Source organism: Bacillus sp. JS (genome assembly GCF_000259365.1).
GTDB lineage: Bacteria > Bacillota > Bacilli > Bacillales > Bacillaceae > Bacillus > Bacillus stercoris.
Genome location: NC_017743.1, coordinates 890,686 through 1,006,028 on the forward strand (window position 1 = coordinate 890,686; position 115,343 = coordinate 1,006,028).

General features: G+C 45.8%; 106 protein-coding genes, 16 tRNA genes, 3 rRNA genes and 3 pseudogenes (1 of these 128 running past the window's edge). 91 read left to right on the forward strand and 37 right to left on the reverse strand.

The window, feature by feature from the left end:
* The first annotated feature begins 83 nt into the window (after positions 1–83).
* The 6 genes from yflR to nosA all read left to right on the forward strand — a co-directional run bounded on the left by yflR (position 84) and on the right by nosA (position 6,879).
* Positions 84–1,712 (forward strand): two-component sensor histidine kinase CitS, encoded by a 1,629-nt coding sequence (gene yflR / locus MY9_RS04365; protein WP_014663180.1) that lies wholly within the window; start codon positions 84–86, stop codon positions 1,710–1,712.
* Positions 1,684–2,364 (forward strand): two-component response regulator CitT, encoded by a 681-nt coding sequence (gene citT, locus MY9_RS04370; protein WP_014663181.1) that lies wholly within the window; start codon positions 1,684–1,686, stop codon positions 2,362–2,364. Before yflR ends, citT begins: the two co-directional genes overlap by 29 nt.
* Positions 2,365–2,366: 2 nt before the next feature.
* Positions 2,367–3,326, forward strand: coding sequence for a tripartite tricarboxylate transporter substrate binding protein (locus MY9_RS04375; RefSeq protein ID WP_014663182.1), 960 nt, complete (start codon positions 2,367–2,369; stop codon positions 3,324–3,326).
* Positions 3,327–3,517: 191 nt separating this feature from the next.
* Positions 3,518–4,819: a citrate transporter CitM gene (citM, locus tag MY9_RS04385; protein ID WP_014663183.1), complete on the forward strand. Its 1,302-nt coding sequence runs from the start codon at positions 3,518–3,520 to the stop codon at positions 4,817–4,819.
* A 55-nt stretch (positions 4,820–4,874) separates the two neighbouring features.
* Positions 4,875–5,669 (forward strand): MBL fold metallo-hydrolase, encoded by a 795-nt coding sequence (locus tag MY9_RS04390; RefSeq protein WP_014663184.1) that lies wholly within the window; start codon positions 4,875–4,877, stop codon positions 5,667–5,669.
* 118 nt (positions 5,670–5,787) lie between these two features.
* A complete protein-coding gene (nosA, locus tag MY9_RS04395) occupies positions 5,788–6,879 on the forward strand; it encodes a nitric oxide synthase (protein ID WP_003233711.1) in 1,092 nt (363 codons plus the stop codon).
* On the opposite strand, the gene MY9_RS04400 is transcribed toward nosA, so the two are convergent.
* Positions 6,870–7,145, reverse strand: coding sequence for an acylphosphatase (locus MY9_RS04400; RefSeq protein ID WP_014663186.1), 276 nt, complete (start codon positions 7,143–7,145; stop codon positions 6,870–6,872). The two genes, nosA and MY9_RS04400, sit on opposite strands and share 10 nt — an antisense overlap.
* A gap of 66 nt (positions 7,146–7,211) precedes the next feature.
* Here MY9_RS04400 and MY9_RS04405 point away from each other — a divergent pair, with 66 nt between their 5' ends.
* Positions 7,212–7,877: an MOSC domain-containing protein gene (locus tag MY9_RS04405; RefSeq protein WP_014663187.1), complete on the forward strand. Its 666-nt coding sequence runs from the start codon at positions 7,212–7,214 to the stop codon at positions 7,875–7,877.
* 40 nt (positions 7,878–7,917) lie between these two features.
* Here the strand turns inward: MY9_RS04405 and MY9_RS04410 are convergent, their stop codons facing one another.
* The 4 genes from MY9_RS04410 to map form a co-directional block, all read right to left on the reverse strand.
* Complete coding sequence (locus tag MY9_RS04410) at positions 7,918–8,055, reverse strand: YflJ family protein (protein WP_003239885.1); 138 nt, start codon at positions 8,053–8,055, stop codon at positions 7,918–7,920.
* Positions 8,056–8,211: 156 nt separating this feature from the next.
* Positions 8,212–8,367, reverse strand: coding sequence for a hypothetical protein (locus tag MY9_RS04415; protein WP_014663188.1), 156 nt, complete (start codon positions 8,365–8,367; stop codon positions 8,212–8,214).
* A 108-nt stretch (positions 8,368–8,475) separates the two neighbouring features.
* Positions 8,476–8,790 carry a DUF3243 domain-containing protein gene (locus tag MY9_RS04420; RefSeq protein ID WP_014663189.1) on the reverse strand — a complete coding sequence of 105 codons (315 nt, stop codon included), beginning with the start codon at positions 8,788–8,790 and terminating at the stop codon, positions 8,476–8,478.
* A gap of 81 nt (positions 8,791–8,871) precedes the next feature.
* Complete coding sequence (map, locus tag MY9_RS04425) at positions 8,872–9,621, reverse strand: type I methionyl aminopeptidase (protein WP_003223067.1); 750 nt, start codon at positions 9,619–9,621, stop codon at positions 8,872–8,874.
* Positions 9,622–9,791: 170 nt separating this feature from the next.
* Between map and nagE the strand changes: the two genes are divergently transcribed.
* The gene (gene nagE / locus MY9_RS04430) at positions 9,792–11,150 is read left to right on the forward strand and encodes an N-acetylglucosamine-specific PTS transporter subunit IIBC (protein ID WP_014663190.1); all 1,359 of its coding nucleotides are present in this window, start codon (positions 9,792–9,794) and stop codon (positions 11,148–11,150) included.
* Between the two features lie 32 nt (positions 11,151–11,182).
* On the opposite strand, the gene ltaS is transcribed toward nagE, so the two are convergent.
* Positions 11,183–13,132, reverse strand: coding sequence for a lipoteichoic acid synthase (gene ltaS / locus MY9_RS04435; RefSeq protein WP_014663191.1), 1,950 nt, complete (start codon positions 13,130–13,132; stop codon positions 11,183–11,185).
* 100 nt (positions 13,133–13,232) lie between these two features.
* Here ltaS and MY9_RS21070 point away from each other — a divergent pair, with 100 nt between their 5' ends.
* From MY9_RS21070 to MY9_RS04445, 3 genes are all read left to right on the forward strand, one after another.
* The gene (locus MY9_RS21070) at positions 13,233–13,337 is read left to right on the forward strand and encodes a hypothetical protein (RefSeq protein WP_081483599.1); all 105 of its coding nucleotides are present in this window, start codon (positions 13,233–13,235) and stop codon (positions 13,335–13,337) included.
* Positions 13,338–13,388: 51 nt separating this feature from the next.
* Entirely contained in the window at positions 13,389–13,781 is a 393-nt protein-coding gene (locus MY9_RS04440; RefSeq protein WP_014663192.1) for a J-domain-containing protein, read from the forward strand.
* A 123-nt stretch (positions 13,782–13,904) separates the two neighbouring features.
* Entirely contained in the window at positions 13,905–15,320 is a 1,416-nt protein-coding gene (locus tag MY9_RS04445) for an alanine/glycine:cation symporter family protein (RefSeq protein ID WP_014663194.1), read from the forward strand.
* Here the strand turns inward: MY9_RS04445 and MY9_RS04450 are convergent.
* The 3 pseudogenes from MY9_RS04450 to MY9_RS22100 all read right to left on the reverse strand — a co-directional run.
* A pseudogene (locus MY9_RS04450) lies at positions 15,317–15,568 on the reverse strand (endospore germination permease); the annotation flags it as partial. The gene MY9_RS04445 and the pseudogene MY9_RS04450 overlap by 4 nt on opposite strands.
* A gap of 8 nt (positions 15,569–15,576) precedes the next feature.
* Positions 15,577–15,690, reverse strand: a pseudogene (locus MY9_RS21850) (spore germination protein); the annotation flags it as partial.
* A 125-nt stretch (positions 15,691–15,815) separates the two neighbouring features.
* Positions 15,816–15,963: pseudogene (locus MY9_RS22100) on the reverse strand (hypothetical protein); the annotation flags it as partial.
* A 189-nt stretch (positions 15,964–16,152) separates the two neighbouring features.
* Between MY9_RS22100 and treP the strand changes: the two are divergent.
* The 4 genes from treP to MY9_RS04470 all read left to right on the forward strand — a co-directional run bounded on the left by treP (position 16,153) and on the right by MY9_RS04470 (position 20,867).
* Complete coding sequence (gene treP, locus MY9_RS04455; protein WP_014663196.1) at positions 16,153–17,565, forward strand: PTS system trehalose-specific EIIBC component; 1,413 nt, start codon at positions 16,153–16,155, stop codon at positions 17,563–17,565.
* Between the two features lie 71 nt (positions 17,566–17,636).
* Complete coding sequence (gene treC, locus MY9_RS04460) at positions 17,637–19,325, forward strand: alpha,alpha-phosphotrehalase (RefSeq protein WP_014663197.1); 1,689 nt, start codon at positions 17,637–17,639, stop codon at positions 19,323–19,325.
* A 20-nt stretch (positions 19,326–19,345) separates the two neighbouring features.
* Entirely contained in the window at positions 19,346–20,062 is a 717-nt protein-coding gene (gene treR / locus MY9_RS04465; protein WP_014113038.1) for a trehalose operon repressor, read from the forward strand.
* A 139-nt stretch (positions 20,063–20,201) separates the two neighbouring features.
* Entirely contained in the window at positions 20,202–20,867 is a 666-nt protein-coding gene (locus tag MY9_RS04470; protein ID WP_014663198.1) for an NAD(P)H-dependent oxidoreductase, read from the forward strand.
* Between the two features lie 37 nt (positions 20,868–20,904).
* Here the strand turns inward: MY9_RS04470 and MY9_RS04475 are convergent, their stop codons facing one another.
* The gene (locus MY9_RS04475; RefSeq protein ID WP_081483600.1) at positions 20,905–25,278 is read right to left on the reverse strand and encodes a multifunctional 2',3'-cyclic-nucleotide 2'-phosphodiesterase/3'-nucleotidase/5'-nucleotidase; all 4,374 of its coding nucleotides are present in this window, start codon (positions 25,276–25,278) and stop codon (positions 20,905–20,907) included.
* A 243-nt stretch (positions 25,279–25,521) separates the two neighbouring features.
* Between MY9_RS04475 and yfkM the strand changes: the two genes are divergently transcribed.
* Positions 25,522–26,040 carry a general stress protein 18 gene (yfkM, locus tag MY9_RS04480; RefSeq protein WP_014663200.1) on the forward strand — a complete coding sequence of 173 codons (519 nt, stop codon included), beginning with the start codon at positions 25,522–25,524 and terminating at the stop codon, positions 26,038–26,040.
* A gap of 39 nt (positions 26,041–26,079) precedes the next feature.
* On the opposite strand, the gene MY9_RS04485 is transcribed toward yfkM, so the two are convergent.
* Positions 26,080–27,270 (reverse strand): MFS transporter, encoded by a 1,191-nt coding sequence (locus tag MY9_RS04485; protein ID WP_014663201.1) that lies wholly within the window; start codon positions 27,268–27,270, stop codon positions 26,080–26,082.
* A gap of 164 nt (positions 27,271–27,434) precedes the next feature.
* A complete protein-coding gene (locus MY9_RS04490; RefSeq protein WP_003243712.1) occupies positions 27,435–27,650 on the reverse strand; it encodes a DUF1128 domain-containing protein in 216 nt (71 codons plus the stop codon).
* A 202-nt stretch (positions 27,651–27,852) separates the two neighbouring features.
* On the opposite strand from MY9_RS04490, the gene yfkJ reads away from it, so the two are divergent.
* From yfkJ to MY9_RS04505, 3 genes are read left to right on the forward strand one after another with little or no spacing between them, the layout of a single operon-like run.
* Positions 27,853–28,323 carry a protein-tyrosine-phosphatase gene (yfkJ, locus tag MY9_RS04495; RefSeq protein ID WP_014663204.1) on the forward strand — a complete coding sequence of 157 codons (471 nt, stop codon included), beginning with the start codon at positions 27,853–27,855 and terminating at the stop codon, positions 28,321–28,323.
* Positions 28,324–28,340: 17 nt separating this feature from the next.
* A complete protein-coding gene (locus MY9_RS04500; RefSeq protein WP_003233665.1) occupies positions 28,341–28,661 on the forward strand; it encodes a hypothetical protein in 321 nt (106 codons plus the stop codon).
* A gap of 23 nt (positions 28,662–28,684) precedes the next feature.
* Positions 28,685–29,512: a YihY family inner membrane protein gene (locus MY9_RS04505; RefSeq protein ID WP_014663205.1), complete on the forward strand. Its 828-nt coding sequence runs from the start codon at positions 28,685–28,687 to the stop codon at positions 29,510–29,512.
* A 198-nt stretch (positions 29,513–29,710) separates the two neighbouring features.
* Here the strand turns inward: MY9_RS04505 and MY9_RS04515 are convergent, their stop codons facing one another.
* Positions 29,711–30,886: an MFS transporter gene (locus tag MY9_RS04515; protein ID WP_014663206.1), complete on the reverse strand. Its 1,176-nt coding sequence runs from the start codon at positions 30,884–30,886 to the stop codon at positions 29,711–29,713.
* Positions 30,887–31,052: 166 nt separating this feature from the next.
* Here MY9_RS04515 and cax point away from each other — a divergent pair, with 166 nt between their 5' ends.
* Both cax and MY9_RS04530 read left to right on the forward strand, forming a co-directional pair.
* A complete protein-coding gene (gene cax, locus MY9_RS04525; RefSeq protein ID WP_014663208.1) occupies positions 31,053–32,108 on the forward strand; it encodes a calcium/proton exchanger in 1,056 nt (351 codons plus the stop codon).
* 70 nt (positions 32,109–32,178) lie between these two features.
* On the forward strand, positions 32,179–32,973 hold the full coding sequence (locus tag MY9_RS04530; protein ID WP_014663209.1) for a YfkD famly protein: 795 nt from the start codon (positions 32,179–32,181) through the stop codon (positions 32,971–32,973).
* 38 nt (positions 32,974–33,011) lie between these two features.
* Here the strand turns inward: MY9_RS04530 and mscC are convergent, their stop codons facing one another.
* Together mscC and yfkAB are read right to left on the reverse strand one after the other, a co-directional pair.
* Positions 33,012–33,854 (reverse strand): mechanosensitive ion channel protein MscC, encoded by an 843-nt coding sequence (mscC, locus tag MY9_RS04535; RefSeq protein ID WP_081483601.1) that lies wholly within the window; start codon positions 33,852–33,854, stop codon positions 33,012–33,014.
* The gene (gene yfkAB, locus MY9_RS04540) at positions 33,855–34,976 is read right to left on the reverse strand and encodes a radical SAM/CxCxxxxC motif protein YfkAB (RefSeq protein ID WP_014663211.1); all 1,122 of its coding nucleotides are present in this window, start codon (positions 34,974–34,976) and stop codon (positions 33,855–33,857) included.
* Between the two features lie 144 nt (positions 34,977–35,120).
* Here yfkAB and MY9_RS04545 point away from each other — a divergent pair, with 144 nt between their 5' ends.
* Together MY9_RS04545 and pdaA are read left to right on the forward strand one after the other, a co-directional pair.
* On the forward strand, positions 35,121–35,306 hold the full coding sequence (locus MY9_RS04545; RefSeq protein WP_003223132.1) for an SE1561 family protein: 186 nt from the start codon (positions 35,121–35,123) through the stop codon (positions 35,304–35,306).
* A gap of 100 nt (positions 35,307–35,406) precedes the next feature.
* A complete protein-coding gene (gene pdaA, locus MY9_RS04550) occupies positions 35,407–36,198 on the forward strand; it encodes a delta-lactam-biosynthetic de-N-acetylase (protein WP_014663212.1) in 792 nt (263 codons plus the stop codon).
* A gap of 36 nt (positions 36,199–36,234) precedes the next feature.
* On the opposite strand, the gene MY9_RS04555 is transcribed toward pdaA, so the two are convergent.
* Together MY9_RS04555 and corA are read right to left on the reverse strand one after the other, a co-directional pair.
* Complete coding sequence (locus tag MY9_RS04555) at positions 36,235–37,095, reverse strand: NAD(P)-dependent oxidoreductase (protein WP_014663213.1); 861 nt, start codon at positions 37,093–37,095, stop codon at positions 36,235–36,237.
* Between the two features lie 98 nt (positions 37,096–37,193).
* A complete protein-coding gene (corA, locus tag MY9_RS04560) occupies positions 37,194–38,153 on the reverse strand; it encodes a magnesium/cobalt transporter CorA (RefSeq protein WP_014663214.1) in 960 nt (319 codons plus the stop codon).
* Between the two features lie 117 nt (positions 38,154–38,270).
* On the opposite strand from corA, the gene MY9_RS04565 reads away from it, so the two are divergent.
* The 11 genes from MY9_RS04565 (at position 38,271) to MY9_RS04615 (ending at position 50,999) form a co-directional block, all read left to right on the forward strand.
* Positions 38,271–39,134 (forward strand): DNA-3-methyladenine glycosylase family protein, encoded by an 864-nt coding sequence (locus tag MY9_RS04565; RefSeq protein ID WP_014663215.1) that lies wholly within the window; start codon positions 38,271–38,273, stop codon positions 39,132–39,134.
* Between the two features lie 112 nt (positions 39,135–39,246).
* The gene (rlmD, locus tag MY9_RS04570; protein ID WP_041521268.1) at positions 39,247–40,647 is read left to right on the forward strand and encodes a 23S rRNA (uracil(1939)-C(5))-methyltransferase RlmD; all 1,401 of its coding nucleotides are present in this window, start codon (positions 39,247–39,249) and stop codon (positions 40,645–40,647) included.
* Positions 40,648–41,220: 573 nt separating this feature from the next.
* On the forward strand, positions 41,221–41,505 hold the full coding sequence (locus tag MY9_RS04575) for a YfzA family protein (RefSeq protein WP_014663216.1): 285 nt from the start codon (positions 41,221–41,223) through the stop codon (positions 41,503–41,505).
* A gap of 746 nt (positions 41,506–42,251) precedes the next feature.
* Positions 42,252–43,229 carry a tRNA dihydrouridine synthase gene (locus MY9_RS04580; RefSeq protein ID WP_041521492.1) on the forward strand — a complete coding sequence of 326 codons (978 nt, stop codon included), beginning with the start codon at positions 42,252–42,254 and terminating at the stop codon, positions 43,227–43,229.
* A 227-nt stretch (positions 43,230–43,456) separates the two neighbouring features.
* Positions 43,457–43,957 carry a DUF6884 domain-containing protein gene (locus MY9_RS04585; protein ID WP_014663220.1) on the forward strand — a complete coding sequence of 167 codons (501 nt, stop codon included), beginning with the start codon at positions 43,457–43,459 and terminating at the stop codon, positions 43,955–43,957.
* A gap of 237 nt (positions 43,958–44,194) precedes the next feature.
* A complete protein-coding gene (gene acoA / locus MY9_RS04590) occupies positions 44,195–45,196 on the forward strand; it encodes an acetoin:2,6-dichlorophenolindophenol oxidoreductase subunit alpha (RefSeq protein ID WP_014663222.1) in 1,002 nt (333 codons plus the stop codon).
* Positions 45,197–45,199: 3 nt separating this feature from the next.
* Positions 45,200–46,228 carry an acetoin:2,6-dichlorophenolindophenol oxidoreductase subunit beta gene (gene acoB, locus MY9_RS04595; RefSeq protein WP_014663223.1) on the forward strand — a complete coding sequence of 343 codons (1,029 nt, stop codon included), beginning with the start codon at positions 45,200–45,202 and terminating at the stop codon, positions 46,226–46,228.
* Positions 46,229–46,241: 13 nt separating this feature from the next.
* Positions 46,242–47,438, forward strand: coding sequence for an acetoin dehydrogenase complex dihydrolipoyllysine-residue acetyltransferase (gene acoC, locus MY9_RS04600; protein WP_014663224.1), 1,197 nt, complete (start codon positions 46,242–46,244; stop codon positions 47,436–47,438).
* Positions 47,439–47,458: 20 nt separating this feature from the next.
* Positions 47,459–48,835 (forward strand): acetoin dehydrogenase complex dihydrolipoyl dehydrogenase, encoded by a 1,377-nt coding sequence (gene acoL / locus MY9_RS04605; RefSeq protein ID WP_014663225.1) that lies wholly within the window; start codon positions 47,459–47,461, stop codon positions 48,833–48,835.
* Between the two features lie 113 nt (positions 48,836–48,948).
* Positions 48,949–50,766, forward strand: a complete 1,818-nt coding sequence (acoR, locus tag MY9_RS04610) for an acetoin dehydrogenase operon transcriptional activator AcoR (RefSeq protein ID WP_041521269.1) — start codon at positions 48,949–48,951, stop codon at positions 50,764–50,766.
* A 53-nt stretch (positions 50,767–50,819) separates the two neighbouring features.
* Entirely contained in the window at positions 50,820–50,999 is a 180-nt protein-coding gene (locus MY9_RS04615; protein WP_014663227.1) for a small acid-soluble spore protein H, read from the forward strand.
* 36 nt (positions 51,000–51,035) lie between these two features.
* Here MY9_RS04615 and MY9_RS04620 read toward each other — a convergent pair whose 3' ends face one another.
* The 5 genes from MY9_RS04620 to MY9_RS04640 all read right to left on the reverse strand — a co-directional run bounded on the left by MY9_RS04620 (position 51,036) and on the right by MY9_RS04640 (position 54,319).
* Positions 51,036–51,362 carry a YnfA family protein gene (locus MY9_RS04620; protein ID WP_014663228.1) on the reverse strand — a complete coding sequence of 109 codons (327 nt, stop codon included), beginning with the start codon at positions 51,360–51,362 and terminating at the stop codon, positions 51,036–51,038.
* Positions 51,363–51,415: 53 nt separating this feature from the next.
* A complete protein-coding gene (locus MY9_RS04625) occupies positions 51,416–51,919 on the reverse strand; it encodes a YfjD family protein (protein ID WP_237711716.1) in 504 nt (167 codons plus the stop codon).
* Positions 51,920–51,996: 77 nt separating this feature from the next.
* Complete coding sequence (locus tag MY9_RS04630; RefSeq protein WP_014663230.1) at positions 51,997–52,764, reverse strand: hypothetical protein; 768 nt, start codon at positions 52,762–52,764, stop codon at positions 51,997–51,999.
* A gap of 11 nt (positions 52,765–52,775) precedes the next feature.
* On the reverse strand, positions 52,776–53,999 hold the full coding sequence (locus MY9_RS04635; protein ID WP_014663231.1) for a hypothetical protein: 1,224 nt from the start codon (positions 53,997–53,999) through the stop codon (positions 52,776–52,778).
* A 5-nt stretch (positions 54,000–54,004) separates the two neighbouring features.
* Positions 54,005–54,319 carry a WXG100 family type VII secretion target gene (locus tag MY9_RS04640; RefSeq protein ID WP_014663232.1) on the reverse strand — a complete coding sequence of 105 codons (315 nt, stop codon included), beginning with the start codon at positions 54,317–54,319 and terminating at the stop codon, positions 54,005–54,007.
* Positions 54,320–54,654: 335 nt separating this feature from the next.
* Between MY9_RS04640 and glvA the strand changes: the two genes are divergently transcribed.
* The 13 genes from glvA (at position 54,655) to lnrN (ending at position 71,676) form a co-directional block, all read left to right on the forward strand.
* Positions 54,655–56,004 (forward strand): maltose-6'-phosphate glucosidase, encoded by a 1,350-nt coding sequence (gene glvA, locus MY9_RS04645; RefSeq protein WP_014663233.1) that lies wholly within the window; start codon positions 54,655–54,657, stop codon positions 56,002–56,004.
* Positions 56,005–56,068: 64 nt separating this feature from the next.
* Positions 56,069–56,833 carry a MurR/RpiR family transcriptional regulator GlvR gene (glvR, locus tag MY9_RS04650; protein WP_014663234.1) on the forward strand — a complete coding sequence of 255 codons (765 nt, stop codon included), beginning with the start codon at positions 56,069–56,071 and terminating at the stop codon, positions 56,831–56,833.
* A gap of 14 nt (positions 56,834–56,847) precedes the next feature.
* Positions 56,848–58,434: a PTS maltose transporter subunit IIBC gene (malP, locus tag MY9_RS04655; RefSeq protein WP_014663235.1), complete on the forward strand. Its 1,587-nt coding sequence runs from the start codon at positions 56,848–56,850 to the stop codon at positions 58,432–58,434.
* A 119-nt stretch (positions 58,435–58,553) separates the two neighbouring features.
* A complete protein-coding gene (locus MY9_RS04660) occupies positions 58,554–60,887 on the forward strand; it encodes a peptidase G2 autoproteolytic cleavage domain-containing protein (protein ID WP_014663236.1) in 2,334 nt (777 codons plus the stop codon).
* 394 nt (positions 60,888–61,281) lie between these two features.
* Positions 61,282–63,003: an ABC transporter ATP-binding protein gene (locus MY9_RS04665; RefSeq protein ID WP_014663237.1), complete on the forward strand. Its 1,722-nt coding sequence runs from the start codon at positions 61,282–61,284 to the stop codon at positions 63,001–63,003.
* A complete protein-coding gene (locus MY9_RS04670) occupies positions 62,997–64,811 on the forward strand; it encodes an ABC transporter ATP-binding protein (RefSeq protein ID WP_014663238.1) in 1,815 nt (604 codons plus the stop codon). Before MY9_RS04665 ends, MY9_RS04670 begins: the two co-directional genes overlap by 7 nt.
* A 153-nt stretch (positions 64,812–64,964) precedes the next feature.
* Positions 64,965–65,369: a DoxX family oxidoreductase CatD gene (gene catD / locus MY9_RS04675; RefSeq protein WP_014663239.1), complete on the forward strand. Its 405-nt coding sequence runs from the start codon at positions 64,965–64,967 to the stop codon at positions 65,367–65,369.
* A 17-nt stretch (positions 65,370–65,386) separates the two neighbouring features.
* On the forward strand, positions 65,387–66,244 hold the full coding sequence (catE, locus tag MY9_RS04680) for a catechol 2,3-dioxygenase (protein WP_014663240.1): 858 nt from the start codon (positions 65,387–65,389) through the stop codon (positions 66,242–66,244).
* 117 nt (positions 66,245–66,361) lie between these two features.
* Complete coding sequence (gene lnrJ, locus MY9_RS04685; protein ID WP_041521270.1) at positions 66,362–67,564, forward strand: two-component system sensor histidine kinase LnrJ; 1,203 nt, start codon at positions 66,362–66,364, stop codon at positions 67,562–67,564.
* Positions 67,561–68,223 carry a two-component system response regulator LnrK gene (gene lnrK, locus MY9_RS04690; protein WP_014663242.1) on the forward strand — a complete coding sequence of 221 codons (663 nt, stop codon included), beginning with the start codon at positions 67,561–67,563 and terminating at the stop codon, positions 68,221–68,223. The genes lnrJ and lnrK overlap by 4 nt, the downstream gene beginning before the upstream one ends.
* Positions 68,224–68,365: 142 nt before the next feature.
* Positions 68,366–69,301, forward strand: coding sequence for a linearmycin resistance ATP-binding protein LnrL (gene lnrL, locus MY9_RS04695; protein WP_014663243.1), 936 nt, complete (start codon positions 68,366–68,368; stop codon positions 69,299–69,301).
* A 12-nt stretch (positions 69,302–69,313) separates the two neighbouring features.
* Positions 69,314–70,504, forward strand: a complete 1,191-nt coding sequence (locus tag MY9_RS04700) for an ABC transporter permease (RefSeq protein ID WP_014663244.1) — start codon at positions 69,314–69,316, stop codon at positions 70,502–70,504.
* A 14-nt stretch (positions 70,505–70,518) separates the two neighbouring features.
* Positions 70,519–71,676: a linearmycin resistance permease LnrN gene (gene lnrN, locus MY9_RS04705; protein ID WP_014663245.1), complete on the forward strand. Its 1,158-nt coding sequence runs from the start codon at positions 70,519–70,521 to the stop codon at positions 71,674–71,676.
* Between the two features lie 74 nt (positions 71,677–71,750).
* Here the strand turns inward: lnrN and padR are convergent, their stop codons facing one another.
* Positions 71,751–72,299: a transcriptional regulator PadR gene (gene padR / locus MY9_RS04710; RefSeq protein ID WP_014663246.1), complete on the reverse strand. Its 549-nt coding sequence runs from the start codon at positions 72,297–72,299 to the stop codon at positions 71,751–71,753.
* A 460-nt stretch (positions 72,300–72,759) separates the two neighbouring features.
* On the opposite strand from padR, the gene MY9_RS04715 reads away from it, so the two are divergent.
* Positions 72,760–73,848: an acyltransferase family protein gene (locus tag MY9_RS04715; protein ID WP_014663249.1), complete on the forward strand. Its 1,089-nt coding sequence runs from the start codon at positions 72,760–72,762 to the stop codon at positions 73,846–73,848.
* Between the two features lie 34 nt (positions 73,849–73,882).
* Here MY9_RS04715 and MY9_RS04720 read toward each other — a convergent pair whose 3' ends face one another.
* Both MY9_RS04720 and MY9_RS04725 read right to left on the reverse strand, forming a co-directional pair.
* Positions 73,883–74,500 carry a TetR family transcriptional regulator gene (locus MY9_RS04720; protein ID WP_014663250.1) on the reverse strand — a complete coding sequence of 206 codons (618 nt, stop codon included), beginning with the start codon at positions 74,498–74,500 and terminating at the stop codon, positions 73,883–73,885.
* Positions 74,466–75,719, reverse strand: coding sequence for an MFS transporter (locus MY9_RS04725; protein WP_014663251.1), 1,254 nt, complete (start codon positions 75,717–75,719; stop codon positions 74,466–74,468). Before MY9_RS04725 ends, MY9_RS04720 begins: the two co-directional genes overlap by 35 nt.
* A gap of 123 nt (positions 75,720–75,842) precedes the next feature.
* Between MY9_RS04725 and bstA the strand changes: the two genes are divergently transcribed.
* Positions 75,843–76,379: a bacillithiol transferase BstA gene (gene bstA / locus MY9_RS04730; protein WP_014663253.1), complete on the forward strand. Its 537-nt coding sequence runs from the start codon at positions 75,843–75,845 to the stop codon at positions 76,377–76,379.
* On the opposite strand, the gene MY9_RS04735 is transcribed toward bstA, so the two are convergent.
* Together MY9_RS04735 and MY9_RS04740 are read right to left on the reverse strand one after the other, a co-directional pair.
* On the reverse strand, positions 76,376–77,932 hold the full coding sequence (locus MY9_RS04735) for an MFS transporter (RefSeq protein WP_014663254.1): 1,557 nt from the start codon (positions 77,930–77,932) through the stop codon (positions 76,376–76,378). The two genes, bstA and MY9_RS04735, sit on opposite strands and share 4 nt — an antisense overlap.
* A 111-nt stretch (positions 77,933–78,043) precedes the next feature.
* On the reverse strand, positions 78,044–78,526 hold the full coding sequence (locus MY9_RS04740; protein WP_014663255.1) for a MarR family transcriptional regulator: 483 nt from the start codon (positions 78,524–78,526) through the stop codon (positions 78,044–78,046).
* 171 nt (positions 78,527–78,697) lie between these two features.
* On the opposite strand from MY9_RS04740, the gene mprF reads away from it, so the two are divergent.
* On the forward strand, positions 78,698–81,268 hold the full coding sequence (mprF, locus tag MY9_RS04745) for a bifunctional lysylphosphatidylglycerol flippase/synthetase MprF (protein ID WP_014663256.1): 2,571 nt from the start codon (positions 78,698–78,700) through the stop codon (positions 81,266–81,268).
* A gap of 218 nt (positions 81,269–81,486) precedes the next feature.
* Here the strand turns inward: mprF and MY9_RS04750 are convergent, their stop codons facing one another.
* Positions 81,487–82,464 (reverse strand): ABC transporter substrate-binding protein, encoded by a 978-nt coding sequence (locus MY9_RS04750; protein WP_014663257.1) that lies wholly within the window; start codon positions 82,462–82,464, stop codon positions 81,487–81,489.
* A 128-nt stretch (positions 82,465–82,592) separates the two neighbouring features.
* Between MY9_RS04750 and MY9_RS04755 the strand changes: the two genes are divergently transcribed.
* The 4 genes from MY9_RS04755 (at position 82,593) to MY9_RS04770 (ending at position 86,290) form a co-directional block, all read left to right on the forward strand.
* Entirely contained in the window at positions 82,593–83,594 is a 1,002-nt protein-coding gene (locus MY9_RS04755; protein ID WP_014663258.1) for a FecCD family ABC transporter permease, read from the forward strand.
* Positions 83,591–84,622 carry a FecCD family ABC transporter permease gene (locus MY9_RS04760; protein WP_014663259.1) on the forward strand — a complete coding sequence of 344 codons (1,032 nt, stop codon included), beginning with the start codon at positions 83,591–83,593 and terminating at the stop codon, positions 84,620–84,622. Before MY9_RS04755 ends, MY9_RS04760 begins: the two co-directional genes overlap by 4 nt.
* A gap of 114 nt (positions 84,623–84,736) precedes the next feature.
* Entirely contained in the window at positions 84,737–85,618 is an 882-nt protein-coding gene (locus MY9_RS04765; RefSeq protein WP_014663260.1) for a PhzF family phenazine biosynthesis isomerase, read from the forward strand.
* An 87-nt stretch (positions 85,619–85,705) separates the two neighbouring features.
* Positions 85,706–86,290: a nitroreductase family protein gene (locus tag MY9_RS04770; protein ID WP_014663261.1), complete on the forward strand. Its 585-nt coding sequence runs from the start codon at positions 85,706–85,708 to the stop codon at positions 86,288–86,290.
* A 37-nt stretch (positions 86,291–86,327) separates the two neighbouring features.
* Here the strand turns inward: MY9_RS04770 and MY9_RS04775 are convergent, their stop codons facing one another.
* From MY9_RS04775 to MY9_RS04785, 3 genes are all read right to left on the reverse strand, one after another.
* Positions 86,328–86,519, reverse strand: a complete 192-nt coding sequence (locus MY9_RS04775) for a YfhD family protein (RefSeq protein WP_014663262.1) — start codon at positions 86,517–86,519, stop codon at positions 86,328–86,330.
* A gap of 66 nt (positions 86,520–86,585) precedes the next feature.
* Positions 86,586–86,696: a YfhE family protein gene (locus MY9_RS04780; protein WP_003223230.1), complete on the reverse strand. Its 111-nt coding sequence runs from the start codon at positions 86,694–86,696 to the stop codon at positions 86,586–86,588.
* 54 nt (positions 86,697–86,750) lie between these two features.
* Positions 86,751–87,662 carry a TIGR01777 family oxidoreductase gene (locus MY9_RS04785; RefSeq protein ID WP_014663263.1) on the reverse strand — a complete coding sequence of 304 codons (912 nt, stop codon included), beginning with the start codon at positions 87,660–87,662 and terminating at the stop codon, positions 86,751–86,753.
* Positions 87,663–87,750: 88 nt separating this feature from the next.
* On the opposite strand from MY9_RS04785, the gene recX reads away from it, so the two are divergent.
* From recX to MY9_RS04800, 3 genes are all read left to right on the forward strand, one after another.
* Positions 87,751–88,542 carry a recombination regulator RecX gene (recX, locus tag MY9_RS04790; RefSeq protein WP_014663264.1) on the forward strand — a complete coding sequence of 264 codons (792 nt, stop codon included), beginning with the start codon at positions 87,751–87,753 and terminating at the stop codon, positions 88,540–88,542.
* Between the two features lie 8 nt (positions 88,543–88,550).
* Positions 88,551–88,865, forward strand: a complete 315-nt coding sequence (locus MY9_RS04795; protein ID WP_014663265.1) for a YfhH family protein — start codon at positions 88,551–88,553, stop codon at positions 88,863–88,865.
* A gap of 145 nt (positions 88,866–89,010) precedes the next feature.
* Positions 89,011–90,204 (forward strand): MFS transporter, encoded by a 1,194-nt coding sequence (locus tag MY9_RS04800; RefSeq protein ID WP_014663266.1) that lies wholly within the window; start codon positions 89,011–89,013, stop codon positions 90,202–90,204.
* A 31-nt stretch (positions 90,205–90,235) separates the two neighbouring features.
* Here MY9_RS04800 and MY9_RS04805 read toward each other — a convergent pair whose 3' ends face one another.
* Positions 90,236–90,388 (reverse strand): small, acid-soluble spore protein K, encoded by a 153-nt coding sequence (locus MY9_RS04805; protein WP_003223241.1) that lies wholly within the window; start codon positions 90,386–90,388, stop codon positions 90,236–90,238.
* A gap of 125 nt (positions 90,389–90,513) precedes the next feature.
* Here MY9_RS04805 and MY9_RS04810 point away from each other — a divergent pair, with 125 nt between their 5' ends.
* From MY9_RS04810 to MY9_RS04835, 6 genes are all read left to right on the forward strand, one after another.
* Positions 90,514–90,783, forward strand: a complete 270-nt coding sequence (locus MY9_RS04810) for a YfhJ family protein (RefSeq protein ID WP_014663267.1) — start codon at positions 90,514–90,516, stop codon at positions 90,781–90,783.
* 118 nt (positions 90,784–90,901) lie between these two features.
* Positions 90,902–91,420, forward strand: a complete 519-nt coding sequence (locus tag MY9_RS04815; protein WP_014663269.1) for an SH3 domain-containing protein — start codon at positions 90,902–90,904, stop codon at positions 91,418–91,420.
* Between the two features lie 83 nt (positions 91,421–91,503).
* The gene (locus tag MY9_RS04820) at positions 91,504–91,836 is read left to right on the forward strand and encodes an SdpI family protein (RefSeq protein ID WP_014663270.1); all 333 of its coding nucleotides are present in this window, start codon (positions 91,504–91,506) and stop codon (positions 91,834–91,836) included.
* The gene (gene ephM / locus MY9_RS04825) at positions 91,823–92,683 is read left to right on the forward strand and encodes an epoxide hydrolase EphM (RefSeq protein ID WP_014663271.1); all 861 of its coding nucleotides are present in this window, start codon (positions 91,823–91,825) and stop codon (positions 92,681–92,683) included. The genes MY9_RS04820 and ephM overlap by 14 nt, the downstream gene beginning before the upstream one ends.
* A gap of 231 nt (positions 92,684–92,914) precedes the next feature.
* The gene (locus MY9_RS04830) at positions 92,915–93,904 is read left to right on the forward strand and encodes a glycosyltransferase family 2 protein (RefSeq protein ID WP_014663272.1); all 990 of its coding nucleotides are present in this window, start codon (positions 92,915–92,917) and stop codon (positions 93,902–93,904) included.
* A gap of 72 nt (positions 93,905–93,976) precedes the next feature.
* On the forward strand, positions 93,977–96,562 hold the full coding sequence (locus MY9_RS04835; protein ID WP_014663273.1) for a YfhO family protein: 2,586 nt from the start codon (positions 93,977–93,979) through the stop codon (positions 96,560–96,562).
* Here the strand turns inward: MY9_RS04835 and MY9_RS04840 are convergent.
* The gene (locus MY9_RS04840) at positions 96,555–97,538 is read right to left on the reverse strand and encodes a metal-dependent hydrolase (RefSeq protein WP_014663274.1); all 984 of its coding nucleotides are present in this window, start codon (positions 97,536–97,538) and stop codon (positions 96,555–96,557) included. The genes MY9_RS04835 and MY9_RS04840 overlap by 8 nt on opposite strands.
* Positions 97,539–97,753: 215 nt before the next feature.
* Here MY9_RS04840 and mutY point away from each other — a divergent pair, with 215 nt between their 5' ends.
* Positions 97,754–98,863 (forward strand): A/G-specific adenine glycosylase, encoded by a 1,110-nt coding sequence (gene mutY / locus MY9_RS04845; protein WP_040083669.1) that lies wholly within the window; start codon positions 97,754–97,756, stop codon positions 98,861–98,863.
* Positions 98,864–98,870: 7 nt separating this feature from the next.
* Here the strand turns inward: mutY and MY9_RS04850 are convergent, their stop codons facing one another.
* Positions 98,871–99,095 carry a hypothetical protein gene (locus MY9_RS04850; protein ID WP_014663276.1) on the reverse strand — a complete coding sequence of 75 codons (225 nt, stop codon included), beginning with the start codon at positions 99,093–99,095 and terminating at the stop codon, positions 98,871–98,873.
* 81 nt (positions 99,096–99,176) lie between these two features.
* On the opposite strand from MY9_RS04850, the gene fabL reads away from it, so the two are divergent.
* The 5 genes from fabL to MY9_RS04875 all read left to right on the forward strand — a co-directional run bounded on the left by fabL (position 99,177) and on the right by MY9_RS04875 (position 103,188).
* Positions 99,177–99,929 carry an enoyl-[acyl-carrier-protein] reductase FabL gene (gene fabL, locus MY9_RS04855; protein WP_003223262.1) on the forward strand — a complete coding sequence of 251 codons (753 nt, stop codon included), beginning with the start codon at positions 99,177–99,179 and terminating at the stop codon, positions 99,927–99,929.
* 68 nt (positions 99,930–99,997) lie between these two features.
* Positions 99,998–100,252 carry a gamma type acid-soluble spore protein SspE gene (gene sspE, locus MY9_RS04860; RefSeq protein ID WP_014663277.1) on the forward strand — a complete coding sequence of 85 codons (255 nt, stop codon included), beginning with the start codon at positions 99,998–100,000 and terminating at the stop codon, positions 100,250–100,252.
* A 172-nt stretch (positions 100,253–100,424) separates the two neighbouring features.
* The gene (locus MY9_RS04865) at positions 100,425–100,685 is read left to right on the forward strand and encodes a YgaB family protein (RefSeq protein ID WP_003242708.1); all 261 of its coding nucleotides are present in this window, start codon (positions 100,425–100,427) and stop codon (positions 100,683–100,685) included.
* Between the two features lie 143 nt (positions 100,686–100,828).
* Complete coding sequence (ntdP, locus tag MY9_RS04870; RefSeq protein WP_003223272.1) at positions 100,829–101,359, forward strand: nucleoside tri-diphosphate phosphatase; 531 nt, start codon at positions 100,829–100,831, stop codon at positions 101,357–101,359.
* An 86-nt stretch (positions 101,360–101,445) separates the two neighbouring features.
* Positions 101,446–103,188 (forward strand): ABC transporter ATP-binding protein, encoded by a 1,743-nt coding sequence (locus MY9_RS04875; protein WP_014663279.1) that lies wholly within the window; start codon positions 101,446–101,448, stop codon positions 103,186–103,188.
* Positions 103,189–103,262: 74 nt separating this feature from the next.
* Here the strand turns inward: MY9_RS04875 and MY9_RS04880 are convergent, their stop codons facing one another.
* Positions 103,263–104,324 (reverse strand): aromatic acid exporter family protein, encoded by a 1,062-nt coding sequence (locus MY9_RS04880; RefSeq protein WP_014663280.1) that lies wholly within the window; start codon positions 104,322–104,324, stop codon positions 103,263–103,265.
* 219 nt (positions 104,325–104,543) lie between these two features.
* Entirely contained in the window at positions 104,544–105,833 is a 1,290-nt protein-coding gene (locus MY9_RS04885) for a glutamate-1-semialdehyde 2,1-aminomutase (RefSeq protein WP_041521271.1), read from the reverse strand.
* 152 nt (positions 105,834–105,985) lie between these two features.
* On the opposite strand from MY9_RS04885, the gene bcp reads away from it, so the two are divergent.
* Entirely contained in the window at positions 105,986–106,459 is a 474-nt protein-coding gene (gene bcp, locus MY9_RS04890) for a thioredoxin-dependent thiol peroxidase (protein ID WP_014663282.1), read from the forward strand.
* Positions 106,460–106,592: 133 nt separating this feature from the next.
* Positions 106,593–107,030 (forward strand): peroxide-responsive transcriptional repressor PerR, encoded by a 438-nt coding sequence (gene perR / locus MY9_RS04895; RefSeq protein ID WP_003223285.1) that lies wholly within the window; start codon positions 106,593–106,595, stop codon positions 107,028–107,030.
* Positions 107,031–107,064: 34 nt separating this feature from the next.
* Here the strand turns inward: perR and MY9_RS04900 are convergent, their stop codons facing one another.
* Positions 107,065–107,418 (reverse strand): YgzB family protein, encoded by a 354-nt coding sequence (locus tag MY9_RS04900; RefSeq protein WP_014479226.1) that lies wholly within the window; start codon positions 107,416–107,418, stop codon positions 107,065–107,067.
* A gap of 207 nt (positions 107,419–107,625) precedes the next feature.
* On the opposite strand from MY9_RS04900, the gene MY9_RS04905 reads away from it, so the two are divergent.
* The 20 genes from MY9_RS04905 to MY9_RS05005 form a co-directional block, all read left to right on the forward strand.
* On the forward strand, positions 107,626–108,510 hold the full coding sequence (locus MY9_RS04905; protein ID WP_014663283.1) for a nucleotidyltransferase-like protein: 885 nt from the start codon (positions 107,626–107,628) through the stop codon (positions 108,508–108,510).
* Positions 108,511–108,801: 291 nt separating this feature from the next.
* Positions 108,802–110,351, forward strand: a 16S ribosomal RNA gene (locus MY9_RS04915).
* Between the two features lie 170 nt (positions 110,352–110,521).
* Positions 110,522–113,449, forward strand: a 23S ribosomal RNA gene (locus MY9_RS04920).
* Between the two features lie 111 nt (positions 113,450–113,560).
* A 5S ribosomal RNA gene (gene rrf, locus MY9_RS04925) occupies positions 113,561–113,676 on the forward strand.
* The 16S, 23S and 5S rRNA genes sit together here with 16 tRNA genes alongside, the layout of an rRNA operon.
* Before the next feature lie 9 nt (positions 113,677–113,685).
* Positions 113,686–113,760 (forward strand) — tRNA-Asn (locus MY9_RS04930).
* A gap of 5 nt (positions 113,761–113,765) precedes the next feature.
* Positions 113,766–113,857 (forward strand) — tRNA-Ser (locus tag MY9_RS04935).
* Positions 113,858–113,891: 34 nt separating this feature from the next.
* A tRNA-Glu gene (locus MY9_RS04940) sits at positions 113,892–113,963 on the forward strand.
* A 9-nt stretch (positions 113,964–113,972) separates the two neighbouring features.
* A tRNA-Val gene (locus MY9_RS04945) sits at positions 113,973–114,048 on the forward strand.
* A 7-nt stretch (positions 114,049–114,055) separates the two neighbouring features.
* A tRNA-Met gene (locus MY9_RS04950) sits at positions 114,056–114,132 on the forward strand.
* Between the two features lie 11 nt (positions 114,133–114,143).
* Positions 114,144–114,220: transfer RNA gene (locus MY9_RS04955), tRNA-Asp, on the forward strand.
* An 11-nt stretch (positions 114,221–114,231) separates the two neighbouring features.
* Positions 114,232–114,307: transfer RNA gene (locus MY9_RS04960), tRNA-Phe, on the forward strand.
* Positions 114,308–114,312: 5 nt separating this feature from the next.
* A tRNA-Thr gene (locus MY9_RS04965) sits at positions 114,313–114,385 on the forward strand.
* Positions 114,386–114,406: 21 nt separating this feature from the next.
* Positions 114,407–114,491 (forward strand) — tRNA-Tyr (locus MY9_RS04970).
* A 5-nt stretch (positions 114,492–114,496) separates the two neighbouring features.
* Positions 114,497–114,570: transfer RNA gene (locus MY9_RS04975), tRNA-Trp, on the forward strand.
* 24 nt (positions 114,571–114,594) lie between these two features.
* Positions 114,595–114,670: transfer RNA gene (locus tag MY9_RS04980), tRNA-His, on the forward strand.
* 9 nt (positions 114,671–114,679) lie between these two features.
* Positions 114,680–114,751: transfer RNA gene (locus tag MY9_RS04985), tRNA-Gln, on the forward strand.
* A 48-nt stretch (positions 114,752–114,799) separates the two neighbouring features.
* Positions 114,800–114,874: transfer RNA gene (locus tag MY9_RS04990), tRNA-Gly, on the forward strand.
* 5 nt (positions 114,875–114,879) lie between these two features.
* Positions 114,880–114,950: transfer RNA gene (locus MY9_RS04995), tRNA-Cys, on the forward strand.
* 7 nt (positions 114,951–114,957) lie between these two features.
* Positions 114,958–115,046, forward strand: a tRNA-Leu gene (locus tag MY9_RS05000).
* Between the two features lie 256 nt (positions 115,047–115,302).
* Positions 115,303–115,343 (forward strand) — tRNA-Leu (locus MY9_RS05005); it runs 41 nt beyond the window's last position.

A 115,343-nucleotide genomic window follows, 5' to 3' on the forward strand; every position in this document is an offset into this window, starting at 1 on the left:
CCTTCGCAAGAAAACGGATTTTGAAAAATGAGAAAATTTCCTGTGAAAAATGGTATGATCTAGGTAGAAAGGACGGCTGGTGCTTGGTGAAAAAGCGGTTCCATTTTTCCCTGCAAACAAAAATAATGGGGCTGATTGCGGCTCTGCTGGTCTTTGTCATTGGTGTGCTGACCATTACGTTAGCCGTTCAGCATACACAGGAAGAACGGAGGCAGGCGGAGCAGCTGGCGGTTCAAACGGCGAGAACTATTTCCTATATGCCGCCGGCTAAAGAGCTCATTGAGAGAAAAGGCGGACATGCCGCTGAGACGCAAGACGTCATTGAACAAATGAAAGAACAGACTGGCGCGTATGCCATTTATATCTTGGACGAAAAAGGAGACATTCGCAGCGCCTCTGGAAAAAGCGGTGTAGAGAAGCTGGAGCGCAGCAGAGAGATTTTGTTTGGGGGCTCGCATGTTTCTGCAACAAAAGCGGATGGACGGAGAGTAATCAGAGGGAGCGCGCCGATTATGAAAGAGCAGAAGGGATACAGCCAAGTGATTGGCAGCGTGTCTGTTGATTTTCTGCAAACGGAGACAGAGCAAAGCATCAAAAAACATTTAAGAAATTTGAGCGTGATTGCCGTGCTTGTGCTGCTGCTCGGATTTGCTGGCGCCGCCGTGCTGGCCAAAAGCATCAGAAAGGATACGCTTGGGCTTGAACCGCATGAGATCGCGGCGCTATATCGTGAGAGGAACGCAATGCTTTTGGCGATTCGAGAAGGGATCATTGCCACCAATCGTGAAGGTGTCGTCACCATGATGAACGTGTCGGCGGCCGAGATGCTGAGGCTGCCCGAGCCTGTGATCCATCTTCCCATAGATGAGGTCATGCCGGGAGCCGGGCTGATGTCTGTGCTTGAACAAGGTGAAATACCGCCGAATCAGGAGGTAAGCGTCAACGATCAAGTGTTTATTATCAATACAAAAGTGATGAATCAAGGCGGGCAGGCGCATGGGATTGTCGTCAGCTTCAGGGAGAAAACAGAGCTGAAGAAGCTGATTGACACATTGACAGAGGTTCGTAAATATTCAGAGGATCTCAGAGCGCAGACTCATGAGTTTTCAAATAAGCTTTACGCGATTTTAGGGCTGCTTGAGCTTGGGGAATATGATGAAGCCATTGATTTGATTAAAGAGGAATACGCGATACAAAATGAGCAGCATGATCTTTTATTCCATAACATCCATTCGCAGCAGGTGCAGGCGATTTTGTTAGGGAAAATAAGCAAGGCATCGGAAAAGAAGGTCAAGCTGGTGATTGATGAAAACAGCTCACTCGCGCCTCTTCCTGCGCATATCGGCTTGTCCCATCTTATTACGATTATCGGCAATTTAATTGATAACGCTTTCGAAGCTGTAGCAGAGCAACGCGTGAAGGAGGTTTTGTTTTTTATCACGGATATGGGCCGTGACATTGTCATCGAAGTATCAGACACAGGGACGGGTGTGCCGCCAGATAAGATGGAAGCTGTGTTTGAGAGAGGCTATTCTTCAAAGGGGATGAAGAGAGGCTACGGTCTGGCCAATGTGAAAGACTCAGTGCGTGAACTGGGTGGCTGGATCGAACTGGCGAATCAAAAAACCGGCGGGGCGGTTTTCACTGTGTTTATACCGAAGGAGAAACAAGGGGGGAATCCATTTGATTCACATCGCGATTGCGGAGGATGATTTTCGAGTTGCGCAAATCCATGAGAGATTGATTAAACAGCTTGATGGATTCAAGATTATTGGCAAAGCGGCCAACGCCAAAGAGACAATGGCGCTTTTGAAGGAACACAAGGCTGATTTGCTTCTGCTGGATATTTATATGCCGGACGAGCTTGGGACCGCATTGATTCCTGAAATACGAAGCCGATTTCCTGAAGTGGACATTATGATTATCACAGCGGCAACAGAAACCCGTCATTTGCAGGAAGCGCTAAGGGCGGGGATTGCCCACTATTTAATCAAACCCGTAACGGCTGACAAGTTCAGGCAGGTGCTGCTTCAGTATAAAGAAAAAAGAAAGCTGCTCATGTCTCAGCCGGAGGTCAGCCAGTCCATGATCGATCATATTTTTGGAAACGGTGTGAAGACATCTTTGCCGGCAGAGAATTTGCCGACTGGCATTAATTCGATTACACTGCGAAAAATTAAGGAAGCGCTTCGGACGGCGTCAGAAGGATTGACAGCGGAGGAACTCGGGGAAAAAATGGGGGCGTCACGAACAACTGCCCGCCGTTATGCCGAGTACCTTGTGTCAAAGGAAGAAGCAAGAGCCGAGCTTGAATACGGGATTATCGGCAGGCCGGAGAGAAAATATTATTTGGCGGCGAAATAGATATGAAACAATCTATAATCCTGTTGATTTTTCTGTTGATCTTTATGCAGGGTGATATCAGGCAGGCGGCTGCGCCGCGCCTGCCGGACGGGCCGATAGAAATTGTTGTCCCCGCTGAGCCTTCCGGCGGCTGGGATGTCACAGCGCAGGCGATTCAATCTGTTTTGAGCAAGAAGCAGATTGTGAAGGGGGATGTTCATATCGTCTATAAACCAGGCGGCGGGGGAGAGAAAGGCTGGAAATATGTCAACAACAACAGCAAACAAACCATCAGCATGACGTCCAGCCTAATATTGAGCAATGATCTTCTCGGGCAAAGCAAATTAAAAATGTCCGATTTTACGCCGCTCGCCATTCTCTCCAAGGAATGGCAGACAGTTGCATTGCCAAAAGGATCAGCGTTAACAAACGGCAAGGATGTGCTAAATGAGATCAACATGCATCCCGGCAAGGTGAAAATCGGCTTTGCCCCGGGGTTTGGCAATGATGATCAGCTTTCGTTCGCCAGAGCGGCCGATATGTACGGCATTGACCCTTTTGACATTCAATTTTTACAGTATAACAGCAGTGAACAGCTCATTCAGGCGCTGATCAGACATGAGATAGAAGCAGCTTCCATGACCCTTTCTGAAGCGAAACCATATGAACGAAACGGCGATATCACGTTAGCCGCTGTAACATCTGATAAAAGACTTCCCGGTTTTCCAAAGGTACCGACGTGGAAGGAGCAGGGAATCCCGTTTGTTTTTTCTCATTGGAGAGGGATTTTGGGCCCGAAAAATATGTCCGAGGAAGAGATTTCTTACTGGGACCAAGCGCTCAAGAAGGTCACCTCCTCACCTGAATGGAGGCGGAAAATAAACGAACAGGACTGGGAAAGCTTTTATTTGAACAGCAGGGAAACGAAACGGTTTCTTGAACAGCAATCCGCTTTTTATCAAAGCATAATGACAGGAAATTAAGATCCCGGCATCCCGGGATCTTTTTCATGCCGGAAAATGATCAAAAAGAACAAAACGGTTTTAAAAAATTAAAAATATAAAAAAACCAAATTATTTACTTGCGGTTGGTTTTCCCATACGATGGCAAAAAGGCAAGACAAAAGGGGAGTAAGGGGAAAAATGTAAGCGGATTCATTTAAGGGGGAATGGATGTGTTAGCAATCTTAGGCTTTCTCATGATGCTTGTGTTTATGGCATTGATCATGACAAAACGGCTTTCTGTTTTAACAGCATTGGTTTTGACGCCGATTGTGTTTGCGCTGATCGCCGGATTTGGATTTACTGAAGTTGGGGACATGATGATTTCGGGGATTCAGCAAGTCGCACCGACAGCTGTCATGATTATGTTTGCGATCTTATATTTTGGAATTATGATTGATGCAGGCCTGTTTGATCCAATGGTTGGCAAAATTTTAAGCATGGTCAAAGGGGACCCTTTAAAAATTGTTGTCGGGACAGCGGTTCTGACGATGCTCGTTGCATTGGACGGAGACGGTTCGACAACGTATATGATTACGACAAGCGCCATGCTTCCGCTCTATTTGCTGCTTGGCATCCGGCCAATTATCCTGGCGGGAATCGCGGGCGTCGGCATGGGAATCATGAACACGATTCCATGGGGTGGCGCGACGCCGCGGGCGGCGAGCGCGCTGGGGGTTGATCCGGCTGAGCTTACAGGGCCGATGATTCCTGTCATTGCAAGCGGGATGCTTTGCATGGTGGCGGTTGCGTATGTGCTTGGAAAAGCGGAACGAAAGCGCCTTGGTGTGATTGAACTGAAACAGCCGGCCAATGCCAATGAACCGGCGGCAGCGGTTGAAGATGAGTGGAAGCGGCCGAAGCTTTGGTGGTTCAATTTATTGTTGACGCTTTCTTTAATAGGATGTTTAGTATCAGGGAAAATCAGTTTAACCGTTCTGTTTGTCATTGCGTTCTGTATTGCACTGATTGTGAATTATCCCAATCTCGAGCATCAGAGACAGCGCATCGCGGCGCATTCCAGCAACGTGCTGGCTATTGGTTCAATGATTTTTGCGGCCGGGGTGTTCACGGGTATTTTGACAGGCACGAAAATGGTTGATGAAATGGCGATCTCGCTCGTGTCCATGATACCGGAACAAATGGGTGGATTGATCCCGGCGATTGTGGCCTTAACAAGCGGCATTTTTACATTCTTGATGCCGAATGACGCGTATTTCTACGGGGTGCTGCCAATTTTATCAGAAACAGCTGTCGCATACGGTGTGGATAAAGTTGAAATTGCCAGAGCCTCTATTATCGGCCAGCCGATTCATATGCTGAGTCCGCTTGTGCCATCCACTCATTTGCTTGTCGGGCTTGTCGGGGTTTCTATTGACGACCACCAAAAATTCGCATTAAAATGGGCGGTTCTCGCAGTGATCGTCATGACGGCTATCGCTCTATTGATTGGTGCGATCTCTATTTCCTTATGATAATTCAGGCGTAATGACACACACTAACGGCATACAACATTCCGGAGGTGTCATTATGGGTGATCCTTATATGCCGCTGACTTCGGTCAGAAGCGGAACGGGGTTCGAAGCGGCAAAAGGGGTGCACGGCCTGACTGTGCAAATTGCGAATGTCTATTTTATTCAGCTGCCTTCTGAACCTCACTCATTTGTTTTAATTGATGCCGGTATGCCCCAATCAGCCGGCATGATTGTCAATGAAGCCAAGCAAAGATTCGGTGAAGGTTTTCAGCTGAAGGCGGTTATCCTTACACACGGGCACTTTGACCATATCGGAGCAATCGAAGAGATTCTTGAACATTGGGATGTACCTGTTTATGTCCATTCAAGGGAAATGCCTTATGTAACAGGCAAAGAGGGGTATCCTCCAGCTCGTCCTGACAGCAAGAGCGGGCTGGTCGCCAAGCTGTCGCCGCTGTTTCCGCGGCATTCCATCGATATTTCCTCACAGGTGCATGAACTGCCGGAAGACGGCTCAGTTCCATTTCTTGACGAGTGGATGTGGATCGCGACACCGGGACACACGCCGGGCCATATTTCGTTATTCCGCGATGATGGCCGCGTGCTTGTGGCTGGTGATGCTGTTATTACGGTGGAACAGGAGAAAATGGCTGACGTCTTGATACAAAAACAGGAGCTTCACGGTCCGCCGGCTTATTTCACGCCTGACACAGAGACGGCCGCGGAGTCCATTCTAAAGCTGGCCGGTCTTGAACCGGAAGCGTTATTGACCGGGCACGGCATACCGATGACCGGCAAAAACTTTCGAAGTGACTTAATTGAATTGGCAAATCGGTTATCGTCTATTTGACACCCGCACCACGCGGGTGTTTTTTATTGTTTTCCAGGAAGTTGCAGAAAAACCATTTGTCTTGCCGCTTAAAAACGATACAATGAAAAGCATGAAGTGATGTGAAGGGGAGAGTTTGTTGGAAGAAAAAGAAATACTCTGGAACGAAGCGAAAGCGTTTATTGCCGCATGCTATCAGGAATTGGGAAAGGAGGAGGAAGTGAAAGACCGTCTCGAGGACATTAAAAGTGAAATTGACCTGACCGGGAGCTATGTACATACGAAGGAAGAGCTGGAGCACGGAGCGAAAATGGCTTGGAGAAACAGCAACCGCTGCATCGGCAGATTGTTCTGGAATTCGCTGAATGTCATTGACAGACGAGACGTCCGGACGAAGGAGGAAGTGCGTGACGCCCTCTTTCACCATATTGAAACCGCCACCAATAACGGCAAAATCAGACCGACCATTACGATTTTCCCTCCGGAAGAGAAGGGTGAAAAGCAAGTCGAGATCTGGAATCATCAGCTGATCCGGTACGCTGGATATGAGTCAGACGGAGAAAGAATCGGTGACCCGGCTTCCTGTTCCCTGACAGCAGCCTGCGAAGAGCTCGGCTGGCGCGGAGAGCGAACGGATTTTGACCTGCTGCCGCTCATTTTTCGCATGAAAGGCGACGAACAGCCTGTCTGGTATGAGCTGCCGCGTTCACTTGTGATCGAGGTTCCAATCACACATCCGGACATAGAGGCGTTTTCTGATTTGGAGCTGAAGTGGTACGGCGTGCCTATCATCTCTGATATGAAGCTTGAGGTCGGGGGCATTCATTATAATGCCGCGCCATTTAACGGCTGGTATATGGGCACGGAGATCGGAGCGAGAAACCTCGCAGATGAAAAGCGGTACGACAAGCTCAAAAAAGTAGCGTCCGTGATCGGCATCGCCGCTGATTACAATACGGATTTATGGAAGGACCAAGCGCTTGTTGAATTGAATAAGGCTGTGCTGCATTCGTATAAAAAGCAGGGGGTCAGCATCGTTGACCATCATACAGCCGCAAGCCAGTTTAAACGGTTTGAAGAACAGGAGGAAGAAGCGGGCAGAAAGCTGACGGGGGATTGGACGTGGCTGATTCCGCCAATTTCACCCGCTGCCACTCATATCTTCCACCGATCCTATGACAACTCAATCGTTAAGCCGAATTACTTTTATCAAGATAAGCCTTATGAGTAAACAATAGAAAATCGATGATGGCCTTCAAGGCTGCGGGATTCAGTCACAGAGATGTCGGTAACCTTTGAGAAAGGGCTTCCTTTCTTTACAGCCTCAAGAAACGATTGCAGCGCGTTTTCCGGCCCCTCTGCCAATATCTCAACACGCCCGTCATCACGGTTTTTGACCCAGCCGGCCAGTTTTCGCTTATCAGCTTCCATTTGAACAAAATAGCGAAAGCCCACACCCTGAACCCGGCCGTCTACAATGATTCGGTATTGAAGCATGTAAAAACCACCTTTTCTTTTTATGATAATCAATTATTTTACAGCCTGTAAAGAGGATGTGTTCGCATGAAACCAGAGCGCTATACAGTTCTTTCTCTTAATCTGGGAAAACCGCAGACGCTTGAATATGACGGAAAGAAGATCGAAACCGGCATCATGAAGCGGCCGGCTGATTCCGCCGTTATGCTGCACCGAGAGAATTTTGAAGGAGACGGACAGGCGGACATCGTCAACCACGGCGGACCTGATAAGGCTGTTTGCGTCTACCCGGCGGAGCATTATCCGTTTTGGGAAGAGTTCCTCTCAAGACCGCTGCCAAGCGCCGCATTTGGAGAAAATTTGACGGTCGCGGGCCTGACTGAGGAGACAGTTTGCATAGGGGATGTGTTCAAGCTTGATGAAGCTGTTGTTCAGGTCAGCCAGCCGCGCCAGCCGTGTGTAAAGCTGGCGAAAAAGTTTGGCGTAAAAGAAATGGTGCTGAAGGTTCAGCAAACAGGCTATACAGGGTATTATTTTCGCGTGCTGGAGGAGGGCAGGGTGTCACCAGGCGCCAAGCTTGAATTGCTATCCAGAGGAGAGAAAGGCATCTCCGTCCAGTTCGCCAACCGTATCAACTATCATGATGCAAAAAATCTCACCGCCATTGACCGGATTTTAAGTGAGGATGCCCTATCGAAAAGCTGGAGAGCGTCCTTTATGAAAAAAAAGGCCAGGCTGCTGCCGGTTGAATAGAAAAAAGCCGCGCATATCAACGTGCGCGGCTTTGACATCTTTAAGATTGTTTTTTCTTTGTTTCAAGCAGGTTGGCAAGAAAATAGGTTTTATAGCTTTGAAGCTTTCTTCCCTCATGGTGCGTGATCCCCTGCTTTTTTAGTTCTGCCACATACCAGCCTTTACTGCCGTAATGCATGTCAGAAAACTCCTTTCCCTATCTGATTTCGAAACGATTGGCATTGTAACATCTATAAAAAGATGCTGAAAAGAGATGTGGGGGAAACTGAGCCTTTCGCACTAGATATGCGAATGTTCTTCTGTATGTATATGCGGAGTAAAAGCCGAATATGATTTAATGGCCGGTCAATTTGAGCATAACAACGCCAAATGTCATAATGGCGAAAACAATGCCGATATATGTGAGCATCCCGTTTTTTTTCTTTACGCCGTAAACGGTTATTAAGATGCCTTCAATGAAAAAAATGATGCCAAAAATGATAAACCACATGCAGATAGAGGCTCCTTTCACAGACATAATAGTAGTGTAGCATATCTGGAAGAGCCGGGCTGTGACAATATCAAGAAAGCCGGGCGCATATATCGCCCGGCTCATGTTTTATTGTTTATCAACCAATTTGACCAGAAGCTGTGCCAAATGTGTTTTCTCATTTTCGTCCGCAATGCTCCAAAGCTCTTGCAGCAGCATTTCTTCACCGTTTTGCGGCTCTTCATGCTTTGCGAGGTAGTCTCCCAGGATCGCGGCGCTTTTCACCAGCTTGCCGTCATCCAATCCCAGCTTTTTGCCTCGATTGACTTGTTTTTTCAAGTAGTCTTTAAATTCCTCAAAGTCTTTTAAAATGTCTTCTTTTGTTGTGCCGTGCATCGCGTTCATTTCGTTTTCAATTTGGATTTTTTCTTGATCTCTGTTCATTGCAAGTCCTCCTCGTGCAGAATAATGTTGTTTTACCTGCAATTCGAGGAGGCTAAACCTGCCGGAAGTCCGGAATGTGTTTTACAGCTTCGTCAGGATAATCGGTTCGTCTTTTGTGATAACGATCGTGTGCTCAACTTGGGCAACCATGCTTTTATCCGGCGTCTTGAACGTCCAGCCGTCTCCAGCTTCAACAATCGTTTCCGCTTTCGTAGAAATAAACGGTTCAAGCGCGATCACTGTGCCGTTTTTGAAAAGCGCGTTATCAAACGGATCATAATAGTTCATGATGTGGTTCGGCGCTTCATGCAGGCTGCGGCCGATTCCGTGGCCGGTCAGTGTTTTGATGACGGTAAAGCCTTGAGAGCGTGCTTCATGATAAACGGCTCTTCCGATCTGGTTTTGGCGCTTGCCTGCTTTTGCCTGCTGAAGGCCCTTTTGAAAAGCGTCTTCCGCGCATTGGCAAAGCTTATGAAGGCGTTCTTCTCCTTCACCGAGTACAAATGAGATGCCTGTGTCGGAATAGAACCCGCCAAATTCAGCGGAGATGTCGATGTTGACAAGGTCCCCTGCTTTTAAAATCTTGGAAGTGCTTGGTATGCCGTGAGCCACTTCATCATTTACGCTGATGCATGTCACACCTGGAAAATCGTATTCCTTCTCAGGAGCTGAAACGGCGCCATGCTCATCAAGCACAGCTTTTCCGATAAGGTCAAGGTCTTTTGTGCTCATGCCGGGCTCTGCTTTTCGCTTCATTTCTTCACGCGCAAGCGCGACGATTCTTCCGATTTTTTTCAGGCCTTCTAATTCTTGATCGTTTGTTACAATCATCTGTCATTCCCGCTTTCTTTTTAAATAATCTAGATTAAGCTTACCACAACTGTCTTAAAAATAGGAAACACACGGACCTGGGAAAAAAGAAATGCCTTGGGAAAATTGGTATAGATCACTAGATATCTTATATGGTATATTTGAAAAAAAAGGGTATGAGGGGGATGGGTATGCTTTCATTTTTACAAAAACTCGGGAAGTCATTTATGCTCCCGATTGCGGTTCTGCCTGCGGTTGGAATTATCCTTGCGCTTGGCAGAGAGGATGTATTTAATATCCCGTTTGTCTATCAGGCGGGGACGGCGGTTTTTGATCATCTGCCGCTTATTTTCGCGATTGGAATTGCCATCGGTATTTCGAAGGACAGCAATGGGGCCGCGGGTTTATCAGGGGCGATATCGTATCTGATGCTTGACGCGGCGACAAAGACAATTGACAAAACAAATAACATGGCGGTGTTTGGGGGAATTATTGCCGGTTTAATTGCTGGTTACACCTATAACCGCTTCAAGGATACAAAGCTGCCAGAATATCTCGGATTTTTCAGCGGTAGACGGCTTGTGCCGATTATAACTGCCATCATTACGATCATTTTAGCCGGCATATTCGGAGTCGTCTGGCCGCCGATTCAATCGTGTATAAACTCATTTGGAGAGTGGATGCTCGGGCTCGGCGGCATCGGAGCGGGCATATTCGGCCTTTTCAACAGGCTGTTAATTCCGCTTGGCCTTCACCACGTACTGAACAATATTTTCTGGTTCCAATTCGGAGAATATAACGGAGTGACAGGGGATCTGGCGCGCTTTTTCGCGAAAGATCCGACAGCGGGCACATATATGACCGGATTCTTCCCAATCATGATGTTCGGTCTTCCGGCGGCGTGTCTGGCTATGGTTGTGACTGCGAAGCCGTCTAAACGGAAAGCGACGGCTGGAATGATGATTGGGTTTGCTTTAACGGCGTTTATCACAGGGATTACGGAGCCGATTGAGTTTGCATTTATGTTTTTATCTCCGCTTTTATACGCTGTTCACGCGATCTTAACAGGGTTATCTTTATTTATCGTCAACTGGCTAGGCATCCGCTCAGGCTTCTCTTTTTCAGCCGGAGCTATCGATTATGTGCTCAGCTACGGAATCGCAGAAAAACCGCTGCTTCTGCTTTTTGTAGGTATATGCTATGCGGCAGTATACTTTATCGTGTTTTATGTACTGATTAAGGCTTTGAATTTAAAAACGCCGGGACGGGAAGATGATGATGTGGATGAAGTGCTGGATGAAAATACGGTTCAGGATGTAAATGAAAACATCATGCTGAAAGGGCTCGGCGGAAAAGAAAATCTTCAAACCATTGATCATTGCGCCACAAGGCTGCGACTGACTGTGAAGGATACCGCTTTGGTGGATGAAGCGCTTTTGAAGAAAGCAGGCGCAAAAGGGGTTGTCAAATCTGGCGGGCAATCGGTTCAAGTCATTATTGGGCCGAATGTGGAATTTGCAGCTGAGGAATTGAGAGCTGCTGTCAAATAAAAAAGCGGAGAGGGCAACCTCTCCGCTTTTTCTTATTTATCTTCGTTATCCTTTGACGTTTCGGAAGAATCTTCGTCATGTTTTGTGTAATCATAATCAGAAGGGTTTACCTTCTTAAAACCTTTCGGCTCGTAGAACCGCAGCAGGTCTCCGTTTATGATTTTATCGGACATTTCAAGTTCCTTCTTGACGAGTGAGTCTTCTGACTTGTCGACTTCGGATTCATCGAGTTCTTTGCCGGTTTTCGTATCGTAATACTTACCGGATATTTTCGTGTACTTCGGTGAAATAAAGTCTCCGTTTCGGAACGGAATCACTTCACGGTGTTCTTTCGATAAAATATCAGACCCGGACATCAGATAGTCTTTCGTATCCACTCCGAGCAGATGCAGAATGGTAGGAGCCACATCGACGTCTCCGGCATATTTATGAACCTTCTCGCCCTTCACGCCGGCAGCGTGGATAAAGAGCGGCACCCGTTGAAGCTGGGCATTGTCGTAATCAGTGATTTCATCTTTGCCAAGCACTTTCGCCATCGCTTTATTGTGGTTTTCAGAGATGCCGTAGTGGTCTCCGTACATTACAATAACCGATTTATCATATAACCCGTCTTTTTTCAGATCATTGAAGAATTGTTCAATGGACTGATCAAGGTAATGGGCTGACTGGAAGTAGTTATCGACGACAGAGTCACCAAAGTCTCCAGCCGGGAAGTCTGTATCCCCCTCATCCATTCCGAATGGGAAGTGGTTGGACAGGGTAATGAACTTCGTATAGAACGGCTGCGGCAGGCTTTCCAGCAGCGGCATTGATTCTTTGAAGAACGGTTTGTCTTTCATGCCGTAGTTTTTCGTGTTTTCTTCGTTCATGTCATAGTAGGCAGAATCAAAGAATTTATCAATGCCTTCCGCTTTGTACATTTCGTTACGGTTCCAGAACGTCTGCGTGTTCCCGTGGAACGCGGCAGATGTGTAATTCTTAGACTTCAGAATCGCCGGAACGGATTGCAGCGTGTTTTGCGCTTTGTTTACGAAAACTGAACCTTGAGCCAGCGGGTACAGAGAGTTTTCCATCATAAATTCAGCATCAGATGTTTTACCTTGTCCCGTTTGGTGGAAAAAGTTATCAAAGTAGAACGTTTCGTTATCATGTGCCAGTTTATTTAAGAACGGTGTCACTTCTTTGCCGTCAATTTTATAGTCGATGATAAATGACTGCAAAGATTCAAGTGAAACGTAAATGACGTTTTTTCCTTCCGCTTTGCCGAAATACACGTTATTCGGCACATCGTAATTGGCTTTCATATAGTTTTCTACGTCCGTCACGTCGCTGGAATCGGCAAGCGCGCGCTGGCTGTTGGACTTGATATTCTGTACAGCGTCATAAATTGTGAAATTGTATGTTCCCAAGTATTTCACAAGATAGTTCCGGTCGAATGATCTTGTCAGCAATTCAGGACGGTCTGATTCCGCAACTGCCAGGTTGATCAAGAACACAAGAATCGAAGACGCTAAAATAATTCGGAACGATTTTTTGCTTGACGTTTCGGCAGGCTTGTTCACTTTGATCGCCAAGATGATTAGGATGATCGTGTCGATAAAGTAAAAGGCGTCAGTCGGTCTCATCAGCGAAAATGCGCTGTCACCGAGTTGGCCGCCGTTTGTTTTAGCCTGCATAATGACCGGAATTGTAATAAAATCATTGAAAAATCTGTAGTACACAATGTTTGCGTACAGTAAAAAAGACATTAAAAAATGAATCACTATAATGGCTGTCCGCTGTAATTTTTTCTTGAACAAGAGTCCAAAGCCAAGAAAGAACAAGCTTGAGCTAAGAGGATTCACAAAAAGCAATATTTTTTGTATCGTGTTGTCTATTCCTAAGTTGAAGTTCAGGACATAACCGACATACGTTTTGATCCATAACAGGACGACCGCGATGAAGAAGAAGGCCAGTCCTCTTTCTTTTATAAATGTTTTCATTGTTACACTCCTTTTTTCCGATCCAGTTCGAGCGAAACGATAGAAAAAACGAACGTATCCAATATAACACGAATCAGCAGATTAGAAAAGTGAAAATCGTATGATGGAGAAAGTGGCGAAAAACGCCGTCGAATCAACGTTTCGCTTTGAAATGACCAAATGTAAAACAAGGTATCTTTTTAGAAATAAAGGAATAAAATGGTAGAATGATCATTATATGATAAAATAGACGGAATAGATGAAAAGAGGTGGAAGGATGGATTTTTCCCATATTGTGTCTGAAGATAAAATTAAGCGCGCCATCAAAGACGGAGACTTTCAAAACCTCCCGGGAATGGGAAAGCCGCTGCCGAAAGATGACGCGGCACACTTGCCGGAATCGCTGCGCATGGGCTACCGTATTATGAAAAATGCGGGAATGGCTGAGGACGAGGGCGCGCTCAAAAAAGAGCTTATGACCATCGACCATTTAATCGAAAAGTGCTATGACGAAAAAGAACGGGAGAAATTAATCAGAACAAAATCTGAAAAGCAATTGCTTCTTGATAAGCTTGTTGACAAAAAAGACATGTTTTCAAAGCCAGCATCCGCTTTTTATAAGAATAAAGTATATGACCGGCTTGGACGAAACAGACCTTCTTCCAGCTGATTTGTCTTGTCTGCAGATGGCGATTGAGAGAAGCCATCCTTTTTATATTCCAAGTTCTATGTCTAAAGGTTTATGTTTTTCCATCTATGGGAAATGACTCATAAACGAAAAAAGGGTGATGGGATGGAACGACTATTAGGGTGGATAGAGCATATATCTGATTGGCTGTGGGGGCCGCCGCTAATCATTCTGCTGACGGGGACGGGGTTGTATTTCACTATTTTGCTGAAAGGTTTTCAATTTCGCTATCCTTTATACATTTTCAAACAGACAATCGGCAGTGTAGGAAAAAAGCCGAAGGGAGAGGGGACGGTCACACCGCTCCAGGCATTGACCTCGGCCCTCAGTTCAACGATCGGTGCGGCGAACATTGTCGGTGTGCCTGCCGCTATTATGTTTGGAGGGCCCGGAGCGGTTTTTTGGATGTGGCTTATTGCCTTATTTGCCATGGCGATTAAGTTTTCTGAGAGTGTTCTTGCTGTTCATTACAGGGAAAAAAATGAGCAGGGTGAATTCGTCGGGGGACCGATGTATTACATAACAAAAGGGCTGCGCATGAAATGGCTCGGCGTATTCTTCTCTGTTGCGCTGATTGTGGAGCTGATCCCGAGTATTATGGTTCAGGGAAATTCGGTTTCAGTCTCGCTTGCCGAGACGTTTTCTTTCAATAAAATATACGCAGGAATCGGCATAGCGTTTTTGATCGGGTTAGTGGTGATCGGAGGAGTAAAGCGGATCGGAAAAGTAACAGAGTTTGTCGTGCCTCTTATGGCAGGGGCATACGCGGGAGCCGGTCTCCTGATTGTTCTCATGAATCTATCATCAGTGCCGGCGTTTTTCTCTCTTATCTTTTCAAATGCGTTTACTTCTTCTTCAGCAGTTGGAGGATTCGCTGGTGCTGCTCTGGCTGAAACCGTTCGCTGGGGATTTGCCCGCGGGCTGTATTCTAATGAAGCCGGAATGGGCACAGCCCCGATTGCACACGCGGCAGCTATGACTGATCACCCTGTGCGGCAAGGGTTTTGGGCTGTGATCGGCATTGTCATTGACACCTTGATCATCTGTACGACTACCGCTTTTATCGTCCTTGCATCCGGTGTCTGGACGGGGAAGAACGCCTCAAATGACCCGGCAGCACTGACAACGGCCGCATTTCAGCACTATTTTGGTTCTGGAGGAGGGTATTTCGTCTCAGTTTCTCTCGTTTTCTTTGTTGTATCAACCATCATGGTTGTCATTTTCTACGGCGTAAAGCAAGCTGAATTTCTGTTCGGGCGGCTGGCAGGACATGTGATTAAATTCGTTTATTTAGCGGCTATTATCATAGGTGCCGCAGGCGGAGCAAAAGCCATTTGGGGCGTATTGGACTTAGCATTGGTTTTTATTGTTGTCCCGAATGTGATTGCGCTCTTGTTATTGAGCAGAAAGGTAAAAGCGCTGTACACCGAATTCTTTACATCTGAACAGTACTACCTGAAAGATATAAGAAAAACGAAACAGAAGCCTGTTTATCCAACAAAAGAAGCTAAAAATTCCTAGTGTTTTGCTTTGGCGCCGAACAATGCTTTGCTTTTCACGATCAATAAATGAAAAGGCAGCAAAAGAGAAATTACTATATTAATGATGCATACGACTGAGAACATGCCGGTTGGTGTATACATGGCTTTCGGGTCGATTGTTGAGTGTAAGAACGAAAGGCTGTATACCACAATATAGAGCGAACCGGCGATCTTCACCGTAATGACCGGAATCCAAAAAGCCGCGCTGATCATGTCTGAACGATCTAAGATCACCATGGGGCAGACACAATTTTCGCTTCAGTAGCTGTCCCAATAACAAAAGCGCCGAGAATGCTGACCGTCTTGCCAACGGTTTTCGGCAGGCGCACTTCCTCTTCACAGAGAGCCTCAGCTTTATGGCGAAAAAAGAAATCGCTAGCGGGCAGACGCCACGCTGAACATTATACCCTGAGGCTTTCGGTGAAGCCCTCTCTTGATCCTCTGATGGTCGATTCTGTTATAAACTCTTCAATGTTTCTTCATAAACAATAAATCCGCACAGCCCATTTCCAAAGTCAGATTGTCTAAATACGATGTCTTTCCTTCAAATCGGGAGAGATCGGTCTGTCCTGATTGTCTTCAAGCTCTTTGATGAGCTGAAGCGATTTGTCGCGTTTATTCATAGAGGCTTACCCTGCTTTTTATGTCTTATTCAATAAGTGGTTGTGACTTTTAGGGTAACCTTGTCTGTTTCATATATTCCGGACTAGGATGAAAGCGCTATAAAAAATGGTTGACTACATGTATATACAGGAATACAATAATCATAAGTTGTATATACAAGTTATAAAAACGGATACGGAGGGGTTGGCATGGGGGAACTGAACAAATCGGCACGTCAGATTGTCGAAGCAGTCGGCGGTGCTGAAAATATTGCAGCGGCAACTCATTGTGTTACACGTTTGCGTTTTGCATTAATAGATGAAAGCAAGGTTGACCAACAGGCGCTTGATCAAATTGATGTGGTAAAGGGATCATTCTCGACAAACGGACAGTTTCAGGTCGTCATTGGCCAGGGAACGGTCAACAATGTATATGCTGAATTGGTCAAGGAAACGGGGATTGGCGAGTCAACTAAGGATGAAGTGAAGAAGGCTTCAGAAAAAAATATGAATCCTTTGCAGCGTGCTGTGAAAACGCTTGCAGATATTTTCATTCCAATATTGCCTGCGATTGTCACGGCGGGTCTATTAATGGGGATCAATAACATTTTAACGGCGGAAGGCATTTTCTTCAGTACAAAATCGATTGTGCAGGTCTATCCGCAGTGGGCGGATCTTGCTAATATGATTAACCTGATTGCAGGCACGGCCTTTACGTTCCTGCCTGCGTTAATCGGATGGTCTGCCGTCAAACGGTTCGGCGGCAATCCGCTTCTTGGCATTGTGCTCGGGGTTATGCTCGTGCATCCTGATTTGCTAAATGCGTGGGGATATGGCGCCGCAGAACAAAGCGGAAAGATCCCGGTATGGAATTTATTCGGCCTAGAGGTGCAGAAAGTCGGCTATCAGGGCCAGGTGCTCCCCATTTTGCTTGCTTCTTATATGCTGGCGAAAATTGAGATGTTTTTAACAAAACGCACACCTGAGGGCATACAGCTTCTCGTTGTCGCGCCGATTACGCTTCTCGTAACTGGGTTTGCCTCTTTTATCATTATCGGCCCGATTACATTTGCGATCGGGAATGTGCTGACTTCAGGGCTTATCTCGGTGTTTGGTTCTTTTGCCGCACTGGGCGGTCTGTTATATGGCGGCTTCTACTCAGCGCTCGTGATTACCGGTATGCATCACACGTTTCTTGCCGTTGACCTGCAGCTCATCGGATCAAAGCTCGGCGGCACCTTTTTATGGCCGATGCTGGCGCTTTCTAATATCGCCCAAGGTTCGGCCGCGCTGGCCATGATGTTTATCGTGAAGGATGAGAAACAAAAAGGCCTCTCCCTCACGTCAGGGATTTCTGCTTATCTTGGCATTACAGAGCCTGCCATCTTTGGGGTGAATCTGCGATACAGATTCCCATTTATCATCGCAATGGTCAGCTCTGGGCTGGCCGGAATGTATATTTCTTCTCAAGGTGTGCTGGCCAGCTCCGTCGGTGTCGGCGGTGTGCCGGGGATTTTCTCAATCATGAGCCAGTACTGGGGCGCGTTTGCTATCGGGATGGCCATTGTATTGATCCTACCGTTTGCCGGAACATACACGTATGCAAGATTCAAACATAAATAACCAATGGGGAGCGGGACGTGTTTAGCGTTCCCTTTTCCCGTTTATCATTTAAAAATCGGTGGTGGAAACAGATGAAAACAGAACAAACGCCATGGTGGAAAAAAGCTGTGGTCTATCAAATTTATCCGAAAAGCTTTAACGATACGACAGGAAACGGTGTAGGTGATCTAAACGGCATCATCGAAAAGCTCGATTACTTAAAAACACTTCAGGTGGATGTGCTTTGGCTGACGCCGATTTATGATTCTCCGCAGCAGGATAATGGGTATGATATTCGTGATTATTACTCGATTTATCCTGAATATGGAACTATGGAGGATTTTGGAAGGTTACTATCCGAAGCGCATAAAAGAGACTTGAAAGTCGTCATGGACCTTGTCGTCAATCATACGTCAACAGAGCACAAATGGTTTCGCGAGGCGAAATCTTCAATCGACAGCCCATACCGTGATTTTTATATATGGAAAAGCCCGCGGGAAAACGGTTCTCTTCCGACGAACTGGGAATCGAAATTCGGCGGCCCGGCATGGGAGCTTGATGAAGCATCGGGACAATACTATTTGCATCTGTTTGATGTGACGCAGGCTGATTTGAATTGGGAAAATGAAGAGGTCAGAAAGCATGTCTATGACATGATGCATTTTTGGTTTGAAAAGGGGATAGACGGCTTCAGGCTTGATGTCATCAACCTGATTTCTAAAGACCAGCGCTTTCCGGATGCGCAAGCCGGAGAAGACGGCCGTGCCTATTACACTGACGGGCCGCGGGTGCACGAATATCTGCATGAAATGAACGAAAAGGTGTTTTCACATTATGACAGCATGACGGTCGGTGAGATGTCTTCAACGACGGTAGACCATTGCATCCGATACACGAATCCTGCCAATAAGGAACTAGACATGACGTTCAGCTTCCATCATCTCAAGGTTGACTATCCAAACGGCGAAAAATGGGCCTTGGCGCCGTTTGACTTTTTAAAGCTGAAGGAGATCCTATCCGATTGGCAAACGGGGATGCACGCAGGAGGGGGATGGAACGCTCTGTTCTGGTGCAATCATGATCAGCCGCGCGTTGTATCAAGATATGGAGATGATGGCGCGTATAGGGTGAAATCGGCGAAAATGCTTGCTACGGCCATTCATATGATGCAGGGCACGCCTTATATTTATCAGGGTGAGGAGCTGGGGATGACGAATCCGAAGTTTACTGACATCAGCTCCTATCGGGATGTGGAATCGCTGAACATGTATCACGCCTTGAAGGACAAAGGAATGGCTGATCAAGAGATCACAGCGATTTTACAGGCGAAATCCCGTGACAATTCCAGAACCCCCGTTCAGTGGGATGCTACGGAGAATGGCGGTTTTACAACGGGCACACCATGGATACCGGTTGCCGGCAACTATCGGGAAATCAATGCTGAAGCGGCGCTGAGGGATCAAAATTCGGTGTTTTACCATTATCAAAAATTAATTCAGATTCGCAAAATGTATGACATCGTGACAGAGGGGACGTATGAGTTAATCGCAAAGGATGACCCGAGCATTTTTGCGTATCTCAGACACGGCCGCAATGAAAAGCTGCTCGTGATCAATAATTTTTACGGGAAAGAGGCTTCCTTTACAGTGCCGGACTCTTTAGCGCCTGACGAATGGAAGGCAGAGGTGCTGTTGACGAACGATGAAGCAAGGGAAGGGCTTCAGAACATGACGCTCCGTCCGTATGAGTCCATTGTTTATCGTTTAACGAAACCGTGTTAAACTAAGCTGGGTGGTCCATAATGAAGGTGAATAAATTCATCACAATTTATAAAGACATCGCACAGCAAATCGAAGGCGGCCGATGGAAAGCGGAGGAGATTCTTCCGTCAGAACATGAGTTGACCGCACAGTATGATACATCAAGAGAAACGGTCCGAAAGGCGCTTCATATGCTCGCGCAAAACGGCTATATTCAGAAAATCAGAGGGAAGGGCTCTATCGTTCTCAACCGTGAAAAAATGCAGTTTCCCGTTTCGGGTCTTGTCAGCTTCAAGGAGCTCGCGCAAACGCTCGGCAAAGAAACGAAAACAACTGTACACAAATTCGGGCTAGAGCCTCCGTCAGAGCTGATTCAGAAGCAGCTCCGGGCCAATCCGGATGACGACATCTGGGAAGTCATCAGGTCTAGAAAGATTGACGGGGAACATGTGATTTTGGACAAGGATTACTTTTTCAGAAAGCATGTCCCTCACCTGACGAAAGAAATTTGTGAAAACTCCATATATGAATATATAGAAGGAGAACTCGGTCTTTCGATCAGTTACGCCCAAAAAGAAATTGTCGCCGAGCCGTGTACGGACGAGGACAGAGAGCTGCTCGATTTACGCGGCTATGACCATATGGTCGTGGTGAGAAACTACGTCTTTTTGGAGGATACCAGTTTGTTTCAATATACGGAAAGCAGACACCGTCTCGACAAATTCCGGTTTGTCGATTTTGCGCGGCGGGGAAAGTGAAAGAGGCGCCTGCCTGCGGCAGTGCGCTTTTTTGTTTGGTATCAAAATTGATACTATCCAACAAAAATGTGCGTACTTTTACTTTTTATCATAATGGCTACAATAGAGATGAGAGTAACCTAAAGGAGAGGTGTTTAACATGGCAGATCTAAAGAAACAAATTTTGGATGCATACCATTTCAGACATGCGACAAAGGAATTTGATCCGAATAAAAAAGTGTCAGACAGCGATTTTGAATTTATTTTAGAAACAGGAAGACTGTCTCCAAGCTCACTCGGCCTTGAGCCTTGGAAATTTGTCGTCGTCCAAAATCCGGAATTCCGCGAGAAGCTTCGCGAATACACATGGGGCGCGCAAAAGCAGCTGCCGACCGCAAGCCATTTCGTCCTGATTCTCGCACGTACAGCGAAGGATATGAAATATAATGCGGACTACATCAAACGTCATTTAAAAGAAGTAAAACAAATGCCTCAAGACGTGTACGAAGGCTATCTAAGCAAAACAGAAGAATTCCAGAAAAACGATTTGCATTTGCTTGAAAGTGACAGAACATTGTTTGACTGGGCATCAAAACAAACATATATTGCGCTTGGCAACATGATGACTGCCGCTGCGCAAATTGGTGTTGATTCCTGCCCGATTGAAGGCTTCCAGTATGATCACATTCACCGCATTCTTGAAGAAGAAGGGCTTCTGGAAAACGGAAGCTTTGATATTTCTGTGATGGTGGCATTCGGCTACCGAGTGAGAGACCCTCGTCCGAAAACAAGATCTGCTGTTGAAGATGTTGTGAAGTGGGTTTAAATAAAGAAAGCTGCTCGCATAGCGAGCAGCTCTTTTTTTATGCCTGATTCGCTCTATTCTGTTTTCTCCTCTGATGTAAGTACAATGCCGTGCCGAGTGCACTAATCAGAAATCCGGCCAATAGGATCGAGTACATGGATGTGGCTGTGTCGGGAAGCAGGCCGCCAGCCGGGCCGTCTGTTCCTGACCCGCCCGAACCGTTAGTCGGTTGAGTGCCAGGAGGCGTATCATTTCCTCCGTTCCCGTCAGTCGGCTGTTTTCCGCCAGGTTTGTCGGAGCCGCCGCCATGATTGCCGTCATCCCCGCCTGTCGGTTGATCTGACGGGAATGCCGGCGGTTTGTTGTTCTCTCCGGAATTTAAGATCGTGTATTCGCTGAAGTGGTTTGTATATCCTGTCACCATATCATCGTCAACTGATCCGTGATCTGTCTTTGTGAAAGCTTTCTTTTTTCTGTCGACGTGATAAATGGCAGGATTATGGGCTTCTTCAATATCAAACATGCGAAGCGAAAGCTGAACGGGCTCCTTGAATGATTTTATCTCTTTTCCTTTTTGCTTTACTGTAAAGTCATATACATCTGCCAATGACACATCCAACTCTCCCGTCGACTTGATTCCGATTGCAGTGTCTGCGGTTTTAAGGTTCGCCATTGGCATCTTCATGCTGTACCAGTAGTTGAACACCGTCAATGAAGGATCTGACTCTCTTTCTTTCAAAAGTTGGACCTGATCTTTCTTCACTTTAAGATTGATAGGCTTCTCTTGTGATCCTTCATGTGTTCCATAATAGACAAGCGGCGTGTTGGCATTTTTAGCGTAAATCGCAAATTTGTCTTCATCAAGTGTCCAGCTGCCGTCCTTCTGCTTTGTCGGCAGGAATACTTCTTTGATCCGTCCTTCAATTTTAGGAGATACCTTGTTTCCTAGTTTTTTCAGCTGTTCGGTGAAAATCTCATAATCAACGTAGCCAAGGTCTTCACCATGGGAGGCTTGTGTAAAGACAGAATATCCGTCTCCTCCGGCGCCGACAAAATTATTTGTTGCCACGCGGTAGGTATCATCCGTATTTATAGCAACTTTGTCTCCGTTAGGCGATTCAATTTTCACGTCTAACACACGGTGTCCAGGTTCGTTGTTTAATGTAAAGGTATATTCGATTCCGGCTACCTGAGGGAAAGCGCCGCCGCCGTTTTCCACATTGCTTAGGCCTTGTTCAAGGGCTTCTTTAATTTGTTTTCCGGTTAAATCGGCCACGTAAAGCGTATTGCCGAACGGCATCACGTTGAGCACCTCGCCGAGTGTGATATCCCCTTTATCAATGCCGGCTCTGATGCCGCCGCCATTTGTTATCGCTATTCTGGCGCCGGCTGCTTCTTTCGCTTTTGCAAGCATACCGTCCGCGATGAAGTTTCCGAGATTTGTTTCTTTCGTACGCACATGCTCACGCTGGCCGTCAAGTGCCACATCCGTATAGCCGACTTTTTCATTTTTCACGTCTTCCAATTCACTTTTGAACTGGTCGAGCTCTTGTTTTGTTTCTGCATTTTCTTCTGTATGTTCATCAATTGGCAGCACGCTCAGATTTGATTTGTCTGTTTGCACAATGCCATTTTCATCAAACGCGACATCAACGCGCCCTAAGAATTGGCCGTATTCTTTTGCCTGTGCCACGATCGTCGGTTCTTCGTTGTCCACGACCTCCATTTTGTCTACGAGGGTGTGAGTGTGTCCGCCGATGATCAAGTCAATGCCTTTTACTTTTTTGGCGAGCTCAAGGTCTCGGTTATGCCCGATATGGGTTAATGCAATAATTTTATTTACTTTTTCTTCTTCCTGAATCGCATTGACAGTGTTTTGTGCTGTTTCAAAGGCATCATTGAATACGATGCTTTTGCCCGGACTTGAGGTGGTGGCCGTATCTTCCGTTGTCAGTCCGAATACGGCGACTTTCTCCCCGTCAACGTCTAACAGAATGTAAGGGTGGATGCCGGCCTCTTTCTTTTCACCTGCCGTAAAGGTTTGCGGCTTTTTGACAAATGATTTCAGTTTGGGCTCATTTGACACATCTACGTTTGCGCTGACAATCGGAAATTCCGGCGCTTCAAAGTGATAGCGGTTCGCTGGATCAACGGTTGCGCTGTTTCCGCTTAGAAAATCAGAAAGCACTGTCGAGCCTTTGTCAAATTCATGGTTTCCGAAGGTCATGGCGTCATAGCCCATCATATTCATCATTTTCAAATCGGCCAAACCGTTCCATTTTGTGAAATACAGATCACCGGAAAACACATCTCCCGCATCAAGGAGAATGTTGTGGTTTGTTTCGCTGCGCACTTCGTTAATTTTCGTCATTCGTCTCGCTGCATTATCGAGATGGGCGTGCGTGTCATTCGTGTGCATGACAGTCAGATCCCACAGTCCGTCTTTAGGAGGATCTGGATTTGAATCATCATCGAATTGCAGCTTATACACACCATAGCCTTCATTCGCAGACTTGCCTACATAAGCGACGTCGTCTGCTTTATCGGCAAATGGCTTGGCCAAAAGCGAGGATTCAAACGTCATATTCGCACCGGAAACAGGCGCGATTGACCAGTTGTTGTCTGCTTTTGGATTGACTGTTTTTTGTTCAATAATGTAATCCATCAGCACCTGCCTGTTTTCAACAGCAGAGCCGTGGACAATTTTATCGCTCGTCAGATGAGGGAACCCGCCGCCTCCGGACGCACGATAATTATTGGTGACCACGAGAAATTCCTGGCTTGGGCTGATCGGCTTGCCTTCATAGGAAAGGTTGATGATCCGGGATGAATCCGCATGGACCACTTTTCCGTTCTCATTGTATTTAGCCGGTTTTGTCACATCGACTTGATATGTGACGCCATCAATCACATCAAAATTATATGAGCGGAAATTCTCGTTCAGCAAGGCCTGATCGCCGCCTTTAGACGGATCAATTTGATTGAATTGGCCTGCTGACATCTCCAGCCAGTCCTTCACTTCGCTGCCTGTCAGTTTGACGATTTGGACAGTATTATCGTAAAGATACAAGTCACCGACATTTTTAATCGCAAGATCTCCGGCCGGAATGTTTGTGTAGTAATTGGCTCCGTTTCTGCCGCCTGCTTTAAACGGCGCTCCGGCGGATAAAATCGGCAGGTCCTTGTACTCGGTATCCTTCATTTCTTTTTCGGCGTACCATTTTTGCGCATCAGTAACGATTTGAATGGAAGGATCATCTTTGACCTGGGCAAAGAAGCTGTTAATATCGGCTTCGGTTTTGCCGACTGGCTTTCGAACATACTCCAGTGTGTTTTGGTGTGTTTGCTGTATGGTGTTTGTAACGGTTTCGTTTCTGGATGTGACGGTGCCGGCAATAGATTCAATACTGCCTTTGGAATCTGCAACCTTCCATGAGCCGTCCGCCTTTTCAAGTTTGAGGTCAATCACGCCTAAGTATTTGCCCCAGCTGCTTGGCATGACGACAGGAATGCCGTTAATCGTTCCTTTTTCCACATCGAATTGAGCAGCACCTGCATACTCCGCGGAAGGAAAGAGCCCGTGCTGATGGCCCGAGATAATCGCATCAATGCCTTTCGTTTTAGTGGCAAGGTCAAACACGGCGTTTTCTGCGCCTGATGATTGCGCCTGCTTTTCAATGCCGGTGTGGGCGAGGGCAATAATGACATCTGCGCCTTCCGCCTTCATTTTAGGAATCGTTTCATTGGCGGATTCTACGATATCCTGCACCTGCACCTGCCCCTCGAGATTCTTTTTGTCCCATGTCATGATTTGCGGGGGGACAAAGCCTATGTAGCCGACTTTTACTTTCTGTTTATTGCCGTTTCCGTCAGTGACCGTTTTCTCTTTTATCACATACGGCGTATAACGATTTTCGCCGCTAGTTGTTTTGACGTTGGCATTGACAATCGGGAAATCGGCTCCTTTGATTGTGCCGTCGAGAAAGTCGAGTCCGTAGTTGAATTCGTGATTGCCAAGCGTCCCGGCGTCGTATTTCAGCGCATTCATGACGCTGATAATCGGATGGGTTTTCGCGCCGGAGATAATGTCGTCTTTTTGATATTTCACCGCGTATTCACCCAGCGGGTTCCCTTGAATCAAGTCGCCGTTATCCACAAGCAGGGTGTTAGGGTTTTGCTCGCGGTGCTTTTGGATCAGCTGCGCCGTTCTCGCCAGCCCGAAATCCGTCGTTTCTTTGTCGCTGTAGTAATCATAATCCATCATATTGGCATGAATATCAGTCGTGGCCAAAATACTCAGATACACCTGAGGAGCCGCGCTTTCTTCTGCATGAATGGGTGGTGTTGGGAGGATTAGGCTAAGTATCATAATTAGGGGCAAAAGAATACGGAGAATGTTTCCGACGTGTGTTCGTCTTTTCTGTATTCTCACCAGTTCTCCACCTTTCAACGAAATTTGTGTTACAGCTCCTATTGTAAGAATATTTTGTAACTATTTGTAGGTGTTTCTTTATGATTATTGTAAAAGGGAGAAAAATGAGTACTATGTAGCAGCTTCAAACGACAAATGCTGGGTATTTATGCTTATCGCTTGTCCATATTCGCAAAATGTTTATTTTAGTGTGGCTGGGGTAGAGTGTTTTATGTAGACATCTAAAGCGGGAGGTTATGAACCATGGGGAAAAAAATTGCAGTTGTTTTGACAGATTACTTTGAGGACAGCGAGTACACTGAGCCTGCGAAAGCTTTTAAAGAAGCGGGACATGAACTGACTGTCATCGAAACTGAAAAAGGAAAAACAGTAAAAGGCAAGCAGGGGAAAGCGGAAGTGACAGTTGACGCTTCCATTGACGACGTAAACCCTTCAGACTTTGATGCGCTTTTGATTCCTGGAGGATTTTCGCCAGACCAGCTTCGCGCTGACGATCGTTTCGTCCAATTTACAAAAGCCTTTATGACTGACAAAAAACCGGTATTCGCCATTTGCCACGGCCCGCAGCTTTTAATCAATGCGAAAGCGCTCGACGGCCGAAAAGCAACAGGCTATACGTCCATTCGTGTTGACATGGAAAACGCCGGTGCCGACGTTGTGGACAAGGAAGTGGTTGTTTGCCAGGATCAATTGGTCACTAGCCGCACACCGGATGATATCCCGGCATTTAACCGTGAATCTTTGGCATTGCTTGAGAAATAAGAAAAAACGGACGCTCACGGGCGTCCGTTTTTTTGTTGCTTAGGCTTGAGCGCCAGTCAGCTTCTTGTACCTGTAATACAAGAAAGCAGCTGCAGCCGTTCCGATGACCGCAATGCCGAAGTCGAACATGAAAATATGGGCGATGCCTCCCGCTTTTGCGATAAGGCCTGTTGCAATCGGAAGCAGAATCGATGCAAGGCTTGAAGCGGTCGCTACAATTCCGGTAACGGTTCCTTTTCGCTTCCAGAACAGCTCTGTCATTAACGTAATGGTCATTTGAAACACACCTGCAGTAGAAAAGCCTAAGAAAAAGGCAGTGATGTCCAGCACGACTGGGGTATGAACCGTCAGCATAACTGCGAGCGTACATAAAGTAATAATAGGATATAAGAGCGTTATGAAGACAGGTTTGACCCATCTGTTCAGCAAAACGGCTAATAATAAAACAGATGCCAGAGACCCTATACTATAATAGCTCAGCAATTGTACGGATGCTGATTCAGCTAACCCGGCTGCCTTTTGCGCGTAGCTCGGGAGCCAGATTTGAGAAACCGTAAATAAAGCCGTGGATGTAAAACCGATGATAATCAGTGCGGTGCCTTCTTTCTGAAAAACAGGTTCAGACAAGAAAACGGAAGATTCCTGTTGGCCGCTATCAGTTGGTTTCTTATGTTTTTTAGGAAACGAAAGCGTTGATAAATAAATAATATTCAGGAGATAGACCGCTGCCGGCAGATAAAAAGCAAATCCGTAAAACATGCTGTGGTCAGCTAAAAATGTGATCAAAAGCGGCAAAAGGGCTGCCCCGACAGACATAAAGGCCTTGACCAAGACATTCGCCGAACCGGAAGCAGCCGGGAAGAGTTCGGTCAGGGCGGGATATGTTCCTGCGTCCATCGCTGAATTTGCAACTCCCGCTAATAAGGCGAACACAAACGCCAGCTCATAGCTCGGTGATAAAGGAATACCGACTAAAAAGACGGCCATAATTCCCGCAGAAGCGACAACAAGAGGCTTTCTGCCGATTCTATCAGATAAAACCCCGGAAATGCCGTATGTCAGCAGTTTGCCGAACCCGATAGCGGCAATGACATAACTGATGCCGGTCGGATCGGTATTCCATTGTTTTGTTAAAGAGGGCATATTGGATGCGAGAATGATATTGACCATCCCCAGAAAGAAGTAGTTGATATACATTCCGGATGCTGTTTTGATATGTGACGTTTTCATGCTTGTACTCCTTCACAACTTATTCGAACACTGTCATGAGTATCATGTTTGGCAGCCTGTTTCTTCGAATGCAAAAATTAAGCAGATATAAATGGCGCCTGTTAAGGAAAAATGGTTTTGAGGCAATGATAAAAAAGACTCGCCGAGTTTCCGGCCAGTCTCCATTATTTGCGAAGCGAGGCTAGTTCCTGAGCAATTGCCTGCATTTCACTTGGGCTGAATGATTCTTTTTTCATCACCATGCGGTGAAGGTACGTGAGGTCTTCGATCTTCTCATCACTGAAATCCTCCGCTTTGATCACGCCGACGTTCAGCATGTTCAGCTTTTGGGAAATCTCTTCAATCATTTGAGTTAATGTTTCTGTATTTGGGCTGGACAAATGATTCCATCCTTTCTTTGCGCAATATAGGTATGTTTTATTCTAACAGAATTCCTTCAGAAAAAAACCCTATTCTAAAAGCAGGCTGTTTATTCCAAAAAAGTGAAGACATCAGTTGAAAAGGAAATGAACATCCTACTAAGATATTCATGAAGGTTTCTTTTTAGAGAAATAGGGGCAAAGAATAGGGAGGTTGCACAACATGATAAGCGTGTTATTTGTTTGTTTAGGAAACATTTGCCGGTCTCCGATGGCGGAAGCGATTTTTCGGGACTTGGCAGCCAAAAAAGGATTAGCGGGGAAAATCAAGACGGACTCAGCCGGTATTGGCGGCTGGCACATCGGCCACCCCCCGCATGAGGGAACGCAGGAGATATTGCGAAGAGAAGGAATCAGCTTTGATGGCATGCTGGCGCGTCAAGTCAGCGAACAGGATCTGGCCGATTTTGATTACATCATTGCAATGGATGCAGAAAATATCGGAAGTCTCAGAAGCATGGCGGGATTTAAAAACCCCCCGCATATCAAAAGGCTTTTGGACTATGTTGAAGATTCAGATCTGGCCGATGTTCCCGATCCTTACTACACGGGGAATTTTGAAGAGGTTTGCCAATTAATCAAATCGGGCTGTGAGCATCTGCTTGCGTCGATTCAAAAAGAAAAACAATTGTGAGTGAAAGGAGAATTTGCATGAACAACGAACGTTTAATGCTGAAAGGGATATTTCTCGGAGCTGCGGCAGGCGCGGCGTTATCACTGCTCCATAAGCCGACAAGACAGGCGTGCGGCATGAGATGGCTGACATGCAAGCATAAACTTTCACTGTATAAAAGCAATCCGGAGCTGTTAAAAAACACTGTCATCACAAAAGTGGATGAGGCCAAAAAGCTCGCCCAAACGCTTTCAAAGGAAGTCGACTTTGTGAATCAGCAGGTGAAAGAGCTGAAGAAAACAACACCGCAAGTGATGGAACTTGTGCAAGAAACGAAAGAGCATTTTTCAAAAAAATGATTAAACATGCGAGGTGAGGCGACATGAGTTTTTTAAAAGAGCTTTTCAGCAGGTACACCCTTCACGAAGGACAAAGCAAATCAGCGGAGCTGGCGTATTTTTTTCTATTGTCACTGTTTCCGTTTTTGATTTTTATGCTGACGCTCACCGCGTATCTTCCGCTTTCTACCGATGATGTTTTAGGAGTCATAGAACAATATGCTCCCGCCAGTGCGATGTCTCTCGTTGAATCCATTACCCATCAAACCTTAAATAATCGAAATGGCGGTTTGCTGTCCTTCGGGATTATCGCCGCATTATGGTCTGCGTCTAATGGAATGAACGCGATCGTCCGGTCGTTAAACCACGCGTATGATGTGGAAGAAAACCGCTCTTTTATCATTGTTCGTCTAACCTCGATTTTTTTGACGATTGCCATGGTATTTACGATTTTAGTGGCTTTGCTTCTGCCGGTATTTGGCCGGGAGATTGGAAGGCTCGCTTCTGACTTTGTCGGGGCGTCGGATCTGTTTTTATCCGTCTGGGCCGCCATTCGCTGGGGTGTAAGCCCTCTTGTGCTTTTGATTGTTTTTTCCGCGCTGTATGTGATTGCACCGAACAAAAAGCTGTCTCTCCGGTTTGTCATGCCGGGTGCGGTCTTTGCGACCCTCGGCTGGATCATTGTCAGCACATTGTTTTCGTTTTACGTCAGCACGTTTGCGAACTATAGCGCCACTTACGGGAGCATCGGGGGAATCATCGTTCTGATGATTTGGTTTTACTTGAGCGGTATTTTAATTATCCTAGGCGGAGAAATCAACGCTCTTTTACATAAACGTAAAAAGCTTCCTGATGAAAACCCCTACCATTAGTGCATCCTATAAACGAACTTCGGTTCAAAAAGAAGTCGGGGGGATATCGTGATGACCAAGCATACGAAAAAAGGCGGAAGCCATAACAAACAAAACTCGAAAAGCAAATCGAGCCATAAAACAAGCGGAAGCGCCAACGGACAAAACGGCTACCATTAGCATCAAAGCCTCCTGACATCATGTCGGGAGGCTTTTTGATTAGGAAGATGAAGAATAGGTTTCAGCCGGTGACCAGCTTTTCGGTTTGCCTAGCACAAGGGCCAGCCATACAGCGCTAAGCGTAAGAGTAATGAAGTAGAACAAGTTTGCGCTTTCAAATGTCTGCATATACCAGCCGCCGGCAATTGGGCCGAGAATGCTGCCAAGACTGAATGTAATGCCGCAAAGCAGGTTACCCGCCGGCAGGAGATGAGGCGGGAGAAGATCTGTCATATAGCTGATGCCAAGTGTAAAGGTTGATCCGACAGCCATTCCCGCAATAAAAAAGCAGCAGCCGATCACGTAAGGCAAAGGGAATACACCGGCGATCAAAAAGCAAAGAGCCCCAGTCAGTAAAATCACCAGCAGCACATTCCGCCTGCCGTATTTATCGCTGAGGATGCCGAGCGGAAACTGAAAGATAATGCTTCCAATCGCAAATGCGGGAAGGATGATCGCTACTGCGTCTACTGATATCCCCAAACGGAGCGCGTAAACGGGAAAGCTTCCGTTCAGCGCCGTCTCCAGAAACCCGTAGCCAAATGTAGGCATAAAGGCAACCCATCCAAACAGCATGGCCTGATAAAACCGCCTGAAACTATTGTCAGTTTTGGTTTCATGAGGACTGGTTTCTGGGTATGCATTCTGTAGAAAGAAAACAAAAAGCCACGCAAACAGACTGATGCAGCCGGACACGATAAAAGGAAGCGACGGACTCAGCTTGACAAGCGGCACCATGAACGGACCCGCGGCAAATCCAAGGCCAAAGGAAAGCCCGTAAATAGACAGGTTTTTTCCGCGATTTTGTTTTGATGACATGGAGGTTACCCACGTTTGCGTAGAAAAGTGAAGCATATGGTCGCCGATTCCAATAAACAGGCGAAGCAGGAACCAGACCCAAACTGACTGAAGCCAAATAAATCCGAATAAGCTTAAAATGACAATGCTTCCGCCCATGACGATCAGCGGCTTGAATCCGAGTTTTCTGAGCGGCGCTTCCATAAACGGTGAAGCCAAAAGCACGCCGATATACAGTCCGGTCGCATGCAGGCCGTTGACAGCAGCGGATTCTCCATTTGTTTCAAAAATGATTGAAATGACAGGCAGCAGCATGCCTTGTGAAAACCCGGAAATGGAAACGAGCAAGACAAGGATAAAGAAATGAAATCGTGACATCGTGTCGTTCTCCTTATGTGGAATCTATGTTGATCGTACAACGTTTTCCAAAAGCAGGCAACCTGAAAAAAGCCTATATCACGCTAAACATTTGCCCTCGTGTAATCATGAAGGTTTTTGAGAAGAATAAAAATAAAACAAGTCATAAAAAAGGAGCCATTTCACCATGAATCGTATCTTTTTTATTTTAGTGGCGGCCGGTGTTCCGCTTTCTGTGATTGGCAGTTTGATGCATTGGCCTTCCGCGGTTCTTTTTGCCGTTTACTGCGTGACAATTATCGCGCTTGCAAGCTATATGGGAAGGGCGACAGAATCACTGTCAATTATTGCAGGACCGCGAATAGGCGGTTTGTTGAATGCAACCTTCGGGAATGCGGTTGAACTGATTATTTCCCTTTTTGCATTAAAGGAAGGCCTGACAGGAATCGTGCTTGCCTCTTTAACCGGTTCAGTGCTGGGAAACCTGCTGCTGGTCGCGGGCCTATCGTTTTTTGTCGGCGGTTTAAAGTATAAGCGCCAAGAGTTTAATATTCATGATGCGCGCCATAATTCGGGGCTTTTGATTTTTGCCGTCATTGTCGCCTTCGTGATTCCCGAAGTATTTTCTATTGGAATGGGAGACGCGAGCAAGCTCAATTTAAGCATCGGCATCAGCATTATCATGATTCTGTTATATGTCGCGGCGCTGTATTTTAAACTCGTCACGCACCGCGGAGTTTATCAGCCAAACAATGCCGCCCAGCATGAAGAGGAGGAACAGCCGGAATGGTCAGGGAAGGTTGCGACGATTGTGTTGTTTGCGGCAACGATTGTCGTGGCATACATATCCGAAAACCTTGTCCACACATTCCACTCGGTGGCTGAGCAGTTCGGCTGGAGCGAGCTGTTTATCGGGGTCATCATTGTGGCGATTGTAGGAAATGCGGCGGAGCACGCGTCAGCGATTATTATGGCCTTCAAAAATAAAATGGACGTTGCGGTTGAAATTGCAGTCGGCTCTACGCTGCAGATCGCTATGTTTGTCGCACCGGTGCTCGTCATCTGTTCTATCTTTTTCCCGACAAGCATGCCGCTTGTCTTTACATTGCCGGAGCTCGTCGCGATGGTATCAGCGGTTCTCTTGATGATCGCTATTTCGAACGACGGGGATTCCAACTGGTTTGAAGGGGCGACACTGCTTGCCGCATATGTCATTATGGCGATCGGCTTTTTCCTTCTTTAACCTGAAAAAATGTTGGATAACAACAAAGCGGGATGAAAAGACTAAGGGAAAATGCCATAGAAAGAGTGATATGATGAAAAAGCTATTTCATTCCACACTTATCGTGTTGTTATTCTTTAGTTTTTTCGGCGTTCAGCCCATCCACGCGAAAAAGCAGTTTAAGGTTCCTAATTCTGTCGCAAGCATTTCAAAGGAAAACACGTATCCGAACGCTTCACAGGATCAGCCAATGCTTCAGCCGAGCAAGCTGGCAAAGGAATTGCTCGATCATTCTGAGGTGGAGATTGAAAACCCGCATCTCATCAAAATGCTGAATGAATCCAACATATCCGGCACACCGCTTGCGGTTGGGTACCGTGCGACAATATTTCTCGGGAAATGGGCGCTCGGCTATGAATCAAATGAAACAGTCGCAAACTGGGAATATAAAAAAATCAATACAAACCGTGCAGATAACCGCGGCGGGAAGGAAACGGCTGAAATGCATTATGCCCAGGAACAGCAGTACAAAGTGAAGGGCGGCCTGACAGCTAAAGTTCCGAATGCTGAAGATGTCAAAAGCATGATGATGCAAAAAGCGATGAAGAAAACGAACCTTCCGCTAGCATTTGAGACGGTCATCGGGGCTGGCACAAAACGGGATCAGATTTATAAAGTCGCTCCTAAAAAAATCGGTTATCTACATGCATATGCACCGGCTGTGAATGAAAAAGGAAAAGTGACTTACGGAGAAGTGTACTTAGTGCTGAAAGGAAATAAACGAAAACTCGTCGTGAAAAATGTCACGTCACAGGGAATCGGCGCATGGATTCCGGTTCAAGATCATGTCACGTTTGGCTTTCAGCTTTCCTCACTGATCAGATAAATAAAAAACTGATTCCGACTCGGAATCAGTTTTTTTGTTTATTGGGTTCTCTCAATTCGGACCGCTTCCTCAAGCATTTGCACATTGTTTTGGTAGAGCTGGCGAACGAGTATTCGTCTTGCTGCAAGGCTGGCGCTGAAATAATCATCATCCTTCACCATGCCTTTCACCGTAAATTCGATGCCGCGATTGATTTTATTCAAAGCGGTGATGCCGTGGACTTGAAACGGTTCTGCCGGATTGCCGAATTCATCCCGCTTCAATGAATCACAAAGCTCTTCATTCAGCATGTCACATGCCTCTTCCAACACGCTGTACACGCGGTCTGGATCTTCTTTAAAGCTGATGAGAAACGATTCGATAATCCGCATAAAATTGATATTATAGTTCTCTATCTGCCTGACCTCGCCGTTGCTGATGGTGAGCAGTTTGCCGCTCCATTCCCGGATTTGCAGCGAGCGAAGGCCGATCTCCTCCACTGTCCCGTTAAACAAGTTGTTGACGGTGACATAATCGCCTTTGTGCAGCTGGCGTTCATATATTAAGAAGACGCCGGCCAGCACATCTTTGATCAGAGATTGGGCGCCAAAACCGATCACGATACCTGCAACGCCCGCTCCGGCTAATATCTTGCCGAAATCATGCACAAATAAAGAAATAACGTAAAAAATAAAACCAATCGTCGCCGTATATTGGGTGACAGAACGGACAAGGCTTTCAATCGTTTTTTCCTTTTTTTCTTCAATAAAGTCCGTCCGTTTAAAAAAAAGCTGTACCAGCCGGTTGATGATAAAGACACCAATCCAAAGGATAACGGCAACGAGGAGAATATCGACGATTTTATTCTGGAAAATCTCCGTAAGTGTTTCTTCCATCCGCATCTAACTCCTGGCTTGACGTTTTGTGAAATCTGTATCCTGATAATAAGTGTTTTTGACAAGAACATTCGGTCCGAGGCACCGGACATTCGGGCAGTGGCAACTCAGTTCTTGCGCAAGCTTGGTCTCTCTCCACTTTTCATAGGCGGAAGGGAGGCTGTCCGTCTGAATATTGCCAAGCGGCGGAGTATCGCCGAAATCGGTCACGATAATGTTTCCGTCGAAAATGTTTACATTCAGGCGGGAACGGCCGTCAGGGTCATTTCGCACGGTAACGTTTTTTGCCGCGCGAAGCCGGCGAAGCAGCTTTTGGTCGTCTTCGTCCGGACTGCAGGCATAAAACGGCAGCGTTCCGAACAGCATCCACGTATTTTCATCACGAATATCCAGCAAGCGGTGAATGGCCTGTCTCATCTCTTTCAGGCTGAGGGATTCAAGAGCGCTTGCGAAATCGCTTGGATACATTGGGTGGACCTCATGACGCTGACATTTCATATCTTCTGTGATTTGGCGGTGAATATGCTCAATATGCGGAAGAGTTCGTTTGTTCAGCATCGTTTCCGCAGATACCATTACTCCGGCATCCACGAGCGTGCGGCTGTTTTCGATCATTTTTTCAAAATAGCGCGCGCGCTGTTCGAAGGTCGGTTTTCTGTCCATCATGGCAAAGCCGATTTCAGCAAAATCTTCAACTGTACCCCAGTTATGAGAAATATGTAGCACATCGAGATACGGAATGATCCATTCGTACCGCTCGATGTCGAGGGTTAGGTTTGAATTTATTTGCGTCCGCACACCCCGTTCATGGGCGTATTTCAATAAAGGAACGACATATTCTTTTACTGATTTCAACGATAGCATCGGCTCTCCGCCTGTAATGCTGATGGAGCGCAGGCGAGGGATTTCCTCCAGCCGTTTTAACAGAAGATCTATTGGCAGAGCATTCGGGTCTTTAGGCTGCAATGTATAGCCTACAGCACAATGCTCGCATCTCATATTGCAAAGTGTCGTCGTTGTGAATTCAACGTTTGTCAGCTGCATGTCTCCGTATTGGTCAACATCCATATAGGCTTCCCAAGGATCAAACTCAGGCGTAATCGGACGCAGCTTCATGTTTTGTGTCATGACTATCTAACTCCTTTATAAATGGGCATACTAACGCTGCCAACAGTTAATTTTAGACCTGATTTGCCAAGATCGCAAGTAGCGCGGCGATTGAAAAACCGCAAAAAATGAGCTACCATAATAAAAAATGAATGGAGGAACAGCATGGGGAACGCCGTAAACAATAAAGACCAGCAGATTGATTATTTAAAGAACAGACTTGACATGTTTATGAACGTCATCGATTCATTAGACCCTGAAGCAACCGACGTTGAAGATATAGACAGGCTCATCAGCATGCTTGATGACCTGGAAGCCAAATACGAACGTTTTAAAAAAGATTGGGAATAAAACCGCGCTCCCGCGCGTTTTTTTCTATTGGCATAAAGCAACAGTATAAAACAAAGCCCCTATCTGTAAAATAAGAAAAAATGCAGAAGGAGCGCTGGCCATGAAGTGGATGTGTTCAATATGCTGCACCGCCGTATTGCTTGCCGGAGGTGCAGCACAGGCGGAAGCGGTGCCGAATGAGCCGATTAATTGGGGCTTTAAACGAAGTGTCAATCATCAGCCGCCAGATGCCGGGAAGCAGCTGAACCGCTTAATTGAAAAATATGATGCGTTTTATTTAGGGAATACAAAGGAAAAAACGATTTACTTAACATTTGATAACGGGTATGAAAATGGCTATACGCCAAAAGTGCTTGATGTCTTAAAAAAACATCGCGTAACAGGAACGTTTTTTGTCACCGGGCATTTTGTAAAGGACCAGCCTCAGCTGATTAAACGAATGTCAGATGAGGGCCATATTATCGGCAACCATTCCTTTCACCATCCGGATTTAACGACAAAAACAGCTGATCAGATTCAGGATGAGCTTGATTCAGTCAACGAAGAGGTTTATAAAATTACGGGAAAGCAGGACAACCTGTACTTGCGCCCGCCGCGCGGCGTGTTTAGTGAGTACGTACTGAAAGAAACGAAACGCCTCGGCTATCAAACCGTTTTCTGGTCAGTCGCTTTTGTTGATTGGAAAATCAATAACCAGAAGGGGAAGAAATATGCTTACGATCATATGATCAAGCAGGCGCACCCAGGAGCTATTTACCTGCTTCACACTGTATCAAGAGACAATGCTGAAGCACTGGATGATGCGATCACAGACCTGAAAAAACAAGGCTACACTTTTAAAAGCATTGATGATCTGATGTTTGAGAAAGAAATGAAGATGCCGTCCTTGTAATGAGAAAAGCCTCTCCTGAAACGGAGAGGCTTTTCTTTATTTTATACATTTAATCAGTGCGGCCCAATCCAGATCTCCGAAGCCTTGTTCAATCCCGCTTTCAAAATGGCTCTTGGCCAGCTCGGCAAGAGGAAGATTTGCAGAAACCTGTTTTGCGGCGGCGAGTGCCAGGTTGGTATCCTTCAGCCCTAATGACATTTTGAAACCGGCCGGCTCAAATTTCTGCTCGGCCATGATGGTTCCGTAATTTTGGTAGACAGGGGAGCCGAAAAGCGCGCTGGCAATTTCTAAAAATTGTTTTTGTTCTAAGCCGTACTTCTCCATCATTAAGAAAGATTCAGATAACGCCTCCAGCATAGACACGAGTAAGAAATTGATGCTGATTTTTGCTGCATTTGCTATCTTGCTTTCTTCGCCGACGTCAAATACCTGCTGGCTGAGGCTGTCGAGCAGAGGCTTGGCGGTTTGCTTCGCTTCCGCCGGTCCTGCTGTTATGATGCGAAGCGCGGCTTTGGCTGCGGCATCCGGTCTGCCAAGGACGGGAGCGGCGAGAAAAGATTGTCCTTTCTCTGCATGAGCCGCTGCGAGCTTTTCTGAGAATTCAACACTGATCGTGCTCATCGAGATGTGAATGCCATCCTCTGCTAATCCTTCAAGCAGGCCGTCTTTTCCAAATGTCACGGCGCTGACAGAATCATCATCTGCAAGCATTGTCATGACAATATCAGCGGACTTTGCCGCCAGCCGCGGCGTATCAGCTGCCTGTGCGCCTTTTGTGACAAGTTCTTCCGTCTTTTGTTTCGTCCGGTTATATACAGTCAATTCGTAGCCTGCTTGAAGAACATTTCGGGCAATGGGCTGTCCCATATTGCCGAGTCCGATGACAGCAATTTTCAATCTGATCACTCCCTGAATATTTTTTCCATTATAAACAATATAAACAGAATATGCATAGCAATCGGCTTACAACAAAAAAGAACAGCTTCCCGCTGCCCTCATTTAAAAATATTGAACCATCCTTTATGTACAAACCAAATCAGCATCCCGATCACAAGCGCGGCCATCAGGCCAAGTACAGCAAAATATCCGTATTTCCAATGCAGCTCCGGCATGAAGTCGAAGTTCATACCGTATACACCGGCAATAAAGGTGAGCGGGATGAAAATGGTCGACACGATCGTCAGTGTCATCATAATCGCATTCATCCGGTTTGAGTTTAGCGTCACGTAGCTGTCACGCAAATCGGACGTCATGTCCCGGTTGGATTCCACAATTTCAGACAACTTTAACAAATGATCGTATATGTCACTGAAGTAGGCTTTCGTTTCCCGCTGCTCTTTCACATGGTCAAGGCTTAAAATCCGATAGAGCAAATCACGCATCGGGATAATTGTCCGTCTTAAATGCAATAGGTCTGTTCTGAGTTCAAACACCTCGTTCATCAGCGTTCCATACGTTTTGTGGGAGCGGCTTTCTTCGATTTCATTCAGCCGGTCCTCAATTTTATACACGAGAGGAAAATATTCATCGACAAGCTGATCCATGATCATATAAGAAATATGCCCAGGCCCTTTTTTCAATATGTCCGGTGAAGCATACAAACGCTCTCGGACTTTAGCGATACCGGGCGTTTCGTGTAAATGAAAGGTAACGATAAATTGTTCGCCCTGAAAAATATCGACTTCCTCCGTCTCTAGTGTTTCCTTATTCAGCGCATGAATCACGTAAAAACGATAGCCGTCATAATGGTCAAGCTTCGGCCGCTGCATGTGCTGGAAGCAATCCTCAATGGCAAGCGGATGAAAATGAAAAAAATCTCTCAATAACGCCGTTTCCGTATCCTCCGGGCCGTAAAAATCAACCCAGTACCATGCAATATCAGGCTGTTCCACTCGTTCAATCGGTATATTTTTCAGCAGCTGATGCTCTGTTGTGATTGCGGTAATGTTGATCATAAACAACCCTCCACCTGCCATTATATCATGCGGTCTTTATGAGAAAAGTATACGGTACTCTCTGCCTGTTTCCAGCGGCATGTTATACTGAACAAAAACGGAAAAAGGGTGGATCACATGTGGAAGGAAAAAGTATCTGTCACGCCGCCGTATCATTTTGACCGCGTATTGGACAGGCTGTCTTTAGACCCCCTCAATGCTGTCGATCGAGAGGCGAGAGAAGTCCGCGTGCCGATCAGAAATCATGCGGGAGACGTTTGTATTGTAAAAGTACAGGCGTTAGGCCATGCTGACGAGCCTGAGTTTCTCGTTAGCGGGGAAACGGATCAGGATGAGATGATGAAGGAAATCAAGCGGATTTTTCAATGGGAACATCACTTGCAGCACGTTCTGGATCATTTCTCAAAAACGAGTCTGTCCGCCATTTTTGAAGAGCATGCCGGGACACCGCTTGTTCTGGACTACAGTGTGTACAACTGCATGATGAAATGCATCATCCACCAGCAGCTCAATCTGTCCTTTGCTTACACGCTAACAGAACGGTTTGTTCATGCATTTGGCGAGCAGAAGGATGGCGTGTGGTGCTATCCAAAGCCGGAAACAATTGCAAAACTCGATTATCAGGATCTGCGTGATCTGCAATTCAGCATGAGAAAAGCGGAATACACCATTGATACATCAAAGATGATCGCAGAAGGCACACTCAGCTTGTCAGAACTGACGCATATGGCGGATGAAGACATTATGAAAAAACTGATCAAAATCAGGGGCATCGGCCCGTGGACCGTGCAAAACGTCCTCATGTTCGGACTTGGCCGTCCCAATTTATTCCCGCTTGCCGATATCGGCCTCCAGAATGCCATCAAACGCCATTTTCAGCTGGACGATAAGCCGGCAAAGGATGTCATGCTGGCGATGAGCAAGGAGTGGGAGCCTTATTTAAGCTATGCGTCTTTATATTTGTGGAGAAGTATTGAATAATTCATCTGACAATGAAGGAAAACCTGCAAACGTGTTATACTAGTTAGATGTGAAAAAACATTTCACTTTCTGCCATCCGCAGAAAGCTTCATATAGAAACGGAGAGAAAAACGTGAACCAACAAAAGAAACAGGCGCCCGTCGAACTGAAGGTCGGACAAACCTTTCCGCTGACGATTAAGCGTCTCGGCATTAACGGAGAAGGTGTCGGCTATTTTAAGAAAAAAGTCGTCTTCGTGCCCGGCGCGCTTCCTGGTGAAGAGGTTGTGGTGCAGGCCACAAAGGTCCAGCCTAAGTTTTCGGAGGGCCGCATTAAGAAAATCCGCAAAGCGTCTGAGCACCGGGTGGCACCGCCTTGCCCCGTGTACGAACAATGCGGCGGCTGTCAGCTCCAGCACCTTGCATACAGCCAGCAGCTTCGAGAAAAACGCGACATCGTCATTCAGTCTCTTGAACGCCATACGAAGTTTAAAGTAGAGAACATGGAAATCAAAGAAACGATTGGCATGGACAATCCGTGGAATTACCGCAACAAAAGCCAATTCCAGATCGGGCGCTCGCAAAGCGGCAGCATCATCGCCGGCTTATACGGCCTTGATTCTCATGACATCGTTCCGATTAAAGATTGTATCGTTCAGCATCCGGCAACCAACAAAACAACAGGCATCGTCCGCCGCATTTTAGAGGACTTCAATGTGTCTGTTTATAATGAAAGAAAACGAAAAGGCGATGTTCGCACGATCGTGACGAGAGTCGGCTTTGAAACAGGCGAGGTACAGGTCGTGCTTGTAACCGCAAAAGAAACGCTTCCGCACAAGGAAGAAATCGTCAAAGCGATTCAAAAGCGATTGCCAGAGGTCAAATCCATTATTCAGAATGTAAACGGGGAGAAAACCTCAGTGATTTTCGGTGAGAAAACGAAACCGCTCGCAGGAAAAACAGTGATTCAAGAGGTGCTCGGCGATGTATCCTTTGAATTGAGCGCCCGCGCTTTCTTCCAGCTAAATCCCGAACAGACCGTCAAGCTGTATGACGAAGTGAAAAAAGCGGCGCAGCTGACCGGAAAAGAAAAAGTCGTAGATGCGTATTGCGGCGTCGGCACTATCGGCATGTGGGTGGCGGATGGAGCGAAGGAAGTCCGCGGCATGGACGTCATCAAGGAATCAATTGACGATGCCAAGAAAAATGCCAAAAAACACGGCATGGCAAATGCCACATACGTAACAGGAACAGCCGAGCACTGGCTCCCGAAATGGACGAAAGAAGGCTTCCGCCCGGACATCGTCATCGTAGACCCGCCAAGAACCGGCTGTGACAGCACATTCCTGGACACGATCAAAAAAGTCAAACCGAAACGCTTCGTCTACGTTTCCTGCAATCCATCCACGCTTGCGAAGGATTTGCAGACGCTGTCGAAGGACTATCGCGTGGACTATATTCAGCCTGTCGATATGTTCCCGCAGACGGCTCATGTGGAAGCAGTGGCGAGGCTTGTATTAAAATCGTCTCATTAAGTCCTAATCAGATCTGGATTTCGGTAGAATGAACATTGCCGACTTCCGGGTCTTTTTCATGTGCAGCCCTAGTTCTGACTGTCTTTCTCAATTCACTAGTGACTTACTTAGCGATCTCTATCTTCTTTATCTTTTTTTGATAAGAAAGTAGATAAACTTAAATGAATTACGTTCATATCAACGCCCATAAAAGTCTTGTGTATTTATCTTCATCATAATTTGATTCTACAGCGTGAGAGCTTATAGGCTGACTGGATACAATTACAAATATGAAAACCATCGAAATTCTTCATTTTTTATACTCTATTTCCTTTATGCATTTTATTAAATAATAAGATTGTATATAATTTGTCCCCCTTCTAAAAAATAAAATATAAGCAAAACATTAAATATATATTTTTCTAATTAGCAGTAATTATCCCGAAAAAATTAGTTTAAGTATGATTGAATTTCATGAGTAGAATAATGTAAAATAAAAGATGTATTTTCATAATTTGTAAAATCATATATTGACTTGCAGTTAGTATGTGTGAAATATTGTTTATAGAAATGTAAGGAAAGGTATGGCGTTAAATGGATAAAGTATACAAAAAACGACCGTTATATAAAAGAAGTTGGTTTCAAACGTTGTTGGCATTTTTAGTTTTGCAGCTTTATTTTAATGTTGTAGAATTAACGGGAAGGGGTCCTAATTATAGAGAAATGAATGGGTTCCCAGCAAACATAGTTGAACTGGATTTCTTTCAAACATATCTTTCATTCTATGATAATCCATGGTTTAATATTATTACTGTTTTCTTGGGAGTTTTCACTATTATACAAATAATCATAGGTATAACAAAGGATATTCGAAATTAAAGCAATAACTTCTGATGCCTTATTTAATGATGAAAGAAAATGAACACTTTATTATTAATCTTATGAATGAGACTGCGACACTTAGTCAGCAGTCTATTTTATTGGTTCTGGATCAGTATTACTGTTCTCATCCTCAAGCGGTAAGTTAAAGCTTTTTCATTCTCTCGAGTACTCAGATATACCACCCCCAACTCAATTTACTTAATCAGGTTATCTCTTGAAATTAGTTTTTCCACAAATGATATTGAGATACGGATATGGTGTAGCGTTAAATATCTTATCTTCAATAACAAGACAATTATTTTGCTTTTGTAATAGGGAGAACTCATATGATATTCTATTTAGGTTGGAGTACTTTTTATCCAAAAAGTTCAAAAGTAAGGCCACTAAGAAAGATGAAGGTCAGCGGTAATATTAATAAACCACAATATAGATATAAAAAATAGGTGTAGATAATCATCACACTTTTTTCTCTTTCGAACTGATTATAAGGTTCAGGAGTTGATGAACTATATGGGGATAATTATAGCGACACTCCATTAACCCAATTAAGGTGTTCTATCTTATCTATTCTATTTCAGTTTGCTGTTTCACTTTTGATCGTGTAAAAGTGAAATGTTCAACATTTCCTATAGTTTGATAAGAAATGCTTTCGCATGCTATAAGTGTAAAAAGAAGCATGGTCAGTTTTTAATTTTGGGATAAAGGTTTGACTGTATCCCATCATGAAAGGATTTGAATGTATGATGACAGATAATTTCTGGCGTGAATTACCACGGCCATTTTTTGTATTGGCACCAATGGAAGATGTGACAGATGTTGTTTTCCGGCATGTAGTAAGTGAAGCAGGCAGACCGGATGTGTTTTTTACAGAGTTCACAAACTCAGAGAGCTATTGCCACCCGGATGGGAAGGATAGCGTACGCGGCCGTTTGACTTTTACAGAGGATGAACAGCCAATGGTAGCACATATATGGGGAGATAAGCCTGAAAACTTTCGTAAAATGAGTATTGGCATGGCAGAGTTAGGATTTAAAGGTCTAGATATCAATATGGGCTGTCCTGTGCCTAATGTGACACAGAACGGTAAGGGAAGCGGTCTTATCCGCCGGCCGGAAGTTGCAGCAGAGTTAATACAAGCAGCAAAAGCAGGGGGATTGCCTGTAAGCGTAAAGACAAGACTTGGTTTCACGGATGTAGACGAATGGCGCGAATGGCTGACACACATTTTGAAGCAGGATATTGCCAATCTTTCTATTCATCTGCGTACAAGAGCAGAAATGAGCAAAGTGGATGCGCATTGGGAGCTCATCCCGGAGATTAAGAAACTTCGTGACGAGGTGGCACCAGATACACTGTTAACAATAAACGGGGATATTCCTGACCGTCAAACTGGCTTGAAACTTGCTGAACAATACGGCGTCGATGGAATTATGATAGGGCGCGGTATTTTTACAAATCCTTTCGCTTTTGAAAAGGAGCCGAAAGAGCATAGCAGCAAGGAATTGCTTGATCTTTTAAGACTGCATCTGGATCTTCATGATAAGTATTCAGCATTAGAAGCACGTCCGTACAAACCTCTTCCTCGCTTTTTCAAGATTTACCTTCGCGGGTTCCGAGGAGCAAGTGAATTAAGAAATCAATGCATGAACACAAAGTCAACAGATGAAGTGCGTGCATTGCTCGACGACTTTGAGAGAAAGTATCTTGATGGGATAGAGTAACAGCAGTGCTTGATTCAAAAAAGGCTAACAAAATAAAGGGATTTTCACACCATTCTTGACTAAAATAAACCTGGATGTTCGGTAAAATAAACAATTCCGATTTCCGGGTCTTTTTTGTACGCAGCTTTTACTCAGCCTGTCTTTTCTCGCATGTATTGTTTAGTCATGCAGGAATAAGAAAATAATGGTACATTTAGTGGAGATATCTCATAAAGGGGGAGAGAAAAATGAAACGGCTATGCATCATCCCCTGCGGCAAGAAAAAAATCTGGGATGTCCAGCCTGATGCCGGGCCGGTAAGAGCGGCGGACGCTTATCTCAGCCCGTTTCATCAGGCGTGCGAGCGGTATGCGAAAGCATTTTTCGATGAGTGGGTGATTTTGTCGGCGAAGCACGGCTTTCTTCGCCCTGATGATATCGTATCGGAAAATTACGATGTCACTTTTGGCACCGGTCATCCGGAAATCATGACAGCGGAGGAGCTGGGCCGCCAATTTTACGAAAAGGGCTTTTCTGATATTGAAGAGCTAGTCATGCTTGGCGGGAAAAAATATCGAAACGTTCTCAACGCCGTCGTCGGTGAGCATCAGCATATCAGCTGGCCGCTGTCATCATACAAAGGCATTGGCTATATGCTTCAAGCATTGAACCGGGCTGTTGAAGAAAAGCATGAACTGATTGATTTTCTTCAAAAGCAGCTATTCAATCAAACGATGCAGAGGAACTAGGAAGTTAACATCATTTCCAAGGAAATAAATACGTCGATCATTGTCAAAGGCCGGGTGATGCCCGGTCTTTTTTGTATGCTGTAGAACGAGAAAAATGGATCAGTTTGAGACAAAACGAGACACCCGTCTCAAACTGTCTCCAGTGTAAAAATGAAAAGGTTGATTTGACGGGCTTCAAATACTGGCACACTTCTTGCTTTTATAATCGTGAACCCTAAATAGAAGGAGGCGCACAAAATGGAATTGTTAAAACGAGAAGGCTTGTCATTAACTGAGGAAAAAGCGCTGTGGATGTACCAAAAGATGCTGGAGATCAGGGGCTTTGAAGACAAAGTGCATGACCTGTTCGCCCAGGGAGTGCTTCCTGGATTCGTTCATTTATATGCCGGTGAGGAAGCCGTGGCTGTTGGGGTGTGCGCTCATTTACATGATGGCGACAGCATTACAAGCACACACAGGGGACATGGACATTGTATCGCCAAAGGCTGTGATCTGGATGGCATGATGGCGGAAATTTTCGGGAAAGCGACCGGATTGTGCAAAGGCAAGGGCGGTTCTATGCACATTGCGGATCTTAATAAAGGCATGTTAGGGGCAAATGGAATCGTCGGAGGCGGATTTACGCTCGCGTGCGGATCAGCGCTCACGGCTAAATATAAACAGACTAAAAATGTAAGCGTTTGCTTTTTTGGAGACGGGGCAAATAACCAAGGCACCTTCCACGAAGGGCTGAATCTAGCGGCTGTATGGAACCTTCCTGTCGTGTTTGTTGCTGAAAACAACGGCTATGGGGAAGCTACCCCATTTGAGTACGCATCAGCCTGTGATTCAATCGCCGATCGGGCGGCTGCTTATAACATGCCGGGGGTTACAGTTGACGGGAAAGATATTTTAGCAGTTTACCAGGCAGCCGAGGAAGCGATAGAAAGAGCAAGAAACGGCGGAGGCCCGTCTTTGATTGAATGTATGACCTACAGAAACTACGGCCATTTCGAAGGGGATGCCCAGACCTATAAAACGAAGGATGAAAGAGTTGAGCACCTTGAAGAAAAAGATGCCATTCAAGGCTTTAAAAACTACCTTTTAAAAGAAACAGATGCTAATAAACTGTCAGACATTGAACAGCGTGTCAGCGAATCGATTGAAAAAGCCGTCTCGTTCAGCGAAGACAGCCCATATCCAAAAGATTCGGAGCTGCTGACAGATGTGTACGTGTCATATGAAAAAGGAGGAATGTAAGAGATGGCGAGAGTCATAAGCATGTCAGACGCGATCAATGAAGCAATGAAGCTTGCGATGAGAAGAGATGAAAATGTGCTTTTGATCGGTGAGGATGTCGCCGGGGGAGCGGCTGTCGATCATTTGCAGGATGATGAAGCATGGGGCGGTGTATTAGGGGTTACAAAGGGGCTCGTACAGGAATTCGGGCGCACAAGAGTGCTGGACACACCGATTTCTGAAGCGGGCTACATGGGTGCAGCTATGGCTGCGGCATCAACCGGGCTGAGACCGATTGCAGAATTAATGTTTAATGACTTTATCGGCACATGCTTTGACCAGGTGATCAACCAAGGGGCGAAATTCCGCTATATGTTCGGCGGTAAAGCGCAAGTGCCGATTACCGTCCGCACCACATACGGAGCGGGATTTCGTGCCGCTGCCCAGCATTCACAAGCGCTGTATGGCCTTTTCACGAGCATCCCGGGACTGAAGACGGTTGTTCCATCCAGTCCGTATGATGCCAAAGGTCTGCTGCTTGCAGCAATAGAAGATAATGATCCGGTGTTCTTCTTTGAAGACAAGACGTCCTACAACATGAAGGGCGAGGTGCCGGAAGATTATTATACAATTCCGCTCGGAAAGGCCGACATCAAACGCGAAGGCAATGATGTCACGCTATTTGCAGTCGGCAAGCAGGTCAATACCGCGCTTGAAGCAGCTGCACAGCTTTCAGAGAGAGGCATCGAAGCTGAGGTGCTTGATCCCCGCAGTCTGTCTCCTCTGGATGAGGATGCGATTTTCACATCGTTGGAAAAAACAAACCGGCTGATCATCATTGATGAAGCCAATCCGCGATGCAGCATTGCCACGGATATTGCAGCGATTGTCGCAGACAAAGGCTTTGATTTGCTTGATGCGCCGATTAAACGGATTACAGCACCGCATACACCAGTGCCGTTTTCACCGGTGCTTGAAGATCAATATTTGCCGACACCAGATAAAATTGTCAGCGTCACGCTTGAATTGCTTGGCGAGCCGGCAATGAACTAAAGGGGGGACACAAATGGCAGTAAAAGTAGTGATGCCAAAATTAGGAATGGCGATGAAACAAGGGGAAGTATCGATATGGAATAAAAAAGTAGGCGACCCGGTTGAAAAGGGAGAAAGCATTGCCAGCATTCAATCGGAGAAAATTGAAATGGAGATCGAAGCGCCTGAAAAAGGAACGCTGATCGACATCAAAGTGAAAGAGGGAGAAGAGGTTCCGCCCGGCACTGCAATCTGCTACATCGGAGACGCCAATGAGTCGGTGCAGGAAGAGGCAAGCAGGCCTGCTGCTGAAGACAGCGTGCCGCAAGCCGTCCAGCCCGTCAAACAAGAAAACAAACCCGCAGCCTCCAAAAAAGATCGATTGAAAATATCTCCAGTTGCGAGAAAAATAGCGGAAAAAGCGGGGTTAGACCTGAAACAGCTGAAAGGCACCGGACCAGGCGGAAGAATCGTGAAGGATGACGTGACAAAGGCGCTGGCTGAACAGAAAAAAGCTCAGGCAAAACCTGTTTCTGATCAGAAAGCGCAGGAAACCCCGGTGACAGGCATGAGAAAAGTCATCGCTGCCCGAATGCAGGAAAGCTTGGCAAACAGCGCGCAGCTGACGATTACGATGAAGGCTGATATCACTAAGCTTGCTACTCTTCAAAAACAGCTTTCACCAGCTGCGGAAGAACGGTACGGCACAAAACTGACAATCACTCATTTTGTCTCAAGAGCCGCCGTTCTCGCACTGCAAGCTCACCCAGTGCTGAACAGCTTTTATCAAAATGAGCGCATCATCACACATCCTCATGTGCACCTTGGTATGGCTGTAGCCTTGGAAAATGGCTTAGTGGTGCCTGTCATCCGTCATGCTGAAAAGCAATCGCTGATTGAACTGGCTCAATCCATCTCAGAAAATGCCAAAAAAGCACGTGAGGGACGTGCGGGAAGCGACGAGCTGCAAGGCTCAACCTTCTCCATTACAAACCTTGGCGCTTTTGGAGTTGAGCATTTCACACCGATATTAAATCCGCCTGAAGCAGGCATTCTCGGCATCGGAGCAAGCTATGACACACCGGTGTACCAAGGGGAGGAGATCGTCAGAAGCACGATCCTGCCGCTCAGCCTGACATTTGATCACAGAGCGTGTGACGGCGCCCCAGCCGCTGCATTCCTGAAGGCGATAAAAACATATTTGGAAGAACCCGCAGCATTAATTTTATAGGAAAAGCAGGTGAAAACGACATGACATTAGCCATTATCGGCGGCGGACCTGCAGGCTATGCGGCTGCGGTCTCCGCGGCTCAGCAGGGCAGAAACGTGCTGCTCATTGACAAAGACAAGCTTGGGGGGACCTGCCTGAATGAAGGCTGCATCCCGACAAAGTCTTTGCTAGAAAGCGCAAATGTTCTTGATAAAATCAAGCATGCCGGCAGCTTTGGAATCGAACTCCCCGCAGGTGCGATATCAGTCGATTGGAGTAAAATGCAAAACCGCAAACAGCAGGTTGTCAGACAGCTTGTTCAAGGCGTTCAGTACCTAATGAAGAAAAATCAAATACAGGTTGTAAAGGGAACAGCCTCGTTTCTTTCTGAAAGAAAGCTTTTGATCGAAGGACAAAACGGAAAAGAAATCAGAGAGGCGGACCAAATATTGATTGCCTCAGGATCAGAGCCGATCGAGCTGCCGTTCGCTCCTTTTGACGGCGAATGGATCATCGACAGCAAAGACGCGCTTTCTCTTTCCGAGATTCCGTCTTCACTTGTCATTGTCGGCGGCGGTGTCATCGGGTGTGAGTATGCAGGGCTGTTTGCCAGATTGGGATCGAAGGTGACCATCATTGAAACAGCGGGACAGCTGGTCCCTGCAGAAGATGAAGATATCGCCTGTCTCTTTCAAGAAAAGCTTGAGGAAGACGGTGTTGAAGTGCATATTTCATCCAGGTTAGAGCGGGTGGATCAAACAGCGAAAACGGCAATATGGAAAAGCGGCCAGCGTGAGTTTAAAACGAAGGCCGATTATATACTGGTGGCGATCGGCAGAAAACCCCGTCTTGACGGATTACAGCTGGAGCAGGCGGGAGTTGATTTTTCTCCAAAAGGCATTCCGGTGAATGGGCACATGCAGACGAACGTGCCTCATATTTACGCGTGCGGAGATGCAATAGGAGGCATTCAGCTGGCGCATGCCGCATTCCATGAGGGTATCATTGCTGCTTCTCATGCTTCTGGAAGGGATGTCAAAATCAATGAGAAACATGTGCCGCGCTGCATCTACACGTCCCCGGAAATCGCGTGTATCGGAATGACAGAACGACAGGCAAGAAGCGTATACGGGGATGTGAAGATTGGCGAATTTCCTTTTTCCGCAAACGGCAAGGCGCTCATTAAACAGCAAGCGGAAGGAAAGGTCAAAATCATAGCTGAACCGGAATTCGGCGAAATCGTAGGTGTTTCGATGATTGGTCCGGATGTAACCGAGCTCATCGGCCAGGCGGCAGCGATCATGAATGGTGAGATGACGGCAGATATGGCGGAGCATTTTATCGCCGCCCATCCGACCTTATCGGAAACATTGCACGAGGCGCTGCTAAGCACGATCGGGCTTGCAGTACATGCATAATAAGAGGAAAAGCAGGCGAGTGGTTATAAGTGCCTGCTTTTTTTTGTTGAAAGCGCTTTATTTTTCCCCTACAATAGATGAAAACGGCGTGTAAGGGAGGAGCGATCAAGGAAATGAATTCGGTCCCAAACGATTTGCAAACCTGGAAACGTTTTGTGAAAGACGGTGTGCTTGACGAAGCCCGAATAAGAAAACGGATCGCCGAGTCATGGCATCGCTGCAAAAAAGCTGAGGTCAATCCTTATTTAGAAAAAGGCCCGAGGGTTTTACAGCAAACGGAGCTGGATCAGCAGTCAAAAAAGCATTCATTCTTCCTGACGACCGCAAAGCCTTACCTCGAAAAACTGCTGCCTGCCATAAAAGAAATGGAAATGATGGCGCTGTTAATTGATTCAGATGGTGTTGTACTGGCATTGGACGGCCATCCCCGCGCGCTCTATGAAGCCAAACGCATCAATTTCGTCGAAGGGGCATGCTGGACAGAAACGGCTGTCGGAACAAATGCGATTGGCACGGCGCTCCACATCAGCGAGCCGGTTGCAATACAAGGGTCAGAGCATTACTCCATCGCTTCCCATCTTTGGAACTGTTCAGCCGCTCCGATTCACCATGAGGATGGCAGCCTTGCGGGTGTAATTGACATATCATGTCCGGCGGCAGGCGCGCATCCTCATATGCTTGGTATTGCCACGGCGATTGCCTATGCCGCTGAACGGGAACTCGCAGCTAAAAGCCGTGAGAAAGAGCTGGAGCTGATCAGCCGTTTTGGGGAGAGAGCTGCATCCAGTGTGCCGATGGTGCTCTGTAATAACAAGCAGCACATCGTCAGTGCGAGCATGCCGATTCGAACCTCAATGCCGGATTGGCAGGGCCGGCATCTGTACGAGTTGAAGGAGCGGGGCTATTCAATCGAAAAAGCTGTCACCATAGGAGGTGGCGGCACTTGTTTTTATCTTTCGGAACAAAAGAAAAAGAAGGCGTTTCGATTCAATGGAGTGATCGGGCAAAGCGGCCGATCGCAAGCGATGCTGATGCACCTTGAACGAGCAGCTGCGACGGATGCAACGGTCTGTTTGTCGGGTGAAACGGGTACGGGGAAGGAGGTCGCGGCTCGCGCGCTTCATGAGAACAGTGAGAGACGGCACGGTCCGTTTGTTGCTGTCAATTGCGGAGCGATTCCGTCTGATTTGATTGAAAGCGAACTGTTCGGCTATGCGGAAGGCGCTTTTACGGGAGCGAAGCGAAATGGCTATAAAGGCGCCTTTCAAAAAGCGAATCAAGGCACCTTATTTTTAGATGAGATCGGAGAAATCTCCCACTCGATGCAGGTTGCGCTTTTACGCGTGCTTCAGGAACGTAAGATTACGCCAATCGGCGGGGCAAAAGAAATTCCGGTTGATATCAGAGTCATTGCCGCCACACATTGTGATTTACGCGAGCTTGCCGAAAGCGGAAAAATCAGAGAGGACTTGTTTTACCGCCTTCATGTCTATCCAATTGAACTTCCTCCATTGCGCGATCGCCCCGAGGATATTCCGGATCTCTTCGAGTACTTCAAACAGAAGAATCATTGGCCAGGCGAACTTCCTTCTGATTTTTGTGAGGTGCTGAAGCATTGGAAGTGGCCGGGAAATATCCGTGAGCTATTTAATGTGTTTGAACGTCTTTCCATCAGATTTCCGGACGGCCGGCTTGGAGATGAGCCGCTTTCCGCTTTACTGGAAGCCGCTGGACTGCCGGTCAGCACTGCAGAAAAACAGCCCGCTGCTGCCGGCGTGCTCAAACTTCGTGAGCAAATCCAAAAGGATATGATGATCAAAGCGCTTGAATCCGCAAAAGGAAACGTCTCTCAAGCCGCCAAAATCAGCGGGATCCCGCGAAGCACTTTCTACAAACGCCTGAAAAAATTCAATTTGTCCGCTGAATCATAAAGCATACTTCCTTCAGGAAATGGAAACATTATGTATTGAAGGAGGGTGTTACGATGAATATACAAAGGGCGAAAGAAATTGTAGAATCTCCCGATATGAAAAAAGTAACGTACAACGGTGTTCCTATTTACATTCAGCACGTGAATGAAGAAAACGGAACAGCAAGAATTTATCCGCTTGACGAACCGCAAGATGAGCATGAAGTGCAGCTGACAAGCTTAAAAGAGGATTAAACAAAAATGGCCCGCTTCATAAGCAGGCCATTTTGTTTATCCGCGCGGCGCAAATAAGATGACGCAGACACCGATGAGACAAATGCATGCGCCGATCCAATCATACAGATCAGGTGTTTTCCGGTCAACAAGCCATCCCCACAGGACCGCAAGCACGATGAATACCCCGCCATAAGCGGCGTATACACGGCCGAAGGAAGGGAAGGACTGGAATGTCGGAAGAATGCCGTAGACAATCAAGATCAATGCTCCGGCGATCCCGTAGCCGGCTGGCTTTGCCTCTCTCAGCCATAGCCAAACCAGATATCCGCCGCCAATTTCAGCAAGCCCCGCCGCGAGAAATAAAAGAATGGTAACCAGCATTCATGAGCACTCCTCAAGTTGCTTTTCTCTTTCATTATAAAGGAGGAGAGCTGTTAAAGCTTTGGATGATTTTCAAATTCCTTTAAATACGCGCTGCGCTGAATCTCCGTAAATTGGCTGATCCAGTTGCTTTTCGCCTCTTCATTCAGATGAGGGAGGATATAGCGTTCCACCGCTTCAAAAAACAATGGATTCGCGATAATGTTCCAAGTAGGGATGCGAACGACTTTTCCGTCTGTTTTCTCGATGATAATATCTTCAAAAAAGATCCCTTTCAAGCTGTAATGATGCCGTCCCATATAAATCCGTTTTACCTCAGAAAACATCACGCTGCGCTTTCTAGAGAAAATCTCGCCATCAGGCCCTGTTTTTACGCTGAAAATGACATTTCCCCGGCTTGTGAACGCCGGAAAAGCCATAAAAAATGTGATCAATCCATAAACGATCGCCATTAATCCGCCGCCCAAATAAAGCAGGGCATACTTAGATTCAAATGTAAGAGCTTCAGACACCAGCCATACTCCTACAATAAAAGCGCCTCCTGTAGCGAGGAACAGCCATATTCTAAAAAACAGTCTGCTTTTGACCTTAATTATTTCATTGTTTTTCAATTGCTATTCTCCTTTATCGCTCTTTAGCAAAAAAGTATTCCTTTTATCACATCTTTATTTGCTGTTACGATAGAAAATTCATTTTGAGTAATGCCTGTTACCAGCCAAGTATGACGGCTGCCAGGCAGGACGAAAGCCATATCAGCCACTTCCGGCGAGTTGTCTTTGTCATAAACCAGCCGCATCAGCGTATCCATTTTTCCTTTTCGCAAAGCCAGATCATTTACAAAACGGGTCACGTCCTCTTGGTGATCATGCTTATCTAGAAATTCCTTCAGATATGCGGGAGTGTCTGAAGCGCCCTCCAGAAGCCATTCGAATTCAGTTGACGTCAGGGTGATCATTGATTCTTTATGATCTTCTGCATCTATTACATTTAAAAACTCGTATGTTTTAGAGAGTACTCCATTAGTTGAATCCATTTTTTTGATTCTATGTACCTGTTCATCAAACAGCAATTCATGAGAGTAAGTGCCAAACTTCGAAACATGGCAGGATATATTCTGTTCTTTGGCTTGTTCATCAAATTTGGATAGCTTCACTGTATAGTCCGCATCGTTTAACACATGGATAAACGGACAGTATTCGTCCTTTAACCGATATTGATGATTCCGATATTCCGCCGCCTCCTTGGCTAAGAGTGAGCGGCACGCAGCTTCAAATAAGGAGCCGAGCTGTTCATCTTCTATTTCGGGAAAATAAGCTTGTTTTAAGGCCATTCCCTGTTCAAAAAACCCTTCGCTGTAAAAACAAAACAAGAGTTCTTCTATGCTAATTGTAAACTGCTTCATTGTTTATTCTCCTATCCAAATGAAAATTTCCCTTTAAGGAAATGGGTTGCGCCGTGTATAAGCGAATCCGCTGTTTTCTTTGCTTTTTCCATTCCTTTTTTCGCGCTGTCTATCCCTTTATGTATCGATTTATTCGCCGCATCTATGCCGTCATTCACTGATTTGACGACTTTGCCGGCTGATTCCAGCCCTTTTTTGGCTGTATCAACGACAGCATGGATCGGCTCTTTCAGCTTTATCGCTGCTTTTTCAGCATAGACTGATGTGAATTTTGCGATTTTTTCCCCAACAAATCCGCCTACCGCCGAACCAATTGTGCCTCCGACTACGGTGCCGACAGGGCCTAACACACTTCCTACGGCACCGCCTACAACAGCACCAGCTGTCGCACCGCCCGCAATAAAAATGGTGTTATTCACAGCATTCCCGACGGCCTTGGCGTTTTCACGCTTGAGAACTTCCGGTTTGTCCTGGTATTTCGCGTAATTTTCAGCTATTTTCAAGCCCGCTCCGAACGTTTCGGTCGCACCGGTAATCAGTGTGGCGGTAATGGCATTTCCTTTTGCGAATTTTAAACCCGTTTTTCCTACATCCTTTAAAGTTGAGCGTACGCCGGCTTCATTAAGAAATCCTTTTGTGTAGCTTCTGACGCTGTTTGAAAAATCCACCGTGTCCTGAGGGAAGTATTTTGTAAACTTTTTATGTACCAAATCTGAAAATGGCCGGTTTGTCTTTTTTAACAAATATTTAGGGTTCAAAAGCACTCTTGCCGCTTTTTGATAACGGGAGCTGTCAACGGCCCTGGAAATATCCAATAGAAGTTTTGAGTGCTGGGCGGTATGCAAGCCGCTTGGCTGTTTCACAAATTTCGTAAGCCCTAATCCGTAATATTTTCCCTGTGTCAGCATAAGGGCGGTTAAGCTTGTCATCGTGCCGTATTTGTCGTAGGCATTGTAGAGCTTTCGCAAAATATCATCTTGTTCCACAAATTTATCGCCCGTTTTTCTGATGAAAATCTCATTGTCACTCAGCTTGGTGACGAGCGCTTTTCCTGAGCTCCACGCATCGCCCACTCCGGAAAAACAGCTGCTGTAGCGGGGATCGCATTGCAAAATCATCTGCCCCAGCTCCACATGCAGATCCTTATATTTGTTTTCCATATCAGTCAATTCAGTGACTACATCATTTGCAAGCTGTTCAAGCTTATCCGGATCAACTGCAATGTTTCCTGACACACCGTTCACCTCCCGAGTTTATGTCTTTCCTCTCTTGCTTTACGTTCCAGTTCTTCCATTCTGGCAATTTCAGTTTTTCGTTCTTCTATTTTGACAGCGGCTGCCTTCAGCTCCTGGCTAGTTTCAAGCAGCTCCTGTTCAAATTGGTCGTAGGCGGCTTTCGTTTCCTCGAAATCCTGGTCAAACGAATCTCTTGCTTTTCCCTGCCAAGCATCTCCCATTGCAGATAACCGGGATTCAAGCAGCATTTTGGAGCTTCTGACCTCTTCTGCGGCCGCACTGTACTTGTTTGCCAGCTCAATGACTTTATATGAGTCCAACTTTTGTCCCCTGCCTTTTCTAAATTCACGCACAATTGGATGTTTTATATAAATGATTATAAATAATTCGGCATGTATCCGAATCGTACAAAAGAACCTTTTCATAAGAACTGGAAGGGCGTATATTCACTTAAAATTCACAGTTGATGAGACTTTAAGATTACAAAAAAGGAAAAAAAACCAAATCTTACGGACGGAAGGTAAATGAGAAATTTCCCGCTCTATGGGAAAAAACACTAAAATTGATCAAATGACCTAAGTGCGCCAAACGTGTTACGGGACGGGCTCTCCCATGGTATAAATGAAATTGTAAACGTTATCAAGGAGGTCGTCATATGAAGAAAAAATCATTCTCAATTGTAATAGCGGGCGGAGGAAGCACTTTCACTCCAGGGATCGTACTCATGCTCTTGGACCATTTGGAGGAGTTTCCGATCAGAAAGCTGAAGCTGTATGATAATGATAAGGAGAGACAGGATCGCATTGCAGGCGCCTGTGATGTTTTTATCAGAGAAAAAGCGCCGGATATTGAATTTGCAGCGACGACTGACCCGGAAGAAGCTTTTACAGATGTCGATTTTGTTATGGCGCACATCCGGGTAGGGAAATACGCAATGCGCGCGCTGGATGAACAAATTCCGTTAAGGTACGGAGTTGTCGGCCAGGAGACATGCGGGCCGGGCGGGATCGCGTACGGGATGCGTTCGATCGGCGGTGTGCTTGAAATATTAGATTACATGGAAAAATACTCGCCTGATGCGTGGATGCTCAATTATTCCAACCCTGCGGCGATTGTAGCTGAAGCTACGAGACGCCTTAGACCGAATTCTAAAATTCTCAATATCTGTGATATGCCTGTTGGAATCGAAGACCGGATGGCGCAAATTCTTGGCTTGTCCTCAAGAAAAGAGATGAAGGTCCGCTATTACGGATTGAATCATTTCGGCTGGTGGACATCGATTCAGGATCAAGAGGGCAACGATTTAATGCCGAAGCTGAAGGAACATGTATCCCAATACGGTTATATTCCGAAAACAGAGGCTGAAGCGGTGGAGGAAAGCTGGAATGACACGTTCGCCAAAGCGCGTGACGTGCAGGCCGCAGATCCTGACACACTGCCAAATACGTATTTGCAATATTATTTGTTCCCAGATGATATGGTGAAAAAATCAAATCCGAATCATACGCGGGCGAATGAAGTCATGGAAGGGCGCGAAGCTTTTATTTTCAGCCAATGTGACATGATCACACGTGAACAGTCCTCGGAAAACAGCGAAATTAAAATCGATGACCACGCATCGTATATCGTTGATCTTGCCCGGGCGATTGCCTACAACACAGGTGAAAGAATGCTGTTGATTGTTGAAAATAACGGTGCAATTGCGAACTTTGACCCGACTGCGATGGTTGAGGTGCCATGCATCGTCGGCTCAAATGGGCCTGAACCGATTACCGTCGGCACCATTCCGCAATTCCAGAAAGGGCTCATGGAGCAGCAGGTATCCGTTGAGAAGCTGACTGTTGAAGCGTGGGCGGAGAAATCGTTCCAAAAGCTGTGGCAGGCGCTGATCCTGTCAAAAACAGTGCCGAACGCGCGTGTGGCAAGACTCATTCTTGAGGATTTAGTGGAGGCCAACAAAGACTTCTGGCCTGAGCTTGATCAAAGCCCAACCCGCATATCATAAATGAAATTCCCCCATTTTCGAATCTGTAATTGTATATAATAGAAAGAAAATGGGGGGATCTGATATGCAGCTCGAAGAACTGATCAATCAGCACTACAGCAAATTGAATGACAACGATTTTCATATTTTAAAATATATATTGAATCATAAGCACACGTGCTATCACCTTGGAATCGACGCGCTGGCCAAAGCTTGCAGTGTATCGCGTTCCTCAATTTTGCGACTTGCCCAAAAGCTCGGTTTCAGCGGCTACAGTGAATTTCGCGTCTTTTTAAAGTGGGAAGATCAGCCGGAAGAAGGCGAGAGTATGAGTTTTGAAAAGCTGCTTGATGATATTGAAGCAAATTTGAAGTTCTTAAGGACTAAGGACATGACGGACATGTGCCAGCTGATTGATGAAGCGGACCGCATTTTCGTCTACGGTTCTGGAAATGCGCAAAAGATATGCGCCCGTGACCTGCAAAGAATGTTTATTCCGCGCCATCGCTATCTCATTTTGATTGAAGACACGAATGAATTTAATCTGATGCGCGGGGATTTTAAAGTGAACGATCTGTTTATCATCATTTCTCTTTCCGGAGAAACACCGGAGCTGATTCCTCAGGCAAGAATGCTTTCTGCAAAGGGCATTCCCTTTATTTCCATTACGAATTTAAAAAACAATGTCCTCGCCCAGCTGACTCCGCATAATCTTTATGCGACAAGCAAACCTATGACATTAAGCGATAAAACGGAAATTGTCGCTTTTGCACCGTTTTTTCTCGTTGGCGAAGCATTGTTCCGCGCATATGTTGATTACAAAGAGGCAGAAAAAAATGACAATGAGTAGCAGGGGGTTTTGGTATGATGCAAAAAATTCAGCGCTTTGGAAGCGCGATGTTTGTGCCTGTTTTATTATTCGCGTTCGCCGGCATTATCGTCGGTATCAGCACGCTCTTTAAAAATAAAACCCTCATGGGATCGCTCGCCGATCCTGACGGTTTTTGGTATCAGTGCTGGTATATCATTGAGCAGGGCGGCTGGACTGTCTTTAACCAAATGCCGCTCTTATTCGCCATCGGCATCCCGGTTGCTTTGGCGAAGAAAGCTCAGGCACGCGCTTGTTTGGAAGCGCTTACTGTTTACCTGACCTTCAATTATTTTGTCAGCTCGATATTGACGGTATGGGGAGGAGCATTTGGCGTCGACATGAATCAAGAGGTCGGCGGAACGAGCGGATTAACGATGATTGCGGGCATAAAAACGCTCGATACCAACATTATCGGAGCCATCTTTATTTCTTCGATTGTCGTCTTTTTGCATAACCGCTATTTTGATAAAAAACTGCCCGATTTTCTCGGCATCTTTCAGGGTTCAACGTATATCGTGATGATTTCCTTCTTTATTATGATCCCGATTGCCCTGGCAGTGTCTTATATATGGCCGATGGTTCAATCTGGAATTGGCTCGCTTCAAAGCTTCCTGGTTGCTTCCGGGGCGGTGGGCGTTTGGATATACACGTTTCTGGAACGGATTTTAATTCCGACTGGCCTTCATCATTTTATTTACACGCCGTTTATTTATGGCCCGGCTGTAGCGGAAGGCGGGATCGTCACGTATTGGGCACAGCATCTCGGCGAATATTCGCAAAGCGCCAAACCGCTGAAGGAGCTCTTCCCGCAAGGCGGATTCGCGCTTCACGGCAACTCGAAAATCTTCGGTATTCCGGGTATCGCCCTGGCTTTTTATGTGACAGCCAAAAAGGAAAAGAAAAAACTCGTTGCAGGGCTGCTGATTCCTGTCACACTGACAGCGATTGTCGCCGGAATTACAGAGCCGATTGAATTTACTTTCTTATTCATTTCACCATTCTTATTTGCGGTTCACGCCGTGCTTGCCGCCACAATGTCGACAGTTATGTATATGGCCGGCGTCGTCGGAAACATGGGAGGCGGACTGATCGAAGCGGTGACCTTGAACTGGATTCCGCTCTTTGGCAGCCACGGTATGACATATGTGTACCAAATTTTGATCGGGCTCTCGTTTACAGCTATTTATTTTTTCGTCTTCAGATTTTTAATCCTCAAATTCAATATTGCTACACCAGGACGGGAAAAGGATGAACAGCAGGAAACAAAGCTGTATTCGAAAAAGGAATACAGAGAACGAAAAAACAAGGATGAAACGGCGGCCTCCGCTGCAGAAACGGCGGATGACACTGCTTTTCTGTATATTGAAGCGCTGGGCGGAAAAGACAACGTCACTGAAGTCACAAACTGCGCCACCCGCCTCAGAGTCAGTGTCAAGGACGAAACAAAGGTTGAGCCCGACAGCGTATTCCGGGCGCTTGGCGCACATGGCATCGTCAGAAACGGGAAGGCGTTTCAGGTGATTATCGGATTGAGCGTGCCGCAGATGCGGGAGCGTGTGGAAAAAATACTAAATAGGTGAAATTATTTGATCAGTGCGCTGTTTAAAGACAGCGCTTTTTTGTTTGTCATACGTTTGCCACTTATAAGTGCAAGGGATGTTATGTTTCTTAAAAACTGAAACCAATAGGGGGAGTAAAAATGGAAAATCATACAACGTTTTTAGGTCTTTACAAACCTGAAAGCACTGAAAGTATTGAAATTGATTCCAAGCTTGCCGAGAATTTCGAAACGATTGATAGTAAAATTGGGATTGCTTTAAGTGATGGAATAACAACTTTTGAAAACTTAAATGAAAGACTCAAAATGTATGAGAACAGATTTGAGTACCTTGATGAACGAAACGTAATGGATTATGGAGCTAAAGGAGACGGAGTCACAGATGATACGCAAGCATTTCATGATGCGATGGCCGAAGGCGGTTATCTCATAAAAGTCCCTGCAGGCGTATTTAGGGTATCTGGCCTGCTCGTTCCTTCGAATACAATGCTGGTTGGAGCGGGTAAAAAAAGGACCATCATCAAGTTATTAGACGATACGCCAGTTGGTCACTCTGTACTCACCAATAGTGATCATACAAATGGTAATGAAAATATCTACATTGGACATTTGACACTGGACTGGAATAAAGATACGCGTCCTGCCGGATGGAAGATCCCTAAGGGGCCCACTTCAAGCTGCTTGCTTTTTGCAAATGTGGATTACTCTTTTGTAGAGCATGTTTTTGCAAAAAATGCCGGCCTTCACGGGTTTGATGCTACAAGCCCTAATTATAACAGACACGGAGAACATGATGATCCTACCTTTTATCAGCCTAGTGGCTGCAACTTTGTAACCTTCTCATATTGCGAAGCAACAGGCTCTGGCGATGATAATTTCACATGTCACTTTGGAAAGCATACGACTTTCAGTCATTGTCTTTCTTACCATCCGATGGGGTTAAATGATGGGTCTTCAAATACAAACTGTTTTGAAATCGATGATGGCTCTCAGGATGTAATGGTTGATAGCTGCATCGCAATTGGAGGAGTTCGAGGATTTGAAATTAAAGCTCATGATTATGCTCCGGCTGCAAAAAGAGTTCAACTTGTGAACTGCCGTGCCTATGAAAATGCAATTAGTTTTTGCATTCGGCATATAGGACACCACACAGCAAGTGATCCTCAATCAGCATCAGCTCATGACGTTCAGCTGGCTAACTGTATCGCATATAACCCTAAGCCGAGTGATCTGTACAAAGGGGCAGGGCCGAATGCATTGCAAATTTCAGGTTACGATGGCGTCAATGTGGTGAATTTTCATGCTATATGCGATGATTCCTCCATTAACTATAAGGGAAATTCAGTCGTAAGCGTGTATTATAAAGGGCGTCTAATCAATTTAAAGAATATAACGATTAGAGGATTTAAAACTGCTGATAATGATCTTTATATTGTAGGTGGCGACAATTCTGTCGGCAAGGTAATGATTGATGGTGTGACATTGATCGATTCAGCCGAAAAGGGTGTTGTTTTTGGGAGCGGTATGTACGAGTCTGTAGTTAGTAATGTATGGGGGCAAAGATCGCCTAAAAATAACAGTGGTACAGTTGGGATTTTTTCTGTTGACCCTGATCTTAATGTTTCTAATTGTGACTTTTCAGGCTACGAAACAGATTTTAAGATTGGAGGCGTCGTGACGCCGTACTTTTTGTTTAAACATAAAGGAAGCGGGGTTATTGGCTCTCGTGATTCCCATGCTACTGGAAATAATAATTTTGTAGCTGGATCTGTTCGAAGCAGAGCAACTGGAGCAGCCCAATCTTCTGTGATAGCCTCATATAATACAATCAATCCGAACTCAGACTCAGTTGCTCTAGGATGGGCAAGCGGGAGCACACCATCCTCATCAAACAGAAAGATTGAATTTCATGCAAAAGATGGAACAATTAAGGCTTCAGGAAGCATAAAAAGTTCCCAAACGTTCTCGGATTACGCTGAATATTTTGAGAGTCTAAGCGGTGAAAAAATTCCGACAGGAACCCTAGTTACTTTGGAGGGAGATAAAATTAGACCCGCAAAAAAAGGTGACTTCATGCTTGGAGTTATTTCTGAAACAGCTGGTGTAATACTTGGTGAGTCAAGCTTCCATTGGTCTGGAAGATACCTGAAAAATGATTTTGGCGGATATATTTATGAAAAACAGAAAGATGCCAATGGCCAAATCGTCATGGCGCCTATGGAAAATCCTGATTATAAGCCAGATAAGAACTATGCCTCTAGGGAAGAGAGAGATGAATGGAATGTTGTGGGCCTTGTAGGCCAGGTTTATGTCAGATGCGACAGCACAGTAAAAGCTGGAGACTTTATTCAAGCGCATAATGACGGAATGGCAACAAAGGCTGAATCTCCTAAACAAGGGTGGCAGGTCATGAGAGTCATTAAAGAGTTCGACAAGAGTAAGGGATATGGAGTGGCTTTAGTATTTATTCGGTAAATTAAAATGTACAGATTCTAAATAGAGTGCTTAATCATGCACTCTATTTAGTGTCTTAGTTAGGTTTTAGAAATTTTTCACTACATTTTTGTCAGATTAATTCCTCGCAAAAAGATCTTCGTTTTAATATTTATACTTTTCATTATTCCTATGGTTTCAGCAACTTCCCTAATCTATCTAAGTTCATCCATCACCTCAACTTTACTAGAGATAAACTTATCTCGATATGTGTTTAATGAACTTAGATCAGTCAGTAAATAGCTCTCGAATAAAAGATAAGGTGATTTTGTTCATGTTTTTATAACACATCATTACAGTAAAATTCTTTCATCAAGTTCTATAAACAATTAAAATAAAAAGTACATATTGCTAAAAGGGGTTTGGAGGCTTTTACATGCAAAAGGCTTTGTCGTTTTTAAAACCATATTCATTGCTGGCGGGAATTGCGCTGATTCTTATGCTGACGGAGCTTGTAGTTGAACTGATGCAGCCTTTATTGATTGCGAAAATCATCGACGATGGGATATTGAAGCAAGATCTGCGGCATGTATGGACATGGGGCGCGGTCATGATCGGGCTGACCGTGCTATCCTTTGCGGCGGGGATGCTGAATTCCTTTTATGCCGCCCATGTCAGCCAAAGCTTTTCCTATGATACGAGAAAAGGGCTTTTTCAAAAAATCCAGTCCTTCTCCTATTCTACATTTGGACAGTTTTCATCCTCTTCTTATATTACAAGGCTGACAAACGATGTCACACAGGTTCAAAATATGATTTTTATGAGTTTGCGGTTTATGCTGCGGGCTCCTTTAATGATTGCAGGCGGCATTGTGCTGTCGCTTGCCGTTAATGTGAAGCTCGGCTTTTTTCTGCTTGTGGCGATTCCGATCCTGTTCTTGTTTTTGCTATGGGTATTAAAGAAAGGCGGGGCGCTGTTCCGTTCAGTGCAGAAACGGCTGGATCAAGTGAACACCATCATGCAGGAAAACTTAACCGCAATCAAGCTGATCAAAGCGCTGCTTCGCGGCAGCCACGAGGTCAAAAAATTTATCAAAGCCAACACAAGGCTGATGGAAAAAACGGTTTCTGCCTTTCAGCTTGTGGAATTCACGATGCCTGTATTGATGCTTTTGATGAATCTCTGCATCCTGTTGATTTTGTGGGCGGGGGCCTACAGTATCACGAGCGGAAGCACTCAGGTCGGCGATGTTGTTGCGATTATTAACTATGCCACACGAATTACGGGCGCGCTTTCGATGTTTCCGTTTTTGATTATGATTTTCACCCGGGCGAAGGCTTCAGGAGATAGAATCGGCGAGGTGCTTGAAACAGAAGGCGACGAGCGGGAGGAGGGCATCATATCTGATCGTTTGGCGGGACGGATTGAGTTTCAGCATGTATCCTTCCGCTATCCTGAAATGGACAGGGAAGCGCTCAGAAATGTCTCATTTTCAACAAAGCCAAGAGAAACGATCGCGATTCTCGGTGCGACAGGCTCGGGCAAGTCCACGCTTTTTCAGCTCATTCCGCGGCTTTATCAGCCGGATGCAGGCCGTATTTACATAGATGAAAAGCCGGTTCAAGATTTTCCGGCTGAAGGGCTGCGCAGGCAAATTGGATATGTACCGCAGGAGGTTCTCTTGTTTTCCGGCACAATCAAAGAAAATATCGCTTGGGGCAAAGAAAATGCTTCACTAGATGAAATAATGGATGCGGCCAAACACGCGCAAATTCATGAAACGATTTTGAAGCTCCCAAATGGATATGACACAGTTTTGGGGCAAAGGGGCGTCAATCTGTCCGGCGGCCAGAAACAGCGGATTTCCATTGCGCGGGCGCTGATCCGAAATCCGGCAATCCTTCTATTAGATGACAGCACAAGCGCGCTTGATCTGCAAACGGAGGCGAAGCTGCTTGAAGCAATCAGCACATACGAGTGCACAACATTGATCATTACGCAAAAAATGACCACAGCAATGAAAGCTGATCAGATTTTGCTGCTTGAGGACGGCGAACTGATTGAAAAAGGCACTCACAGTGAGCTGCTTTCTGAATCTCAGTTATACAAGTGCATTTACGAGTCACAATTCGGAAGGGAGGGGAGCGAGTCATGCTAAAAGACATCCGCAAGCCTTTCCAATATCCCAAACTGCCAATTGACAAAAAAGAAAGCGCGAAAAAGCGGGCGAAAGCAAAGGATACAAAGGGTACACTGAGACGAATCTGGTCTTACTTGGCTGAACGAAAAGGACTGCTCGTACTTGTCATGCTGATGGTTGTCATCAGCGCGATATTCGGGCTCCTTGGCCCCTTTGTGATCGGAAAGGCCATTGACCATTTTATCGTTGGGAAAACGGTCAATGGTTTGATTCCTGTTTTGCTTCTTCTGCTCGCTATCTATATCATTCAGTCCCTATCGCTCTGGTTTCAAAACTATTGGATGATTACGATCTCGCAGGGCACGGTTTTCAGAATGAGAAGCGAATTGTTCACCCATCTGCATGAGCTGCCGATTCCGTTTTTTGATAAACAGCGGCACGGCGAGCTGATGAGCCGGGTGACGAATGACATCGAAAATGTCAGTTCTACCTTAAATACGTCAGTCATTCAAATTTTGTCAAGCGTGATCACCTTTGTCGGGACCGTTGCGGTGATGCTGTACATGAGCCCGCTCCTTACATTGATTACGCTGACCATTATTCCGGTAATGGCAGCGAGCCTGAAATGGATCACCAACCGAACGGGAAAGCTGTTTAAAGAACAGCAGAAAAATCTTGGTGATCTGAATGGGTATATTGAGGAATCTGTTTCCGGCGCAAAGGTCATCAAAGCCTATTCGCGTGAGAAGCAGATTACTGCTGAATTTCTCGAAAAAAACGCTGCTCTCAAGACGTCGGGCTTTTGGGCGCAGACGATTTCAGGGTTTATCCCGAAAGTCATGAACTCTTTGAATAACTTAAGCTTTACAATGATTGCGGCAATTGGCGGTCTGTTCGCGCTGAAAGGCTGGATCTCGATCGGCTCAATCGTCGTCTTTGCCGAGTATTCAAGACAATTTACACGTCCTTTAAACGATCTGGCCAACCAGTTTAATACAATGCTGTCCGCAATTGCCGGCGCTGAACGGGTATTTGACGTGCTTGATGAAAAAGAAGAGCGCGAGGATGAAAAGAACGCCGTGCATCAGCCTATCCAAACAGGAAGCATTGAATTTCGGGATGTGTCCTTCGGTTACGATAAAGGGCGACATACACTGAAGCATTTACAGTTTACCGTGCCTGCCGGGCAGTCCATTGCGTTTGTCGGGCCGACGGGAGCGGGAAAAACGACCGTCACCAACCTACTCGCCCGTTTTTACGAGCCTGACGAAGGAAAAATTTTAATCGACGGTACAGATATTAAAACCCTTACTAGAGCAAGCCTGAGAAAAAACATGGGATTTGTTCTTCAGGATTCGTTTTTGTTTCAAGGAACGATCAGAGAAAATATTCGCTACGGCAGGCTTGATGCTTCTGATCAGGAAGTAGAAGCAGCTGCAAAAACAGCAAATGCCCATAGTTTTATTGAAAGGCTGCCAAAAGGGTACGACACCGTGCTGACGCAAAACGGCTCGGGCATCAGTCAAGGACAGAAACAGTTAATTTCTATAGCGCGGGCGGTGCTTGCCGATCCGGTTCTTCTCATTTTGGATGAAGCAACAAGCAACATTGATACCGTAACGGAAGTCAACATTCAAGAAGCGCTTGCCCGTTTAATGGAAGGAAGAACAAGCGTCATCATTGCCCACAGGCTGAATACCATTCAAAGAGCGGATCAGATTGTGGTGCTGAAAGACGGCGAAATGATTGAAAAGGGCAGCCATGATGATCTGATCCGGCAAAAAGGATTTTACAGCAACTTATATGAAAGCCAATTTGAGAAATAGACCTTTGTCCTGCACAGAGGTCTTTTTTGTTACAGTTTTATAGTACTTTTATGTCATTTTCGTAAAATGTAACAAAATTACTTGACGTAAACAAGTTATGTATATATACTAGCTTACATTAAGTAAGTGATAACATTTATCAAGGAGGAACAAATGAATAAATCATTTGAAATTGGCACATTACTTTTAAGAGTTATTACAGGTATTATCTTTTTTGTCCACGGTTTGTCTAAGTTTCAGGGAATGGAGGGCACCATCCAATTTTTCGGCAGCATAGGCCTTCCAAGCTTTATGGCGTATGTCATCGCAGCGATTGAACTCATTGGCGGAGTGCTTGTCTTCTTCGGATTGGCTACACGTATTGTCGGTGTACTGTTCGCACTTACACTGATCGGCGCCATCATCACAGTTAAGCTGAAAGCGCCATTCATGGGCAATGCAGAATTTGATTACCTTCTGCTTTTGACATCCATCCACCTGGCGCTTACTGGAAGCCGATTCCTGGCACTGGACCCATTAGTGTTTAAAGGAAAAAAGAACACAAACGTATCAGCATAAGAAAAGAGGCATACAGCATGACCAGCATTCATGAGGATACACACATTGGCTATGCCAAACTCACAATCCGCAGTTTGGAGCGTTCCCTTCAGTTCTACTGTAACGTCATCGGTTTTCAAGTTTTAAAAAAGACGGATCATCGAGCTGAATTAACGGCTGACGGGAAGCGCGTTCTGCTTATTCTTGAAGAAAATCCAAGCGCCGTCGTCTTGCCTGAACGGTCTGTAACAGGCCTTTATCACTTTGCGATTCTTCTTCCGGACAGGAAGGAACTTGGGATCGCGCTCGCCCGCCTGATTGAACACGGCATTGCCATCGGGCATGGAGACCATGCTGTCAGCGAAGCGCTCTACCTGTCTGATCCTGATGGCAACGGCATTGAAATGTACGCTGACCGCCCCCGCAGCACGTGGCAGCGTGACCGGGAAGGGAACTACGTCATGACAACAACCGCTGTTGACATTGAAGGCCTTCTGGAAGAGGCAGGAGATGAGCGGAAAACTGCGCTTCCCAACGATACAATCATCGGACACATTCATCTGCATGTCAGTGATTTGAACGAAGCAAAAGCGTTTTATACAGATGTACTGGGCTTTGACATTGTCGGAAACTATGCGGGCATGTCCGCTCTTTTTGTTTCAGCCGGAGGCTACCACCATCATATCGGCTTAAACATTTGGGCGGGAAGAAACGCGCCGCCCAAACCGACAAATGCCAGCGGACTAGACTATTACACGGTTGTCCTGCCTCATCAAGAGGAGCTGGATCAAGTGGCTGACCGAGTCAAACGCGCCGGATATTCGATCGAAGAAATGGAAAACAGCTTCCGCGTGAAAGATCCTGTTTCCGGGGCCCATATTCTATTTGTGATTTGACTGCAATCCCCTTGCCGAAAAAACGGCAGGGGGATTTTTTATTTTCCAGAAACTCCTGTCAAAAATGCCCTGAGGCAGGTATGATAAGAAGGGAATTGGGTATCGGGAGTGATGAGCGTGAAGGCTCTTTTTTTTACGAGAATGTTCACCTTGATGGTGAGTTGTTTAATGTATTTGTCCATTGTCAAAGAGGATAACTGGTTTGGATATGTATTTATCGCAGCAGGTGCTGCCATGTATGCAGCCAATCATGTTTTGCTGACAAAAGAGACAAATGCCATCTGGTTCTGCCTGATTGATATTGCAATCGGCTTTTCGTTCGGATTTATCTTTCCCAGCACAGGTTTGTTCATTATTATGCTTTGTCCGGTTGCGGTCGCCTTTTTTCTGCGCGGGTTTCCTAAAAGAACAGCATGGTCTGTCTTATGTCTTTGCTCTATTTTGTTTTTGAGCGTCCTCATCCGTACATATGCGATGTTCGGCAATGAATTTGTCATTGATCATTTGACCAGCATGACATTCGTTGTCTTCTGCGGTGTTGTGGGCAAATTAATCCGCAAGCTGTTGGATGCGCAGGAAACGGCAAAACAGCAGTACCGGGAACTGACAGAATCCCACTTGGCGCTGTCTGCTGCCCATGAGGAGCTGCATTTATATGCGAAGCAGGTTGAGGAGCTGACCGCCATTCATGAGCGGAATAGAATGGCAAGGGAAATCCATGATACAGTCGGACACAAAATGACGGCGCTCCTCGTTCAGCTGCAGCTTTTGCGTGAATGGCAAAAAAGAGACAGCCAAAAAGCGGATGAGACAGTCGGTGTCTGTGACACGCTTGCCCGTGAAGCGCTTGATGATGTCCGCTTATCAGTACGCACCCTGCAAACGGAAAACGATCCTTCGCTAATCGAATCGCTGAAACAACTGACAGAAGACTTTTACAAAAATGCAGGAGTCACAACCGAATTTGCGGTTAGCGGTGATCCTGCAATCATCCCGCTCTCTCTTCATCCGACCCTGATCAGAACGGTGCAGGAAGCACTGACCAATGCCAAACGGCACGGCGGCGCCACAGCCTGTGCGATACAGCTTGCCTGCACAACGGACAGCGTAAGCCTTGTCATTAAGGATGACGGCAAAGGAAATCCAGAAGCGGCACTTGGCTTTGGTCTCTTGAATATGAAAAAGCGGGCAGCGGAGCATGGCGGAATGATCCGCTTTGAGAGCGAACGGGATCAAGGGTTTACTGTAATCGCCGAATTTTCACTGGCTAATAAAAAATGGAGCTTCGGGCCCGCGCAGCAAAAGGAGAATTTATCATGATTAAGATCATCATTACCGACGATCAGGATATCGTCAGAGAAGGGCTGGCATCCCTGCTTCAGCTCCGAGAAGAGCTCGATGTGATCGCAACGGCGCGAAACGGACAGGAAGCCTTCGAAAAGGCGAAAGAGCTGGAGCCGGATATCGTGTTAATGGACATCCGCATGCCAATCTCCAATGGTGTCGAAGGAACAAAATTGATTACAAGCTCTTTGCCTGGCGTAAAGGTTTTGATGCTGACAACCTTCAAGGACTCAGAGCTGATTGCTGAAGCGCTTGAAGAAGGAGCGAGCGGATACCTGCTGAAGGACATGTCGGCAGATACGATTGTAAAAGCGGTCATGACTGTTCATTCTGGCGGAATGGTGCTTCCTCCGGAACTGACTGCTCAAATGCTGAATGAATGGAAGCGTGAAAAACAGCTGAAAGGAATAAACGAGATAGAAAAACCTAAGGAGCTGCTCGACTTGACCGAGCGCGAAATCGAGGTTCTGGCTCAGCTGGGGTACGGGCTGAATAACAAAGAAATTGCTGAAAAGCTGTACATTACAGAAGGCACAGTCAAAAATCATGTTTCAAATATCATCAGCAAGCTGGCTGTCAGGGACAGAACCCAAGCCGCCATTTACTCGGTCAGATATGGTGTATCTGTCTTTTGACATATGACGTTTTGCATATGCATTTCTCTAAAAAGGCCTTTTACAGGCCTTTTTTTCATGCCTTACATTCTATCCGGCGCTACATGCCGCATGCCTTTCTTTTTTCTACAATGGCAATGGGATTAAAAAGGAGTGAAACAACGTGCTGCAAGCAGAAAACATCAAAAAGGCATATGGAAAAAAAACAATTGTGAAAGGCATTTCATTTTCCCTCCAAAAGGGGGAGTCATTCGGGCTGCTCGGGCCAAACGGTGCGGGAAAATCCACAACCATCTCGATGATTTCCGGCCTTGTGCCGCATGACAGCGGAAACATCACAGTCGGCGGCTGTGTCATCGGAAAAGAAACAGCTAAAGCGAAACAAAAAATCGGCGTTGTCCCGCAGGAAATTGCTTTATATCCGACGCTGACGGCCCATGAGAATCTTATGTTTTGGGGGAAAATGTACGGACTTACGCACGGTGAGGCTAAAAAAAGATCGGCAGAGGTCCTCGAATACGTCGGCCTGACTGAGCGTGCCAAAGATAAAATTGACACATTCTCCGGAGGGATGAAGCGAAGAATCAACATCGGTGCGGCTTTAATGCATAAGCCCGAGCTGCTGATTATGGATGAACCGACTGTCGGTATTGACCCTCAGTCAAGAAATCATATTTTAGAAACGGTGAAACAGCTCAACGAATCGGGCATGACGGTGATCTATACGAGTCATTACATGGAAGAGGTTGAGTTTTTATGCGATCGGATCGGAATTATTGATCAGGGCGAAATGATTGCGATCGGTACAAAAACTGATTTGTGCAGCCGTCTTGGAGGCGATACCATCATTCAGCTCACAGTCAGCGGGATCGATGAAGCGTTTCTTTTTGCGATCCGTTCCCTGGCTCATGTGAATGATGTGACAGTACATGATTCAGAGCTCAAGATTGAGATTGCTGCGGCCCATCATGAGAAAGTCGTCACAAGCCTGCTTGCTGAAGCCGCTGCCCATCATATAAACCTGCTGTCCCTTCAGGTGCAGGAACCGAATCTGGAGCGCCTGTTTCTGAATTTGACCGGCCGCACGTTGCGGGATTAAGGGGGGACGGCTATGAAAAAAAGCATATGGATCGCATGGAAAGATGTCAAAATCAGAATCACAGACAGAAAAGGGTTTATGATGCTTATCCTAATGCCGCTGATCCTAACCTGTATTTTAGGAGCGGCGCTCGGATCAGTTGTTGACGGAGGCAGCGGGATTGATGAGATCAAAGTCGGCTACGTTCAACCAGATCAGTCAGATGCAGCGAACATGTTTACGAAAGATGTGTTCAAAAAAATGAAGTCGATAAAGGCCACACAAGCAATCAGCGAAGACAAGATGAAGAAACTGCTTGATGAAAAGAAAATCGATGTAGGTATTGTCATTCCGAAACATTGGGAATCCGGCAAAACCTCAGCTGTAGTTTATGCCGCTCCTGATCAAACATTAAAAAGTTCCATCATCGAAACAGCTGCCAGCTCTTTTATAGACCAATATAAAGCGGTAAAAGAAGCCGCGTCAGCTTCAATGGATTACGTCAGCAAAACGGCAGCTGTACAGCAAGGAAAACTTGACACTGCACAGTTTGCAGAAAAGCTGACAAAGACACTTGAAAGAGAAACGGGCGACAAGCTTACTATTAAGGAAAAATCTGTTGGCAGCAAGGCAGTTACCAGTTTTCAATACTATTCGGCTGCAATGCTTTGCATGTTTATGCTGTTTCATATGACAGTCGGGGCGAAATCATTTTTACAGGAAAAGGATACGGAGACGCTTGCCAGAATGCTGATGACGCCCGCGCAAAAATCTGTCATTCTCTTCGGAAAGTGGCTTGGGACATATCTGTTTGCCATCATACAATTTTTCATATTTCTGATCGTCACAATCAATGTTTTTGGTGTGGACTGGGGCGGCAATTTGCTGTTTGTGAGTGTTCTCGGGCTTTCTTACGCCGCTGCTGTATCCGGCATTTCAATGCTGCTTGCGTCCTTCCTCAGCGATATGAAAGCTGCAGATGCGATCGGCGGCTTCGGTATTCAATTGCTTGCAGTTCTCGGCGGGTCCATGCTGCCGCTGTACCAATTTCCGGACGTCTTGCAGTCTGTATCCAAAGCTGTGCCGAATCGCTGGGCGCTTGACGGCTTTCTTTCTTTAATGGAAGGGGGAGGCTGGGCTGACCTTCAAAAGCCTGTGCTTCTTTTTGCGGGGATTGGGCTTTGCTCACTTGTAATTGGTATCAGACGGCTTCATACAAGATAAGGAGGTACACCAGGGTGAAAAAAATCATAGCCATTTGCGGCATTGAGCTTTCTCTCATTTTTAAGAAGCCGCAGAACTATTTAATCATGTTTGCTGCCCCGCTTTTGCTTACCTTTGTATTTGGGAGTATGCTCGGCGGAAATGATGATAAAGTGCGGCTTGCAATCGTTGATCAGGACGACACGATTCTCTCACAGCATTATATTCGGCAGCTGAAGGCGCACGATAATATGTATACATTCGAAAGCATGTCTGAAAACAAAGCGTCAGATAAACTGAAACAAAAGAAAATTGTCGGGATCATCGTCATTTCCCACACGTTCCAGACACAGCTGGAAAAAGGCAAACATCCTGAGCTGATTTTCCGTCACGGCCCCGAGCTGTCGGAAGCGCCGATGGTCAAACAATATGCAGAAAGCACATTGGCAACGCTCAATATTCAGGTTACCGCGGCGAAAACGGCAGCTCAGACAGCGGGAGAGAGCTGGAAGGCGGCGTATAAAACAGTTTTCGCCAAAAAACATGAAGATTCAGCTCCGGCTGTAAAACGACAGACGCTCAGCGATAAAAAAGAGGGTGCGGAAGCGAGTGATACAGCCTCCAGAGCAGCAGGGTTTTCTATCCTATTTGTCATGCTGACCATGATGGGAGCGGCTGGAACCATTTTAGAAGCAAGAAAAAACGGCGTCTGGTCCAGATTGCTTACAGCCTCAGTTAGCCGAGTGGAAATCGGTGCTGGGTATGTGCTGTCCTTCTTTGTCATTGGCTGGATTCAATTTGGCATATTGCTTCTCGCAACCCATTGGCTGTTTGGCATCAACTGGGGGAATCCGGCTGCGGTTATGGTGTTGGTCTCGCTTTTTCTGCTGACCGTTGTCGGCATTGGATTGATGATTGCGGCCAATGTCAGAACGCCAGAACAGCAGCTCGCGTTTGGCAACTTGTTCGTCATTGCAACGTGTATGGTGAGTGGGATGTATTGGCCGATCGACATTGAACCAAAATTTATGCAATCCATCGCTGAATTTCTTCCCCAAAAGTGGGCAATGAGCGGGCTGACTGAGATTATTGCTAACGGTGCCCGCGTCACAGATATTCTCGGGATCTGCGGCATTTTGCTTGCATTTGCGGCGATCACTTTCGCAGCGGGGCTGAAAGCGCTCCGAGCTTAAAAAATCATCTGTCCGAGAGACAGATGATTTTTTTATGTGGGCAAACCCATGCATTACGTAAAGGACGCTCCCGGTTAATCCTTATCGATCATAGCTAATATCGATTCCAGCCAAGAAACGTAATTTTTTTCTCTCTCAAGCGCTTTCGTCAGCACAAGATAGTGGCCGAAGTCCGGTGAAGAAAATGACATCGGCTCTGCTGAAGCCATAAGCTTTTCATAGCTTCCCTGTAAGTCAGAAAGCTTGGCTTGGCGTTTTTGCAGCTGGTCTTTGAACAAATCAGAAGCCTCCTGCCGTGATAGAGAAGAAATAAAGTATGCCTTCAGCATAAATTCATCCTTCACCGTCTCCGGTATCGGCTGATGGCGGATCAGCCAGTCATGCAGCTCCTGCTTTCCGCTGTCTGTCAGGGTGTACATCTTTTTCTCCAGCTTTGTGCCCTGAATCGTTGTCCGGAACGTGATAAATCCTTCATCCGTCAGCTTTTTGAGCTCGGGATAAATCTGGCTATGCTTGGCGCTCCAAAATTGGCCAAGCTCCTCTTTAAAATAACTCGTAATGTCGTATCCACTCAATTCGCCTTTTCGCAAAAGCCCTAATATGGCGTATTTTAATACTCTCATGCTATCCTCCGTGTCTATGGCTGTTTCGAAAAACAGATGAGTCGGTGCTCGACTGTGATTCTAACTGCCTATTCCCCTTATTATAGAAAAGGGTGGAAGGGAACACAACCGGGCCACTTGGGAAATGAAAATAAAAGGTATGTCAGACGTATCCGATTCATCTCCATTGATGTGATAAAAGAGATTTGCATTTAATTTTTAGAAAAATATAAACGATATTGTTTTTTTATGTATAATGGGGAATCCTCTAATAATATGAGCCGCAATATCTATATCTCCATAAAACAACCTGCTGTCTCCGTTACAGCGGGTTTTTTCGTCTGAGAAAGCCATAGGGTCTTATGACCTTAGTCTATCATGCATACGTCACTATATGACATCAGGCACTTTTTCAAATAGAACAGACATGTTAAGGTACAACCATCGATTTCTGTCAATTTGAAATAAAAGGAGCGCTGTCATGCAAATTAAAGAAATTTTTATGATCCGCTGCATTTCGTGCTTAAGTGTCGTCCTGCTCCATATCATTTCAATGGTCCTGATGCTTCAGGCAGAAGTTCTTGCAGATGTTTCTCACACTGTTGATTCTTTCCGTACTCTCCTGATGTTCAGCACGCCCGCTTTTATTTTCATCTCTGAATTTTTACTGGCGCGTTCTTATCCTGACGGGGTGCCAGAAGGTTTTTTAAAGAAGCGGGGAAAAGTGATTTTTGTTCCTTTTTTATTTATCGCGGCCATTGATGCCCTGCTGATGACCAGTGCGATGGGGGGAGAGATAACCTTTCTCGCGTTTGTGCAAAAGTATCTGGCGAATGTATTCCTAGGAAACTTTATCGGGTACTTCATTCTCGTCATCTTTCAGTTTTACATTCTGCATATGATGTTTCATGAGTATTTGAAAAAAGCATCTCCGAAATGGGTGCTGTCTATCTCATTTGTGGTGACAGCCGCTTATTTAAGCTTTTTCTCGGCAGTCAGCCCGGCTCCTGCTTCTGAAGAGGGCGGGTCATTTCCGTTTTTCTGGGTTCCGTTCGCAGGCTGGCTTTTCTACTTTTGTCTAGCCTACTATTGCGGAAAAGAGTACAAGCGTTTCTTAGCGCTGCTGAACCAATACCGCTGGGTCGTATACGGTTGCGCAATTGCTTCTGGTGCGCTGGTTGTCACTGTTTCTTATGTCGGCGAAATCGGCATGATCAGCTCGAAGCGGCCTGATATCATGCTGTATTCAACAAGCATGATTTTCCTGTGCTTTCACTTGTTTTCTAAAATGAAGCATGTGCCGAAAATCATGATGTTTATCAGTAACTATTCCTTTTCGATTTATCTGCTCCATGCCTATTTTATGATGATAGGCTACGTGTTGCTTTTGAATATGCCCGAAATTCCCGCCGTACCGGCTGTTTTCCTGCTGTTTGCCGTGTGTACAGCCGGGCCGATTCTGACCTCGTGGGCGCTGAATAAGTTCAAATACGGGTATTTATTTGTGGGGAAAATTTATCAGCCAAAACAGAAGAAGGTAACAGTCGAAGTGCGTGATCACGCAGGGTAAAAAAACAAGCGGCAGGGGGCTCCTGCCGCGTTTTTTATTTCTCCTCCGCTTGCAGAACTGTTTTTAAATATAGTTTTGCAGACTCAGCAAGTCCAGATACATCAGCCTTTTCTTCATCGAAATACAGGGCGTTTTGAATGATGCCGTCATTCATATTGAGGAAAAACTTGGCGATAGTCGCAAGAGGCTGAACCGGCTGAAACTCTCCCTGATCGATCCCTTTTTGCAATAGCTTTGAAAACCTTTCTACAAAAAGATCATACCGCTTCTCCAAGTACTGTCGTCGCTCTTCATTCCGCCAAGCTGTCACTAAATATTCAAATTGCACCGGCGCCAGCGTATCTGCGACATCTCGCAGACCCTCAGTCAGTTCGTCCAAATAGATTGAAATGGCGGCCCAAACACTTTGGTGTTCAGCTGATTTATCAAGCTTACGGAGTCCTTCATCCAGCCCTGTTTCAATAATGCGGCGAAACATCTCCTCAGTGCTTGAAAAATAAAGATAGACACCGCCTCGGCTGAAACCTGATTCTTCCACAACGTCCTTCATTGTCGTTAATTCGAATCCTTTTCGTTTAAAAATCGTTTTGGCAGCCTCTAAAATCTCTGCCTGCCGTTTATCCTTGTGCTCCTTTGTTACTTTCGGTGACAAGATATCGCCTGCTTTCTGAAACTTTCTTACCTACAAGTGTAATCAACCCAATCATGATCAGCAAGCAGCCACAGACAAGAAAAGCAAGTGAAACACCGATCCATTCCGCCAGCACGCCCCCGCCCGCCATGCCGAGGATGGAGGCGAGGGTTGTCGCGCTTTGAATGGCGCCGAACACCCTGCCGCTGTAATCGACAGGCACTGTTGTTTGCACGAGAATTTGAAATGGAATATGGACGAGGCCGAAAGCCGCCCCCATGATGAAAAAAGCAAATATAAAAAGAGCCATGCCGGCAATGCCCATGCCAGTTAGAAATGGCACACTTCCAGTCGCTAGTCCAAGAAGAAGGGTCCCAGTTGAGAAATAAAGCAAATAAGAAGTGATCTGCCGTCTGCCGGCAATGACCGCCGTAAGGAGCATGCCGGCGCCGCTTACGGCCATGCACCAGCCTGCAAGCTCGGGCGGAGCTCCTGAAAAGGAGCGGATAAGAATAATCGCTTGGGAATCACCAATCTGCAAAACAAAGAGAACGACACATGCTGTGAGTAAGCCTGTTAAAAGCAGCGGCATCCGTTTCAAAAACTGAAGGCCTTCCTTGATAGAAGTAAGTGCTGATGTTTTTTCTTGAGGTGTATTGGCTTTTTGTAAAAAAGCATCTCTGGGGAGGAAAAACAAAATGACAGCGGAAAGAAAGAAGGCGCCGGCGTTTATATAAAAAACAGAATGTATCGAGAAAGCAGCGATCAGCGTGCCGCCGAGGGCAGGGCCGAAGATTTTTGAACTGTTATCAATGATGCTGCTGACGGAAACAGCCTGCTGGAGGTGTGCTTCCGGCGCCAATTCCTTAAGCTTTCCGTTTTTAGCAGGTGAAAAAAGTGAAGAAAAACAGCTCTGAACGCATAGCAATACGTAAAGCTGCCAAAGCTCACTGACATAAACGCAGCTGATAACGGTGAGGGCACGGCCGATTTCAGACAGAAACATAATCGTTTTTCTGTCAAAACGGTCGGCGAGTAGGCCCGATACAGGTCCAAGTACAATGACAGGCAAAGCAAATGACATCATTAAAAACGACATATCTAATGGTGAAGCATCCAGCTGAAAAGCGGCTAACGTTAGCACGGCCAAAATGTGAAGCCAGTCTCCAAGTGAAGAAATGGTTTGTGAGGCTAACAGTGTCATCAGCCCTTTTTGAGTGCGAAACAACGGTTTTTCCATGATTCATCCTCCTAAATAATAAAAATGACACTAGTGTCGTTTTTATTGTATGGGAAAAAGACGCAAGACACAATCTTTTTCTTGTAAAATAAAGGAGAAGAGTGAAAAGAAGGGGGAACATGCATGACAACAGACAACCTAAGCTACCCAATAGGAGAATACAAGCCGAGGGAATCCATATCGAAGGAGCAAAAAGATGAATGGATACAAGCCCTTGAAAAAGTGCCTGCCCAACTGAAGCAAGCCGTAGAAGGCATGACGGACAGCCAGCTTGACACACCGTACCGGGACGGTGGATGGACCGTTCGGCAAGTTGTTCATCATCTGGCTGACAGTCATATGAACAGCTATATTCGTTTTAAATTAAGCTTGACGGAAGAGACGCCGGCTATCCGTCCGTATGATGAAAAAGCATGGTCGGAGTTAAAAGACTCGAAAACGGCAGATCCGAGCGGTTCACTCGCCCTTTTGCAGGAGCTTCACGGAAGATGGACGGCTCTGCTCCGCACTCTGACGGATCAGCAATTTCAGCGCGGGTTTTATCACCCTGATACAAAGGAGGTTATTACTCTGGAGAACGCGCTCGGCCTGTATGTCTGGCACTCACATCACCATATCGCTCATATTACAGAGCTTTCCAAACGGATGGGGTGGTCTTAACGCTTTTGCCGGCGGAAAGCTGGAATACTGATAGCGGCAATCACCAGCAGTGAGATCACAGCAGCCGCTGCATATAAATGGTCATAGCCGCTGGCGACACTCGCATGAATGGCGTCGCTTATCGCGGCTTTGATTTCAGGAACGGGAATGCGTTCAACTTGATCTTGTAAAGTAGAAACATCAGAACTGTCGATCTCCGGAATCATCTGCCTCGCCTTTTCTGAATGCCCGCTGTCCGATAAGCGGCTCTTGATTTCATCACCGATTTGGTCGAACCCGGCTGTGATAAAACCTGCGTAAAGAGTAGGCGCCAAGGTCAGTCCAATTTGTCTTACTAATGAAAGCGTGCCAAGCGCTGTGCCCTTATTTGTTTTAGCCGCCTCTGATACAAGGACGTTCAGCGGAGCCCCTAAGAGAAAGCCAAAACCGATCCCAGCCACCACACTTGCGATCATAAACTCCCATTTTTCTGTCACCCAAAGCGGAAATAAAGCAAACCCCGCACATGAGATGATTCCCGAAAGAATAACGGTTTTTACAGGACCTTTTTTGTCGGTAAGCGCTCCGCCAAGCCAAGCGCCGATTCCGGAAGCCAACGCAAGAGGTGTCATCCAATAGCCTGCTTTTGCGGCAGGGACTCCTAAATACTGCTCGACATATGACGGGATAAAAATGACTGCCGCCAAGAGTCCCCCGGATAACAAACCGATGATAAGCGTGCGCTGAAACATGTTGTTCCGTAGCAGAGAATACGCTAAAATCGGATCGCCCCCGCGCATTTCAACTCTCTTTTCATACGTGATAAGCGCTGCAAAACAAAGAATGCCAAAAATAATACATCCATAAACCTCCGGATTTCCCAAGCTGTTTAAGAGATTTGCCCCGTCAAGGTTCGTCATGCCGTACATCACGGCTAAAATCGACAGGGACAGAAGAAAGATGCCAGCCGTATCGAGGCGTTTAGCCTCAGGCGCTTTTGTTTCCGCGATAAAACATGCGCCGAAAACAACCAATAGCACGGCAATCGGCAAATTAATCAAAAACAGCCAATGCCAAGACCCGGTCCAATCAAGCAGAAAGCTTCCGATATTTGGCCCGAGCACAGCGGCCATGCCGTTCATTGCGCCAAGCAGCCCAAGCGCCTTTCCTTGTTTTTCCTTTGGAAGCGTAGCGAGAATGTGCGAGCTGCCGATGATAAAAATCCCGCCGCCGCCAAGCGCCTGAATCAGCCGCGATATCAGAAAGAGCGGGAAGCTTTGGCTCAAAGCAACAAGCAAAGAACCAAGTCCGAACAGGCAAACCTCAATGAGAAAGAGTTTTTTTCTGCCGTAGCGGTCGGAAAGCTTTCCGACGATTGGCACACTGACGCTAAGACCGAGCGTATAAAGGGTGATGCCCCATGATCCCCAAGAATGAGAAACAGCAAACGACTCGTTTATCGTTGTTAAAGCAGCCGAAATAATTCCGTTATCTAAAGCAGCCATAAACACGCCAATCGTAAACAGGCTGATTGCCCACTTTTGGCTTTTCTGCTTTGTTAATGCTTCAGACATATTTATCAACTCCTCTTTAGTTCACTAGAAATATATTATTCATTTTAAATGAACTAAATGTCAAATAAAAAAAGCCTGTTTCCGCAGTTTGCGGATGACAGACTTGCAGATCTATTCTTTTTTCGCTTTCTCTAATGCTCTTGAAAGGATAGACAGCCCTTCAGAAACAGCCTGCTTTTCTTCAGGGGACAGCAGTTCCAATGAACGCTTCAATTTCAGGTGGCCTTTTTCATACAAACCCCGGAAAATATTTTTCGCATTCTCTGTCAACTGAACAACCACTGAGCGGCGGTCCTCTTCAGAATGTGAGCGTTTGACAAATCCTGATTTTTCAAGCCGGTCAAGCAGCCCTGTTGTATTAGACAGGGAAGCTCCCATTTTTTCAGCAATGTCACTCACTTTCAGTGTTCCATGGTTGTTTAATAGCATCAGCACTTTCATTTGCGGCATACTCATATCCAGCTTCATCCATTCGGACACATCACCGAGCCCGGCAGAAGTTAAGACTTTCATATAGAGCACCCATATTTCCCGCTCCTCCGATGAAAGAATGTTTTCGTTTAGTACCGTTGTATCATGTAAATTATATTCCATTTCATCACTTCCTCATCATTCACTCCTCTTATCATATTACTCGATTTCTACTCCTGAAAGAAAGTGAGCAGAAACTGCATGCGGGACTTTGTCCGAGAAATAACGGTAGTGTATAATGAGTTGGAGATTATTGGGGGAGAGATTCGAACTAGAATATGATTGGAGAGACCATTGCTGATTAAAAAGAATGCTTTATCAATATTAAAAATCGTTTTTCCTATTGCTGTTTTGCTATTTGTTATTTATCAATCGAAAAAAGAACTGACAAATCTGTCTTTCAAACGTACGCTCATGGTCATCAACGGGCTGGAACGAACAGACTTATTCATACTTGTGTTTGTCGGCTTGCTGGCTGTAGCGGCCATGTCTCTGTATGATTACGTCCTGAAATACTCACTGCGCCTATCGATCACAAACGGAAAAGTATTCAGGGTTTCCTGGATCGCCAATTCATTTAATAATGTGCTGGGATTCGGCGGTTTAGCCGGAGTCGGGTTAAGAATGATGTTTTATAAGGAGCATACGAAAGACCATAAGGCTCTCGTGAAAGGAATCGCCTGGCTCACATCATCTATGCTGCTCGGATTATCTGTTTTCAGCATTTTTGTCGTTGCACGAGTGCTGCCGGTGGATGAAGTCATTCATGAAAAGCCTTGGCTGTGGGCGGTCGTTATCGGTTTTGCGCTGATATTGCCGCTATCCTTGGCAGTGTCCAAAATAAAAGACCGCAAAGCTGGGGACGAAGAAAATGCGGATAAAGTGAAAAATCCGATTTTCGCATATATTGGAGCTTCCGTTGTTGAATGGCTCATGGCCGGGATCGTCATCTATTTTGCTTTGTTCGCTATGGGCGTTCATGCTGATATCAGGTATGTGTTCGGAGTGTTCGTCATTGCGGCGATCGGCGGGATGATCAGCCTCGTGCCGGGCGGCTTTGGTTCGTTTGACCTTTTGTTTTTGCTGGGGATGGAGCAGCTTGGCTATCATCAGGAGGCCATCGTTACTTCTATTGTATTGTACAGGCTTGCCTATTCATTTATCCCATTCATTTTGGGACTATTCTTTGCCGCAGGCGACCTGACGGAAAATACAATGAAACGGCTCGAAACGAACCCGCGCATCGCACCGGCAATTGAGACGACAAACGTTCTGCTTGTTGTTCAGCGTGCGGTATTAGTGAGAATTTTGCAAGGCTCGCTTTCGCTTATTGTGTTCGTAGCAGGCCTGATTATCCTGGCCTCAGTTTCCTTGCCGATTGACAGGCTGACGGTCATACCGCACATTCCGCGCCCGGCTCTTTTGCTGTTTAACGGTCTGTCTTTAAGCTCAGCGCTCATTCTGCTGATATTGCCGATCGAGCTTTATAAACGGACAAAACGCTCCTATACGATGGCCATTACAGCACTTGTCGGCGGGTTTGTGTTCAGCTTTTTAAAAGGACTTAACATCAGTGCGATATTCATACTGCCGATGATTATCGTATTGCTTGTGCTATTGAAAAAACAATTTGTCCGCGAGCAGGCATCTTATACACTGGGACAATTGATTTTTGCTGTAGCGCTGTTTACTGTGGCACTCTTTAACTACAATCTGATTGCGGGCTTTATTTGGGATCGGATGAAGAAGGTGCTGCGTCATGAATATTTCGTCCACAGCACCTCGCATATTACACATGCAACCATCATGGCAATCATCATTGTGCCGCTGTTCTTCTTTATATTTACAGTGGTCTATCATAAGAGAACGCGACCGATCGGAGAGAAAGCTGACCCTGAGCGTCTTGCTGCGTTTCTCAATGAAAAAGGCGGCAACGCGCTGAGCCATCTCGGCTTTCTTGGAGATAAGCGGTTTTATTTTTCAAGTGATGGGAATGCATTGCTTCTGTTTGGGAAAATCGCCAGAAGGCTGGTCGTGCTTGGCGACCCGTCTGGCCAAAGAGAATCATTCCCGCTCGTGCTGGAAGAGTTTCTGAACGAAGCGCATCAGAAGGGATTCAGTGTTTTGTTCTATCAAATTGAACGAGAGGACATGGCGCTGTATCACGATTTTGGCTACAACTTCTTTAAATTGGGCGAGGAAGCATATGTAGATTTACATACATTTACCTTGACTGGGAAGAAAAAAGCCGGCCTTCGGGCAATCAATAACCGCTTTGAGCGGGAGGAGTATACTTTCCATGTGGATCATCCCCCATTTTCTGATGCGTTTCTGGAGGAGCTGAAACAAATCTCAGACGAATGGTTAGGTTCGAAAAAGGAGAAGGGATTCTCGCTCGGATTTTTTGATCCTGCCTATTTACAGAAAGCGCCGATCGCCTATATGAAAAATGCAGAGGGAGAGATCGTTGCATTCGCAAATGTCATGCCGATGTACCAGGAAGGAGAGATATCGGTTGATCTGATGCGCTATCGCGGCGACGCTCCAAATGGCATTATGGACGCATTGTTCATCCGCATGTTTTTATGGGCAAAGGAAGAGGGCTGCACGTCATTTAATATGGGAATGGCACCCTTGTCCAATGTCGGCACTGCCTTTACATCCTTCTGGTCAGAAAGGTTTGCCGCTGTCATTTTTAACAATGTCAGATACATGTACAGCTTCAGCGGCCTAAGGGCCTTTAAAGAAAAATACAAACCGGAGTGGCGCGGGAAATACCTGGCGTATCGGAAAAACAGATCTCTTTCTGTCACCATGTTCCTCGTTACACGTCTGATTGGCAAAAGCAAAAGAGACTCCGTCTAACAAGACGGAGTCTCAGCGTGTCGGCAAACCCTCGCATTCGTTGTCAGGACTCCGCTTCGGTGCTCACGAATTAGAACATTCGCTCCGCTCCTATGCTCGTCCTTCCTAGACTTCAAGGGTTTTCAATCACGCTGAAAAGATGACAAAATCCTAAAATGAAAACCATTTTAGGATTTTGTCAACAATCTGAGACTCCGTCTAACAAGACGGAATCTTTTTTATTTCGTTTTTAAGAAGTAGGTTTCAATATCATCAAGCAGGTAGTTTGCGGCTTTAATTCCGCCTGCGGTTGTCCATACGACGTCATCGACTTCATGTGCGTTACCTGACTTCACGGCCTTTAGGTTTTTCCATAGTGAACTGCTTGTCCACTGATTGGCCCATTTTTCATTTTCCTTTGCATTATCGGCTTTATATGTGAAATAAAACAGCACATCGGCATCCATATCAGGAATGGACTCTTTACTGTCTGTTGAGAACGTAAATTGGTCCTTTTGCTTCTTGAACAGTTCTACTTGTTTTTCAGGGCGTTTGAAGCCAAGCTGGTCTAAAATAATTCCTGAGAATGAATCAGTATAATAGATTCTTGATTCACCGGATAAAAAGCGTACGACAGAAACTGTTTTGTTGGTCTGGTCGCCAAGCTTTTCTTTTAAATCGGCAGCGCGTTTATCAAAATCGGCAATGGCTTTCTTGCCTTTATCCGCCTTGTTCACCGCGTTGGCATATAAAGTCAGGTTATCCTTCCAATTCCCGGCCAAGGATTCAGCAAAAACAGTCGGTGCAATCGCATTTAGCTGATCATAAATTTTTTCCTGGCGCACTTTGTTTCCAATAATCAAATCAGGCTTTAATTCTGCGATGGCTTCCACATTCGGTTCTGTTTCAAGGCCGACGTTTTGAACACCTTTCATGTCATCCTTCAGATAGTCATACCACGGGTCGCCCTTCCATGACTTCACGGCGCCAACCGGCTTGATGCCAAGCGCTAAGAGCGCCTCTGTGCCTTCGTTTGTTAAAACAACAATCCGTTTTGGATTTGCGGGAATGTTGTCTGATGTTCCCATTGCATGTTTAACCGTTCTGGTTTTGCTGTTTGACTCCTCGCTGTTGCTTGAACTTTCTGAACTATTACAGGCAGAAAGTACGACAAGGGTCATTAAAAATACGAATAGCATGCTGATATGCTTTTTCATCTTTTTCCTCCCGATATTGAAATTCATTATCATTTAGATCATAATAAGCAGTGGTGAGAGTGTCAATCCCTAATTGAGGATTATTCTCAAAAACAAACAATACATAGTAAATCTGGGAGAATGAGATCATGATCTGCAAAAAGGCATCTTCAAAATGGATTACGTTATTATGTCTGATTTTCATTTTACTGGCAGCTGTCTGCGCAAGTGTTGTGTACGGTTATACAGGTACGTCATGGGGACAGGTCTATCAAGCGTTTCATTCCTTCAACGGTACAAATGAGCATGTCATCATCAAGGACGTCAGGCTTCCGCGTGCTTTGGTTGCCACAGTCGTCGGCGCCTCGCTTGCAGCCGCGGGAGCACTCATGCAGGCGCTCACAAAAAATCCGCTTGCGTCACCGGGAATTTTCGGAATAAACGCCGGTGCCGGCTTTTTTATTGTGGCCGGATCGTTTTTTCTGCATATTCAATCACCTCAGGCACTAGTATGGAGCTCGTTTCTAGGGGCAGCATTTACCGCTGCGATCGTCTACGCAGCAGGCTCGTTTGGGAGAGAAGGGCTGACACCAATCAAATTGACGCTGGCGGGAGCTGCCATGGCAGCCATGTTTTCTTCTCTGACGCAAGGCTTGCTGTCTGTCAACGAACTTGAGCTCGCCCAGGTGCTATTTTGGCTGACTGGCTCTGTGCAGGGCAGGAGTCTGGATCTGCTGATGACGATGTTTCCATATGCAGCGGCAGCGCTGGTAATCTGCTTTTTTCTTGGCCAAAAAATAAATCTCCTTGTGATGGGAGAAGATGTGGCAAAAGGACTCGGCCAAAAAACGGGCCTGCTGAAATTCGTGATGGCGCTTTGTGTTGTCTTGCTAGCAGGATCTGCTGTCGCCATTGCCGGGCCGATTTCCTTTATCGGCATCATTATTCCGCACTTTGCCCGATTCGTCGTCGGTAATGATTATCGCTGGGTTCTGCCGTTTTCCGCTGTTTTGGGTGCCATTCTGCTTGTTTCCGCGGACATTGGTGCGCGATATATCATTATGCCTCAGGAAGTTCCTGTCGGGGTCATGACCGCCATCATCGGAATGCCTGTGTTTGTGTACATCGCAAGAAGGGGGGCGAAGCTATGAAACTTCGTTTTGGCGTTACTGCGGCTGAAAAGAAAGCGTGGATCGTCTTTTTGGTTTTACTGGGATTAACAGCTGCTGTCCTCATCATAAGCGCCGGTCTTGGACAAAGGTTTATTCCTCCCTGGGATGTAGCAAAAACATTCTTTGGCGCAGGTTCCAAGCTGGATGAACTGATGATCATGTCGTTCCGCATGCCAAGAATTTTGACGGCTTTATGCGCCGGCGTTTGTTTGGCAGCGGCAGGCGCGATATTGCAGGGACTCGTCAGAAACCCTCTCGCATCTCCGGATATTATCGGAATAACGGGAGGAGCGGCAGTAGCTGTCGTACTTTTAATGATGTTCTTCTCAGACCGCAGCAGTTCACTTACGATCAGTCTGTCATGGCTTCCAGCAGCCGCATTTATCGGCGCATCGGCTGTCGGACTCATCGTCTATTTACTGGCATACAAAAATGGCGCCTCCACATTTCGGCTGGTGCTTATCGGAATCGGATTTTCAATGTCGGCGCAGGCGATGACTACCCTGTTGATGATCAAAGGTCCGATTTACCGGGCATCACAAGCCAATGTATATATCACTGGGTCAGTTTATGGGTCAAACTGGGGGCATGTAAAAATAGCTATTATCTTATCTGTCATTCTCCTATTCATTTGTTTTGTCGCGCTGAAAAATATGAATATACAGGTGCTGGGTGAAGATATTGCGGCGGGTGCGGGAAGCGCTGTGCAGCGAAATCGTTTTTTCTTGCTCCTTTTGAGTACGGCTCTTACGGGTTGTGCAGTTTCAGTTGCCGGCACAATCGGTTTTGTCGGGCTGATGGCGCCCCATATTGCAAGACGGCTTGTCGGCTCATCTTATGGCGCGCTGCTTCCGGCGTCGGCACTTATTGGGGCTCTGCTCGTCTTAACAGCTGATATTGTCGGCAGAACCTTATTTGCTCCGGTGGAAGTGCCAGCCGGCGTCTTTACAGCGGCTATCGGCGCCCCTTATTTTATTTATTTGCTCTATAAAACAAGAAACTCTTGATCGTTACGCCCATTTTCTTGAAGAAGAAAATGGGTTTTTTTATTAATAACTGAAGATTCGTAATTAATTTTGCTATACTGACAGAGACATTGATAAAGAAAGGGCGGCAGATGAATGAAAGAAGCAGAGGTATTAAAATATGAAGCATTTACAAGCAGTCCCGGAAAAGGAAACCCCGCAGGCGTCGTATTGCAGGGAGACGATTTTACTGAAAACGAGATGCAGATCATAGCCGAGCGTGCCGGGTATTCAGAAACCTCCTTTATCCGAAAAAGCGAGTCGGCCGATCTTGAACTCCGTTACTTTACCCCTGGACACGAAATGAATTTGTGCGGTCATGCTACAGTTGCTTCTCTTTACGCATTATGTGAGAAAGGGATGCTGGAGAGCGGTAAAACGTACAGCATCCAAACGAAAGCCGGAATACTGCCTGTGAACATTTCTGAAAAAGATGGCCGCATTCACATTACGCTTGAACAGGCCTCCTCGCAATTCAAACCATTTACAGGCGATCGGGAAAAACTTGCGCACGCACTGGGAATCACCGAAGAAGATTTTCATGAAGATCTTCCGATTGTATTTGGCAGCACTGGCATATGGACAGCCATCGTACCGCTTAAATCATTAGAGGCTTCTAAAAAGATGGTGCCAGATAACAAACAATTTCCGAATGTGTTAGTTGATCTGCCAAAAGCTTCAGTCCATCCGTTTACCTTTGAAACCGTTCATCCTGACAGCGACCTGCACGGACGCCACTTTTCATCCCCGTATTCGGGAACAATTGAAGACCCAGTGACCGGCACAGCGTCCGGCGTGATGGGGGCTTATATGAAACATTATGGCAATGCCGAGCAGCATAAATTTATCATTGAACAAGGGCAGGAAATCGGAAAGGATGGAAAAGTCGAAATCGAAATGAACGAAGCGGACGGCCATGTGAAAGTGAAGATGACAGGAACGGCCGTTTACTCAGAAACACGTATTTTTAACATCTAATACGGATGATGGTTTACAACAAGATGCACTTTCCGTTATCATTATGAAATGATAATCATTTTCAATTGGATAGGAAGGTGAAACGGTATGCCTCAAACCGAACAAATACATCAGCACTCAGAACTGCGGGACATCATACGCAGCAGAAGATCGATTCGAAAGTTTAAACAAGGGCCAGTACCTGCAGAAGTCATTCTTGACATGCTTGAAACGGCAAAATATGCGCCAAATCACAGAGTAACAGAGCCATGGAGATTTATTTACGTTTCCAGTGAGACAGGTAAAGCGAACCTCATCAATACATTTGCAGCGTTCTCTAAGAAATCCAAGCCGGATATGACAGAGGAAAAGCTTCAAAATTTCAAAAACACACTTGGGCGCGTTCCGGGTTTTCTGCTCGTCGTTTTTCAGGAAGATGAAAACGAAAGAGCGCGAGACGACGATTTTGCGGCAACAAGCTCATTAATTCAAAACCTTCAGCTTCTTGCTTGGGAAAAAGGAATCGGCATGGTTTGGAAAAGCGGAAAAATCCTATACGACAAAGAAGTCCATCAGGCCTTTGGTTTACAGGATAATGAACGCTTCGCCGCCATCATACAAACGGGTTATCCTGACGAGTCGCCGGAAGTGAAAAAACGCACACCGATCCGCGACCGGTTCACTGAAATGTAAAAAACCCCTTGTCTCAAACGGAGACAAGGGTTTTTTATTAACGAGATTTCTTTTTCGCTCTGTTGTCGGCTGCTTTCGCACGCTCTTGCGCTTCGCGGTCATTTGCATCAGCAAGCTCGCTTGAATATTCTTCGTAAACGCCGTCAGTTTCCCTTTTTAATGCATCGGGAACTTGTGGAAGCTTTTGTTTGTTTTTATCACGGTTTTTGTGGATATGATTTCTGCCCATATCAAATTCCCCCTAAAAAGTGATATCAAACAAAGATAGTATTTGGTTTTAAGGGGCTATGTATTCCTACTTCCGCTTAGCAGCTTTTTCCGCTTTTTTAAATTCGCCTGAATAAAGAACTTCCTGCATTTTCTTCAGGTTGGCGCCTTGCTGGTGCTTCTCCCTCTTTTTTTCCATAAAAAGGACCTCCTTCAACCATGTTATCCTTAAGGTTGACGCTTCCTGCTGTTTTTATACAGTCTTTCGGTCCGTTATCAGCTGTAAGAGTGCGAAGGCAAGATCCGAATATGTAAAACGAAATCCAGAGGTGATCGCTTTTTTAGGAAGAGCGCGCTGACCTTTCACAATCAAAAGACTCATCTCACCCAATGCTTTTGATAAAAAGAATTCCGGGACGGGGAGCCAGTGCGGGCGGTGCTTCACCCGTGCAATCGTTTTGCCGAATTGTTTCATTTCCACAGGATTGGGCGCGGTGACATTCATTGGGCCAGAGATGCCGGCGTTTTCCACCGCAAATCGGATCATCTGGGCTGCGTCTTCGACATGAATCCATGACAGCCACTGTCTGCCTGTTCCGATCGTTCCGCCGGCCAGAAACTTATAGGGGAGAACCATAAGCGGTAGAGCGCCTTTTTCTCCAAGCATCACGCCAAATCTCGCATAAACCGTCCTGATGCCCATCGCCTCAATATTCTGTCCTTCCTTTTCCCACAGGTGCGCAGTATGGCTGAGAAAATCCTCATCTGACGTTGCAGAATCCTCTGTAAAGGTTTTCTCAAGGCTTGTGCCGTAAATACCCACAGCACTGGCTTGGATCAATGTCTTCGGTTTCTCCTTCTGTTTACGAATAAGCCGCTGCACTTCACGCGTCGCATTGATACGGCTGGAGAGAATGTCCTGCTTCGTTTTTTCTGTCCAGCGGCCAAAAATCGATTTTCCCGCAAGGTTTATCCAGACATCAATATGAGGAAGTTCCTGCTCCGGGGCGGCTCCTTCCGTCAGCCATTGGACATATGTCATATTTTTTTGTTCAGTTTCCCTTGCGTTTCTTGATAAAATATAAACATGGTGTCCCTGGCGGGTAAGAACGCCTGTCAGATGCCGGCCGAGAAAACCGGTTCCGCCCGTCATTGCGATATTCATCAACATCTCTCCTCATCGTTCTAATAAATATACTTTACCTCATTTTAATAAAAGGAAACACGTTTCAGGCCTGAGAAGGGAGATTAAGATGCCGTTTATTACAAAAATATCAGCGCAAAAAAAGAATACGGAACGCTTCAATATTTTTCTGAATGATAAATACGCCTTCAGCGTGGACGCGGATGTGCTTGTGAAATATGAGCTCAAGAAGGGAAAAGAACTTGATGATCTTGACATCATTGAGATTCAATACGGCGATGAAGTGAAGAAAGGCTTCAACCGCGCGCTTGAATTTTTATCCTATCGAATGCGGTCAACGAAAGAGGTCGAGGACCACTTGAAGAAAAAAGAAACCTCGCCACCCGTCATTGCGGAGGTCATCCATAAGCTCAACGATTACAAGTACTTAAACGACCAGGAATTTGCCGCAGCCTATGTCAGCACCCACAAAAAAACAAACGGAAAAGGACCTGATGTTTTGTTCAGAGAGCTGAGAGCGAAGGGAATTGATGACGATACAATTAAGGAGGCGCTAAGTTCTTTTTCCTTTGAAGATCAGACAAGAGAAGCGGTCAAGCATGTTGAAAAGCTTCTCAAAAAAGATAAAAAGCTTTCGACAAAAGAACTCAAACAGCGCGCCCAGATGCAGCTTCAGCGCAAAGGCTTCTCATTTGATGTCATCAATGCGGCGCTAGAGCAGATTGAATATGAAAATGATGAAGACACAGAGAAAGAAGCGCTGCGCATTCAAGCAGAAAAAGCGCTTAGAAAATACCGCTATGACGGCTCCTATGAAAGCGCCATGAAGGTCAAACAATTTTTATTCCGCAAAGGATTCTCACTCGATTTAATCGAACAATTTCTGCACGAAGAGGAGTAGCTGAAAAAATGGAGAAACGATACAGTCAAATGACACCGCACGAACTCAATACTGAAATCGCATTACTTTCTGAAAAAGCAAGAAAAGCCGAACAGCATGGAATTATAAACGAACTGGCAGTGCTCGAACGGAAAATTACGATGGCAAAAGCATATTTGCTGAACCCGGAAGATTACTCACCGGGAGAAACGTATCGTGTTGAAGGCACTGAGGACGAGTTTACCATCAGTTATTTAAATGGCGTTTTCGCATGGGGATACAGAACCTCTTCTCCTCAGCAAGAGGAAGCGCTGCCAATCTCAGTTTTGAAAGAAAAAGAATAAAGCGTAACAGGGAGGCTGATTATCAGCCTCTTTTTTTTTGTGCAGCACATTTACACGAGGTCTTAAAGAAAAAATCATTGAATTCACTTTAAAAATCTTTTAGTATGGAACTCGTTGTTTTTTAATATCAAAGGAGGCGATGACGTTGAGTATCAAAAACCCATCTGTAAAATTTATTATATTTGTTCTTATGATTTGTACATTTTCAATCGGCTATACAGAATACGCGGTGATGGGTATTTTGACGTCGATTGCCAATGACTTTCATATACAGGTTTCATCTGCAGGGCTTCTTGTCACGGCTTACGCGGCAAGCGTCTGTTTGACAGGACCGCTCGTCACCATCATTTCTGTCAAGCTCCCGAGAAAGCCTGTGCTTCTTGGGCTGATGGCGATTTTTATCCTTTCAAACCTGATGAGCGCACTGGCACCGAATTTTGCGGTACTGGCCGTCTCAAGAATTTTATCTGCGTCCATTCACGGCGCATTCTTCGCGATAGCCATGGTCTTCGCCAGTGAAATGGTTCCGCCGGAAAGGCGCGCTGCAGCCGCTGCTTCAATGAACGGCGGACTCACAGTAGCTCTAATGCTTGGTGTTCCATTCGGTTCTTATCTCGGAGATGTCCTGAATTGGAGAGCGGTGTTTTCCATCATTACGGCACTTGGAGTCATCGGATTTTTAGGCCTTATGGCTGCCGTGCCAAACAGAAAACCAAAAGTGATCCCCATGCTTATGAATGAGTGGGGGGTTTTTAAGCACAAACAAGTGCTGTTTTCCTTCGCGATTACCATTTTAGGCTATTCCGGTGTCTTTATCGCCTACACCTTTATCGAACCGATCTTGAGACATTCAGCCGGATTCAGCACGGTTGGCATTACAGGCGCTCTCTTTGCGTATGGTTTGGGAGGCGTTGCAGGGAATTTCTTTGCGGGAAAAGTGCCGCTGCCTCTGCTGACTCGGACGATGATCGGCGTAATGATCGGTTTAATCGGTGTTCTGGCTGTATTTCCGTACATCGCCATTTACCCGGCTGCAGCTATTGTGGCCACGTTCCTATTCGGGGCATGCGCATTCGGCACGCCGCCTCTGCTGCAAACAAAGGTCATTTCCTCATCTGAGGGCGGCACAACCATTGCCGCAGCTGTCAGCGTATCAGCATTTAACCTTGCTAATGCCCTTGGTGCATGGATCGGCGGAATGATTTTAAGCGGAACTGGCTCTTATTCCTGGCTGTTTGCAGGCGGCGCGCTTATGACCGCATGCGGACTTGTGCTTTCTACCTTCGCACACTTATCAGAAAAGAAGAGCGTCTACGAATATCAAGTCAATAAAGGGTAAAAACAGCTGCAGTGTATGCAGCTGTTCTTCTTTACCGTTTGCCAGAGGCTCTCATTCTTTCTTGAGGATGCTGATTAATCGATCCATCAGCACGCTTTGAAGCATAGTCGTCCTTTGCTCTCGGTTCACCCTGAAATTTGTTTTCGTTTTCGTAAGGAAATCCTTTTTCTTTATTCCGGACCATGTCATATCCCCCCTAGGTTCGAGATCAAAAAGTTGCGTCTTTCCAGATGAAGACGTAAGGTTAGTATATGGAGAACACCACGTAATAAAGCGTTATTTTTTTCCTGAAGAAAGGAGACTGCACACATGAATATGTACATTGAGAAACTGACGAATCTGCTTCTGGAAAAGAACGATATGATCAGCTATATACAGGCGAAAACATGGGTGGAACTGCTATGGAGCGATTTTGAAGCAACCTATGCAAAAGCCGGACACGCCTATCAGGGTGAAAAAATGACTGAAAAAATCGTCACACAATGGATCGAAAACTACGGAGGCCAGCTCCACCTTTTTCAAAGCTCCCGTAACGACGTGAATGATTACTTACATCAAAGCAGAGGCCTTTTGCATTAAAAACCTGCCGTTAGCGACCGGCAGGTTTTTTCATTTTTTTTTACATAAAACATGTTTCGCCAGCCTGTCAATCAGGGAATACCACTTATATCTTGTCAAATGCGAGGAGGAGCTTTAAATGAAAAAGAAACAAGTAATGCTCGCTTTAACAGCTGCCATAGGAATGGGCTTGACAGCACTTCACTCCGCTCCCGCAGCAAAAGCTGCGCCCCTTCACGACATATCTGTCAGCATGCCATCATCCGATACTTACATCATAAAAGCAGGAAAACTGAATGTCCGGACTGAGCCAAATCATGAAGGTGATATTCTCGGCACTGTATCATCAGAACAAAAGGTAACAGTCGATGGGTTCGTAAATGCCGATTGGGCTCAAATTCATTTCAAAGGAAAGAAAGCATATATTTCAACCCACTTTTTAATGAAAACCGCAAGCCAAGCGAAAACAACGAAACAGACAGCCTTCTATACACCGACGCCCGAAAACGGAAAAGTTAAGCAGCTCTCATCTGGAACAGAGGTGACAATACTCGGGTGGGGATTTAGTAAAAACGGAGGATTTGACTTCACTTGGGCGTTCGTGGATTATGGCGGTGTTATAGGCTATATTCACACAACGGATTTACAAATGCGATAAAAGGCAGGCCGAGGCTTGTCTTTTTGTCTATTCGTGAAACATTTCTTCTTTCTGCACGTAACAATGAGAAAGGAGATGATAATATGGCTGGTTTAGTCGGCGGAGGGCTTATGATCATTGCGGGCATACTGATCAAACAGTTTCCTCCCAAATCCATCAACAGTGTGTACGGATACAGAACAAGACGCTCAATGTCAGATCAAAGATTATGGAATGAAGCGAACCGTTACAGTGCATCATTAATGATCCTGTCAGGCTTGGTGATTGCGGGAATGGGATTTTTTCTGGGATCAAGCTTGATCATTCTTCAGCTAATCCTGCTGATTGCCGCTTGTGTCATCATATTTATGCTAACGGAAAAAAGACTGAAAACCATGACGCACAGTCAAGGAGGAGATAGAAGTGGACGGAGTTAAATGCCAGTTTGTCAATACAAACGGAATCACGCTCCATGTAGCAAGCGCAGGACCGGAAGACGGTCCGTTGCTTGTCCTGCTTCATGGATTTCCTGAGTTTTGGTATGGCTGGAAAAATCAAATCAAACCGCTTGCTGATGCGGGTTACCGGGTCATTGCTCCTGATCAGCGGGGCTACAATCTCAGTGACAAACCGGAAGGAATTGATTCATACCGAATTGATACATTAAGAGATGATATCATCGGACTTATTACGCAATTCACTGATGAAAAAGCAATTGTCATCGGGCATGACTGGGGAGGGGCTGTCGCATGGCATTTGGCTTCCACACGCCCGGAATATCTTGAAAAACTGATCGCGATCAACATCCCGCACCCGCACGTCATGAAAACCGTAACGCCGCTTTATCCGCCGCAGTGGCTGAAAAGCTCGTATATCGCATTCTTTCAGCTGCCAGACATACCGGAGGCATCACTAAGGGAAAATGATTATGAAACATTAGACAAAGCGATTGGATTATCGGCCCGTCCGGAGATTTTTTCGTCCGATGATGTCAGCAGGTACAAAGAAGCGTGGAAACAGCCGGGTGCACTGACAGCTATGCTGAACTGGTACAGAGCCCTCAGAAAAGGAAGCCTTGCAGAGAAACCGCCTTATGAAACAGCACCTTACCGGATGATCTGGGGAATGGAAGACCGCTTTTTGAGCAGAAAGCTTGCGAAAGAGACGGAAAAGCAATGCCCGAATGGACATCTCATCTTTGTAGATGAAGCTTCCCATTGGATTAACCACGAAAAACCAGCCATCGTCAATCAGCTGATTTTGGAATATCTTAAGAACCAATAAGTTTGAATCTCTCTTCATCCGTCTGCCATAATGGCAGACTTTTTCTGTGCGATTTTTTCATAGTCTGTTTTAAACATGACAAAATAACATTAAAAATTATGAATGTCACCATAAAATTGTAACAAAAAATAGGTTTAAACGACTTTAAAAAAAGGAATAGCCTTACTGAAGATTTGTGTAAAACTCCCCTAAGGCAATACTTAAAAAGAATAATAAAAAGAAGGTGCCTTAATGAAGCAAGGATTAATCTCGATTATTATCCCGTCTTACAATGAAGGGTATAATGTCAAACTCATTCATGAATCTTTAAAAAAGGAATTTAAAAACATTCATTATGACTATGAAATATTCTTCATAAATGACGGAAGCGTTGATGACACGCTTCAGCAGATCAAAGACTTGGCAGTGACGTGCAGCCGGGTGAAATATATATCTTTTTCTCGGAATTTTGGAAAAGAAGCCGCGATTTTGGCGGGCTTTGAGCATGTTCAGGGCGAGGCGGTAATTGTAATGGATGCCGATCTGCAGCATCCGACATATTTGCTGAAGGAATTTATCAAAGGCTACGAAGAAGGGTATGACCAGGTCATTGCCCAAAGGAACAGAAAAGGGGACGGGTTTGTCCGCTCACTCTTATCATCAATGTATTACAAGTTCATTAATAAAGCGGTGGAAGTCGATTTGCGTGATGGTGTGGGTGACTTCAGATTGTTAAGCCGCCAAGCTGTAAATGCTCTTTTGAAGCTGAGCGAAGGAAACCGCTTCTCGAAAGGCCTTTTTTGCTGGATCGGCTTTGATCAGAAAATTGTGTTTTATGAAAATGTCGAACGGAAAAACGGCACATCCAAATGGTCGTTCAGCAGTCTGTTTAATTACGGCATGGACGGCGTCGTTTCATTTAATCATAAGCCGCTGAGATTATGTTTTTACACCGGCATTTTCATCTTGCTGCTTTCCATCATTTATATCATTGCCACATTCGTTAAAATTCTGACTAACGGTATTTCTGTGCCTGGGTATTTTACAATTATTTCAGCTGTGTTATTTCTCGGCGGAGTACAGCTGTTAAGCCTCGGGATCATAGGCGAATATATCGGCCGAATTTATTATGAAACAAAAAAACGCCCGCATTATTTGATCAAAGAAGCGAATATCCCAAACAAAGACCTGCCTGAAACGAACGAATTAAAAAGCGTGCGGCGTCTGACAAAAATGCACTGAAATCACCAAGCGTCATTGGCAGTGCTTTTTTTTGCGTGTCTATCATCTTAATAGCAAGACTGGAGAATGTATATGAAAAGAAAACATGTTATGATCTATGCGGCCAGTCTGCTGGTGTCCGTTCTGGCACACGCCTTTTTTGTGAAAGAATGGGCGGAAGGCAGGTATATGACAGGTCCGGGTGACGGACTTGCGCAAATGATCGTATTTAAAAAATTATTATTTGACCAATATACACACGGGAATTTTTTCTACAATTATTCATTCGGACTTGGCGGCGGCACATTCAGTCAGCTCGGCTATTATTTTTCTGCTTCTTTTCTATTTCTTGCTGTGTCCGCCGTTGTTTGGCTGCTTCAGGCCCTTCAGTTTATCGGAGAAGCGGATACGCTTTTTTGGGCAGAGTCAGCTGTTTTTATCAGTATTTTCAAATTGAGCTTGATCATCTTTACGTCCGCTTCTGTTTTTCACTATCTTCTCAAGCATAGAGCGGCGTCGTTTACAGGAGCCGTATTATACGGTGCCTCAATCATTTATTTCCGTCACGAAGCGTATTGGGAATTTTTTACCGATACAATGGTTTGGCTTCCGCTGCTTGTGCTCGGCGCAGAAAAAATTATTAGAGAGCGGCGTCCGGCGTGGTTTATTGTTGCGTGTTCGCTGACGTTCATCAACAATTTTTACTTTGCATACATAAACCTTATATTCATCGGAATCTACGTGCTGTTCAGATGGCTGATCAGACTGGAACAGGATGAAGTGAAAAGATGGGTTCAATGCAGATTGTTTCTGGTTTCGGGCCTCATTTCTTTTGGCATCAGTGCGGCGGTGTTTGTGCCGGTGGTATACGGTTATTTAAACAACCTGCGCCCTCCATACAGCCAGAAAATAGAGTGGCTCAATTTCGATGATAATATCTTATTTTCGAGCCGGATCATCATTGTGCCGGCCGCTTTTCTGCTGTTTTTGTTTATGATGTCTTTTTACAAAAACCGTGTGTTTCGTCTCTTTGCCGGATTGAGCCTGCTGTTTATTCTTTTTCATTTCAGTCCGTATGCGGCAAGCGTCTTTAACGGCTTTTCCGCCCCGCAAAACCGCTTTGAATATGTTCTGGCTTTTACCATTGCGGGATCAGCGGCGGCTGGTTTGTCACAGCTGTCTGAACTGAAACGGAAAGAACTACTCCCGGCCATAGCTATCGTCCTGCTTCTTTACTTGTATCATATCCAAAGGTATAAGCTCGATATATGGAAGCCTGCGAATGAAAGCATTCTCTTGCTCTTACTTGTGACAATCGCAGCCTTGTTTGCTGCAGCTTTTGCGAAAAAACAGGCAAAAGTGGCTGTGTACGGTATCATCATTCTTTCTTCGCTGTTTGTTGCCAACTCCTATCAAAAATACGCACTCTCAGAAGGCGGCGATCTGGATAGTGTGACAAGAGAATATCTTACAAGTGAGGAATACAGAGGGCAAGAATCAGCTGAGCTCATCAGACGTTTACAAAAGGAAGACAATGATCCGCTCATGAGAATCGACTGGATGAACGGTGTCCGCAATAATACGCCAATCATTTACGGATTTAATGGCTTCAGCGCCTATTCCAGCATTTTAAATAAAAATCTGCTGGCCTTCTATTGGAATGATTTAAGCATCGATATGGGCAGGGAAAGCGTCAGCCGTTATGCGTCATTGGGAGACAGGACGAATTTATACAGCCTGCTTTATGGCAAATATTATATGACGGAAAAAACAAACGCAGCCAGCGTCCCGTACGGCTTCAAAAAGCATTTAGAAACAGAGCATTATGCGGTTTATGAGAATGAGAACATGCTTCCATTCGTCAAAACAGCGGATGCCATATACAGTGAAAGTGAGCTGGACCAATTGCCCGCTCTTGCGAAAGAACAGGCGATGCTGAAAGGAATCATATTAAAAGATCCATCTGGAAAAACCGAGCAGACACCAAAACCGGCCAATTTGATCACCAAGTCGGACATCACCGCAAAACAAGCTCATTATCAAAACGGACTGCTCACCGTAACTGGAGAAAACGGAGGAGAGCTGATCATCACTCCGAAACAGCCATCATCCGCTCCGGGAGACTACTATGTCGGCTTTTATTTGAAAAGCAAAGCAAAAGACAAAGGATTTACATTAAAGGTAAATGATTATGTCACAACAAGGAAATCGAACAAATCGATCTATAAAACCGGTGTAAATGATATTACGGTCAGAGTGCCTAAATCAGGCCATATCTCAATCCATCTTCCGAAAGGAACCTATGAGCTGAGAAATATAGCGCTCTATGAAGAGAATTATGAAACGCTGAAAAACGCTGTATTGCAACATAAAACAGAGAAAGCAGAGAAACTGAATTGGAACAAAAATCAATTGACCTTTGCATATCATCTGTCAAAAGACCAGTACATCATGCTTCCGATCCCATATGAAAAAGGCTGGGAGCTGAAGATCAACGGACACACACAGAAGATCGAAAAAGCGGATTATGCTTTTATAGGCTTCAAGGCGCAAAAGGGAGACAATCACATTGAGCTGACTTACTATCCGCCATACTTCAACATATCGGCGATCATATCTCTCGTCAGTCTGCTGCTTGCTGTTTTATATATAAGACGTAAAAAGCTCGGCTCTATATAGAGCCGAGCTTTAATTTTTTCTGAAGTTTTTCTTCGCTGAATATCCATCCCGTATAGGACGAACGAATCGTAAGATCATGGCCGATATGAACAATTGCCACAAAAGGATAATGGCCTTTGCTCCGATAACGCAGGTCGATAAATCTCACCTCATAATGATCTTTAAACGTATCCACTTCCCACCGGTAAACCGGAGAAAAGGACAGAAACGCCGCGATGTTATCATCCTGCTTTGCCGCATGCATTACATCGGTTTCAGGAACAGGCACTCGATTAAATGTATCCAGAATCACGACGTGCCCTTCCATGCTTCTTCCTACATAGAAAGCATGTGCTGTCGTCACTGCGATTCGCCATTGCCTGAATTTCATCGTTGGAGAAATAATAATGCTTTCGATCTCATCATGAATCATCTCATGAAGCTTTCGTTTAATTCTCAGCTGCATGATCAGGCGCACCAAATAATAGCCTGCCAATATGATATATAAGCTGAGAAACGTGATGCCGGGACTGCCGCCTGCATACCAAATCGCAATAGCTGCCAGATGGCTGATAAAAATAAACGGATCAAACGTATTAATCAGCCCAAGCGCAACCCATTTTTTCGAAAACGGACGAATGGCTTGTGTCCCATAGGCGTTGAATATATCGACGAAGACATGCAGAACAACGGCCAGCAGCGTCCACAGCCACAGGTGCAGAAAATTGGCCTGAGGATAAAATAAATACAGAATCGCCGGGATGATGACAGACCAAAACAAAACGGCGGGAATTGAATGGGTAAATCCTCTGTGATTCCTTATATAAACAGCATTGTTTTTAAGCTTTAACACAGTATCAATATCCGGAGCCTGAGAGCCCGCAAGCGTTGCGATCATAACAGCGTGAGCCATTGCCGGATCTGATGCGACAACAGGATCAAGCGTCGCAATACCGCCCAGTGCGATGCCCATAACGACATGTGTGCCCGTATCCATAGGTGACCTCCTTGCAGGATGATCCTGCACATTCACTTTGTAAGAAACTCCCCATTTTCATATACCCAATTTTTAAACTGATTCAATCGTTCTCATATGTTTCCGCTTTTTCTTTACTATTATTTAATGTAACATATTATCGTACTGTGCCCTTAGTGTACAACAAAAAACAGTCTAAAGAAAAGCGGGGCGCGAAAGACTGGGGAGAAACACATATGAACGTACTTGAAGACAAATTAAAACAAAAAGACATACAGCAATTTCGCGATGATTTAATCACATGGTTTGAAAGAGAGCAACGCGTTCTTCCGTGGAGAGAGGACCAAGATCCGTATAAAGTGTGGGTATCTGAAGTCATGCTGCAGCAAACGAGAGTAGAGACTGTGATTCCTTACTTTCTGCGATTTGTGGAACAATTCCCGACAGTGGAAGCGCTCGCTGATGCAGATGAAGAAAAGGTGCTGAAAGCATGGGAAGGACTCGGCTATTATTCCCGAGTCAGAAACCTGCAAAGCGCAGTAAAAGAAGTAAAACAGGAATACGGCGGCATTGTCCCTCCAAACGAGAAAGAATTTGGCGGGTTAAAAGGCGTCGGCCCTTATACAAAGGGAGCGGTGCTCAGTATAGCCTACAATAAACCCATTCCCGCGGTTGACGGAAATGTGATGCGTGTCATGTCCAGAATTCTTTCTATTTGGGATGATATTGCCAAACCAAAAACAAGAACGATCTTTGAAGACGCTATACGAGCTTTTATTTCTAAAGAAAAACCTTCAGAATTTAATCAGGGCTTGATGGAGCTTGGAGCCTTGATCTGTACGCCAAAATCACCTTCATGCCTGCTATGCCCGGTTCAGCAGCATTGCTCAGCATTTGAAGAAGGCACTGAACGGGAGCTTCCGGTCAAAAGCAAAAAGAAAAAGCCCGGGATCAAAACAATGGCTGCAATCGTACTGACCGATGAAGACGGACAAGTGTATATCCACAAACGGCCGTCTAAAGGTTTGCTCGCCAACCTATGGGAATTCCCTAATCTTGAAACCCAAAAAGGGATCAAAACTGAGCGTGAACAGCTCATTGCATTTCTAGAAAACGAATATGGGATACAAGCTGATATCAGTGATCTGCAAGGTGTAGTCGAGCACGTTTTCACCCACCTGGTATGGAATATTTCTGTGTTTTTCGGTAAAGTAAAACAAGTGTCGGATACTGCCGAGCTGAAAAAAGTAACGAAAGAAGAGCTCGAACAATTTGCGTTCCCGGTGTCACATCAAAAAATCTGGAAGATGGCAGTGGAAGCAGCCTCATACTCGGCTGCTCCGTAAACCATTCTTAATCGTAAGAGACGCGCGTGCCGTGGCTGTAGTCCGCTTCATTGCGCTTCATTCCGCCGCGCGCTTCAATTTCTTGCGTTAATTCCCGGTATTTTGATTGGCCTTCTTCGTTCAAGTAAGGCATAATTTGCTGAAAGGCATGATGAAAATAAGCGAGTTCACTGTTCTTCCAATCTTTTTTGGAAACCATGCTCAATTCGCTCATATCACGTCCGACATACATAACAGAAGACCCCCTTTAAAGTTCTTGCCATTATTGTTTGTGGAAATAAAAGAACTATACGCTACAAGGAGATGAGGAAAAATGGAACAAAATAAATGTGCACTCGTAACAGGAAGCAGCCGCGGTGTCGGAAAAGCGGCCGCGATCAGACTTGCTGAGAATGGCTATAACATCGTCATTAACTATGCCCGCAGCAAAAAAGCAGCACTAGAAACAGCAGAAGAAATCGAAAAGCTTGGTGTTAAAGTGCTTGTCGTAAAAGCAAACGTAGGACAGCCTGCAAAAATCAAAGAAATGTTTCAGCAAATTGATGAAACGTTCGGCAGACTTGATGTTTTTGTCAATAATGCCGCTTCAGGCGTTCTGAGACCTGTCATGGAACTAGAAGAAACACACTGGGACTGGACGATGAACATTAATGCGAAAGCATTGCTTTTCTGCGCTCAGGAAGCTGCCAAGCTAATGGAGAAGAACGGAGGCGGGCATATTGTCAGCATCAGTTCATTAGGCTCTATCCGCTATCTTGAAAACTACACTACGGTTGGTGTATCAAAAGCAGCGTTAGAGGCTCTAACACGTTATCTTGCGGTTGAGCTTTCACCAAAACAAATTATCGTCAATGCTGTTTCAGGCGGAGCGATCGACACAGATGCGCTGAAACACTTCCCGAATAGAGAAGATTTGCTTGAGGATGCGCGCCAAAACACACCGGCGGGCCGCATGGTCGAAATTAAAGACATGGTTGATACCGTTGAGTTTCTAGTGTCTTCCAAGGCTGACATGATCCGCGGACAGACTATTATCGTTGACGGCGGACGCTCACTGCTCGTTTAAAAATTTTTAAAAAAGAGGAATAGCTATACGATCACCTGCACATTCTAATGACCGTGGAGGTGATAACAATGGCTAACTCAAATAATTTCAGCAAAACAAACGCTCAACAAGTTAGAAAACAAAACCAACAATCAGCTGCTGGTCAAGGTCAATTCGGCACTGAATTTGCTAGCGAAACAAACGCTCAGCAAGTTAGAAAACAAAACCAGCAATCAGCTGGCCAACAAGGTCAATTCGGCACTGAATTCGCTAGTGAAACTGACACACAGCAGGTAAGACAACAAAACCAATCTGCTGAACAAAACAAACAACAAAACAGCTAATCACTGAAACAGAAAAAAGCACTTCATCTTCGGGTGGAAGTGCTTTTTTCTGTTTGAAAAACGACAAAACTTGTGGAAGGTCTACAGAATGAGTCAAAGGGTTTGCTTTATGGAGATCGAAATGATTAAAGGAGGAAACGTTTATACTTTCACCAGGCTGAAGGAGGAACCGATGACGGAATTTGAAAAGCTGGTAAGTGAACAGATGAAAACGATGGATAAGCTTCTCGATCTCCAATCAGAGCTCGACCGCTGCAAACAAATTGAAGCGGAACTCCGACATTTAGAAAGGGATGCAAGGCTGCGGGGGATTCAGGCTGAAATTGCGGTAAAACGGAAACACCTTGCCGATATACAAGATATGTTTCAAAAGCAGACAGAGCAGGTCATTCGTTCTTATCGCAGCTCAGAAAAGCCGTCTTCCTTTGTGTAGTGCAGGAATGTGCCATTCCCCGGCCGGAATGGCTCTTTTATTTTCATTTTTCAAATTGTAACGTTATAATAGGTAAAAGACGTTGTCGGTAAGCAAATTTGGACATACTAACTGTAGGGCTTTATAGAAAGTAGGGGAGAAATATGGGCTATCCCAAGGAAGGAGAAACCATTCAAATTCACAGCTATAAGCACAACGGGCTGATTCATAGAATTTGGAATGAGACAACAATCTTAAAAAGTACAGAAATGTGTGTCATCGGGGCCAATGACCGGACGATGGTAACCGAATCAGACGGCCGGACATGGATAACCAGAGAGCCCGCAATCTGTTATTTTCATGCAAGACAATGGTTTAATGTCATCGGGATGCTGAGGGAAGACGGGGTTCATTATTATTGCAACATCAGTTCTCCGTTTGCCTATGATGGCGAAGCAATTAAATATATCGATTATGACTTAGACGTTAAGGTTTTCCCTGACATGACCTACAATATTCTTGATGAAGACGAATATGATGATCACCGGAAAGCCATGAATTATCCAAAAGAAATCGACAGTATATTAAGAGACTACTTAAACACGCTGCTCCATTGGATTCACCAGCGTCAGGGACCGTTTGCGCCCGAGTTTGTTGATATGTGGTATGAACGGTATTTGCGCTATACAAAATAATGGTTACGTAAAAACCTGTTGCGGGGTACAACAGGTTTTTCACATGGGCTCACACACATCATGATCAAGAGAGAGGGGGAATCAACGTGGGGGTTATGAAACGCTACATGCAATTCGTCAAACCTTATAAGAAGCAAATTTTCGTTACAGTGTTAATCGGGATCGTAAAATTCTCCATTCCGCTTGCTCTCCCATTGCTTCTGAAGTACGTAGTTGACGACATTATTCAAGGAGGCGGCACGGCTAGTGACAAAACAACGTCATTGTTCACGATTATGGCGATCATGTTCGCCTTATTTTTAATTTTGCGCCCGCCTGTTGAATATTATCGGCAATATTTTGCCCAGTGGACGGCCAGCAAGGTGCTTTATGACATAAGAGCCAAGCTGTTTGACCATATACAGAAACTCAGCCTTCGTTTTTACGCGAATACAAGAACAGGGGAAGTCATTTCCCGAGTGATTAATGATGTAGAACAAACAAAGGATTTTGTCATCACAGGCCTGATGAATATTTGGCTAGATATGCTGACGATTTTGATCGTGATCTCTATCATGCTGACGCTGGACATAAAATTAACACTGATCTCTATCGTTTTATTCCCATTATACGGCATATCAGTGAAGTATTTTTACGGCCGTTTACGAAAGCTCACAAGGGAGCGCTCACAGGCGCTAGCTCAAGTACAGGGGCATTTGCACGAGCGCATTCAAGGCATGCCGGTCATCAGGAGCTTTGCAATAGAAGACCATGAACAGGCTCAATTTAATGAGAAAAATGGTCATTTCTTAGATAAGGCCATCAGCCACACGAATTGGAATGCCAAAACCTTTGCGGTCGTTAATACCATTACAGATTTGGCGCCGCTCATCGTCATTGCGTGCGCCGGCTATTTTGTCATTAATGGACCGCTGACAGTCGGAACAATGGTCGCGTTTGTCGGATATATTGACAGAATGTACAACCCAGTTAGAAGACTGATCAATTCCTCTACAACCTTGACACAGTCAATCGCATCAATGGACAGGGTGTTTGAATTTATCGACGAGCCCTATGAACTCACTGATAAACCAAATGCGATAAAGGCCGATCAGATTCGCGGAGGAGTGGAGTTTCAAAACGTTTCGTTTCAATATGAAAAGGAAAAAGAAAACATTCTCCATGATGTCTCTTTAAAAGTAAATAGAGGGGAAACTGTAGCTCTCGTCGGCATGAGCGGAGGAGGAAAATCAACGCTCGTCAGCCTGATCCCGAGATTTTATGATGTTTCAAGCGGCAGACTGCTGATTGATGGGAAGGATATACGCGATTATGAAGCGCGAAGCCTTCGTAACCAGGTTGGCATGGTGCTGCAGGATACCTTTCTATTTAGTGAAACGATTCGGGAGAATATCGCAATCGGCAAACCTGATGCCACTCTTGAAGAAATTATTGAAGCCGCCAAAGCTGCAAATGCCCATGAATTTATCATGGGTTTTCCAGAAGGATATGAGACCCGGGTGGGAGAACGAGGCGTTAAGCTTTCAGGCGGACAAAAGCAGCGGATCTCAATTGCGCGGGTATTCCTGAAAAATCCGCCGCTCCTCATTTTAGATGAAGCGACATCGGCTCTGGATTTGGAAAGTGAGCATTACATTCAAGAAGCGATGGACAAACTGGCGAAGGATAGAACAACTTTTGTTGTCGCACACCGGTTATCGACGATCACACATGCGGATAAGATTGTCGTCATGGAAAACGGCACAATCATTGAAACCGGAACCCATGATGAACTCATGGACTATGACAGCCAGTACAAGCACTTATTTACCATTCAAAATTTGAACTAAAACATCAATCTTATATCCTTTTAACGAAGGATATAAGATTTTTTTGTATAAAAAAACCCGGCTGTTTAACCGGGTTACTCTTCTGTTTCTATTTCGCAGTCTTTCGGATGATACGTTTGAAAACTTGTGATGAGTGTTTCTAAATGTTCGAGCTGCTCGCGGTACTCTACGGCGCTTGCCATAATATTGAGCATGTTGTAATCAATAAGCTCCTCATCCGTATTTTGCTGATTTTTTAAAAAGGACTTTGTTAAAAGCTGCTTATATCGAATGCCTTCTTCATCCGCGTCATCATGCGGCTTGATTTTGCCGACAAACCTCATTAAAATCAGTTCATGCCAGTAAAGCAGGTAATCAAGCTCTTCAGTCAGTGTTTCCTGAAACTCTTCCGGCATATGATAGATCTCGTTTTCCAGACGATGCAGCTTCTTCAATGTATCAAGCGCCCGGTTTGCAGTAATAATGGCCTGTCTGAACAGGACAAGCTTTCTTGATTTCACATAAGTCGTTTTCTTAAAGTAACTTCTTTCTTCTTTATATAGAAGATATGTCTGATCAAGCTTGATCATTTTTTCTTTCAGTTTTTCAATATCCTCTTTCAAAATCGAATGCTCTGTCGACTGCCGCATGGACAATCTGATCCACTTCATAATTTCTTCGGTGTTTTCGACGGTATTATGAATCAGCTTTGTTTCGTACTTAGGAGGCAAAAACACAAGGTTGACGATAAAGGAAGAAAGCACCCCTAAGATGACTGTGCTTGTTCTGATCAGCGCGAACATTAAAAAGTCGTCACCGGCAGATTCTAATATCGCAATGACTGTTACAAGAGCAATTGAAATTGTATGTTCAATTTTAAGTTTCAGCATGATTGTAATGACAATAACTGCTGTTAACCCGATCATAATCGGGCTGGGTCCGAAAATAAGGCCGAACACTGTGGCAATCACAGCTCCGATGATATTTGCCTGAACCTGGTCAATAATAATGAGAAAAGAGCGGTAAATCGACGGCTGAATCGCAAATATCGCTGCAATTCCAGCGAAAATCGGCGCGGGAAGCCCGATCCACGAAGCCAAATAAAGGGCAAGTGTAATCGCAATCCCGGTTTTGAAAATGCGGGCACCAAGTTTCATTGGTTTGTGCGTGCATTCCTTTCTATAGTAAATTGTGTGACATAGCAAATGGGCTAATCCTTAAAATTCCCGGTTAGTTTATTTGCTAAACAATTAAGTAATATACAGGGATCGATACAAATATTCAAGCTATTTTTCTAGAAAAAGACCAAAATCTTACACGTTATATGAATCCATAAAAAAACAGGAGCTCAATGCTCCTGTCCAAGGTGTCAAATTCTAGTTTTTAAGATGTTTAAAAGCATCCTCGACCGCCTCAAGCGTGTCTTTAATATCCTGCTCTGTATGTGCTGTCGTGATAAACCAGGCTTCATACTTAGAAGGTGCTAAATTAACTCCGCGTTCCAGCATCAGTTTGAAAAACTTAGCGAATGTTTCACCGTCACTCCGTTCAGCCTGCTCATAATTTTCGACTTTCTCATCAGAGAAATAAACCGTGAGTGCGCCTTTTAACCGGTTGACTGAAATTGTGATGCCATGTGTTTTTGCGTGCTGCAAAATGCCTTCTTCCAGCATTGCGCCAAGGTGATCAAGCTTTTCATACACGCCTTCCTCTTTGAGCACTTCCAGACAAGCGATGCCTGATAGGATGGAAGCGGGGTTCCCTGCCATTGTTCCTGCCTGATAAGCAGGCCCTAGCGGAGCTACCTGCTCCATGATTTCTTTTTTGCCGCCATAGGCGCCAATCGGAAGTCCGCCGCCGATAATTTTTCCGAGCGCTGTTAAATCCGGTTTCACCTGTAAGAGATCCTGCGCGCCGCCATACATAAAGCGGAAAGCCGTAATGACTTCATCGTAAATAACGAGAGCGCCTGCATTGTGCGTCAATTCATTTACTTTTTCTAAGAAACCTTCTTTTGGCTCAACGATACCGAAGTTGCCGACAATCGGTTCAACGAGAACTGCCGCGATTTCACTGCCCCATTTATCAAGAGCCTCTTTATAGCTTTCGATATCATTAAATGGAACAGTGATCACTTCGTTTGCAATGCTTTTTGGTACACCGGCTGAGTCCGGAGTGCCGAGAGTGGACGGGCCGGAGCCTGCAGCGACAAGCACAAGGTCCGAATGCCCGTGATAGCAGCCTGCAAATTTAATGATTTTTGTCCGGCCTGTATATGCGCGGGCCACGCGAATGGTCGTCATAACGGCTTCTGTTCCCGAATTGACGAATCTTACTTTGTCCATAGCGGGAATAGCTTCTTTGAGCATCTTTGCAAATGTAACCTCATGTTTCGTCGGTGTTCCATACAATACACCGTTCTCTGCCGCTTTTTTAATCGCTTCTGTAATATGCGGGTGGGCATGTCCTGTAATAATCGGACCATACGCCGCTAAATAATCGATGTATTTGTTGCCGTCCACATCCCAAAAATAAGCGCCGCTTGCTTTCTCCATTGCAACGGGAGAACCGCCGCCGACTGCTTTATATGATCTAGACGGACTGTTTACACCGCCGACAATGTGCTCTAATGCCTCATTGTGAAGTTCAATTGATTTTGTATGCAAGAATAAAAACCTCCTATATCTCCATGCGTCCTTTCTATTGTAGCATGCTTCCGAACAAGAACAATGGCTTTGGGCTTCAGATGCAGCTGAGATGGTTGTAATCTGGACAAGAATTGGATACGCTTAATAAAAAAACATCCGGAGGTAACGTAATGACTATAGAAATCGGACAAAAAGCACCTGATCTTGAGTTAAAAGGCGATCATGGGGAAACAGTAAAATTATCGGATTATAAAGGAAAGTATATCGTGCTTTATTTTTATCCAAAGGACATGACACCGGGGTGTACAACGGAAGCCTGTGATTTTCGGGACAATCACGAAAGCTTCAGTGAACTGGATGCCGTCATTATCGGTGTCAGCCCGGACAGCCAGGAAAAACACGGAAAATTTAAAGAGAAGCATGATCTTCCATTTCTGCTTCTTGTTGATGATGAGCATAAGCTGGCGGAAGCGTTTGATGTGTGGAAGCTGAAGAAAAACTTCGGAAAAGAATATATGGGAATCGAGCGCTCCACTTTTTTAATTGATAAAGAAGGCCGTCTCGTTAAAGAATGGAGAAAGGTAAAAGTGAAAGACCATGTAGCCGAAGCGCTTCAAACCCTCAAGGATATGTCGGAAAAGTAAATTCGTCTATCAGCCTCAAATGATATGCCTTACTTTTACCCTGATATCAATTGACAAATTATCGTAGAAAGAGTTACACTAATTATAAACATTACAATGTAAGAATTTTTTTTAGAAGAGAGGTGCATGACGGATGGCTGCACATGAACTAAAAGAAGCCTTAGAAACGTTGAAGGAAACCGGAGTTCGCATTACTCCTCAACGTCATGCGATTCTGGAATATCTCGTTAACTCTATGGCTCATCCAACAGCGGACGATATATATAAAGCTCTGGAAGGGAAATTTCCTAACATGAGCGTAGCGACGGTATATAACAATTTGCGTGTGTTCCGAGAATCGGGTTTGGTAAAAGAGCTCACATACGGTGATGCTTCCAGCAGATTCGATTTTGTCACATCCGATCACTATCACGCGATTTGCGAAAACTGCGGGAAAATTGTGGACTTCCATTACCCGGGCCTTGACGAAGTTGAGCAGCTTGCTGCCCACGTCACTGGTTTCAAGGTAAGCCACCACCGTTTAGAAATTTACGGCGTCTGCCAAGAGTGTTCGAAAAAAGAAAATCATTAAAAATAAGCTGACCGCACGAAACGGTCAGCTTATTTTATTTCGACATTTTCTTTTTATTATAAGACTCATCAAATTCTTTTCCTTCTAATCCCTTATCTAAAGTCAGTGGCTCTCGGCAATGCATGCACATATCGACTCTTCCTAAAACCTTTGTCTCTTTATCACAGCCTGGACAAATGACGCGAACCGCTTTAGTCGAAAGCATCCCAATCCAAAAGTAAACAACCGTGCTGAGACCGATCGATAAAAGCCCAAGTATCATAAACAAACTAGAAAGCAAAACTGACTCTTTGAAAAAGATCCCGATGTACATAATGATAAACCCAACGAAAACCAAACTTAACGCGAATGTTCTGATTTTATTAATTTTGCTGGAGTATTTCGCCATGTCCATCCCCCTCTGATTTAACTATAGCACAAACCCGATGGGATTTTCTTCATGTTTTCGGTTGAACTGGAATTTACTTATGGAGACTTGCTGTGAAATTGTTTATAATAGTTCAATGTGTTTAGAAAAAAGGAATTTCGTTTTAACCATAGAATTGAATCAAATAGAGAATAAAAAAATTTGAACAATTGCATTGGAGGAATAGTGATGGAAAATCTTCTCCGCCCAATTTACCAAGAAAGAGCAAGTCACCCCAATACATTAGCTGTCATTATGATTGAGAGAAGAAACAAAACATCTTCCTTAACAGATAACTTTGACGCAGCTTTGCTGGTGATTGTAAAGGATGCTGATGAGCCAGTTTTTATAAAGCACTATGAATTCGATCATCAAACAGCTTCTTTGCATGTGGTAACAGATTCTCAGATTCAAGAATGGATTTTGCTCGGAACAAATAGAAGAATCATAGATTGGATTGTAAATGGCAGAATCTTGTTTGACCGTAATGAATACGTTGCTGAACTGATTGACAGGCTGAATACATTTCCGTTTGCCGAACGTAAATTGAAGATCGGACTTGAATACGGCAAATTAATCAGAAGGTATGTTGAAGGAAAAGCTTTTTTTGAAGCCAATCAATTTTTAGATGCCTACAACGCCGTTGTTCATGCGTTGCATCATTTAGCACGTATTGAAGTAATCGACAGAGGATTTCATCCCGAAACCACGGTGTGGAGCCAAGTGCGCCAGATGGAGCCCCAAGTGTACAAATTATATTCCGAGCTGATTGAAAGTCACGAGAGCTTGGAAAAAAGACTAGAATTATTATTCTTAGCAAATGATTTTCTTATCCATTCTAAAGCAGAGATCGGTTCGGCGCATCTTTTCGAAGTAATGAAAGAAAAAGACATTTGGCAATTCGGTGAGCTTCTTCAACATCATGACCTAAAGCACTTTACACAGGATCTTGGCGTTATGCTTGATTACTTGACAGAAAAGGGACTTATCAACGTCAGCCAAATAGAAACGAAAGGACAGGCTGTCTATCATCGAGGATATTCTTTTAAAAAAGGTGTTGACTCTGTTTCTTGACCGTGTTATATTATTAAACGTCGCTGATGCGCTTCTGAGAAAATAAGCTCACAGCGGCGGGGAAATAAATCAAAAAAACATTTGACAAAAGAAAGTCAAAATGTTATATTGATAAAGTCGCTTCAACAAGAAGTGAAAATGATCTTTGAAAACTAAACAAGACAAAACGTACCTGTTAATTCATTTTTATAAATCGCACAGTGATGTGCGTAGTCAGTCAAACTAGGGCCTGTACGACGCAGGCCACACAGGTGTCGCCGCAGGATGCGGTGAACTTAACCTGTGATCCATTTATCGGAGAGTTTGATCCTGGCTCAGGACGAACGCTGGCGGCGTGCCTAATACATGCAAGTCGAGCGGACAGATGGGAGCTTGCTCCCTGATGTTAGCGGCGGACGGGTGAGTAACACGTGGGTAACCTGCCTGTAAGACTGGGATAACTCCGGGAAACCGGGGCTAATACCGGATGCTTGTTTGAACCGCATGGTTCAAACATAAAAGGTGGCTTCGGCTACCACTTACAGATGGACCCGCGGCGCATTAGCTAGTTGGTGAGGTAATGGCTCACCAAGGCAACGATGCGTAGCCGACCTGAGAGGGTGATCGGCCACACTGGGACTGAGACACGGCCCAGACTCCTACGGGAGGCAGCAGTAGGGAATCTTCCGCAATGGACGAAAGTCTGACGGAGCAACGCCGCGTGAGTGATGAAGGTTTTCGGATCGTAAAGCTCTGTTGTTAGGGAAGAACAAGTACCGTTCGAATAGGGCGGTACCTTGACGGTACCTAACCAGAAAGCCACGGCTAACTACGTGCCAGCAGCCGCGGTAATACGTAGGTGGCAAGCGTTGTCCGGAATTATTGGGCGTAAAGGGCTCGCAGGCGGTTTCTTAAGTCTGATGTGAAAGCCCCCGGCTCAACCGGGGAGGGTCATTGGAAACTGGGGAACTTGAGTGCAGAAGAGGAGAGTGGAATTCCACGTGTAGCGGTGAAATGCGTAGAGATGTGGAGGAACACCAGTGGCGAAGGCGACTCTCTGGTCTGTAACTGACGCTGAGGAGCGAAAGCGTGGGGAGCGAACAGGATTAGATACCCTGGTAGTCCACGCCGTAAACGATGAGTGCTAAGTGTTAGGGGGTTTCCGCCCCTTAGTGCTGCAGCTAACGCATTAAGCACTCCGCCTGGGGAGTACGGTCGCAAGACTGAAACTCAAAGGAATTGACGGGGGCCCGCACAAGCGGTGGAGCATGTGGTTTAATTCGAAGCAACGCGAAGAACCTTACCAGGTCTTGACATCCTCTGACAATCCTAGAGATAGGACGTCCCCTTCGGGGGCAGAGTGACAGGTGGTGCATGGTTGTCGTCAGCTCGTGTCGTGAGATGTTGGGTTAAGTCCCGCAACGAGCGCAACCCTTGATCTTAGTTGCCAGCATTCAGTTGGGCACTCTAAGGTGACTGCCGGTGACAAACCGGAGGAAGGTGGGGATGACGTCAAATCATCATGCCCCTTATGACCTGGGCTACACACGTGCTACAATGGACAGAACAAAGGGCAGCGAAACCGCGAGGTTAAGCCAATCCCACAAATCTGTTCTCAGTTCGGATCGCAGTCTGCAACTCGACTGCGTGAAGCTGGAATCGCTAGTAATCGCGGATCAGCATGCCGCGGTGAATACGTTCCCGGGCCTTGTACACACCGCCCGTCACACCACGAGAGTTTGTAACACCCGAAGTCGGTGAGGTAACCTTTTAGGAGCCAGCCGCCGAAGGTGGGACAGATGATTGGGGTGAAGTCGTAACAAGGTAGCCGTATCGGAAGGTGCGGCTGGATCACCTCCTTTCTAAGGATATTATACGGAATATAAGACCTTGGGTCTTATAAACAGAACGTTCCCTGTCTTGTTTAGTTTTGAAGGATCATTCCTTCGAAACGTGTTCTTTGAAAACTAGATAACAGTAGACATCACATTCAATTAGTAATACAAGATATCACATAGTGATTCTTTTTAACGGTTAAGTTAGAAAGGGCGCACGGTGGATGCCTTGGCACTAGGAGCCGATGAAGGACGGGACGAACACCGATATGCTTCGGGGAGCTGTAAGCAAGCTTTGATCCGGAGATTTCCGAATGGGGAAACCCACCACTCGTAATGGAGTGGTATCCATATCTGAATTCATAGGATATGAGAAGGCAGACCCGGGGAACTGAAACATCTAAGTACCCGGAGGAAGAGAAAGCAAATGCGATTCCCTGAGTAGCGGCGAGCGAAACGGGATTAGCCCAAACCAAGAGGCTTGCCTCTTGGGGTTGTAGGACACTCTGTACGGAGTTACAAAAGAACGAGGTAGATGAAGAGGTCTGGAAAGGCCCGCCATAGGAGGTAACAGCCCTGTAGTCAAAACTTCGTTCTCTCCTGAGTGGATCCTGAGTACGGCGGAACACGTGAAATTCCGTCGGAATCCGGGAGGACCATCTCCCAAGGCTAAATACTCCCTAGTGACCGATAGTGAACCAGTACCGTGAGGGAAAGGTGAAAAGCACCCCGGAAGGGGAGTGAAAGAGATCCTGAAACCGTGTGCCTACAAGTAGTCAGAGCCCGTTAACGGGTGATGGCGTGCCTTTTGTAGAATGAACCGGCGAGTTACGATCCCGTGCAAGGTTAAGCAGAAGATGCGGAGCCGCAGCGAAAGCGAGTCTGAATAGGGCGCATGAGTACGTGGTCGTAGACCCGAAACCAGGTGATCTACCCATGTCCAGGGTGAAGTTCAGGTAACACTGAATGGAGGCCCGAACCCACGCACGTTGAAAAGTGCGGGGATGAGGTGTGGGTAGGGGTGAAATGCCAATCGAACCTGGAGATAGCTGGTTCTCTCCGAAATAGCTTTAGGGCTAGCCTCAAGGTAAGAGTCTTGGAGGTAGAGCACTGATTGGACTAGGGGCCCCTACCGGGTTACCGAATTCAGTCAAACTCCGAATGCCAATGACTTATCCTTGGGAGTCAGACTGCGAGTGATAAGATCCGTAGTCGAAAGGGAAACAGCCCAGACCGCCAGCTAAGGTCCCAAAGTATACGTTAAGTGGAAAAGGATGTGGAGTTGCTTAGACAACCAGGATGTTGGCTTAGAAGCAGCCACCATTTAAAGAGTGCGTAATAGCTCACTGGTCGAGTGACTCTGCGCCGAAAATGTACCGGGGCTAAACGTATCACCGAAGCTGCGGACTGTTCTTCGAACAGTGGTAGGAGAGCGTTCTAAGGGCTGTGAAGCCAGACCGGAAGGACTGGTGGAGCGCTTAGAAGTGAGAATGCCGGTATGAGTAGCGAAAGAGGGGTGAGAATCCCCTCCACCGAATGCCTAAGGTTTCCTGAGGAAGGCTCGTCCGCTCAGGGTTAGTCGGGACCTAAGCCGAGGCCGAAAGGCGTAGGCGATGGACAACAGGTTGATATTCCTGTACCACCTCCTCACCATTTGAGCAATGGGGGGACGCAGGAGGATAGGGTAAGCGCGGTATTGGATATCCGCGTCCAAGCAGTTAGGCTGGGAAATAGGCAAATCCGTTTCCCATAAGGCTGAGCTGTGATGGCGAGCGAAATATAGTAGCGAAGTTCCTGATTCCACACTGCCAAGAAAAGCCTCTAGCGAGGTGAGAGGTGCCCGTACCGCAAACCGACACAGGTAGGCGAGGAGAGAATCCTAAGGTGATCGAGAGAACTCTCGTTAAGGAACTCGGCAAAATGACCCCGTAACTTCGGGAGAAGGGGTGCTCTGTTAGGGTGCAAGCCCGAGAGAGCCGCAGTGAATAGGCCCAGGCGACTGTTTAGCAAAAACACAGGTCTCTGCGAAGCCGTAAGGCGAAGTATAGGGGCTGACGCCTGCCCGGTGCTGGAAGGTTAAGAGGAGCGCTTAGCGTAAGCGAAGGTGCGAATTGAAGCCCCAGTAAACGGCGGCCGTAACTATAACGGTCCTAAGGTAGCGAAATTCCTTGTCGGGTAAGTTCCGACCCGCACGAAAGGCGCAACGATCTGGGCACTGTCTCAACGAGAGACTCGGTGAAATTATAGTACCTGTGAAGATGCAGGTTACCCGCGACAGGACGGAAAGACCCCGTGGAGCTTTACTGCAGCCTGATATTGAATGTTGGTACAGCTTGTACAGGATAGGTAGGAGCCTTGGAAACCGGAGCGCCAGCTTCGGTGGAGGCATCGGTGGGATACTACCCTGGCTGTATTGACCTTCTAACCCGCCGCCCTTATCGGGCGGGGAGACAGTGTCAGGTGGGCAGTTTGACTGGGGCGGTCGCCTCCTAAAAGGTAACGGAGGCGCCCAAAGGTTCCCTCAGAATGGTTGGAAATCATTCGCAGAGTGTAAAGGCACAAGGGAGCTTGACTGCGAGACCTACAAGTCGAGCAGGGACGAAAGTCGGGCTTAGTGATCCGGTGGTTCCGCATGGAAGGGCCATCGCTCAACGGATAAAAGCTACCCCGGGGATAACAGGCTTATCTCCCCCAAGAGTCCACATCGACGGGGAGGTTTGGCACCTCGATGTCGGCTCATCGCATCCTGGGGCTGTAGTCGGTCCCAAGGGTTGGGCTGTTCGCCCATTAAAGCGGTACGCGAGCTGGGTTCAGAACGTCGTGAGACAGTTCGGTCCCTATCCGTCGCGGGCGCAGGAAATTTGAGAGGAGCTGTCCTTAGTACGAGAGGACCGGGATGGACGCACCGCTGGTGTACCAGTTGTTCTGCCAAGGGCATCGCTGGGTAGCTATGTGCGGACGGGATAAGTGCTGAAAGCATCTAAGCATGAAGCCCCCCTCAAGATGAGATTTCCCATTCCGCAAGGAAGTAAGATCCCTGAAAGATGATCAGGTTGATAGGTCTGAGGTGGAAGTGTGGCGACACATGGAGCTGACAGATACTAATCGATCGAGGACTTAACCACATTTTGAATGATGTTACACCTGTTATCTAGTTTTGAGAGAATAAGTTTTTTCAAAAAAACACTTGATTTTCTCAAGAATACATAGTATAATGTTAAATGTCACTGAAATTGTCTGGTGATGACGGCGAAGAGGTCACACCCGTTCCCATACCGAACACGGAAGTTAAGCTCTTCAGCGCCGATGGTAGTCGGGGGTTTCCCCCTGTGAGAGTAGGACATCGCCAGGCAGACTTCATTCCGCAGTAGCTCAGTGGTAGAGCTATCGGCTGTTAACCGATCGGTCGTAGGTTCGAATCCTACCTGCGGAGCCATTATTGGAGAGCTGTCCGAGTGGTCGAAGGAGCACGATTGGAAATCGTGTAGGCGGTCAACTCCGTCTCAAGGGTTCGAATCCCTTGCTCTCCGCCACTGATACTTATACATAATTACAATTGAAAGTCTGGGCCCGTTGGTCAAGCGGTTAAGACACCGCCCTTTCACGGCGGTAACACGGGTTCGAATCCCGTACGGGTCATTATATGATGGAGGATTAGCTCAGCTGGGAGAGCATCTGCCTTACAAGCAGAGGGTCGGCGGTTCGAGCCCGTCATCCTCCACCATTATTATCGCGGGGTGGAGCAGTTCGGTAGCTCGTCGGGCTCATAACCCGAAGGTCGCAGGTTCAAATCCTGCCCCCGCAACCAAATTTAAAAATGGTCCGGTAGTTCAGTTGGTTAGAATGCCTGCCTGTCACGCAGGAGGTCGCGGGTTCGAGTCCCGTCCGGACCGCCATTTAATACTTAGGCTCGGTAGCTCAGTTGGTAGAGCAACGGACTGAAAATCCGTGTGTCGGCGGTTCGATTCCGTCCCGAGCCACCACCTATGCCGGTGTAGCTCAATTGGTAGAGCAACTGACTTGTAATCAGTAGGTTGGGGGTTCAAGTCCTCTTGCCGGCACTGTTTTTCAAAATTTAATGTGGAGGGGTAGCGAAGTGGCTAAACGCGGCGGACTGTAAATCCGCTCCCTCAGGGTTCGGCAGTTCGAATCTGCCCCCCTCCACCATTTATAGGGGCATAGTTTAACGGTAGAACAGAGGTCTCCAAAACCTCCGGTGTGGGTTCGATTCCTACTGCCCCTGCCAAATTTATGACATCTTGAGATTATGGCGGTTGTGGCGAAGTGGTTAACGCACCAGATTGTGGCTCTGGCACTCGTGGGTTCGATTCCCATCAATCGCCCCATATTATCATTGGGCTATAGCCAAGCGGTAAGGCAACGGACTTTGACTCCGTCATGCGTTGGTTCGAATCCAGCTAGCCCAGTTTCACTTTTCATATCAACTGCATATGATGTATTAAGTCCCTTAAAATGCGGAAGTAGTTCAGTGGTAGAACACCACCTTGCCAAGGTGGGGGTCGCGGGTTCGAATCCCGTCTTCCGCTCCAATTACGGCGGCATAGCCAAGTGGTAAGGCAGAGGTCTGCAAAACCTTTATCCCCGGTTCGAATCCGGGTGTCGCCTTTCTTTTGCCGGGGTGGTGGAATTGGCAGACACACAGGACTTAAAATCCTGCGGTAGGTGACTACCGTGCCGGTTCAAGTCCGGCCCTCGGCACCAATTTTACTTACATGGTAAGTTGAATTGGTGTTTGTGTTTTATCATTATAACTAATCTATAAATGATCTACTTATGTAGATCATTTTTTTATTGCTTTGATTTCTCATAACTGGCTAAGTTATGAGAAATCGATGATAGAGATTCTCTTAACACTTTCTATTTTATATTCCCAAAAAAACTTTTTTGAAATACGTTGACACATTATGAGTTCCATGATATATTTATATTCGTCGGTTACATACGACGTAAAAAACTTGCCGGTGTGGCGGAATTGGCAGACGCGCACGACTCAAAATC

Coding starts and splice junctions, on each gene's coding strand:
- MY9_RS04750 (WP_014663257.1), bottom strand. CDS start 82,464: ATGAAAAAGCATATCAGCATGCTATTCGTATTTTTAATGACCCTTGTC.
- MY9_RS04420 (WP_014663189.1), bottom strand. CDS start 8,790: ATGAACAGAGATCAAGAAAAAATCCAAATTGAAAACGAAATGAACGCG.
- acoB (WP_014663223.1), top strand. CDS start 45,200: ATGGCGAGAGTCATAAGCATGTCAGACGCGATCAATGAAGCAATGAAG.
- MY9_RS04410 (WP_003239885.1), bottom strand. CDS start 8,055: ATGCATTACGGCAGTAAAGGCTGGTATGTGGCAGAACTAAAAAAGCAG.
- MY9_RS04700 (WP_014663244.1), top strand. CDS start 69,314: ATGAAAAAAAGCATATGGATCGCATGGAAAGATGTCAAAATCAGAATC.
- MY9_RS04900 (WP_014479226.1), bottom strand. CDS start 107,418: ATGGCGAAATACTCCAGCAAAATTAATAAAATCAGAACATTCGCGTTA.
- MY9_RS04630 (WP_014663230.1), bottom strand. CDS start 52,764: ATGAAGCAGTTTACAATTAGCATAGAAGAACTCTTGTTTTGTTTTTAC.
- MY9_RS04735 (WP_014663254.1), bottom strand. CDS start 77,932: ATGTCTGAAGCATTAACAAAGCAGAAAAGCCAAAAGTGGGCAATCAGC.
- MY9_RS04840 (WP_014663274.1), bottom strand. CDS start 97,538: ATGGATACGGGCACACATGTCGTTATGGGCATCGCACTGGGCGGTATT.
- MY9_RS04905 (WP_014663283.1), top strand. CDS start 107,626: ATGGAAAATCTTCTCCGCCCAATTTACCAAGAAAGAGCAAGTCACCCC.
- MY9_RS04615 (WP_014663227.1), top strand. CDS start 50,820: ATGAATATACAAAGGGCGAAAGAAATTGTAGAATCTCCCGATATGAAA.
- MY9_RS04785 (WP_014663263.1), bottom strand. CDS start 87,662: ATGAATATCGCAATGACGGGCGGAACCGGTTTTCTCGGCCGGCATCTG.
- MY9_RS04375 (WP_014663182.1), top strand. CDS start 2,367: ATGAAACAATCTATAATCCTGTTGATTTTTCTGTTGATCTTTATGCAG.
- cax (WP_014663208.1), top strand. CDS start 31,053: ATGAATCGTATCTTTTTTATTTTAGTGGCGGCCGGTGTTCCGCTTTCT.
- MY9_RS04880 (WP_014663280.1), bottom strand. CDS start 104,324: ATGAAACTTGGTGCCCGCATTTTCAAAACCGGGATTGCGATTACACTT.
- acoC (WP_014663224.1), top strand. CDS start 46,242: ATGGCAGTAAAAGTAGTGATGCCAAAATTAGGAATGGCGATGAAACAA.
- MY9_RS04470 (WP_014663198.1), top strand. CDS start 20,202: ATGGCAGATCTAAAGAAACAAATTTTGGATGCATACCATTTCAGACAT.
- MY9_RS04775 (WP_014663262.1), bottom strand. CDS start 86,519: ATGGGCAGAAATCATATCCACAAAAACCGTGATAAAAACAAACAAAAG.
- MY9_RS04850 (WP_014663276.1), bottom strand. CDS start 99,095: ATGTATGTCGGACGTGATATGAGCGAATTGAGCATGGTTTCCAAAAAA.
- catE (WP_014663240.1), top strand. CDS start 65,387: ATGACCAGCATTCATGAGGATACACACATTGGCTATGCCAAACTCACA.
- MY9_RS04865 (WP_003242708.1), top strand. CDS start 100,425: ATGACGGAATTTGAAAAGCTGGTAAGTGAACAGATGAAAACGATGGAT.
- MY9_RS04545 (WP_003223132.1), top strand. CDS start 35,121: ATGGGGAACGCCGTAAACAATAAAGACCAGCAGATTGATTATTTAAAG.
- glvA (WP_014663233.1), top strand. CDS start 54,655: ATGAAGAAAAAATCATTCTCAATTGTAATAGCGGGCGGAGGAAGCACT.
- MY9_RS04765 (WP_014663260.1), top strand. CDS start 84,737: ATGAAAGAAGCAGAGGTATTAAAATATGAAGCATTTACAAGCAGTCCC.
- MY9_RS04440 (WP_014663192.1), top strand. CDS start 13,389: ATGGATTTTTCCCATATTGTGTCTGAAGATAAAATTAAGCGCGCCATC.
- MY9_RS04740 (WP_014663255.1), bottom strand. CDS start 78,526: ATGGAATATAATTTACATGATACAACGGTACTAAACGAAAACATTCTT.
- fabL (WP_003223262.1), top strand. CDS start 99,177: ATGGAACAAAATAAATGTGCACTCGTAACAGGAAGCAGCCGCGGTGTC.
- pdaA (WP_014663212.1), top strand. CDS start 35,407: ATGAAGTGGATGTGTTCAATATGCTGCACCGCCGTATTGCTTGCCGGA.
- MY9_RS04665 (WP_014663237.1), top strand. CDS start 61,282: ATGCAAAAGGCTTTGTCGTTTTTAAAACCATATTCATTGCTGGCGGGA.
- MY9_RS04585 (WP_014663220.1), top strand. CDS start 43,457: ATGAAACGGCTATGCATCATCCCCTGCGGCAAGAAAAAAATCTGGGAT.
- mutY (WP_040083669.1), top strand. CDS start 97,754: ATGAACGTACTTGAAGACAAATTAAAACAAAAAGACATACAGCAATTT.
- MY9_RS04390 (WP_014663184.1), top strand. CDS start 4,875: ATGGGTGATCCTTATATGCCGCTGACTTCGGTCAGAAGCGGAACGGGG.
- treC (WP_014663197.1), top strand. CDS start 17,637: ATGAAAACAGAACAAACGCCATGGTGGAAAAAAGCTGTGGTCTATCAA.
- MY9_RS04795 (WP_014663265.1), top strand. CDS start 88,551: ATGGAGAAACGATACAGTCAAATGACACCGCACGAACTCAATACTGAA.
- recX (WP_014663264.1), top strand. CDS start 87,751: ATGCCGTTTATTACAAAAATATCAGCGCAAAAAAAGAATACGGAACGC.
- MY9_RS04760 (WP_014663259.1), top strand. CDS start 83,591: ATGAAACTTCGTTTTGGCGTTACTGCGGCTGAAAAGAAAGCGTGGATC.
- MY9_RS04575 (WP_014663216.1), top strand. CDS start 41,221: ATGGATAAAGTATACAAAAAACGACCGTTATATAAAAGAAGTTGGTTT.
- MY9_RS04565 (WP_014663215.1), top strand. CDS start 38,271: ATGTGGAAGGAAAAAGTATCTGTCACGCCGCCGTATCATTTTGACCGC.
- MY9_RS04580 (WP_041521492.1), top strand. CDS start 42,252: ATGACAGATAATTTCTGGCGTGAATTACCACGGCCATTTTTTGTATTG.
- catD (WP_014663239.1), top strand. CDS start 64,965: ATGAATAAATCATTTGAAATTGGCACATTACTTTTAAGAGTTATTACA.
- MY9_RS04755 (WP_014663258.1), top strand. CDS start 82,593: ATGATCTGCAAAAAGGCATCTTCAAAATGGATTACGTTATTATGTCTG.
- MY9_RS04485 (WP_014663201.1), bottom strand. CDS start 27,270: ATGAAAACGTCACATATCAAAACAGCATCCGGAATGTATATCAACTAC.
- MY9_RS04445 (WP_014663194.1), top strand. CDS start 13,905: ATGGAACGACTATTAGGGTGGATAGAGCATATATCTGATTGGCTGTGG.
- MY9_RS04405 (WP_014663187.1), top strand. CDS start 7,212: ATGAAACCAGAGCGCTATACAGTTCTTTCTCTTAATCTGGGAAAACCG.
- yfkM (WP_014663200.1), top strand. CDS start 25,522: ATGGGGAAAAAAATTGCAGTTGTTTTGACAGATTACTTTGAGGACAGC.
- glvR (WP_014663234.1), top strand. CDS start 56,069: ATGCAGCTCGAAGAACTGATCAATCAGCACTACAGCAAATTGAATGAC.
- acoR (WP_041521269.1), top strand. CDS start 48,949: ATGAATTCGGTCCCAAACGATTTGCAAACCTGGAAACGTTTTGTGAAA.
- MY9_RS04400 (WP_014663186.1), bottom strand. CDS start 7,145: ATGCTTCAATACCGAATCATTGTAGACGGCCGGGTTCAGGGTGTGGGC.
- MY9_RS04715 (WP_014663249.1), top strand. CDS start 72,760: ATGCAAATTAAAGAAATTTTTATGATCCGCTGCATTTCGTGCTTAAGT.
- MY9_RS04530 (WP_014663209.1), top strand. CDS start 32,179: ATGATGAAAAAGCTATTTCATTCCACACTTATCGTGTTGTTATTCTTT.
- sspE (WP_014663277.1), top strand. CDS start 99,998: ATGGCTAACTCAAATAATTTCAGCAAAACAAACGCTCAACAAGTTAGA.
- MY9_RS04830 (WP_014663272.1), top strand. CDS start 92,915: ATGAAGCAAGGATTAATCTCGATTATTATCCCGTCTTACAATGAAGGG.
- yfkAB (WP_014663211.1), bottom strand. CDS start 34,976: ATGACACAAAACATGAAGCTGCGTCCGATTACGCCTGAGTTTGATCCT.
- MY9_RS04500 (WP_003233665.1), top strand. CDS start 28,341: ATGAACAACGAACGTTTAATGCTGAAAGGGATATTTCTCGGAGCTGCG.
- bstA (WP_014663253.1), top strand. CDS start 75,843: ATGACAACAGACAACCTAAGCTACCCAATAGGAGAATACAAGCCGAGG.
- MY9_RS04515 (WP_014663206.1), bottom strand. CDS start 30,886: ATGTCACGATTTCATTTCTTTATCCTTGTCTTGCTCGTTTCCATTTCC.
- ltaS (WP_014663191.1), bottom strand. CDS start 13,132: ATGAAAACATTTATAAAAGAAAGAGGACTGGCCTTCTTCTTCATCGCG.
- mscC (WP_081483601.1), bottom strand. CDS start 33,854: ATGCGGATGGAAGAAACACTTACGGAGATTTTCCAGAATAAAATCGTC.
- treP (WP_014663196.1), top strand. CDS start 16,153: ATGGGGGAACTGAACAAATCGGCACGTCAGATTGTCGAAGCAGTCGGC.
- MY9_RS04660 (WP_014663236.1), top strand. CDS start 58,554: ATGGAAAATCATACAACGTTTTTAGGTCTTTACAAACCTGAAAGCACT.
- MY9_RS04780 (WP_003223230.1), bottom strand. CDS start 86,696: ATGGAAAAAAAGAGGGAGAAGCACCAGCAAGGCGCCAACCTGAAGAAA.
- MY9_RS21070 (WP_081483599.1), top strand. CDS start 13,233: ATGATGGAGAAAGTGGCGAAAAACGCCGTCGAATCAACGTTTCGCTTT.
- bcp (WP_014663282.1), top strand. CDS start 105,986: ATGACTATAGAAATCGGACAAAAAGCACCTGATCTTGAGTTAAAAGGC.
- MY9_RS04815 (WP_014663269.1), top strand. CDS start 90,902: ATGAAAAAGAAACAAGTAATGCTCGCTTTAACAGCTGCCATAGGAATG.
- MY9_RS04805 (WP_003223241.1), bottom strand. CDS start 90,388: ATGGTCCGGAATAAAGAAAAAGGATTTCCTTACGAAAACGAAAACAAA.
- lnrK (WP_014663242.1), top strand. CDS start 67,561: ATGATTAAGATCATCATTACCGACGATCAGGATATCGTCAGAGAAGGG.
- MY9_RS04505 (WP_014663205.1), top strand. CDS start 28,685: ATGAGTTTTTTAAAAGAGCTTTTCAGCAGGTACACCCTTCACGAAGGA.
- acoL (WP_014663225.1), top strand. CDS start 47,459: ATGACATTAGCCATTATCGGCGGCGGACCTGCAGGCTATGCGGCTGCG.
- MY9_RS04810 (WP_014663267.1), top strand. CDS start 90,514: ATGAATATGTACATTGAGAAACTGACGAATCTGCTTCTGGAAAAGAAC.
- corA (WP_014663214.1), bottom strand. CDS start 38,153: ATGATCAACATTACCGCAATCACAACAGAGCATCAGCTGCTGAAAAAT.
- yfkJ (WP_014663204.1), top strand. CDS start 27,853: ATGATAAGCGTGTTATTTGTTTGTTTAGGAAACATTTGCCGGTCTCCG.
- MY9_RS04415 (WP_014663188.1), bottom strand. CDS start 8,367: ATGTGGTTTATCATTTTTGGCATCATTTTTTTCATTGAAGGCATCTTA.
- MY9_RS04770 (WP_014663261.1), top strand. CDS start 85,706: ATGCCTCAAACCGAACAAATACATCAGCACTCAGAACTGCGGGACATC.
- MY9_RS04670 (WP_014663238.1), top strand. CDS start 62,997: ATGCTAAAAGACATCCGCAAGCCTTTCCAATATCCCAAACTGCCAATT.
- MY9_RS04620 (WP_014663228.1), bottom strand. CDS start 51,362: ATGCTGGTTACCATTCTTTTATTTCTCGCGGCGGGGCTTGCTGAAATT.
- acoA (WP_014663222.1), top strand. CDS start 44,195: ATGGAATTGTTAAAACGAGAAGGCTTGTCATTAACTGAGGAAAAAGCG.
- MY9_RS04725 (WP_014663251.1), bottom strand. CDS start 75,719: ATGGAAAAACCGTTGTTTCGCACTCAAAAAGGGCTGATGACACTGTTA.
- treR (WP_014113038.1), top strand. CDS start 19,346: ATGAAGGTGAATAAATTCATCACAATTTATAAAGACATCGCACAGCAA.
- MY9_RS04835 (WP_014663273.1), top strand. CDS start 93,977: ATGAAAAGAAAACATGTTATGATCTATGCGGCCAGTCTGCTGGTGTCC.
- perR (WP_003223285.1), top strand. CDS start 106,593: ATGGCTGCACATGAACTAAAAGAAGCCTTAGAAACGTTGAAGGAAACC.
- nagE (WP_014663190.1), top strand. CDS start 9,792: ATGCTTTCATTTTTACAAAAACTCGGGAAGTCATTTATGCTCCCGATT.
- MY9_RS04820 (WP_014663270.1), top strand. CDS start 91,504: ATGGCTGGTTTAGTCGGCGGAGGGCTTATGATCATTGCGGGCATACTG.
- padR (WP_014663246.1), bottom strand. CDS start 72,299: ATGAGAGTATTAAAATACGCCATATTAGGGCTTTTGCGAAAAGGCGAA.
- malP (WP_014663235.1), top strand. CDS start 56,848: ATGATGCAAAAAATTCAGCGCTTTGGAAGCGCGATGTTTGTGCCTGTT.
- ntdP (WP_003223272.1), top strand. CDS start 100,829: ATGGGCTATCCCAAGGAAGGAGAAACCATTCAAATTCACAGCTATAAG.
- map (WP_003223067.1), bottom strand. CDS start 9,621: ATGATTGTAACAAACGATCAAGAATTAGAAGGCCTGAAAAAAATCGGA.